The sequence below is a fragment of the Streptomyces sp. GL_141 genome (assembly GCF_057834385.1).
On the sequence record NZ_CM174402.1, the window covers coordinates 4,432,085 to 4,547,427 of the forward strand.

General features: G+C 69.0%; 87 protein-coding genes, 6 tRNA genes, 6 rRNA genes and 2 pseudogenes (1 of these 101 cut by a window edge). 51 read left to right on the plus strand and 50 right to left on the minus strand.

The genetic code is table 11. From position 1 onward, the window contains the following. The first annotated feature begins 114 nt into the window (after positions 1 to 114). Positions 115 to 1,632 carry an amidophosphoribosyltransferase gene (gene purF / locus AC3IX6_RS19420; RefSeq protein ID WP_243341158.1) on the plus strand — a complete coding sequence of 506 codons (1,518 nt, stop codon included), beginning with the start codon at positions 115 to 117 and terminating at the stop codon, positions 1,630 to 1,632. A gap of 161 nt (positions 1,633 to 1,793) precedes the next feature. Then, positions 1,794 to 2,864, plus strand: coding sequence for a phosphoribosylformylglycinamidine cyclo-ligase (gene purM / locus AC3IX6_RS19425; protein ID WP_489363097.1), 1,071 nt, complete (start codon positions 1,794 to 1,796; stop codon positions 2,862 to 2,864). A gap of 167 nt (positions 2,865 to 3,031) precedes the next feature. Here purM and AC3IX6_RS19430 read toward each other — a convergent pair whose 3' ends face one another. Together AC3IX6_RS19430 and AC3IX6_RS19435 are read right to left on the minus strand one after the other, a co-directional pair. After that, a complete protein-coding gene (locus AC3IX6_RS19430; protein ID WP_243341155.1) occupies positions 3,032 to 3,298 on the minus strand; it encodes a DUF3073 domain-containing protein in 267 nt (88 codons plus the stop codon). Positions 3,299 to 3,606: 308 nt separating this feature from the next. After that, complete coding sequence (locus tag AC3IX6_RS19435; protein ID WP_489363099.1) at positions 3,607 to 4,704, minus strand: Leu/Phe/Val dehydrogenase; 1,098 nt, start codon at positions 4,702 to 4,704, stop codon at positions 3,607 to 3,609. A gap of 196 nt (positions 4,705 to 4,900) precedes the next feature. On the opposite strand from AC3IX6_RS19435, the gene AC3IX6_RS19440 reads away from it, so the two are divergent. Beyond that, on the plus strand, positions 4,901 to 5,755 hold the full coding sequence (locus tag AC3IX6_RS19440) for a DUF8083 family protein (RefSeq protein ID WP_489363101.1): 855 nt from the start codon (positions 4,901 to 4,903) through the stop codon (positions 5,753 to 5,755). A 607-nt stretch (positions 5,756 to 6,362) separates the two neighbouring features. Next, entirely contained in the window at positions 6,363 to 6,569 is a 207-nt protein-coding gene (gene bldC, locus AC3IX6_RS19445; RefSeq protein WP_003949541.1) for a developmental transcriptional regulator BldC, read from the plus strand. A 697-nt stretch (positions 6,570 to 7,266) separates the two neighbouring features. Here the strand turns inward: bldC and AC3IX6_RS19450 are convergent. Then, positions 7,267 to 7,340 (minus strand) — tRNA-Asp (locus AC3IX6_RS19450). Between the two features lie 69 nt (positions 7,341 to 7,409). Next, positions 7,410 to 11,345, minus strand: a complete 3,936-nt coding sequence (gene hrpA / locus AC3IX6_RS19455; RefSeq protein WP_489363103.1) for an ATP-dependent RNA helicase HrpA — start codon at positions 11,343 to 11,345, stop codon at positions 7,410 to 7,412. A gap of 199 nt (positions 11,346 to 11,544) precedes the next feature. On the opposite strand from hrpA, the gene AC3IX6_RS19460 reads away from it, so the two are divergent. From AC3IX6_RS19460 to AC3IX6_RS19470, 3 genes are all read left to right on the plus strand, one after another. Continuing rightward, the gene (locus AC3IX6_RS19460; protein WP_489363105.1) at positions 11,545 to 11,970 is read left to right on the plus strand and encodes a hypothetical protein; all 426 of its coding nucleotides are present in this window, start codon (positions 11,545 to 11,547) and stop codon (positions 11,968 to 11,970) included. A 64-nt stretch (positions 11,971 to 12,034) separates the two neighbouring features. Continuing rightward, complete coding sequence (locus tag AC3IX6_RS19465; protein ID WP_489363107.1) at positions 12,035 to 12,805, plus strand: DsbA family protein; 771 nt, start codon at positions 12,035 to 12,037, stop codon at positions 12,803 to 12,805. Continuing rightward, positions 12,802 to 13,659 carry a cytochrome c biogenesis CcdA family protein gene (locus AC3IX6_RS19470; RefSeq protein ID WP_489363109.1) on the plus strand — a complete coding sequence of 286 codons (858 nt, stop codon included), beginning with the start codon at positions 12,802 to 12,804 and terminating at the stop codon, positions 13,657 to 13,659. The genes AC3IX6_RS19465 and AC3IX6_RS19470 overlap by 4 nt, the downstream gene beginning before the upstream one ends. 42 nt (positions 13,660 to 13,701) lie before the next feature. Here AC3IX6_RS19470 and AC3IX6_RS19475 read toward each other — a convergent pair. From AC3IX6_RS19475 to AC3IX6_RS19490, 4 genes are all read right to left on the minus strand, one after another. Beyond that, a tRNA-Phe gene (locus AC3IX6_RS19475) sits at positions 13,702 to 13,778 on the minus strand. A 22-nt stretch (positions 13,779 to 13,800) separates the two neighbouring features. After that, positions 13,801 to 13,874 (minus strand) — tRNA-Asp (locus tag AC3IX6_RS19480). Between the two features lie 39 nt (positions 13,875 to 13,913). Then, positions 13,914 to 13,986: transfer RNA gene (locus AC3IX6_RS19485), tRNA-Glu, on the minus strand. Positions 13,987 to 14,129: 143 nt separating this feature from the next. Further along, positions 14,130 to 14,480: a metallopeptidase family protein gene (locus AC3IX6_RS19490; protein WP_250751922.1), complete on the minus strand. Its 351-nt coding sequence runs from the start codon at positions 14,478 to 14,480 to the stop codon at positions 14,130 to 14,132. Between the two features lie 106 nt (positions 14,481 to 14,586). On the opposite strand from AC3IX6_RS19490, the gene AC3IX6_RS19495 reads away from it, so the two are divergent. The 6 genes from AC3IX6_RS19495 (at position 14,587) to AC3IX6_RS19520 (ending at position 21,496) form a co-directional block, all read left to right on the plus strand. Beyond that, on the plus strand, positions 14,587 to 15,084 hold the full coding sequence (locus AC3IX6_RS19495) for a FluC/FEX family fluoride channel (RefSeq protein WP_489363111.1): 498 nt from the start codon (positions 14,587 to 14,589) through the stop codon (positions 15,082 to 15,084). Next, on the plus strand, positions 15,081 to 15,455 hold the full coding sequence (locus AC3IX6_RS19500) for a fluoride efflux transporter FluC (RefSeq protein ID WP_489363113.1): 375 nt from the start codon (positions 15,081 to 15,083) through the stop codon (positions 15,453 to 15,455). Before AC3IX6_RS19495 ends, AC3IX6_RS19500 begins: the two co-directional genes overlap by 4 nt. Before the next feature lie 221 nt (positions 15,456 to 15,676). Next, complete coding sequence (locus AC3IX6_RS19505; protein WP_489363115.1) at positions 15,677 to 16,159, plus strand: hypothetical protein; 483 nt, start codon at positions 15,677 to 15,679, stop codon at positions 16,157 to 16,159. A gap of 280 nt (positions 16,160 to 16,439) precedes the next feature. Continuing rightward, positions 16,440 to 18,863, plus strand: coding sequence for a DEAD/DEAH box helicase (locus tag AC3IX6_RS19510; protein WP_489363117.1), 2,424 nt, complete (start codon positions 16,440 to 16,442; stop codon positions 18,861 to 18,863). Between the two features lie 160 nt (positions 18,864 to 19,023). Further along, positions 19,024 to 21,330, plus strand: a complete 2,307-nt coding sequence (locus AC3IX6_RS19515; protein ID WP_489363119.1) for a hypothetical protein — start codon at positions 19,024 to 19,026, stop codon at positions 21,328 to 21,330. Positions 21,331 to 21,423: 93 nt separating this feature from the next. Continuing rightward, positions 21,424 to 21,496: transfer RNA gene (locus AC3IX6_RS19520), tRNA-Lys, on the plus strand. A 34-nt stretch (positions 21,497 to 21,530) separates the two neighbouring features. Here the strand turns inward: AC3IX6_RS19520 and AC3IX6_RS19525 are convergent. Then, complete coding sequence (locus AC3IX6_RS19525) at positions 21,531 to 23,144, minus strand: site-specific integrase (RefSeq protein ID WP_489363121.1); 1,614 nt, start codon at positions 23,142 to 23,144, stop codon at positions 21,531 to 21,533. 2 nt (positions 23,145 to 23,146) lie between these two features. Continuing rightward, positions 23,147 to 23,794 (minus strand): hypothetical protein, encoded by a 648-nt coding sequence (locus AC3IX6_RS19530; RefSeq protein ID WP_489363123.1) that lies wholly within the window; start codon positions 23,792 to 23,794, stop codon positions 23,147 to 23,149. A 270-nt stretch (positions 23,795 to 24,064) separates the two neighbouring features. Here AC3IX6_RS19530 and AC3IX6_RS19535 point away from each other — a divergent pair, with 270 nt between their 5' ends. From AC3IX6_RS19535 to AC3IX6_RS19550, 4 genes are all read left to right on the plus strand, one after another. After that, complete coding sequence (locus AC3IX6_RS19535) at positions 24,065 to 24,313, plus strand: helix-turn-helix domain-containing protein (protein WP_030726318.1); 249 nt, start codon at positions 24,065 to 24,067, stop codon at positions 24,311 to 24,313. Beyond that, a complete protein-coding gene (locus AC3IX6_RS19540) occupies positions 24,310 to 24,591 on the plus strand; it encodes an integrase (RefSeq protein ID WP_489363125.1) in 282 nt (93 codons plus the stop codon). Before AC3IX6_RS19535 ends, AC3IX6_RS19540 begins: the two co-directional genes overlap by 4 nt. A gap of 65 nt (positions 24,592 to 24,656) precedes the next feature. Then, a complete protein-coding gene (locus tag AC3IX6_RS19545) occupies positions 24,657 to 25,757 on the plus strand; it encodes a bifunctional DNA primase/polymerase (protein ID WP_489363127.1) in 1,101 nt (366 codons plus the stop codon). Next, positions 25,754 to 27,310: a hypothetical protein gene (locus AC3IX6_RS19550; RefSeq protein ID WP_489363129.1), complete on the plus strand. Its 1,557-nt coding sequence runs from the start codon at positions 25,754 to 25,756 to the stop codon at positions 27,308 to 27,310. The genes AC3IX6_RS19545 and AC3IX6_RS19550 overlap by 4 nt, the downstream gene beginning before the upstream one ends. Before the next feature lie 127 nt (positions 27,311 to 27,437). Here the strand turns inward: AC3IX6_RS19550 and AC3IX6_RS19555 are convergent, their stop codons facing one another. Next, positions 27,438 to 28,082 (minus strand): hypothetical protein, encoded by a 645-nt coding sequence (locus AC3IX6_RS19555; protein ID WP_489363130.1) that lies wholly within the window; start codon positions 28,080 to 28,082, stop codon positions 27,438 to 27,440. 559 nt (positions 28,083 to 28,641) lie between these two features. Between AC3IX6_RS19555 and AC3IX6_RS19560 the strand changes: the two genes are divergently transcribed. Next, positions 28,642 to 29,667, plus strand: coding sequence for an NAD-dependent epimerase/dehydratase family protein (locus tag AC3IX6_RS19560; RefSeq protein WP_489363132.1), 1,026 nt, complete (start codon positions 28,642 to 28,644; stop codon positions 29,665 to 29,667). Between the two features lie 15 nt (positions 29,668 to 29,682). Here AC3IX6_RS19560 and AC3IX6_RS19565 read toward each other — a convergent pair whose 3' ends face one another. After that, entirely contained in the window at positions 29,683 to 31,005 is a 1,323-nt protein-coding gene (locus AC3IX6_RS19565; RefSeq protein ID WP_489363133.1) for an NsdA family TPR-like regulatory protein, read from the minus strand. A gap of 238 nt (positions 31,006 to 31,243) precedes the next feature. On the opposite strand from AC3IX6_RS19565, the gene AC3IX6_RS19570 reads away from it, so the two are divergent. From AC3IX6_RS19570 to AC3IX6_RS19590, 5 genes are all read left to right on the plus strand, one after another. Further along, positions 31,244 to 31,459: a hypothetical protein gene (locus AC3IX6_RS19570; RefSeq protein WP_489363135.1), complete on the plus strand. Its 216-nt coding sequence runs from the start codon at positions 31,244 to 31,246 to the stop codon at positions 31,457 to 31,459. 438 nt (positions 31,460 to 31,897) lie between these two features. Next, entirely contained in the window at positions 31,898 to 32,257 is a 360-nt protein-coding gene (locus tag AC3IX6_RS19575) for a hypothetical protein (protein WP_489363137.1), read from the plus strand. Between the two features lie 4 nt (positions 32,258 to 32,261). Continuing rightward, positions 32,262 to 33,563: a radical SAM protein gene (locus AC3IX6_RS19580; RefSeq protein ID WP_489363138.1), complete on the plus strand. Its 1,302-nt coding sequence runs from the start codon at positions 32,262 to 32,264 to the stop codon at positions 33,561 to 33,563. Then, positions 33,560 to 34,438: a radical SAM protein gene (locus AC3IX6_RS19585; protein WP_489363140.1), complete on the plus strand. Its 879-nt coding sequence runs from the start codon at positions 33,560 to 33,562 to the stop codon at positions 34,436 to 34,438. Before AC3IX6_RS19580 ends, AC3IX6_RS19585 begins: the two co-directional genes overlap by 4 nt. A gap of 14 nt (positions 34,439 to 34,452) precedes the next feature. Beyond that, the gene (locus AC3IX6_RS19590) at positions 34,453 to 35,235 is read left to right on the plus strand and encodes a hypothetical protein (protein WP_489363142.1); all 783 of its coding nucleotides are present in this window, start codon (positions 34,453 to 34,455) and stop codon (positions 35,233 to 35,235) included. Positions 35,236 to 35,296: 61 nt separating this feature from the next. On the opposite strand, the gene aspS is transcribed toward AC3IX6_RS19590, so the two are convergent. Then, on the minus strand, positions 35,297 to 36,613 hold the full coding sequence (aspS, locus tag AC3IX6_RS19595) for an aspartate--tRNA(Asn) ligase (RefSeq protein WP_489363143.1): 1,317 nt from the start codon (positions 36,611 to 36,613) through the stop codon (positions 35,297 to 35,299). 490 nt (positions 36,614 to 37,103) lie between these two features. On the opposite strand from aspS, the pseudogene AC3IX6_RS19600 reads away from it, so the two are divergent. Next, positions 37,104 to 37,571 (plus strand): annotated as a pseudogene (locus AC3IX6_RS19600) (NUDIX hydrolase). 174 nt (positions 37,572 to 37,745) lie between these two features. Here AC3IX6_RS19600 and AC3IX6_RS19605 read toward each other — a convergent pair. Next, complete coding sequence (locus AC3IX6_RS19605; RefSeq protein WP_489363145.1) at positions 37,746 to 38,024, minus strand: GntR family transcriptional regulator; 279 nt, start codon at positions 38,022 to 38,024, stop codon at positions 37,746 to 37,748. Positions 38,025 to 38,186: 162 nt separating this feature from the next. Between AC3IX6_RS19605 and AC3IX6_RS19610 the strand changes: the two genes are divergently transcribed. Next, entirely contained in the window at positions 38,187 to 38,564 is a 378-nt protein-coding gene (locus AC3IX6_RS19610) for a hypothetical protein (protein WP_489363147.1), read from the plus strand. Between the two features lie 239 nt (positions 38,565 to 38,803). Here the strand turns inward: AC3IX6_RS19610 and AC3IX6_RS19615 are convergent, their stop codons facing one another. Continuing rightward, positions 38,804 to 39,487 (minus strand): Eco29kI family restriction endonuclease, encoded by a 684-nt coding sequence (locus AC3IX6_RS19615; RefSeq protein ID WP_489363148.1) that lies wholly within the window; start codon positions 39,485 to 39,487, stop codon positions 38,804 to 38,806. Between the two features lie 29 nt (positions 39,488 to 39,516). After that, entirely contained in the window at positions 39,517 to 40,362 is an 846-nt protein-coding gene (locus AC3IX6_RS19620) for a GIY-YIG nuclease family protein (RefSeq protein WP_489363150.1), read from the minus strand. 143 nt (positions 40,363 to 40,505) lie between these two features. Between AC3IX6_RS19620 and AC3IX6_RS19625 the strand changes: the two genes are divergently transcribed. Continuing rightward, positions 40,506 to 41,783 carry a DNA cytosine methyltransferase gene (locus AC3IX6_RS19625; protein ID WP_489363152.1) on the plus strand — a complete coding sequence of 426 codons (1,278 nt, stop codon included), beginning with the start codon at positions 40,506 to 40,508 and terminating at the stop codon, positions 41,781 to 41,783. Between the two features lie 314 nt (positions 41,784 to 42,097). Beyond that, a complete protein-coding gene (locus AC3IX6_RS19630) occupies positions 42,098 to 42,598 on the plus strand; it encodes a very short patch repair endonuclease (protein ID WP_489371492.1) in 501 nt (166 codons plus the stop codon). On the opposite strand, the gene AC3IX6_RS19635 is transcribed toward AC3IX6_RS19630, so the two are convergent. The 4 genes from AC3IX6_RS19635 to AC3IX6_RS19650 all read right to left on the minus strand — a co-directional run bounded on the left by AC3IX6_RS19635 (position 42,575) and on the right by AC3IX6_RS19650 (position 49,207). Further along, a complete protein-coding gene (locus tag AC3IX6_RS19635) occupies positions 42,575 to 42,769 on the minus strand; it encodes a hypothetical protein (RefSeq protein ID WP_489363153.1) in 195 nt (64 codons plus the stop codon). The two genes, AC3IX6_RS19630 and AC3IX6_RS19635, sit on opposite strands and share 24 nt — an antisense overlap. Positions 42,770 to 42,995: 226 nt before the next feature. After that, positions 42,996 to 43,808: a phospholipase D-like domain-containing protein gene (locus AC3IX6_RS19640; protein WP_489363155.1), complete on the minus strand. Its 813-nt coding sequence runs from the start codon at positions 43,806 to 43,808 to the stop codon at positions 42,996 to 42,998. After that, on the minus strand, positions 43,784 to 45,652 hold the full coding sequence (locus AC3IX6_RS19645) for a DUF8724 domain-containing protein (protein ID WP_489363157.1): 1,869 nt from the start codon (positions 45,650 to 45,652) through the stop codon (positions 43,784 to 43,786). The genes AC3IX6_RS19640 and AC3IX6_RS19645 overlap by 25 nt, the downstream gene beginning before the upstream one ends. A 60-nt stretch (positions 45,653 to 45,712) precedes the next feature. Continuing rightward, positions 45,713 to 49,207 carry a helicase-related protein gene (locus AC3IX6_RS19650; protein ID WP_489363158.1) on the minus strand — a complete coding sequence of 1,165 codons (3,495 nt, stop codon included), beginning with the start codon at positions 49,205 to 49,207 and terminating at the stop codon, positions 45,713 to 45,715. An 897-nt stretch (positions 49,208 to 50,104) separates the two neighbouring features. On the opposite strand from AC3IX6_RS19650, the gene AC3IX6_RS19655 reads away from it, so the two are divergent. The 3 genes from AC3IX6_RS19655 (at position 50,105) to AC3IX6_RS19665 (ending at position 52,876) form a co-directional block, all read left to right on the plus strand. Continuing rightward, positions 50,105 to 50,178: transfer RNA gene (locus AC3IX6_RS19655), tRNA-Met, on the plus strand. Between the two features lie 184 nt (positions 50,179 to 50,362). Further along, positions 50,363 to 51,544: a PP2C family protein-serine/threonine phosphatase gene (locus AC3IX6_RS19660; protein ID WP_489363160.1), complete on the plus strand. Its 1,182-nt coding sequence runs from the start codon at positions 50,363 to 50,365 to the stop codon at positions 51,542 to 51,544. Positions 51,545 to 51,826: 282 nt separating this feature from the next. After that, complete coding sequence (locus AC3IX6_RS19665; RefSeq protein ID WP_489363162.1) at positions 51,827 to 52,876, plus strand: M23 family metallopeptidase; 1,050 nt, start codon at positions 51,827 to 51,829, stop codon at positions 52,874 to 52,876. On the opposite strand, the gene AC3IX6_RS19670 is transcribed toward AC3IX6_RS19665, so the two are convergent. The 4 genes from AC3IX6_RS19670 to AC3IX6_RS19685 all read right to left on the minus strand — a co-directional run bounded on the left by AC3IX6_RS19670 (position 52,827) and on the right by AC3IX6_RS19685 (position 58,106). Further along, complete coding sequence (locus tag AC3IX6_RS19670; protein ID WP_489363164.1) at positions 52,827 to 54,176, minus strand: PrsW family intramembrane metalloprotease; 1,350 nt, start codon at positions 54,174 to 54,176, stop codon at positions 52,827 to 52,829. The two genes, AC3IX6_RS19665 and AC3IX6_RS19670, sit on opposite strands and share 50 nt — an antisense overlap. A 49-nt stretch (positions 54,177 to 54,225) precedes the next feature. Next, complete coding sequence (gene trmB / locus AC3IX6_RS19675) at positions 54,226 to 55,041, minus strand: tRNA (guanosine(46)-N7)-methyltransferase TrmB (protein ID WP_489363165.1); 816 nt, start codon at positions 55,039 to 55,041, stop codon at positions 54,226 to 54,228. Positions 55,042 to 55,286: 245 nt separating this feature from the next. After that, positions 55,287 to 56,486 (minus strand): L-2-hydroxyglutarate oxidase, encoded by a 1,200-nt coding sequence (gene lhgO / locus AC3IX6_RS19680; protein ID WP_489371493.1) that lies wholly within the window; start codon positions 56,484 to 56,486, stop codon positions 55,287 to 55,289. Positions 56,487 to 56,555: 69 nt separating this feature from the next. Next, on the minus strand, positions 56,556 to 58,106 hold the full coding sequence (locus AC3IX6_RS19685) for an NsdA family TPR-like regulatory protein (protein ID WP_489363167.1): 1,551 nt from the start codon (positions 58,104 to 58,106) through the stop codon (positions 56,556 to 56,558). Between the two features lie 660 nt (positions 58,107 to 58,766). Between AC3IX6_RS19685 and AC3IX6_RS19690 the strand changes: the two genes are divergently transcribed. Further along, positions 58,767 to 61,100, plus strand: coding sequence for an asparagine synthase-related protein (locus AC3IX6_RS19690; protein WP_489363168.1), 2,334 nt, complete (start codon positions 58,767 to 58,769; stop codon positions 61,098 to 61,100). 31 nt (positions 61,101 to 61,131) lie between these two features. Here AC3IX6_RS19690 and AC3IX6_RS19695 read toward each other — a convergent pair whose 3' ends face one another. Together AC3IX6_RS19695 and AC3IX6_RS19700 are read right to left on the minus strand one after the other, a co-directional pair. Beyond that, on the minus strand, positions 61,132 to 63,111 hold the full coding sequence (locus tag AC3IX6_RS19695; RefSeq protein ID WP_489363170.1) for a sigma-70 family RNA polymerase sigma factor: 1,980 nt from the start codon (positions 63,109 to 63,111) through the stop codon (positions 61,132 to 61,134). Positions 63,112 to 63,363: 252 nt separating this feature from the next. Further along, the gene (locus tag AC3IX6_RS19700; protein WP_489363172.1) at positions 63,364 to 64,164 is read right to left on the minus strand and encodes a TetR/AcrR family transcriptional regulator; all 801 of its coding nucleotides are present in this window, start codon (positions 64,162 to 64,164) and stop codon (positions 63,364 to 63,366) included. Between the two features lie 345 nt (positions 64,165 to 64,509). Here AC3IX6_RS19700 and AC3IX6_RS19705 point away from each other — a divergent pair, with 345 nt between their 5' ends. Together AC3IX6_RS19705 and AC3IX6_RS19710 are read left to right on the plus strand one after the other, a co-directional pair. Beyond that, positions 64,510 to 65,901: an NAD(P)/FAD-dependent oxidoreductase gene (locus AC3IX6_RS19705; RefSeq protein WP_489363174.1), complete on the plus strand. Its 1,392-nt coding sequence runs from the start codon at positions 64,510 to 64,512 to the stop codon at positions 65,899 to 65,901. A 147-nt stretch (positions 65,902 to 66,048) separates the two neighbouring features. Beyond that, complete coding sequence (locus tag AC3IX6_RS19710) at positions 66,049 to 67,881, plus strand: ATP-binding SpoIIE family protein phosphatase (protein ID WP_489363176.1); 1,833 nt, start codon at positions 66,049 to 66,051, stop codon at positions 67,879 to 67,881. A gap of 54 nt (positions 67,882 to 67,935) precedes the next feature. Here the strand turns inward: AC3IX6_RS19710 and AC3IX6_RS19715 are convergent, their stop codons facing one another. Continuing rightward, complete coding sequence (locus AC3IX6_RS19715) at positions 67,936 to 69,216, minus strand: MFS transporter (protein ID WP_489371494.1); 1,281 nt, start codon at positions 69,214 to 69,216, stop codon at positions 67,936 to 67,938. Between the two features lie 123 nt (positions 69,217 to 69,339). Here AC3IX6_RS19715 and AC3IX6_RS19720 point away from each other — a divergent pair, with 123 nt between their 5' ends. From AC3IX6_RS19720 to rrf (AC3IX6_RS19735), 4 genes are all read left to right on the plus strand, one after another. Continuing rightward, positions 69,340 to 69,876: a MarR family winged helix-turn-helix transcriptional regulator gene (locus tag AC3IX6_RS19720; protein ID WP_489363178.1), complete on the plus strand. Its 537-nt coding sequence runs from the start codon at positions 69,340 to 69,342 to the stop codon at positions 69,874 to 69,876. Between the two features lie 584 nt (positions 69,877 to 70,460). Further along, positions 70,461 to 71,985, plus strand: a 16S ribosomal RNA gene (locus tag AC3IX6_RS19725). A 283-nt stretch (positions 71,986 to 72,268) separates the two neighbouring features. Continuing rightward, positions 72,269 to 75,392: ribosomal RNA gene (locus AC3IX6_RS19730) — 23S ribosomal RNA — on the plus strand. A 74-nt stretch (positions 75,393 to 75,466) separates the two neighbouring features. Beyond that, positions 75,467 to 75,584: ribosomal RNA gene (gene rrf, locus AC3IX6_RS19735) — 5S ribosomal RNA — on the plus strand. Together the 16S, 23S and 5S rRNA genes form the textbook arrangement of a ribosomal RNA operon. Positions 75,585 to 76,043: 459 nt before the next feature. On the opposite strand, the gene AC3IX6_RS19740 is transcribed toward rrf (AC3IX6_RS19735), so the two are convergent. The 6 genes and pseudogenes from AC3IX6_RS19740 to AC3IX6_RS19765 form a co-directional block, all read right to left on the minus strand. After that, a complete protein-coding gene (locus AC3IX6_RS19740; RefSeq protein ID WP_489363180.1) occupies positions 76,044 to 76,499 on the minus strand; it encodes a GNAT family N-acetyltransferase in 456 nt (151 codons plus the stop codon). A 360-nt stretch (positions 76,500 to 76,859) separates the two neighbouring features. Continuing rightward, on the minus strand, positions 76,860 to 77,321 hold the full coding sequence (locus AC3IX6_RS19745) for a hypothetical protein (RefSeq protein ID WP_489363182.1): 462 nt from the start codon (positions 77,319 to 77,321) through the stop codon (positions 76,860 to 76,862). A gap of 681 nt (positions 77,322 to 78,002) precedes the next feature. Further along, positions 78,003 to 78,632, minus strand: a complete 630-nt coding sequence (locus AC3IX6_RS19750; RefSeq protein ID WP_489363184.1) for a Fic family protein — start codon at positions 78,630 to 78,632, stop codon at positions 78,003 to 78,005. After that, a complete protein-coding gene (locus AC3IX6_RS19755) occupies positions 78,622 to 79,218 on the minus strand; it encodes a hypothetical protein (RefSeq protein ID WP_489363185.1) in 597 nt (198 codons plus the stop codon). The genes AC3IX6_RS19750 and AC3IX6_RS19755 overlap by 11 nt, the downstream gene beginning before the upstream one ends. Positions 79,219 to 79,355: 137 nt before the next feature. Continuing rightward, positions 79,356 to 80,021 (minus strand): transposase, encoded by a 666-nt coding sequence (locus tag AC3IX6_RS19760; RefSeq protein WP_489371495.1) that lies wholly within the window; start codon positions 80,019 to 80,021, stop codon positions 79,356 to 79,358. 216 nt (positions 80,022 to 80,237) lie between these two features. Next, positions 80,238 to 80,528 (minus strand): annotated as a pseudogene (locus AC3IX6_RS19765) (Imm10 family immunity protein); the annotation flags it as partial. A 1,398-nt stretch (positions 80,529 to 81,926) separates the two neighbouring features. Between AC3IX6_RS19765 and AC3IX6_RS19770 the strand changes: the two are divergent. From AC3IX6_RS19770 to AC3IX6_RS19785, 4 genes are all read left to right on the plus strand, one after another. After that, a 16S ribosomal RNA gene (locus tag AC3IX6_RS19770) occupies positions 81,927 to 83,451 on the plus strand. 283 nt (positions 83,452 to 83,734) lie between these two features. Further along, positions 83,735 to 86,858, plus strand: a 23S ribosomal RNA gene (locus AC3IX6_RS19775). A 74-nt stretch (positions 86,859 to 86,932) separates the two neighbouring features. Beyond that, a 5S ribosomal RNA gene (gene rrf / locus AC3IX6_RS19780) occupies positions 86,933 to 87,050 on the plus strand. 128 nt (positions 87,051 to 87,178) lie between these two features. Next, on the plus strand, positions 87,179 to 87,736 hold the full coding sequence (locus AC3IX6_RS19785; protein ID WP_489363187.1) for a GNAT family N-acetyltransferase: 558 nt from the start codon (positions 87,179 to 87,181) through the stop codon (positions 87,734 to 87,736). Here AC3IX6_RS19785 and AC3IX6_RS19790 read toward each other — a convergent pair. The 7 genes from AC3IX6_RS19790 to AC3IX6_RS19820 form a co-directional block, all read right to left on the minus strand. After that, positions 87,733 to 89,439 carry a superantigen-like protein SSL4 gene (locus tag AC3IX6_RS19790; protein ID WP_489363189.1) on the minus strand — a complete coding sequence of 569 codons (1,707 nt, stop codon included), beginning with the start codon at positions 89,437 to 89,439 and terminating at the stop codon, positions 87,733 to 87,735. The two genes, AC3IX6_RS19785 and AC3IX6_RS19790, sit on opposite strands and share 4 nt — an antisense overlap. Before the next feature lies 1 nt (position 89,440). Then, on the minus strand, positions 89,441 to 90,856 hold the full coding sequence (locus AC3IX6_RS19795) for an ATP-binding protein (RefSeq protein WP_250744631.1): 1,416 nt from the start codon (positions 90,854 to 90,856) through the stop codon (positions 89,441 to 89,443). Between the two features lie 19 nt (positions 90,857 to 90,875). Beyond that, positions 90,876 to 92,438: an SCO6880 family protein gene (locus AC3IX6_RS19800; protein ID WP_489363190.1), complete on the minus strand. Its 1,563-nt coding sequence runs from the start codon at positions 92,436 to 92,438 to the stop codon at positions 90,876 to 90,878. Next, positions 92,435 to 93,757 carry a hypothetical protein gene (locus AC3IX6_RS19805; protein ID WP_489363192.1) on the minus strand — a complete coding sequence of 441 codons (1,323 nt, stop codon included), beginning with the start codon at positions 93,755 to 93,757 and terminating at the stop codon, positions 92,435 to 92,437. The genes AC3IX6_RS19800 and AC3IX6_RS19805 overlap by 4 nt, the downstream gene beginning before the upstream one ends. Further along, positions 93,747 to 94,559, minus strand: coding sequence for a hypothetical protein (locus AC3IX6_RS19810; protein ID WP_489363193.1), 813 nt, complete (start codon positions 94,557 to 94,559; stop codon positions 93,747 to 93,749). Before AC3IX6_RS19810 ends, AC3IX6_RS19805 begins: the two co-directional genes overlap by 11 nt. Positions 94,560 to 94,644: 85 nt before the next feature. After that, complete coding sequence (locus AC3IX6_RS19815) at positions 94,645 to 94,953, minus strand: hypothetical protein (protein ID WP_489371496.1); 309 nt, start codon at positions 94,951 to 94,953, stop codon at positions 94,645 to 94,647. Between the two features lie 409 nt (positions 94,954 to 95,362). After that, positions 95,363 to 96,169: a pentapeptide repeat-containing protein gene (locus tag AC3IX6_RS19820; RefSeq protein ID WP_489371497.1), complete on the minus strand. Its 807-nt coding sequence runs from the start codon at positions 96,167 to 96,169 to the stop codon at positions 95,363 to 95,365. 174 nt (positions 96,170 to 96,343) lie between these two features. Here AC3IX6_RS19820 and AC3IX6_RS19825 point away from each other — a divergent pair, with 174 nt between their 5' ends. The 4 genes from AC3IX6_RS19825 (at position 96,344) to AC3IX6_RS19840 (ending at position 99,988) form a co-directional block, all read left to right on the plus strand. Further along, the gene (locus AC3IX6_RS19825) at positions 96,344 to 96,952 is read left to right on the plus strand and encodes a LysE family translocator (protein WP_250744626.1); all 609 of its coding nucleotides are present in this window, start codon (positions 96,344 to 96,346) and stop codon (positions 96,950 to 96,952) included. Positions 96,953 to 97,049: 97 nt separating this feature from the next. Beyond that, on the plus strand, positions 97,050 to 97,862 hold the full coding sequence (locus tag AC3IX6_RS19830; RefSeq protein ID WP_489363195.1) for a thioesterase family protein: 813 nt from the start codon (positions 97,050 to 97,052) through the stop codon (positions 97,860 to 97,862). Between the two features lie 180 nt (positions 97,863 to 98,042). After that, complete coding sequence (locus tag AC3IX6_RS19835; RefSeq protein ID WP_489363197.1) at positions 98,043 to 99,062, plus strand: C40 family peptidase; 1,020 nt, start codon at positions 98,043 to 98,045, stop codon at positions 99,060 to 99,062. A 212-nt stretch (positions 99,063 to 99,274) separates the two neighbouring features. Beyond that, the gene (locus tag AC3IX6_RS19840) at positions 99,275 to 99,988 is read left to right on the plus strand and encodes a phosphatase PAP2 family protein (protein ID WP_489363199.1); all 714 of its coding nucleotides are present in this window, start codon (positions 99,275 to 99,277) and stop codon (positions 99,986 to 99,988) included. Positions 99,989 to 100,129: 141 nt separating this feature from the next. On the opposite strand, the gene AC3IX6_RS19845 is transcribed toward AC3IX6_RS19840, so the two are convergent. Both AC3IX6_RS19845 and AC3IX6_RS19850 read right to left on the minus strand, forming a co-directional pair. Next, positions 100,130 to 100,372 carry a hypothetical protein gene (locus AC3IX6_RS19845; RefSeq protein WP_489363200.1) on the minus strand — a complete coding sequence of 81 codons (243 nt, stop codon included), beginning with the start codon at positions 100,370 to 100,372 and terminating at the stop codon, positions 100,130 to 100,132. 74 nt (positions 100,373 to 100,446) lie between these two features. Next, entirely contained in the window at positions 100,447 to 100,632 is a 186-nt protein-coding gene (locus AC3IX6_RS19850; protein WP_489363202.1) for a hypothetical protein, read from the minus strand. 190 nt (positions 100,633 to 100,822) lie between these two features. Here AC3IX6_RS19850 and AC3IX6_RS19855 point away from each other — a divergent pair, with 190 nt between their 5' ends. Further along, on the plus strand, positions 100,823 to 101,662 hold the full coding sequence (locus tag AC3IX6_RS19855; RefSeq protein ID WP_489363204.1) for an SCO4651 family lipoprotein: 840 nt from the start codon (positions 100,823 to 100,825) through the stop codon (positions 101,660 to 101,662). Between the two features lie 167 nt (positions 101,663 to 101,829). Beyond that, entirely contained in the window at positions 101,830 to 101,985 is a 156-nt protein-coding gene (locus AC3IX6_RS19860; protein ID WP_250744641.1) for a hypothetical protein, read from the plus strand. Positions 101,986 to 102,020: 35 nt separating this feature from the next. Here AC3IX6_RS19860 and AC3IX6_RS19865 read toward each other — a convergent pair whose 3' ends face one another. Further along, positions 102,021 to 102,395 (minus strand): metal-sensitive transcriptional regulator, encoded by a 375-nt coding sequence (locus AC3IX6_RS19865; RefSeq protein WP_489363205.1) that lies wholly within the window; start codon positions 102,393 to 102,395, stop codon positions 102,021 to 102,023. A gap of 193 nt (positions 102,396 to 102,588) precedes the next feature. On the opposite strand from AC3IX6_RS19865, the gene AC3IX6_RS19870 reads away from it, so the two are divergent. Continuing rightward, positions 102,589 to 103,209 (plus strand): DUF47 domain-containing protein, encoded by a 621-nt coding sequence (locus AC3IX6_RS19870; RefSeq protein WP_384652478.1) that lies wholly within the window; start codon positions 102,589 to 102,591, stop codon positions 103,207 to 103,209. A 5-nt stretch (positions 103,210 to 103,214) separates the two neighbouring features. Then, on the plus strand, positions 103,215 to 104,213 hold the full coding sequence (locus AC3IX6_RS19875; RefSeq protein ID WP_250744618.1) for an inorganic phosphate transporter: 999 nt from the start codon (positions 103,215 to 103,217) through the stop codon (positions 104,211 to 104,213). A 225-nt stretch (positions 104,214 to 104,438) separates the two neighbouring features. On the opposite strand, the gene pstB is transcribed toward AC3IX6_RS19875, so the two are convergent. The 6 genes from pstB to AC3IX6_RS19905 all read right to left on the minus strand — a co-directional run bounded on the left by pstB (position 104,439) and on the right by AC3IX6_RS19905 (position 112,152). Next, complete coding sequence (pstB, locus tag AC3IX6_RS19880; protein WP_489363208.1) at positions 104,439 to 105,215, minus strand: phosphate ABC transporter ATP-binding protein PstB; 777 nt, start codon at positions 105,213 to 105,215, stop codon at positions 104,439 to 104,441. A 28-nt stretch (positions 105,216 to 105,243) separates the two neighbouring features. After that, positions 105,244 to 106,326: a phosphate ABC transporter permease PstA gene (pstA, locus tag AC3IX6_RS19885; protein ID WP_489363210.1), complete on the minus strand. Its 1,083-nt coding sequence runs from the start codon at positions 106,324 to 106,326 to the stop codon at positions 105,244 to 105,246. After that, entirely contained in the window at positions 106,326 to 107,315 is a 990-nt protein-coding gene (pstC, locus tag AC3IX6_RS19890) for a phosphate ABC transporter permease subunit PstC (protein WP_489363212.1), read from the minus strand. The genes pstA and pstC overlap by 1 nt, the downstream gene beginning before the upstream one ends. Before the next feature lie 132 nt (positions 107,316 to 107,447). Then, positions 107,448 to 108,584, minus strand: a complete 1,137-nt coding sequence (pstS, locus tag AC3IX6_RS19895; RefSeq protein WP_489363214.1) for a phosphate ABC transporter substrate-binding protein PstS — start codon at positions 108,582 to 108,584, stop codon at positions 107,448 to 107,450. Positions 108,585 to 108,884: 300 nt separating this feature from the next. Continuing rightward, the gene (locus tag AC3IX6_RS19900) at positions 108,885 to 109,841 is read right to left on the minus strand and encodes a CHAD domain-containing protein (RefSeq protein ID WP_489363216.1); all 957 of its coding nucleotides are present in this window, start codon (positions 109,839 to 109,841) and stop codon (positions 108,885 to 108,887) included. Beyond that, positions 109,822 to 112,152 (minus strand): RNA degradosome polyphosphate kinase, encoded by a 2,331-nt coding sequence (locus tag AC3IX6_RS19905; protein WP_489363218.1) that lies wholly within the window; start codon positions 112,150 to 112,152, stop codon positions 109,822 to 109,824. The genes AC3IX6_RS19900 and AC3IX6_RS19905 overlap by 20 nt, the downstream gene beginning before the upstream one ends. 408 nt (positions 112,153 to 112,560) lie before the next feature. Between AC3IX6_RS19905 and AC3IX6_RS19910 the strand changes: the two genes are divergently transcribed. Beyond that, positions 112,561 to 112,845, plus strand: a complete 285-nt coding sequence (locus AC3IX6_RS19910) for a hypothetical protein (RefSeq protein WP_489363219.1) — start codon at positions 112,561 to 112,563, stop codon at positions 112,843 to 112,845. Positions 112,846 to 112,922: 77 nt separating this feature from the next. Here the strand turns inward: AC3IX6_RS19910 and mshD are convergent, their stop codons facing one another. Beyond that, positions 112,923 to 113,855: a mycothiol synthase gene (gene mshD / locus AC3IX6_RS19915; RefSeq protein WP_489363221.1), complete on the minus strand. Its 933-nt coding sequence runs from the start codon at positions 113,853 to 113,855 to the stop codon at positions 112,923 to 112,925. 205 nt (positions 113,856 to 114,060) lie between these two features. On the opposite strand from mshD, the gene AC3IX6_RS19920 reads away from it, so the two are divergent. Continuing rightward, positions 114,061 to 115,343: the 5' portion of a bifunctional metallophosphatase/5'-nucleotidase gene (locus AC3IX6_RS19920; RefSeq protein WP_489363223.1), read on the plus strand. It continues 541 nt past the right edge of the window; the window shows 1,283 of its 1,824 coding nt (coding positions 1-1,283); the start codon lies at positions 114,061 to 114,063; the stop codon falls past the right edge of the window.

Genomic DNA, 115,343 nt, shown 5'->3' on the forward strand with positions numbered 1-115,343 from the left:
CAACCAGGGCAATCCGGATATTGAGACGAACAGGTTTCGTCACCCTGCGTGCTGTGACATTTCCCGGGCATCCCCAATTCGGACCAGTGGTCGATCTCGCCTACACTCGGGGGCGTGCCTCGTGGTGATGGACGACTCAACCACGACCTGCTCCCCGGCGAAAAGGGCCCCCAGGACGCTTGCGGCGTCTTCGGTGTCTGGGCTCCGGGTGAAGAGGTCGCCAAGCTCACCTACTTCGGACTGTATGCACTGCAGCACCGTGGACAAGAGTCCGCGGGTATCGCTGTGAGCAACGGTTCCCAGATCCTCGTCTTCAAGGACATGGGCCTCGTTTCCCAAGTCTTCGACGAAACCTCTCTCGGCTCGCTCCAGGGTCATATCGCGGTCGGTCACGCCCGCTACTCGACCACTGGCGCCTCCGTCTGGGAGAACGCTCAGCCGACCTTCCGTGCGACCGCCCACGGCTCCATTGCCCTGGGTCACAACGGCAACCTGGTGAACACCGCCGAGTTGGCCGAGATGGTCGCCGACCTCCCCCGTCAGGACGGCCGTGCCACCCAGGTGGCGGCCACCAACGACACCGACCTGGTCACCGCCCTGCTGGCCGGCCAGACGGACGACGACGGCAAGCCCCTGACCATCGAGGAGTCGGCCACCAAGGTCCTCCCGAAGGTGAAGGGCGCCTTCTCGCTCGTCTTCATGGACGAGGGCACGCTCTACACCGCCCGTGACCCGCAGGGCATCCGCCCGCTGGTCCTCGGCCGCCTGGAGCGCGGCTGGGTGGTGGCGAGCGAGACCGCCGCCCTCGACATCTGTGGCGCCAGCTTCGTCCGCGAGGTCGAGCCGGGCGAGCTCATCGCGATCGACGAGAACGGTCTGCGGACCTCTCGCTTCGCGGAAGCAAAGCCCAAGGGCTGTGTCTTCGAGTACGTCTACCTGGCGCGCCCGGACACCGACATCGCCGGCCGGAACGTCTACCTCTCGCGTGTCGAGATGGGACGGCGCCTGGCCAAGGAAGCCCCGGCCGATGCCGACCTGGTGATATCGACGCCGGAGTCGGGCACGCCCGCCGCCGTCGGTTACGCGGAGGCCAGCGGGATTCCGTACGGCGTCGGCCTGGTCAAGAACGCCTACGTGGGCCGGACCTTCATCCAGCCCTCGCAGACGATCCGCCAGCTCGGCATCCGTCTGAAGCTCAACCCCCTCAAGGAAGTCATCCGGGGCAAGCGCCTGGTGGTCGTCGACGACTCGATCGTCCGCGGCAACACCCAGCGCGCCCTGGTCAAGATGCTCCGCGAGGCCGGCGCGGCGGAGGTCCACATCCGGATCTCCTCGCCGCCGGTGAAGTGGCCGTGCTTCTTCGGCATCGACTTCGCCACCCGGGCCGAGCTGATCGCCAACGGCATGACGGTCGACGAGATCGCCACGTCGCTGGGCGCGGACTCGCTCTCGTACATCTCGCTCGACTCGATGATCGAAGCGACGACCATCCAGAAGCCGAACCTCTGCCGTGCCTGCTTCGACGGCGTGTACCCCATGGAACTGCCCGACCCGCAGCTCCTGGGCAAGCAGCTCCTGGAGACGGAGCTGGCCGGCGGCACCGACGCCGCCGACGCCCTCCGGCGCCCGTAGGGCCCGAGGCAACGCCGCGGTACGCGGGCTCGCACGAGCCCGCGCACCGCGGCCCCTCCCCTCCCCCCCTCATCCTGCTCAACCTGCGCGGGGCCTTCTCTTTCAGGCTTTTCCAGGGCCTCGCACCACACGCAGCAACGACACGAAAGCTCTCTCCTGTCATGACAGAGAAGACCACCGGTGCCAGCTACGCAGCCGCGGGCGTGGACATCGACGCGGGAGACCGCGCCGTCGAGCTGATGAAGGAGTGGGTGAAGAAGACGCAGCGCCCCGAGGTCCTCGGCGGCCTCGGCGGCTTCGCCGGCCTCTTCGACGCCTCCGCCCTCAAGCGCTACGAGCGCCCCCTGCTCGCCTCCGCCACCGACGGCGTCGGCACCAAGGTGGACATCGCCCGCCGCATGGGCGTGTACGACACCATCGGCCACGACCTCGTCGCGATGGTCATGGACGACATCGTCGTCTGCGGCGCCGAGCCGCTCTTCATGACCGACTACATCTGCGTCGGCAAGGTCCACCCCGAGCGCGTCGCGGCCATCGTCAAGGGCATCGCCGAGGGCTGCGTCCTGGCCGGCTGCGCCCTGGTCGGCGGCGAGACCGCCGAACACCCCGGCCTGCTGGGCCCGGACGACTTCGACGTGGCGGGCGCCGGCACCGGAGTCGTGGAGTACGACCGCCTCCTGGGCGCGGACCGCATCCGTACGGGCGACGCCGTCATCGCCATGGCGTCCTCCGGTCTTCACTCGAACGGGTACTCGCTGGTCCGCCACGTCCTCTTCGACCGGGCCGGAATGTCCCTGGAGGGCCACGTCGAGGAGCTCGGCCGGACCCTCGGCGAGGAGCTGCTGGAGCCCACCAAGATCTACTCGCTGGACTGCATGGCCCTCACCCGGACGGCCGACGTGCACGCCTACTCCCACATCACGGGCGGCGGCCTCGCGGCCAACCTCGCCCGGGTGATCCCGGAGCACCTGCACGCCACGGTCGACCGCTCGACCTGGACCCCGGGCGCGATCTTCGACCTGGTCGGCAAGGCCGGTCAGGTGGAGCGCCTGGAGCTGGAGAAGACCCTGAACATGGGCGTCGGCATGATGGCCGTGGTCCCGCAGGAGTCGGTGGACGTGGCCCTGACCGCCCTGGCCGACCGGGGCGTCGACGCCTGGGTCGCGGGCGAGATCCTGGACCGCGGCGACCACACCGAGGGCGCGACGATGACCGGCGACTACGCGGTCTGACGCGCTCGGGGAGCCGGCCACCACCGGCTCCCAGCACCGTCTCCCACCAGCGCGAACAGCACGGAAACCCGGCCCGGGGCGATGCCCTGGACCGGGTTTCCGTGCATGTGAAGCTGTGTGCCGCTGCTGAGGATCAGCGCACCGCGAGTTCGACGCCGAGTGGCGCGTCAAGCACCGCGACGGTAGACGGACGGACCGGACTCTTCGTCCTCGTCCTCGTCATCGCTGTTGTAGCGCTCCGCGTACTTGGCGTACGGGTCGTCCTCGTCATCATCATCAAGCTCGTCATCGACGACCGGCTCGCTGACAGGCAGCGGTTCCGTGTGCGATGCGCCCAGCTCATTGGCCAGACGCGACAAGTCAGTCCCGCCGCTGCTGTACTTCAGCTGGCGGGCGACCTTCGTCTGCTTGGCCTTTGCCCGGCCGCGCCCCATGGCTCGACCCCCTCGGTGACGGGGCTCGACGGCCCCAGAGTCTGACACGCGTTCATGGTTCGGAGCGGGCTCTCCGTGGAGAGACCGTCCGTAGGGGTTTAACGGTACCTGCTTCCGCGGCCATACGGTACGCCGCCCGCATGACGCGCCCCGGTGCAGTACCAGCAAGGCGCCCCGTCCTCGCTGGTCAGCTGCGATTTTAGCCGTTTCCTGACGGGCGACCCGCCGAAGCGCAGTGAGTTCCGTCTCGCTGCGCCCCGGCGGGCCGCCCAGAAGCCCCATTAAGGGCCCCGTGAGGGTCGGGAGGGTCAGACGGTGCGTGCCGCGCCGCGGGCGTCGGCCATCCGCTGCTCGGCGATGCGGTCGGCTGCCGCGGCCGGCGGAATCCCGTCCGCCTTCGCACGTGCGAAGATCTCCAGCGTGGTGTCGAAGATCTTCGCGGCCTTGGCCTTGCACCGGTCGAAGTCGAAGCCGCGCAGCTCGTCGGCGACCTGGATGACCCCGCCCGCGTTGACCACGTAGTCCGGCGCGTAGAGGATCCCGCGGTCCGCGAGGTCCTTCTCGATGCCCGGGTGGGCGAGCTGGTTGTTCGCCGCACCACAGACGATCTTCGCGGTGAGCGCGGGCACGGAGTCGTCGTTCAGGGCCCCGCCGAGCGCGCAGGGGGCGTAGATGTCCAGGCCCTCCACGCGGATCAGCGCCTCGGTGTCGGCGACGGCGGTCACCTTGCCGGGGTGCTTGTCCAGGATGCGCTGCACGGACTCGGCGCGGACGTCCGTGATGACGACCTCGGCGCCGTCCTCCAGCAGGTGCTCGACCAGGTGGTGGCCGACCTTGCCGACGCCCGCGACGCCGACCTTGCGGCCGCGCAGGGTCGGGTCGCCCCACAGGTGCTGGGCGCTGGCGCGCATGCCCTGGAAGACGCCGAAGGCGGTGAGGACGGAGGAGTCGCCGGCGCCGCCGTTCTCGGGGGAGCGGCCGGTCGCCCAGCGGGTCTCGCGGGCCACGACGTCCATGTCGGCCACGTAGGTGCCGACGTCGCAGGCGGTCACGTAGCGGCCGCCGAGGGACTCCACGAACCGGCCGTAGGCCAGCAGCAGTTCCTCGGACTTCAGGACGTCCGGGTCGCCGATGATGACGGCCTTGCCGCCGCCGAGGTCGAGCCCGGCGAGCGCGTTCTTGTACGACATGCCGCGCGAGAGGTTCAGCGCGTCGAGGACGGCCTCCTCGTCCGAGGCGTACGCGTGGAACCGCGTACCGCCGAGGGCGGGGCCCAGGGCGGTGGAGTGGATCGCGATGACGGCCTTCAGGCCGGAGGCTCGGTCCTGGCACAGCACGACTTGCTCGTGGCCGCCCTGTTCACTGCGGAACAGGGTGTGCAGGACGCCGTCGGTCATTTCGGTCACGGTGGTGACTCCCATGGAAGAGATGCGGCGGGAAAGACGCCCGCCCTGCGGGTGGGGGAGGGCGTGCTGGGAGCAGCGTAAGACCTCCGGGGCCCGGCGATCCTCCCGGTCCGGAGATCGGGACACTCAGGGGTTAGAGGGAGGTGGGGGAGCGGCCGCCGGAGTAGGGCCGGGCGGGGCGGGGGAGTACGAGAGCGTGAGCGAATCCCCCGATCCCCGGCTGCCGTCCGCCCGCTCGGCCCCCGCCGTCCCGTACGCCTCCTACCTGCGCGTCTACGAGCCGCTGACGGCCTTCCCGGAGCCCGAGCGCACCCACTGGGCCGACTACGCCCGGCGCGGGGCCACCCCGACCGCCCAGGACGAACTGCGACGGTCGCTGGTGGACTTGGTACGGGTGCCCGTGGTCGGTGTCCCGGCGCACGAGAGCGCGGACGCCTTCACCGCCGAGGTCGGCGGGGTCCTGCTGGTCTGCCCCTGGCGGACGAGGCTGCGGGGCTGGCTCGCGCTCCAGGAACTGCAGGCCGAGTTCCCGCTCCCGGTGCTCGACGCCGCCCTGCCCGCGGCCGCCCGCCGCCGCGCGACCGAGGAGTACGAGCTCTGGCGCGTGCGCAATCCCGATGCGCGGCCGTGGATCCGTACGGGGGTCTGGCAGGTGCCGCTGCGCTGGTTCGTGCTGGTGTCCGACGAGGAGCGGGAGTACGTGCCGGGCGAGGGGCTGCGCTACCGGACGCCGATGGTGCAGGCCCGGCGCCGGCTCGCGCGGGGGCTGCGGACCCTGCGGGAGGCCGAGGGGTACGGGATGCTCGCCGAGGGGCTGGTGGAGGTCGGGAGCTGGCTGGAGGAGTTCCACCCCCGCTCGATGGTGGAGCTGGACTACGGCGGGCTGCTGCACGCGCTGCCGGCGGACCGGCTCGAGGCCGACCACTCGGCGGCGGACCTGGCGGCGGGGCTCGCGGCCCTGCGGACCGGGGACCGGGACGGGGCGGCGCGGACTTACGGGGCTCTGGCGGAGCGGTGGCGGGCGGTCCGGGAGAGACTCTTCGCCAATTGAGCCGTCCGGTTCCGGATTCCGTCCGAGCGATCCAGAGTGATCCGAGTGACCTGCGCGACCCGGGTAGCGACTCGGGAGGCGGTTGTCCATCCGCCGATCGGCCGAGCACGGAAGAGAACGGCCAGCTCAAGGCCGGGATGCCCTCTTTTGGGTCTTTGTTCCGGGACCTACGTCCCGATACGGGCCATTGGCCCAAGCGTGACGGACCGCACTTTCTACACCCTTGCGCCCTTCCCCTACCCTCGTGCCAAAATAGGACAAGGAGTCCGGGGAGGGTTCCTTCCGTCCAACTAAGGGCGGAATGCTCGGTATTGCACTCTACGGGGGGTCTGACGACTCCTGATCGCTCTGTGACTGATCGTCACAGTGGGGTGACTGTCCGTTATGGGACGGTCCATCGGCTTCCGCCGCTGATGAACACCTCGGAGGGCAATTCCATCGGTTTGGCCGTCGAGGCTGGACGGATGGTGTAGTTGTAGTGCCGAGGACAAGCCGTTCGTCCTATAACCGACTCGGCCCGCGTATGTCCATTTCGGGCAACGTGGGCCAAGGTGCAGAATTTAGAGGAAAGAACCGAGATGGTTCGGTTCTCCCGAGGAGGCCGCTCATGACCGCTCGCACCCCTGATGCCGAGCCGCTGCTGACCCCGGCTGAGGTTGCCACGATGTTCCGCGTGGACCCGAAGACGGTCACCCGTTGGGCCAAGGCTGGCAAGCTCACGTCCATCCGCACCCTGGGTGGACACCGCCGCTACCGCGAGGCTGAGGTCCGCGCACTGCTTGCGGGAATTCCGCAGCAGCGCAGCGAGGCCTGAGGTTCCGCAGCACCACTTATTGCCGGGTCTTTATCGGGTCCCCCAATCCGATGAGCCCCACAGAGCTTTGAAACGACCGGACCTGCCCCAACAGGTTCACCAGTCGTTCGATCGCGCTGGACTCCGCCGGGTCCAGCGCGATCTTTTTTATGCCCTGGTCAGGGCGTTATCGCGCTGGTGTGCGGAGCCGGCCGGGGTGGGTGCAATGGCACATATAAAATCGAGCGGGCGTATGAGTGCCATAAAAGCGTGCGTCTCAAAAACACATGGGGTGACACCCGTCACAGATGATCACTCTTGTGGATCAGCCAATGCACCCCGTAAAGGGACGTGTCGTGCACAGCGCATCATCCGGACGGGCGATTTCGCGGCCGCGACGGGGTGGCGGGTCCGGAGGGGTGCGGGCGGCGTCCGGGTGGCGGCCGGGCGGGGCGGTCCGGGCTTCTCCGCCGGCCCCGCACGGGGCTCCAGGAGCCCTTCAGTGCGCTGTGGAGGGTCTGGTGAGGGTTCTGGGGGGAGCCGAGCCCAATCGGGCCCGTGAGGCGGACTGGTGGGCCGTCCGGCCCGGCGGGCCCGCGTCGTGGCCGGTGCGCCGGGCGGCACCTCGGGCCGTACGCCGCCCCGCACTTCGGTGCCGCCGTGCGTCGGAAACGCATCAGGGCCCGCATCCCTGAGGATGCGGGCCCTGACGATCTTGCGAACCTGACGGGACTTGAACCCGCGACCTCCACCTTGACAGGGTGGCGAGCTAACCAACTGCTCCACAGGTCCTTGATTTGCGGCCGCTGGGCGGCTGCGAATCAGACTGTACCGCAGCTCAGGGGGTGCAGTCGAACCCGATCACCGAGCAGGCCCCGGGGCCGCCGCGTCCACCGCCTTCACGATGCGCTTGTCGGAGATCGGATAGGCCGTTCCGAGGGCGTGCGCGAAGTAGCTGACCCGCAGTTCCTCGATCATCCAGCGGATCTCGGTGACCTCCGCCGGGACCGGCCTGCCCTTCGGCAACTGCTCCAGCAGCCACAGGTACTCGTCCCGCATCTCGTGGACCTTCTCCATGCGCGTGGTGTCGCGCTGGACGCCCGTGGGCATCTGCTGGAGCCGCCGGTCGATGGCCACCAGGTAGCGCATCAGGTCCGGCAGCCGGCGCAGTCCGGTCAGCGTGACGAAGCCGGCCGGCATGAGGGCCGCGAGCTGCGTCTTGACGTCCTGGACGTTGGCCACCAGGGCGAGGCTGGCCGTGGTCTTCAGGCGGCGTTCGCAGGCCTGCCAGGCGGCCAGCACCTGCTGCACCTGCGTGATCGTCCGTACGGTCGTGTCCACCAGGTCGGTCCGCACGGCCTCGTAGAGCTTGCGGAAGCCCGCCTCGTCCCACGCCGGGCCGCCGTGCCGCGCGATCAGGTGGTCGGCCGCCGCGGTGGCGCAGTCGTCGAACAGCGCCTGGATGGAGCCGTGCGGATTGCGCGACAGCGCCAGCTTCTGCTGGTTGCTCAGGTGGTCCGAGGCGAACTTCGCCGGGTTCACCGTGATGTTGAGCAGGATCAGGCGCCGGGTGCCGAGCCGCATCGCCTGCTGCTGCTCGGCCTCCGTGTCGAAGAGGCGTACGGAGACGCTCGTACCGGCGTCCACGAGCGCCGGGAACGCCTTCACCGGCTGGCCGGCCCGGCGGGTCTCGAAGACCTTGGTCAGGGTGCCGATCGTCCAGTCCGTCAGCCCGGTCTTCTCCACCGACTCCCCGCCCTCCCGCTCGGCGGTGGCCGCGGCGGCCTGCGAGAGGGCCTGGCGGGCCTTGGGCTTGAGCTGGAGCCGCAGGGCCTCCAGGTCCTTGGCCTCGGCGAGGTTCTTGCGGCGCTCGTCGACGATCCGGAAGGTGATCTTCAGGTGGTCGGGGATCCGGGTCAGGTCGAAGTCCTCGGCGCTGACCGGGACCCCGACCATCCGCTGGAGCTCCCGGGCCAGCGTCACGTGCAGGGGCTCCTGCAGCGGGTGCGCGGTGGCCAGGAAACGGGTCGCGTAGTTCGGCGCGGGCACGTAGTGCCGGCGGATCGGCTTCGGGAGGGACCGGATCAGCTCCGTGACCACTTCCTCGCGCAGACCCGGGATCTGCCAGTCGAAGCCCTCGTCCGTGACCTGGTTCAGCACCTGGAGCGGGATGTGGACGGTCACGCCGTCCGCGTCCGCGCCCGGCTCGAACTGGTAGGTCACCCGGAACTTCAGCCGGCCCTGCATCCAGGAGTCCGGATAGTCGGCCTTGGTGACCCCGGCGGCCTTCTCCGTCAGGAGCATCTCGCGCTCGAAGTCGAGCAGCTCGGGCTCGTCGCGCTTCTTGTGCTTCCACCAGGAGTCGAAGTGCGCCCCCGAGACGACGTGTTCGGGGATCCGCTGGTCGTAGAAGTCGAAGAGCGTCTCGTCGTCGACCACGATGTCGCGGCGCCGGGCCCGGTTCTCCAGCTCCTCCACCTCGGTGAGGAGCTTGCGGTTGTCGGCGTAGAACTTGTGGTGGGTCCGCCAGTCGCCCTCGACCAGGGCGTTGCGAATGAACAGATCGCGCGAGACCTCGGCGTCGATCCGGCCGTAGTTGATCTTGCGCTGCGCGACGATCGGCACGCCGTACAGCGTGACCTTCTCGAAGGCCATCACGGCCGCCTGGTCCTTCTCCCAGTGCGGCTCGCTGTACGTGCGCTTGATCAGGTGCTGGGCGAGCGGCTCCACCCACTCCGGCTCCACCTTGGCGTTCACCCGGGCCCACAGCCGCGAGGTCTCCACCAGCTCGGCGGACATCAGGAACTTGGGCTGCTTCTTGAACAGCGAGGAGCCGGGGAAGATCGCGAACTTCGCGGACCGGGCCCCCAGGTACTCGTTCTTGTCGGTGTCCTTCAGCCCGATGTGCGACAGCAGGCCGGCCAGCAGCGAGATGTGCACGCTCGTCTCGGGCGCGTCGGCCTCGTTGACGTGGATGCCCATGGACTTGGCGACCGTACGCAGCTGCGAATAGATGTCCTGCCATTCGCGGATCCGCAGGAAGTTCAGGTACTCCTGCTTGCACATCCGGCGGAACGAGGACGAGCCGCGCTCCTTCTGCTGCTCGCGGACGTAGCGCCACATGTTCAGGAACGAGAGGAAGTCGCTCGTCTCGTCCTTGAACCGGGCGTGGTTCTGGTCCGCCTGCGTCTGCTTGTCCGAGGGCCGCTCGCGCGGGTCCTGGATGGACAGGGCCGCCGCGATGACCATGACCTCGCGGACGCAGTTGTTCTTGTCCGCCTCCACCACCATGCGGGCGAGGCGCGGGTCCACGGGGAGCTGGGAGAGCTGGCGGCCCATCGGGGTGAGCCGCTTCTTGTGGTCCTTCTCGTCCGGGTCAAGGGCCCCGAGCTCCTGGAGGAGCTGGACGCCGTCGCGGATGTTGCGGTGGTCCGGCGGGTCGATGAAGGGGAACTTCTCGATCTCGCCGAGGCCGGCCGCGGTCATCTGGAGGATGACGGAGGCGAGGTTCGTGCGCAGGATCTCGGCGTCCGTGAACTCCGGACGGGTGAGGAAGTCGTCCTCCGAGTACAGCCGGATGCAGATGCCGTCCGAGGTACGGCCGCAGCGGCCCTTGCGCTGGTTGGCGCTGGCCTGCGAGATCCGCTCGATGGGCAGCCGCTGGACCTTGGTGCGGTGGCTGTAGCGGGAGATGCGGGCGGTGCCCGGGTCGATCACGTACTTGATGCCGGGGACGGTGAGGGAGGTCTCCGCGACGTTGGTCGCGAGGACGATCCGCCGGCCCGTGTGCTGCTGGAAGACGCGGTGCTGCTCGGCGTGCGAGAGGCGCGCGTAGAGGGGGAGGACCTCGGTCAGGCGGAGCTTGCGCTTCTCCAGCGCGTCCGCGGTGTCGCGGATCTCGCGCTCGCCGGAGAGGAAGACCAGGATGTCGCCCGGCCCCTCCGCCTGGAGCTCGTCGACGGCCTCGCAGATCGCGGTGATCTGGTCGCGGTCGCTGTCCTCGGAATCGTCTTCGAGGAGCGGGCGGTAGCGCACCTCCACCGGATACGTCCGGCCGCTGACCTCGACGATCGGGGCCTCGCCGAAGTGCCGGGAGAAGCGCTGCGGGTCGATGGTCGCCGAGGTGATGATCACCTTGAGGTCGGGGCGCTTGGGCAGCAGCGTGGCGAGGTAGCCGAGCAGGAAGTCGATGTTCAGCGACCGCTCGTGGGCCTCGTCGATGATGATCGTGTCGTACGCGCGCAGCTCGCGGTCCGTCTGGATCTCGGCGAGCAGGATGCCGTCCGTCATCAGCTTCACGAAGGTCGCGTCCTGGTCCACCTGGTCGGTGAACCGGACCTTCCAGCCGACGGTCTGGCCGATCTCGGACTTCAGCTCCTCCGCGATGCGCTCCGCGACCGTGCGGGCCGCGATCCGGCGGGGCTGGGTGTGCCCGATCATGCCCCGGACCCCGCGCCCCAGCTCCATGCAGATCTTGGGGATCTGCGTGGTCTTGCCGGAGCCGGTCTCGCCCGCGACGATCACGACCTGGTGGTCGCGTATCGCCTCGGCGATCTCGTCCTTCTTCTGGCTGACGGGCAGGTTCTCGGGATACGTGACCTCGGGCTTGCGCGAGGCGCGTCCGGCCAGTCGCACGGCGGCCGTTTGGGCCTCCGCGGCGATCTCGTCGAGCACGGCCTGCTTGGCCTCGGGCTTGCGGATACGGCGGGCGCCTTCGAGGCGGCGGCCGAGGCGGTGCGCGTCACGGAGGGAGATCTCACCGAGAAGCGTCTGCAGGGCGGCGAAGGAAGTAGACATACCTGGTCGAGGATCTCACCCGTAGGTGCCGGGTGGCGAACGCATTTGTGGGGCTGACCCGTACCATTTCGGGACGACTCCCCCGAGCGTTACCCCGATGTGTCCCCCCGACGTGTTCCCGGCGACGTCCCCGCGACGTGCCCGTGCCGTCCCAGCCGAGAGGCCGCCCACGATGTCCCGCAGCCGCCGCCTCCGGTGCGTGTTCGCGGTACTCCTGGGCTGGGCCCTGCTGGCCGGGACCTTCCAGGTGGCGGCTCCGGTGGCCCCGGCAGCCCCGGTGGCCCCGGCCGTCTCGGTCGCCGGGGCTCCCGCAGCCGCCGGGCAGGGGTCCGTGCGGGACCCGGACCAGTCCCCCGCCGGCTTCGCCCCTGCCCTCGTCGCCCCTGCCGTCTTCGCGTCCGGCGGTCCGGCCGGGCCCGCCTGTGCCCCGGGGGCCCCCGGCCGGGACGGCGTACCCGCCCTGCCGGCGCGGGCCGGGTCCGACCAGGCCCAGGCTCCGGTGCCACCCGCGCGGCCCGGGCCCGAGATGGCGGCCCCGGCGCGGGCTGTACCCGTACGGGTCCTCGTACGCGGGCCCGGACCGTCGGCGCCGTCCCTGCTGGAGCTGTCCGTGATGCGGGTCTAGGAGGACCGGCCGCATCGGCCGCCCGGTCCGTCCCTTCCCGCCCGCACCGCTCTGGAGCACCCGCATGCCCGCTTCCCCTTCTCCTTCCTCCTCTTCCTCCCGCAAGCCCCTGCTGATCTCCGCCGGGGTCGCCCTCGCCGCCGTCACCCTCGGCCTCGTCTCCTGGCAGGCCACCAAACCGGAGGGCGGCACGGACCGCACGGCCCGGTCGTCCGCGGCCTCCTCTCCGGAGGCTTCGCAGGCTCCGGATGCCGGAGCCGGCACGGATCAAGCCGCCCAGCTCAAGGCCCTCGCCCGCCGGGAGTCCGGCGACAAGCTCGCCGCGGGCCGGGCCGACGCCCCCGTCGTCCTGATCGAGTACTCCGACTTCAAGTGCGGCTACTGCGGAAAGTTCGCCCGCGACACCGAGCCCGAGCTCGTGAAGAAGTACGTGGAGGACGGCACCCTGCGCATCGAGTGGCGCAACTTCCCGATCTTCGGCGCCGACTCCGAGGCCGCCGCCAAGGCCGCCTGGGCGGCGGGGCAGCAGGACCGCTTCGCGCAGTTCCACGCGGCCGCGTACGCCGAGGGCGCCAAGGAGAAGGGCTTCGGCGCGGAGCGGCTGACCGAGCTGGCGCGCGAGGCCGGGGTCCCGGACCTGGAGCGCTTCAAGAAGGACATGGCAGGCGAGCAGGCCGCTGCCGCGCTGGCGAAGGACCAGGAGGAGGGGTACCGCATCGGTGTGACCTCCACCCCGTCCTTCCTGATCAACGGGCAGCCCATCGCGGGTGCCCAGCCCCCGGCGGCCTTCGACGCCGCCATCGCCAAGGCCAAGGCGCAGGCGGCCGCGAAGTGACCGACGCCGGATACCTGGCCGCCCTGCTCGGCGGCCTCCTCGCACTGCTCAGCCCCTGCAGCGCCCTGCTCCTGCCGGCCTTCTTCGCGTACTCCATCGACTCCACGTCCCGGCTGCTGGCGCGCACCGGGATCTTCTACGCGGGCCTCGCGAGCACCCTCGTACCGCTGGGGGCGGCGGGCTCGTACGCCGGACGGTTCTTCCACGGCAACCGCGAGGCCCTCGTGCTGGGCGGCGGCTGGCTGATCATCGGGCTCGGCCTCGCCCAGATCCTGGGCCTGGGCTTCGCCCCGAAGCGGCTCTCGGAGCTGTCGGGGAAGATCCGGCCGACCACCGCCCTGTCGGTGTACGCGCTGGGCGCGGTATACGGGCTGGCCGGCTTCTGCGCCGGGCCCATCCTCGGCAGCGTCCTGACGGTGGCGGCCGTCAGCGGCAGTCCGGTCTACGGAGGCCTGCTGCTGGCGGTGTACGCCCTGGGCATGGCCGTGCCGCTGTTCGTGCTGGCTCTGCTCTGGGAGCGCTTCGACCTGGGCCGCCGGCGCTGGCTGCGCGGCCGCGCCTTCTCGGCCGGCCGCTTCGAACTGCACACGACCTCGCTCGCCTCGGGCCTGTTCTTCGTCCTGCTCGGCGTGCTGTTCCTGGCGTACGACGGGGCGAGCGCCCTGCCGGGGCTGCTGGACGTGGACGATTCGTTCGCGGTGGAGCAGTGGGTGCAGGCGGTGGCTGACGCGGTTCCGGACTGGGCGCTGCTCGGGCTGGTGGCCGTGGCGGCGGCGGGCGCGGGCCTGGTGCAGTGGCGCCGGCGGACCCGGGCGGCGGCCGCGACTGCTGGCGCGGGCGCGGAAGCGGAATGACGAAGAAGGCCCCGTCCGATGGACGGGGCCTTCCCGATTCTCTGGTGGCTGGGGCCGGGGTCGAACCGGCGACCTATCGCTTTTCAGGCGATCGCTCGTACCAACTGAGCTACCCAGCCACGAAACCGTTTCCGGCTTCAGCGAACCTGACGGGACTTGAACCCGCGACCTCCACCTTGACAGGGTGGCGAGCTAACCAACTGCTCCACAGGTCCTTGCAATGTGCGAGCACAAGTCTCGCACACGGTAATGCGTACCCCCAACGGGATTCGAACCCGTGCTACCGCCTTGAAAGGGCGGCGTCCTGGGCCACTAGACGATGAGGGCTAAAGGCCCGCCGGGCACTTTCCAGCGCGTCGGGGACGTGAGAAGCATATGGGATCCCGGCGGCGATCGCCAAAACGGTTTCCGCGGGCGGGTCAGCGGCGGGTCAGCGCTGGGTCAGCGCTGGGTCGGAGGGGCCCGCGAGGTCAGCCCCAGCCGAGTTCGTGGAGCCGCTCGTCGTCGATGCCGAAGTGGTGGGCGATCTCGTGCACCACCGTCACGGCGACCTCGTGGACCACCTCGTCCGTGCTCTCGCACATCCGCAAGGTCGGCCCCATGTAGATAGAGATCCGGTCGGGCAGCACCCCGGCGTACCACTCCCCGCGCTCCGTGAGCGGGGTTCCCTCGTAGAGGCCGAGGAGTTCCGGGTCGTCGGAGGCGGGCTCGTCCTCCACGAAGACGGCCACGTTGTCCATGACCCGGGTCAGCTCCTCGGGGATCGAGTCCAGCGCTTCGGCCACCAGCTCTTCGAACGCGTCACGCGTCATCTCCAGCACGAGGCCATTCTCCCGTGCCCCGGCCCGATTGCGGCGGCTCGTGCACGGCGGGCCGGGGCCCGGCGCGCGAGAATGGCCCGGTGGCGACCTGTGAAGCGGACTGCGGATGACCCGGCCGGCCGAGGGGGCCGAGGCCATCGACCCGGACGTCGACCTGCACGTGCCGGCGCAGCACGCCGAACCGCAGCGCCGGGTGCTCGCGGCCGTGGCGGCGGGCGGTGCCGCGGGCGCCGCGGCGCGGTACGGGGTCGGGCTGCTGTGGCCGGCCGCTCCCGGGGCCTTCCCGTGGGGCACCTTCTGGATCAACGTGTCGGGCTGCGCGCTCATCGGCGTCCTCATGGTGCTGATCAGCGAGGGCGGCCGGTCGGCGCATCCCCTCGTACGGCCCTTCCTCGGGGTCGGGGTGCTCGGCGGGTTCACCACCTTCTCCACCTACGCCGTGGACTTCGCGCGGCTCCTCGACGCCGGTGAGGCCGGTACCGCGCTGGCGTACGCCGGGCTCACGGTGGCCGGGGCGCTGGGCGCGGTGTGGGCGGCGGCCCTGGTCACCCGGCGCGCGGTCGGCGACGGCCCGGGCCGGGGGCGGGCGGTGGGGCGGGGATGAACTGGCTGATCGTCATGGTGGGCGCGGCCGTCGGGGCGCCCCTGCGGTACCTGACCGACCGCGCGGTGCAGGCGCGGCACGACTCGGTGTTCCCCTGGGGGACCTTCGTGGTGAACGCGGCCGCCTCCCTGGTGCTGGGGGCGCTGACTGGTGCGGTGCTGGACGGGGCCGCCTCCTCGCGGCTGAACCTGCTGCTCGGCACCGGGCTGTGCGGGGCGCTGAGCACCTACTCGACGTTCTCCTACGAGACGCTGCGCCTGGCCGAGCGGGGCTGGAAGTTCCTGGCGGCGGCGAACGTGACGGCCTCGGTGCTGGTCGGGCTGGGCGGGGTCACGCTCGGTCACCAGGTGGCGGGACACCTGTTCGCCTGACGGCGCGCAGCCCGTCCCCCTCGGGGCGTGCTGGAGCGTGTCCCTTACGGGGCACAGGGAGTTGGGCACACTGACCCGCTCATCGCGGACCCTTGCCAGCGTTCCGGAGGTGCCCCGTGCGCCAGTTGTCCGCTTCCCTCGGTTCCCCCCGACCCTCCCGATCCTCCCGGTCGCTCCGCCTCGCCGTCGCCGCGCTCGCGGTCGCGGCGACGGCGGGATGCATGAGTGTCGGGGAGGACGCCGCGAAGCCCGGGCCCTCCGCGTCGACGGGCGTCCAGGGCGGCAAGTCCGGCGGAGGCTCCTCGTCCGGGAAGGGTGCCGGGACCCAGGGCGGCGGCCACGGCTCGAAGGGCGGTACGGGGACCCAGGACGGCAAGGCCGGCGGGCCCGGGACCACCTCCGGCGCGGCCGGGGCCTCCCCCAGCCCGGGCGCGCCGGCCGGTCCGCCCGGCGCACCCTCGCCGTCGGCCGGTCCAGGTGGCGGAGCGGGCGGCCAGGGGCCCCAGCAGCCCCCGGCGGGCGGTTCCGGCTCCGGGTCGGGCTCCGGCGGAGGTAGCGCCTCCGGGGGCGGCCAGCCCGCCTCCCCGACCCCGGAGCCGCCGAGCCCCGCCCCGCCGGTCTCCCCGCCGCCCGTGACGGAACCCACACCGAGTCCGGAGCCCCCGAAGCCGGAGCCGACGGGCGAGCCGGGCGGGCAGCCGTAGGCCCGGAACCGGTTCGGCCGCGGCGCGATCCGCCCGGCAGGGTCTGGCGGGCGGATCGTGTTTCCGCAGGTCAGGGCCCTTCTTGGGGGAGTGACTTGCCAGACCCCGGGGAGGGTGCGTATGGTTATAGATCGTTTGATCCCATTGCCCGGCGCCGACTCCGAAGAGCGCCGCGTGGCGCGTACTCTCCCCAGCCGTGGCTGACCGCATTGAGGCGGTCGATTTGCGAATTCACGGAGTTTGGGCGCGTGCCGAGACTCCGGAAGGTTTCGCATTTCGCATGTCCATTTCCAGTTCTGACCGTTCCGTCATGCCCGAGAACGACTCCAACGAGATCGTCGACGCCGAGACCCTTGCGGTCACCGAGGCCCTTGAGGCCGTCGTCACCGACGAGATCATCGAGGCCCTCGAGGCCGACGTGACGAACCACGAGTCCGACGAGTCCGATGACTCCTTCGAGGACTCCAGCGCATCCGCTGGCGAATTCGACGACGCCGCGTCCGATGACGACGACGCCGAGCCCACCCTGACCTTCGGCGACCTCGGTCTGCCGGACGGCATCGTGCGCAAGCTCGCCCAGAACGGCGTCACCGCGCCCTTCCCGATCCAGGCCGCGACCATCCCGGACGCCCTGGCCGGCAAGGACATCCTCGGCCGTGGCCGCACCGGCTCCGGCAAGACCCTCTCCTTCGGTCTGCCGACCCTGGCCTCGCTGGCCGGCGGGCACACCGAGAAGAAGAAGCCCCGCGCGATCATCCTGACGCCGACGCGTGAGCTCGCGATGCAGGTCGCGGACGCTCTCCAGCCCTACGGCGACGTGCTCGGCCTCAAGATGAAGGTCGTCTGCGGCGGTACCTCCATGAGCAACCAGATCTTCGCTCTGGAGCGCGGTGTCGACGTCCTCGTCGCCACCCCGGGCCGTCTGCGCGACATCATCAACCGTGGCGCCTGCTCCCTGGCGAACGTCCAGGTCGCGGTCCTCGACGAGGCCGACCAGATGGCTGACCTGGGCTTCCTGCCCGAGGTCACCGAGCTGCTCGACCAGATCCCCGGCGGCGGCCAGCGCATGCTCTTCTCCGCCACCATGGAGAACGAGATCGGCACCCTGGTCAAGCGCTACCTGACCAACCCCGTCACGCACGAGGTCGACAGCGCGCAGGGCAACGTCACGACCATGACGCACCACGTCCTCGTCGTGAAGCCGAAGGACAAGGCGCCGGTCACGGCCGCCATCGCCGCCCGCAAGGGCCGCACCATCATCTTCGTCCGCACCCAGCTGGGCGCCGACCGCATCGCCGAGCAGCTCATCGAGTCCGGCGTGAAGGCCGACGCGCTGCACGGCGGCATGACGCAGGGTGCCCGTACCCGCGTCCTCGCCGACTTCAAGGACGGCTACGTCAACGCGCTCGTCGCCACCGACGTCGCCGCCCGCGGCATCCACGTCGACGGCATCGACCTGGTCCTGAACGTGGACCCGGCCGGCGACCACAAGGACTACCTGCACCGCTCGGGCCGTACCGCCCGCGCCGGCAAGTCCGGTGTCGTCGTGTCGCTGGCGCTTCCGCACCAGCGTCGCCAGATCTTCCGCCTGATGGAGGACGCGGGCGTCGACGCCTCGCGCCACATCGTCCAGGGTGTCGGCGCCTTCGACCCCGAGGTCGCCGAGATCACCGGTGCCCGTTCGCTGACCCAGGTCCAGGCCGACTCCGCGAACAACGCCGCGAAGCAGGCCGAGCGCGAGGTCGCCGACCTCACCAAGCAGCTGGAGCGCCTGTCGCGCCGCGCCGTCGAGCTCCGCGAGGAGGCCGACCGCCTGGTCGCCCGCTCCGCGCGTGAGCGCGGCGAGGACCCCGAGGCCGCTGTCGCCGAGGTGGTCGAGGCCGCCGAGGCCGAGGTCGCGGCCGCCGTGGCCGAGCCCGTCGCGGAGGAGCGCCCCGCGTTCCAGAGCCGTGACGACCGTGGCAACTACGAGCGCCGTGACAACCGTCGCGACGACCGTGGTGGCGACCGTGGCAGCTTCCGCCGCGACGACCGCGGTGACCGCGGTGGCGACCGTGGCGGCTTCCGCTCGGGCGGCGACCGTCCGTCCGGCGGCTTCCGCTCCGGTGGCGACCGTCCGGCCGGCGGCGGCTTCCGCTCCGGCGGCGACCGTCCCGCCGGTGGTGGCTTCCGTCGTGACGACCGTCCCTCGGGTGGCTTCAACCGTGACGACCGTGGTGGCGACCGTGGCGGCTTCCGCTCCGGTGGCGACCGTCCGGCCGGCGGCGGCTTCCGCTCCGGCGGCGACCGTCCCGCCGGTGGTGGCTTCCGTCGTGACGACCGTCCCTCGGGTGGCTTCAACCGTGACGACCGTGGCGGCTTCCGCTCGGGCGGCGACCGTCCGACCGGTGGTGGCTTCCGTCGTGACGACCGTCCCTCGGGTGGCTTCAACCGTGACGACCGTGGTGGCGACCGTGGCGGCTTCCGCTCCGGTGGCGACCGTCCGGCCGGCGGCGGCTTCCGCTCCGGCGGCGACCGTCCGACCGGCGGCGGCTTCCGCCGCGACGACCGTCCCTCGGGCGGCTTCCGCTCCGGCGGCGACCGTCCGGCCGGCGGCGGCGACCGCCCGTACGGCCGTCGCGACGACAACCGCCCCTCCGGCTCGACCGGCGGCTCCTCCTTCGGCCGTCGCGACGACAAGCCCCGCTGGAAGCGCAACGACTGATCGCGGTCTGAACTGACTGCATGACACAGGGCCCCAACGACACCGGTCGTTGGGGCCCTGTGGCGTTGTTGCTAGGCTCCGCAGACTTTGTGCCGGGGGGGCACGGCGAAGCCGGGGACCACTGGCGTCATGAGGCCCCCGAACTCCGGGGGCGGGATCCATGAGACGAACACGCGCGCTGGCCGCGCTCGCGCTGGCCGCGGCAGTGGCCGCGCTGGGCGCCGTACCGGCGACGGGGGCGGGTACGACACCGCCCGGCGGTGAGGCGACCCTGGTGGCGCCCCCGAGCAAGGAGCCGGCGCACCGGTACCTCTACGCGGCCGGGACCGGGCTGCTGATGGACAACCAGCGCTATGACGGCGGAGCTGTCTGGAAGAGCCTGAAGGACGGCCGCGAGGCGGTGTGGGGCGACTGTGACGGCTCGGGCGAGCACTGGTACTCCGGGGATTCGCGCGCGTGCCCGGTCTACGACCGGGGAACCCATGAGGATTGGGCCCCCATGGCCATCCACGACTTCGTGTCCGGCAAGACCGAGACGCTGCCCGCGAAGGCCGACAGGGCGTGGGTCGGCACCTTCACGCCCACGCGGGTACTGGCGACGGAGCAGAGGACGGACGGTCAACTGACGCTTCACCTGATCGGCCGGGAGACCGAGTCCCGCAAGGACGTCGTCGTCAAGACGACCGAGAAGGTGCGCCCTTCGAACCGCCTCACGGTCACCTCCATGGCGGCGGACGACGAGGGTTCGGTGATCTGGTACCAGGACGGGACGGGCTCTCCCCGGATCGGGCTCGTCGACTACGCCACTGCGACGCTGCGCCCGCTCCCGTTCCCCGAGGGAGTCGAAGGCCCGTGGGACATGGACCGGCCCACGCTCAGCCCGACCCGGATCCTCCTTTCGTCGCCCAACGGCAAGGCGACCCTGCTCTCCAGGGCCGACCTCCGCAAGCTCCCCGCCGGAGCCCTCGAAGGGGCACGGGAGGGCAACTTCCTGGGCGGCTGGTTCATCAGGCGAGGCGAGGCCACTCCGGTCGAAGGCGGAGCGGCACGCACCGTGCTGCCTGCGACCGCGGCCAAGGCCGTCCGTGGTTCCGACGGCAACCTCTACGTCCTCGGCGGATCCGATGCAGCCCACTGGGGCGTCCATCGCATCGCCCTCGATGCCCACGGCATCCCCCGGGCCACGAAGGTGCTGAACACACCGCCCGGGCCGGCATACCGCTCGGCCCTCACCTTCGCCCAGGGCGGGCTCGCCTTCCGCCAGAGCGACGGGTATGCCGACGGTCTTCTGGGCTTCAAGGCTTCCGTCGTGGGCCCCGTCTCCGTATCCCAAACGGCGGCCTGGAGCTGTGACGGCGGTGGATGGGCCGATCCACCGTGTTCCCCGGACAATGCTCTGGACCCCTCGGCGACCGGCGACGGACGGCTCGTCACCTTCGGGCGCGGCGCATTCGGCAAGCGTGCGCTGTACGTCCAGGACGCCCGTCCCGGCGGTTCCGTGCGCGAGGTGCTCCTGAAGGGCGGAGAGGAGTTCTACGAGCACCGCATCGTGACCGCCTCGGGCCGCTACCTCCTCTTCAAGGCGTACGGAGACCCCACCGGACAGCAGCTGCACGTGGCCGACATCGACGCGGGCAAGCTCCTGCCCGCCCCGGACGACAAGGGCCCCGCCGCCCTCTGGGGTTCCATGCTGTGGCAGCCCGAGGGTGACAAGGGAGTCGTGGCCGGTACGGACCTGCGCACGGGGAAGGTGACCCGGCGCGTGGACCTGGGCTCGGGCTGCCGCCCGTACGCACTCTTGGCGACGGCCGAGTGGTTCTACTCGACCTGCTCCGAATCGGGCGGTTCACCGGCCGGCTATCACGTGCCGACCAAGAAGCGGGTCACGCTGCCCGCCACCCCGATGAGCAACGGCGTACAACTCGGCGACGGGTTCGTCGTGCGTGAGCACGGTGAGGCCTACAACTTGCGTTCCGGCAAAGCGGTCCGGGAGACCGCTCCCGTGGAGCTGCAAGGCGCCGATGCGCTCACCGTCGACCGCTTCGGCGGACACTTCGCCTACGTCGACCCGAACCACACCGTCCACATCGTCGGCATCACCGGCAAGGCCTCCGCCCTGACCGCCATCGACCGGAACACCCCGAGCACCGGCGCCTGGTCCTCCCTGTCCTCGAAGCGCTGGGCTCCGCAGGTGTGGCTGTCGAAGCCGGCCGCCTCCTGGACGATGGCCGTCACGAACAAGGCCACCGGCAAGGTCGTCCGTACCCTCACCGGCGGCGAAGTGCGCGGACTGCTGCAGCCGATGAAGGACGGCCGGGAGTCCTCGGGCGGGTTCGTCCTGCCCGACGGCGCGTACACCTGGGCGCTCAAGGTGAAGCCGGCCGACGGCCAGGGAGCCGAACTCGCTCTGTCCGGCCCGCTCACCCTGACCGGCTCCACCGCGGGCGGCGGCCTGCCGGCTCCCTGACCTCGGACCCGCACCGACATCCCCGGGCCGGACAGCCGATTTACGATCGGCTGTCCGGCGCTCTGCGGCTATGCTCTGGTGTGAGCGCGCCGAGGGCCATTAGCTCAATTGGCAGAGCAGCGGACTTTTAATCCGTTGGTTGTCGGTTCGAGTCCGACATGGCCTACTGCTCGCAGGCGGGGGTTGACCCCTCTGACCTGCTACTTAGCGCCTCGATTGGCTTCGGCCGATCGAGGCGCTTCGTCATTCGCGGCTCCATGCGGGAGCGATGCGGGAGCGGCGGTGCTGGAACTCCCGTTCGCCGCCACGGCCGGACGCGCTCTCGGCACGAGCCGGGCGGCTGCTTCTGCGGCGGCCTTGTCGACCTCGGGCAGCAGGCTCGTGTACGTGTCCGAAGTCAGCGTGATGGTGGAGTGCCGCAGCGTCTCCTTGATGGTGTGGAGGTCACCACCGCCGGCATGGGTGAGCGTCGCCGTCCCGTGGCGCAGGTCCCGGAGGTTGATGGGCGGCAGACCGATCTCCTCGTAGAGGCGCCGGAACTCCTTGGAGACGGTGTCCGGGTGCAGCCAGGTGCCATCCTCCTTGGTGAAGACCTTCCCCGTGTTCTGCCAGCCCTTCCCCCACTTGAGGCGCTCCTTGTTCTGCCGGACCCTGTGCGCCCGCAGAACGGCCACTGTGTCGTTGTCCAGGCCGATGGTGTTCGCGCTGGAGTCCGTCTTCGGCTCCGACTCGTACGGCGTCCATCCGTCCTGCACGATCTCACTCGCGACGGTGAGGAGCCCGGCGTCCAGGTTCACGTGCGTCCAGTCCTGGCCCACGCCCTCGCCGCGCCGCAGCCCGCGGAACGCGATCAGGTGGAAGAACGCATACAGCCGGTGCTCTGACGCGTGGTCGAGGAAGGCTCCGAGCTGCGCCGGCATCCACACCATGACCGGGCTGGGCTTCTCGCCGGTCTCCTGCCACCGCTCCACGCGCTCAGCTGTCCACAGGAGCGGCTTTGGGCGCTTGCCCGACTCAAGCTCTACATGCGCGGCCGGGTTGAAGGTGACGAGCTGCCGCGCGATTGCCGCGTTCAGCGCGGCCCGCAGCGTCCGCCGGATGCTCTGACGGGTCGCCGGCCCCGTGAGCTTCCGGAACGGCTTCATCTCGGCGAGCTTCTCCTTCTCCAACGCCAGCTTCGCCCGCTCGGCGGCCACCGGGCGCCCCGCCTTGCTCGGCTTGCACCGGGCGATCTGATCGCGGCGTTCCTGGTTCTCGGCCGCGATCACCTCGTTCTCGTCGGCGATGGCGTCGAACATCTCTACGAGGTGCCCGACGTTGAGCCGGTCCAGCCGCAGGTGCCCGATGCGCGGCTTCAGGTGAACCTTGATGTGTGAGGCGTACCCGTTGGTCGTGGTCTTCCGGGTCTTCTTCGCCGCGAGCCAGGTGTCGAGCCACTCGCCGACCGTGATCCGGATGGTGAGCGACTGCGTGGTGTGGAGCCGGCGCCGCGTCTCTTCGAGGTCCGGTAGCGGAGCCTTGTCCTGCGCCACCTTGGCCAGCAGCTCGACGATGCGCTCGCGGCCCTCGTCGTCGTCCGAATCGGCCAGGGCGAGCAGGGCCCGTATGTGGTCCAGGTCGGCCTGGGCTTCCCCCTTCGACTCGTAGCCGCCACGGGTGAACGAGCGCCGCGTGCCCTCGCTGGTGGGCGGGAGCTCCTGCCGCAGCCTGTACGCCCCGTGGCGTTTGCCCTTGAGTTTCGGGCACTTACTCCCGAGCAGCTTCCCGCTCTCCTGGTCCCGGCAGTTGCACCGCCGGTGAGTCGACCCGTTCAATCTCAGTCCCCCTCAACAGATCCCCGCGACCCCTTCGCCACGGGCCCCAACTGACCTTGCTTGCGTGCCGCCCCGACCCACTTCGCGGCAGCGGAGTGCGAGACGCCGAAGTGCTCGGCGACCGCGACGGTGGGCGGCCGGCCTTGCTTGTGCGCCTCGCGGTAGACCTCGGCCACGTTGGTCAGGTGGTCCGGGGTGAGGCTGCGGCGCTGCCCAGGTGTCTGCTGCGACGGCAGCAGGGCGAACAGCGGGGCCAGTAGGCGCCGTGCCTCTTCCTTCTTCTGCTCGAACGCGGAAGCCGACTGGTCGGCCTGAGGGGCAAGGATCTCCCCGAGCCATTCGGTGGCCGAGCTGTTCACCAGCTGCATGAACGCGGCGTGCTTCCATGTCGCGATCCCTGCCGCTCCGAGAACCGCTTCGAGTCCGAAGTCGGCTCCCGTGTCGCCGGTCATGACGGACACCAGCTGCACGCCCGACTGGGGGTCGGCGCGGAAGCACAGCGCGACCGTGGCGCGGACCTTCTTCCCTACGGCGATACCGGTGAAGTGGCTCGGCATCTTCAGGTGCCCGAGATCGACGAGGGGTGGTTCCCCGCGGAACTGGTCGTAGGGCCAGCCGGGGGTGGCTACGTAGTCCCATCCTTCGGGCACTCCATCATTTTGCATGCCTGAATCCTGCCCGAACGGCAAGGAAGTGGCAAGGATGACTGTCCCGCTTGTTCCTGCTCCCGCGCTCATGGACTCCATCCCGCTTCCCCGATCCTTCCCTGTTTGTGCGCATCAAGTCTCATCTGGTCTCTCATCTTCCTTCTCAGTCCTTCTCTTTCTCTATCTAACCTTGCCTGTCGGTAAAGTTCATTATCCGTCATGGGGTAAAGAAGTCCTGTGGAGGTGAGGCAAGGTATCGGCTAGGCTCGGTCCATGATCAGAACTGATGTCCTGCGTCTTGCGCAGGTACGGGCCGACGCTGCCTCGGGGGCAGCGATGCGCACCCGTGCCGCCGCTCGGCTGTCGCTGTCGGAGATCGCGGACCTGTGCGGGGTGGACCCGTCGACGGTCTGGCGCTGGGAACGTGGGAAGCGAAGCCCGAGGGGAGAGGCCGCACTCGCCTATGCGCGGGTCCTCGAAGACCTGGCCCAGCACCGGCTTCACCGAGACGAGGTGGCGTGAGCGGCGCCCTCACCCGAGCCGAGCTGCTCGCCCTTCCGGCGACCGTCGACCTTGAGACCGCCGGCCGAGCGTTCGGACTCAAGCGCAGCACGACGTACACCCTGGCGAAGCGGGGAGAGCTGCCGGTGCGGACTATGCGTCTCGGCCGTGCACTGCGGGTCGTCACCGCCGAGCTGCACGTAGCACTCGGCATCCGTCCACAGGAAGAGGCCGGGCTCCGCACGGATGTTGACGCATCCGCCGGAGCCCTCGAACTCTCCAGCTCCGTCCAAGCCTGAACAGCACGACGGCACGGGGTGCGAACGACCAAGCCCGCCCCGTGCCGCCGCAAGGAGACCTCTACATGCAGGAGCCTATCCAGCTCCCCAGCACGATCGAGTCCGACCTACTGGCGGCCCGTTCCCGGCCCACCGCACCGAACCCCCTGCGCGTCGCTCTCTGGGCCGCCGCGCAGGGCTGGCACGTCCATCCGCTCACGCCGGGAACGAAGATTCCCGTCCGCGGATGTGACCGGTGCTCCCAGGGCAGCAAACAGCGCCCCAACCCGCAGTACACCGAGCACGGCGGGCACGGCTGCCCCTGCATCGCTTCTGGCCGTCCCTGCCACGGGGTGCTCGCCGCGACCAACGACGCTGGCCGGATCGCCAGCTGGTGGAACCGCCTGCCTTCGGCCGGTGTGGGCGTCGCCGCCGGGCCCTCGGGACTGGTGATCCTCGATGTGGACAGCCATGGGGGACAGGCCCCCGCAGACCAGGCTGCCCTCCTCCCCGGTGTCGACCTGCCCGACGACATCACCCCCGGCAGCGTCACGGACGGACGTGACACGCTTGCCCTCCTCGCCGAGGTGCGGCGCGCGCCGCTGCCCGGCTGCGGCCAGCCGACGCTGACCGTCCTGACGCCGTCCGGCGGAGTGCACTACTGGTTCAAGGCACCCAAGGGCACGACTTGGCGCCCGCTCGCCGGGGCACTGGGCTGGCAGCTCGACCTGCGAGCCGGGTCCTCGTACGCCGTCGCGCCCGGCACGATCACCAAGAAGGGCACGTACACGGCGCTCGGCGACTGCCGGAACGTTGCGGAGCTGCCTGTCTGGCTGGCCCGCGAACTCGACCGAACGGGGCACCGAGTACGGCCGGAGCGGGCACGGGTCGTGCCCGCGTGGCGCAGCCGCTCGCTCGGCGGCGGTTACGTCGCCGCCGCAGTCCGCCGCGAACTGACCGCCGTCGCCGAGGCGCCCTCCGGAACCCGCAACGACGCCCTGAACCGCGCGGCGTTCAGCCTTGGCACGCTGCTGACTCCCGCCAGTCTCGACCGACGGCAGGTCGCCGACGCCCTGCTCGACGCCGCCCGGCACGCCGGCCTCCCGGACCGCGAGGCCGAAGCAGCGATCCGATCGGGCCTCACCGCTGGTGAACGCCAGCCACGAACTCTCAAGGGGGCCGCATGAGCACGCCGCTACCGTACGACGCGGCATCCGCGGCGCGCTCGCTCGTCTCCATCCCCGGGGGCCTGAGCGGCTCCGCACCCGATGGAGCGCAGCAGAGTCAGCACAAGGGCCCGCCGCAGGTCGAGGTACTCCGCGCGATCGGACAGAACGAGTTCCGGTACCTGCGCAGCAACGGCGACCCGTACGCCGTGCCTTGGGACGGAGCGCCGATCGCCGTACCGCTCAGGGCCAAGGCGCACAGCTCAACCGGCAGCGTCCGCCAGCTGCTCACCGTCCGCTACCTCCAGGCCCACGACCGCACCCCTTCCCAGACGGCGCTCAGCGACGCCGTGGCCGCCCTCGACGCCCTCGCCCTGTCCGCCCCCGAGACGAACCTTTGGCTCCGCGTCGCACCGGACCCACACGACCCGAACGTGACATGGCTCGACCTCGGCCGGCCCGACGGCCAGTCCGTACGCATCGCCCCGGACGGCTGGACACTCACCTACCCCGACCCGGAGGGGGGACCGATCTGGCGGCGCACCAAGCTGATTGGTGAACTCCCGCTGCCCGAACGCCCCCAGGGCGGCTGGCAGGCGGGAATCGACGCCCTCGCCCAGATGCTCCCGTTCACTGCGGCGACGCTGCCCCTCGCGGTGGCCTGGTGGCTGGCCGCCCTGCGTCCCTCTCTCCCCCGCCCCATTGCCTACCTCACCGGGGAGCAGGGCACCGGCAAGACCACTGCGGGGCGAATGCTCGTAGGTCTCCTCGACGGCGCGGCGATCCCGCTCCGCCAAGCACCGGAGAACCTCAAAGACCTGGGGGTCACCGCCTCGGCCGGCTGGACCCTCCCCTTCGACAACCTCTCCGGAATCCCCAAGTGGATGTCGGATGCCCTGTGCCGCGTCGTCACCGGCGGAGCCCAGGTCAGCCGCGCCCTCTACAGCGACGACGACGTCAGCATCCTGGTCAGCCAGCGCCCCGTGCTGCTCACCGGCATCGACACCGGCGCCATGTCCAACGACCTCGCCGAACGCTCCATGGCGCTTGAACTCCAGCGCATCACCAAGCGCCGCACCCTGGCGGAGCTATGGGGCGCGTACGAGCAAGCGAGCCCCCAAATCCTGGGCTCCCTCCTCGACCTGGCCGTCATGGTGTGGGCCGACCTTCCCCACGCTGCGGCTGCCCTGGCTGACCGGCCTCGCATGGCCGATTTCTCCGAGCTGCTGCACGCACTGGACCGCGTGACAGGCTGGACGTCCCTGGAGACCTTCCACGGCTCGCAGGACGAACTCGTCGAAGCTGTTCTCGACGGGAACCCGGTCACTGCGGCACTACGGGACTGGGCGAGCTCACCCAGCTTCCCCACCGGCGGGTGGACCGGCACCATGACCGAACTCAACGTGTTGCTCTCCGCCCGTTGCAGTCCAGGGGAGCGGTGGCCCCAGACGTCTGCTGTTCTCAGCGCCCGGCTCAAGCAGTCGGCGCCGGCCCTTCGCTCCCGGGGCATCAGCGTGATCCCCCCGACGAGCAACAAGAACGGCAGGAAGTACACCATCACGTTCGCCTCATAGCCCGATCGTCAGCAAGCTGCCCCGGCCCGCGACCATTGCGGACCGGGGTTGCTGCGTCCCGGGGGCCGAGGGCGTGTGAAGGCGCTTTGTTGCTTGCATGTACGTGCAATGGATCAGGAGGCTTTGGTCAGCCGATCGGGCTGGGGTTGCTCAACCCGATCGCCTCCGCTGCCTCATCGCCCGAGAGTGACCCGGCTTCCGCGATCTGCTCGGCCAGGACCAGAAGCTGCTTCCATACAGGTGCCAGCACCTGGTCGGCCCGGGACCAGTAACTCCAGTAGTCGTAGTCGTCGAGTAGGCCAGGCAGGCTCGTGCCGAAGCGGAGAGTCTGCCCGAGGTTTTCGCGGACGAGTCGTTCCGCGCGTTGTCTATCGCTGGTTCCGCCGTGCTCTGCATGCCAGGCGCGACGCTCCGTCCAGAGCCCGACATCGTGCAGCCATCGTTGGTTGGCACTAACGCCAGCAGCCAGCACTGTCAGCGGGACGAGTGCGTGGTGCCCGCTGAAATCGACGGCTTCAGCGGCGCCTCGGACCTCGGTTACCTGACCGCATTCGCGTTTGTGCTCGATGCACTCAATGCCCACTGAGGGTATGTGGACGCCGAGAAGGAAGGAGGTCGCAGCATGACCCGCCTCGTGTACGGCGACCGCCGTGCGGCGCTCTTCCAAGCTCAGGCCCTCGTCGTGCTGGGGACAGCAGGGCTCCCGATCCGGGGGCCGATGCAGATAGGGGCCGAAGTCGCCCAACCAGTAGGGCGGCAGATCAAGTTTCATCGGCGCAGTCTCGCAGCTGACAAGCGTTCCGCGCGTAAGAGTTGAGTGTCCGCTAGCGGGGGACGGTCTCGATGCCGAGGGGACGCTTGGGGGACGCCCCGAGGGCGCCGCGTTCGCCGGCTGAACCAACCGACGTTGGGAGAAAGGTGCTCTCCCGGGTACGCGGGGTACGCCCCGCCACCTCCTCTTCTCTGATCAAGAAGGGGAATGGAACGGGATGGGGAGAAGACACCCGGAACTGCGTCCCCCACGTCCACACCGTCCCCCATAGCCTCCGTGTCGCGACCGGTCGCGCCTCGCGCGCGCGTGCGCGCGTGCTGAACGTTTCCTCTTCTGCCCATTTCGGCCTGTCCGGGATCAGCCCAGGGTATGTACGCCTGCCATTCACAGGGGAGAGCAACGGCCCGAAGAGGAAACGGCCCATACAAGGCGAGCAGGCGGTTCTCGCTGGCTACGGTGCTGGTCGCGCGCGACCGGTCGATGCGTCTCCCACGCGCGGGAGACGGCGCCCTCAGAGGCGGGATGGTGTCGCATTGCCGTTCGTGGCAGGGTCGCCCTCATGCGGATTTTGGTGATGGGTGGCACCTGGTTCCTTGGTCGAGCGATCGTTGACGACGCTCTTCGACGCGGGTGGGAGGTCACGACGTTCAACCGGGGCCGATCCGATGCGGTTGAGGGCGTCGACACGGTCCGGGGTGACCGGACGAGTTCCGATGACCTGAAGTGGCTCACCTCACACGGGCCGTGGGATGCCGTGATCGACACGTCCAGCAGCGAGTTCCCACCCCGTGATGTGCTGCTCGCCGCCGACATTCTGCGCCCGGCCGCCGCCCGGTGGGTGCACGTATCCACGGTGTCCGTCTATCAGGGCTGGCCGCATCACCCGCTCAGCGAGGACTCCCCGCTGCTGGAGTGCCCGCCGGACGCCGACGAGTCGTTCGGGTACACCGGCGCCGACGGCAGCCCGACGAAGTACGGGTTCCAGAAGGCAGGGGGTGAGGCTGCCGTGCGCGCCGCCTTCGGTGACGACGTGGTGTTCCTGCGGCCTGGAGTGATCTTGGGCCCCGGCGAGTACGTCGGGCGCCTCCCCTGGTGGCTCACCCGTGCCCAGCGCGGCGGCCCGATCGTCTCCCCGGCGCCGGCCGTCCAGATGATCCAGCCCGTGGACGTTAGGGACGTCGCCGCCTTCGCCGTCGATCAGGCCGTTGGCACTGATGGCCCCGGCCAGGCGTTCAACATCGCCCATCCTGAGGGCATCAGCTGGGCCGACTTCATCGCCACATGCCTGGCCGTCACCGGTAGCACCGGCAGCCCGGCATGGGTCGATGCGGCGGCCCTCACCGCCCACGGCGTCAAGCAGTGGACAGAGCTTCCGCTGTGGCGCACCCACTCCGGGGTGTGGTCAGTCGACGCCTCCCGTGCCATCGCGTCCGGGCTCCGCTGCCGTCCGCTTGCCGACACCATCGCTGACACCTGGGCGTGGATGCAGGCAGACGGTCGGCCGGTCGAACACCCGAGGTGGGCCGAGCACGGTGTGGACCCGGCCAAAGAAGCCCAGATCCTCGCTGCCCTCGGCCACGCATAGGAGCAGGGGGCAGAGTCAGGGCTCGATGGTGAGGATCCCACTCCCCGTGCCCAGTTGCCTCGGCGCCGAGAGGCGTCCGAATTCCTCGATCTGTTCGCCGAGCGTGACGGCCACCCGCGTCTCCCTGAACGCGGGGGCCGTCAGAGCCCGCCGCAAACCGCCGGTGCGCTCCAGCAACCCCGCCACCCGCTGTTCCGCCGGGATCGCCCACACCGTCTCCAGCGTCGCCGCCGCAGCGTCCAGGTCGCCTCGGAGCAGTTGCGCGGCGGCGAGGTCGGCCGCAGCCTTGCCCCGTACCGGTACCGACTGCCGGGCTGGCGGCCGGGATGCGACCAGATCCAGCGCCCGTTGCGCCGTCACCTCCGCCCCTGGCCCGTCGCCGACGAGTAGGGCGGTGGTGCCGTTGGACATCAGCAGCCGCTCCTCGTTGAAGGCGAACTCACCGCCGACATCGTCGTGCAGCGCGTCCCGTTCGCCTCTGTCCTGCCGCGTGGACGCGACGAGCGCGCGGGTGGCCCGCTCCCGGTCCCCGAGGTGCCCGTGAGCGCGGGCCTCGATGGACAGCAGCCGCCGCCTGGCCGTGTCACCCAGGCCGGCGAAGGCCAGCGCGGTCCGTGCGTGCCGTACGGCCTCCGAAGGTCGGCCGGTGAAATAGGCGCAGATCGCCAAGGATCCTGTGGCGTAGGCCCGTAGCGGATCAAAGCGCGCCATCTCCCCGTACAGGGCCGCCGATCGGGCGAGGCGAGCTGAGTCGTCCAGGGCGCCGAGGTCGAACGCGGCGGTTGATAGCAGCGCGCACGCCTGCCCTGCCACGAGCAGCAGGTCCTGCTGCTGCACGGGCACCTTGGTGAGCCCCCGTTGGTGCTCCGCCTCCGAGCGCAGGGCCTTCGCCCGCCGGAACACATCGAAGGCGCTCACGGCGCCGTACGAGCGTGCGAGAGACAGGGCGTCGTCACGGAGTTGGTCGATGGTCGTGTCGGATACGGACTGCGCGGCGGCAGCACCGGCTTCATCAGCGGCGTCACGTGCGGTCATGGCGATTTCACTTTCAAGGTCGTACGCGGTGGGAGTCACTGATGCCGAGGTCGACAGTGCGGGCGGTGGCCCGAACAGTGCCGAGACCTCCACGTCGAAGAGCTGCTCCAGTACCCGGCATGTGTCCGGTCCGGGCATGGTTTTGATCCGGCCCGACGTCCACCGCCGGAACTGTGCCTCCGATACCGACATGCCCTGCACGCCGGCCTGTACGGCTGCGCGCTCGAACGCCGTGACGAAGTCCCTGTAACGCCAATGCCGTTGCTGGACTAACACGCGCAGCAGCGTCGCCGGATCGTCCATCGGTCGCTCCCTCAAGGTCAGGAGGCGGGCCACATCGCGCCCCGCTCCACTTCGTGCCTACTGGCCAACATCCCTACTGCGCAATGGAATCCGTGCAGATGACATCGCGGTGCCACCTCCATGACACCCCGGTCACCCTCGCGGGCACCAGATGACCCCAACCGTGTCGTGGCCGTGACACCCGCACCAGGGGGACTCTTACGCCACCTCGAAGACCCCCGGCGAAAGGGAGTGGAACGTGAGCGGTCCCCGGCTTCCCCGACGAACCCCCGGCGCGACCAGCATTCGCTACGAGGCCGTCGTGGCCCCGTACGTGGAGACGGACGCCGGCACACCGTCGGAGTGCCGCGGTCTGCCCAGGGCCGCCGAGGCGTTCCGTGGCAGGAACGGCGATCCCTCCACCTGGAGATCCGCCCAGTTCGACGCCTTCCTCGGCCTCGGGGGAGCCCAATGAGCACGACTGCGGCGGCGAACGTCTGGGTCACGGAGGACACCGGGCACGGGCTCCTTGGCCAAGACGTCGCACACCCCGCATGCGGACGTCGCGGAACCGTGGGCGCAGTCCTGATCTACGTATCAAAACTCACCGACAGGCCGGTCAGGAGGGTGGCGCATATGCGCCCGATGGACCACTCGGGTCGGGAATGGACCGCCGATCCGGACACCCTCCAACTGCTTCAGCCGATCACCCACTCGGCATAGCCCAGAGGCGCGAAGGGCTGAACAGGCTTCCCGCCCGGTGCTGACCTAGCGGTCGGCACCGGGCGGGGAACGGCGCCCCGGGCGCCATGCACGAAACCGGCGAGGTGCCATACGGCACCAGACCGGCGGCACCAGAGCGGATCCAAGCTGCCCGTCCCGGGCAGTCACCCTTCCACCAAGGAGATCAGCTATGCCGAAGCCCAGGAAAGAGAAGCAGAACCACCTCATCTACGCGGACGTCGTGGACTCCAAGTCCAAGGCGGGCGTGTGGATGGGGGAGCGTGCTTCCTTCCGCGACAAGCAGGGCCGCATCCTGGAGGCCCTGAAGGACCGCACCGACTGGGTCAGCCTGGAGGGCGCGGTCATGGTCATCAGCACCGAGCCGGCCGGTCTCACGGTCATCGCGCCGAACCCGACGCTCCCCGGTGTGATCGTCCTCTCCGACGGCGGCTCCCCGGCGGCCTCCGCCCGGCTCCAGGCCGACGCCGAGGACAAGGTCCGCGCCGTCATGGTCGAGCTGGGCATCGCCGAAGAGGAAACGGCGGCCTGACCCAGTGGCCACTCCCCAGCTGCTGTGGGGGAAATACTTCCAGTACGACCGTGACGGTGAGGCTGTCCTCCTCGACCCGGTCACGCTGGAGAGTGTGCTTCTCGACTCCGGCGAGGTCTCTGACCTCGCCGGGGTCCCCCCGACCGCGACACACTTAGCACTCGCCGGGCTCGGCTTCACCCAGGACGGCCCCGCGGCCGACCGCCGTGAAGCACTCCACCACCGCCTCCACACCCTGGGCATCGACCCGACACCGCGCAGGATCAGCGGCCTCCGGGTGGTGCTCACCGACCGCTGCAACATGGCCTGCACGTACTGCTTCGTCGACACCAACAGCGGCAAGCCGGACATGACGGAGCAGGAGCTCGCCGCCGGCCTTGAGTTCCTGTTCGAGCAGAACGCGGGGCAGGAGGAGGTCTCGATCCAGTGGTTCGGCGGCGAGCCGACCATCCGCTTCGACCTCATGCAGTACGGCGACGAACTCGCCGACACCCTCGCCGCCCGCTACGGCGTAGAGCGGGTCCGGCGCACGGTCGTCACCAACGGCGCTCGCCTGACGGACGAGGCCCTCGACCACTTCGTACAGCGCGAGTACGGGGTTGGCATCTCCATCGACGGCCCTCCAGGGATCAACTCGGCGAACCGACTCCTCCTCGGCGGACAGCCGGCGGACGACCGGATCCGCCGCAACGTCCGGCGCCTGGTCGAGGCGAAAGGCCTGCACGTCGGCTGCAACCTCACCCCGACGGCGTCGAACATCGGGCGCCTGGCCGAGAGCGTGCAGTGGATCATCGACGACCTCGGGCTCAAGTTCATCTACGTCAACACGCCCATCCCCACCGGGGGCGAGTGGCGGGTGAACGGCACGGACCTGGCCCGGGAGCTCTACGAGGCCCGCCTGACCGCGCTAGGGAAGGGCGGGATGCTCTTCTCCGTCCTGGACCGGGCCTTCCAGGCCCTCGACACCCGCCGGCCGATGCTGTTCGACCATATGCAAGGCGACCGCAGCCTCAACGCCGCTCTCCTGCCCGGCAACCGGGTCAGCGTGTGCGACATCAACTTCACCGAGCCCGAGTTCCTCCACACACTCGACGAGCTGCGGTCGGACCCCAGCCGCCTCACAAGGGCGACGAAGAAGGTCGCGCCGATCCCCGCGTGCGGCGACTGCCCGGCGCTGGCCATCTGCGGCGGCCCGTCCCGCAACGAACAGGCCCTCATCGGGGGCAGCACACCCGACCCACAGATGTGCGCCTTCTACACCAGCACCGTGGCCATCGCGGTGTGGGACAACACGGGGGTGCAATGACCACCCCGGTCCGTACGGCGCTGATCTCGACGGCGGGGCACTGCGAGGTCGCGTGCAGTTTCTGCTTCCGGGCCGACCGCGCCCGCGGCTTCCTCACCACCGCCACGTACACGCGTGCCCTGTCGCGGCTGAAGGAGACCGGGGTGGAGGGCGTGTGCCTGACCGGTGGTGAGCCGACGCACCACCCGGACCTTCGGCAGCTCGTCCGCCTGGCCCTCCAGTTCGGCATGACGGTGTCCATGGTGACCTCGGCCCGCTCTGAGGCTGAGGTCACCGCTCTCGCGGAGGTCGGTCACCTACTGACCAACGTGACCGTCTCCGCGGACTCGCAGGGCGCGATGACACTCGGCCGCACCACCCGGAGCGCAGCCTCGGCTGTCGCGACGCTGGACGCCGTCGACACCCCCTCGAAAGTCCTTCACCTCACCTACTGGGATGTGGACGTCGAGGAAGCCGAGCAGCTCGCTGACCTCGTAGCGGGAACGGGGATCGACGTTCAGCTCAGCCCCGTTCTCCTGTCCGAAAGTGCCCTGCGCCGGGACGGCCGATCGATCCAGGACTCCCTGATGCAGAGGGCGCGCGACACGGCGGCACTCGACCAGTACTTCCGCCTGTCCAACGGATACCGGTCCTACCTCGACGACCTGCGGCAACTACAGCTGTCCAAGGAGGAGAGCCACTCCTGCCGGTCGGCCACCCTCTACATGTCGGCCGACGGCGAGGTGCGGCACTGCCCCTACGGAGCATCCGAGGTCAGTGTCCATGCCCCACGTACCGAGATACGAGCCTTCCTCGACGCGCCGGCCACGGACCGCGTCGGACCCGACTGCGCCGCCATCTGCCGCCCCGCGTCCCGCGACTGCGCGGCGGCCTGACCTTGGGGGTCCACGTGCAACCGTCGGTCTCCGTCACCGATCCCGACGACTTCAACAGCCACTGGAGGCAGTCGCCGAACTTCCGTATGCAGGTCCCGTTCGAGTACCTGTTCCTACCGGCGATCGACATCCTCGACCACGTCCGCCGGGACGAGGAGGTGCGGTTCACGGTCCTCGGCGAGGACGACTGGAAGGTGCGCATGGACCGCACCGCCGCGTTCCGGACGGCCCCGGTCGAAGAGATCGCCACGTGGCCGTTCCGCCTGGTGCACTTCAACCTCGCCCGGTTCTACGGCGAGATCCTGGCCGGCTTCCAGGACGAGGTCATGGTGCCCTGGCGCACCTACCTGTCGTCGCAGGGGTTCACGTGGCAGCGGTGCGCGCCCATCCTGTTCCTGTCCACGGAAGGCGCGGCCTCGACCTACCACAACGACAACTCGCACGGTCTGGTGTGGCAGGTCCAAGGGGCTAAGACCTTCCACAGCTATCACAACCCCGACAAGCACCTGTCCCCCGAAGCCGCGGTCCTCGGTGAGACCACCGCCGAAGATCCCCCACCGCACGACGAGGCGGCCCGACAGTCGGTGACGATGCAGCCCGGCGACCAGCTGTGGAGCCACGCCTTGACCCCGCACTGGGTCACCACAGAATCGCCGCTCGCGCTCAGTGTCACCCTCTCCCACGGCGGCCTGTCCCGCCGCGGCCGGTACGCCGACCGCGAGCTGGCCCTGCGCGACCACTGGGACAAGAACCCCGCTGAGGCATGGACCCTCGACCTCGGCCACACCCGGTACTGAGCGAGCACCCGCTGCCCCACCGCCAGACAGGCGGTGGGGTAGCGGTGCGTCTACCCCTGGCTCAGGGGGTGAGGCGGTTCGGTCCCCGGAAGAGGAACGCGGCCTCGCGGATCGAGTCCAGGCCGAGCATGACCATCAGGATCCGGCCCAGGCCGGCGCCGAGGCCGCCGTGGGGCGGGCACCCGAACCGGAAGATGTTCATGTAGTCCTGCATCGGCTCGGTGTCCATGCTCTTCTCCTCCGCCTGCTTGAGCAGCACGTCGGAGCGGTGCTCTCGCTGGGCCCCGGTGGTGATCTCCAGGCCCTTCCAGAGCAGGTCGAAGCTGAGCGTCAGGTCCGGCCGGTCCGCCGGACGCATGTGGTAGAAGGGCCGAATGCTGGCCGGGTAGTGCGTGATGAACACGAACTCGTGGCCCGTGAGCTCCTTCATGTGGGCGGCGATGGTGCGCTCACCCTCCGGGTCCAGGTCCTCCTTGACGCCTTCCGGGTCCCAGCCGCCGGCCCGCAGGATCTCCTGCGCCTCGGCCATCGTGATCCTGGGGAACGGGGCCTTGGGCACGACGACCTCGATGCCGAAGACCTTCCGGATCGCCTCACCATGGACCTCTGCGACCTTCGCGATGGCGTGGGCGAGCATCCGCTCCTCGAACGCCATCACGTCCTCGACGTCGTCGATCCACGACAGCTCGACGTCCACGCCGGTGAACTCGGTCGCGTGCCGGGAGGTGTACGACGGCTCGGCCCGGAAAACGGGGCCGATCTCGAAAACCCTGTCGATGCCGGCGGCCACGGCCATCTGCTTGTAGAACTGCGGCGACTGCGCGAGGTAGGCGGACCGGTCGAAGTAGCCGAGCTTGAACACCTCCGCGCCGGACTCCGAGGCGGTGCCCATCAGCTTGGGCGTGTGCATCTCCGTGCAGCCGTTCTGCATGGCGTACTCGCGCAGCCCCTGCTCCAGGGTCGTCTGCGCGGCGAACACCATCTGCGCGGTGGCCCTCTTGCGTACGTCGAGGAAGCGCCAGTCGAGCCGGTGCTCGGGGCCGGTGTGCTCGTCGATCGGCAGTGGTGTCTCTGCCCGGTTCAGCACCTCGATCATCTCGGGGACGATCTCCAGGCCGCCCAGGTTGACCTGGGCTGCTTCTACGACGCGGCCGGTGATCCGGACGGCGGACTCGGGGGTAAGCGATTCGATGACGGCTTCGAGCGGGCCGCCGTCACGCTTGTGGGTCACCTGGGCCATGCCGGAGTGGTCCCGCAGGATGACGAACTGCATCTTGCGTTGCAGCCGGAGTGCGTTCACCCAGCCGGAGACGGTGACGGTCTGGTCGAGGTGCGCGCGTAGGTCAGAAGCCAGTACGCGGCTAGTGGTGTGGATCATCGCAGCCCTCCAGGGGCGTCGTCATGATCCCTTGGAAGCGTGGGCGAGAAGGGTACTCGCGGTGCCACCACGCCTTTGCCACCGCCAGAAAGCGGCGGCCTCATTCAGCCCGATGACGGGGGCAAACCGGCGGGGCATTGGGCCCGTGGGCCTTTCCTCCCCGCGCTCGGGAGGGTCTTCACCATGGGTGCGAGTCCGCCTTCACAGCTGCCGGCGGCTCTCTCTGCTCGCGTGATCCGTGGCTACTCGTCTCCGTCGACGCGTTGGTCACGAGGATAGGGATCCAGCAGGCCCCTCGCAACGGATTCACGGTGGTGGCGCACCAGGTGACCGGATGGTGTCCCTGCCGAGGCCAGATAGGAGACCCCGTCGCCCATCGCTGCTGCTTTGTAGGGCCGCCACGAGAATGCGCGGCAACTACGATCAGGGCCGCGAAGCCGTCCGGGCCGCTTGCGGCCCTGGACTCCCGACCAGGAGGGGACCGCCGCACATGGGTAGGACTGAGTACTACAACGACCCGGCCGCGCCGAAGGCCAACACCCTCATCCCCGCCAGCAACCTGCTCGTCGTCGACGACACCGGTGCCGTCCTCCTCCAGCGGCGCCGCGACACCGGCCAGTGGGCCCTGCCCGGGGGTGCCCAGGACATCGGCGAGACGGCCGCCTAGTGCGCGGTGCGCGAATGCGTGGAGGAGACGGGCATCGTCGCTGAGATCACCGGCTTCCTCGGTGTCTACACGAACCCTCGCCACATCGTGGCCTACACCGACGGCGAGATCCGCCAGCAGTACGAGAACACCTACATCGGGCGCCCCGTGGGTGGTGAGCCCACGATCAACGACGAGGCCGACGGCGTCCGCTTCGTCGAGGCCGCTGAGCTCGACCAGTACGACATCCACCCCAGCATGCGGCAGCAGATCGGCGACTACCTCGCCGGCACGTACCCCTACCTCGGCTGAACTGCCAGCCCCGCCTTCACCCGTTCCGCGGCAGCGAACACGCGCGCAGCGCCTGACGGATGAATCGTCCCTCGCCGGCATCCCCGCATTGGCCCAGGACCTGGCCCCGCCTCTCGGAGTGATCAGCTCTCCATCCGGCGGGGCCGCTTTCCGTAGGGGATGGGCGCGGTCGTCTCACTCGTGCGCGGTCGGTGCGGCCGGCTTCTGCTCGGCGATATAGGTACCGCGCCCCGGCACCGCGTACACGAGTCCTTCGTCGGCGAGCACGGCGATCGAGCGGCGGACGGTCGGGCGGGAAAGCCCGTACTCGTCCGCGAGGGCGTTCTCGCCAGGAATTGCCCGGTTCGGCTTCCAGTCGCCCCGCTTCACGCGTGCTCGCAGGATCCCTGCGAGCTGTTGAAACGGTGCGTCGGGCGCATCGCGCTGCACTTGGTCATCCGGCCCGTACTCCATGAGCCGACGGTATCCGGCCGATCCCATGACGGCACTCCCTGACAGGGGCACACAGGTCTTTACAGGCTTTGACAGGTCGAGCTAGGGTCGCTCACGAAAGGACCCCCGCGACGCAGCGAACGTCCGGGGGCGTGGCCCATCAGCTTTTGGGAGCTGACGAACATGACCGACTTTATCGCGCGCTTCACGCGCCTCCTTGTGATGCTGTTACCCGCGCGAGGGAAGCACCGCTCCACCCCTGCGCCGGAGCTGGCGCCCGAAATGCTCTCGCGGCCCCGGCGACCGCTGCCGGAACACAAGAGCCCATACGCCTGCGAGGCCGCGCGGGGGCAGGCCTTCGTGGACACGATCAACCCCGTGCGTCCCTACGTCACCGCATCGCCCTATAGGCGTCAGGACGACCCGAAGCGTCGGGCTCAGGCTGAACGGCGCTGGGCACTGGATATGGCGCTGCGCGGCATCGACGTGGGCCCGACCGTGATCCACGGCAGGCAGGTACGCCCTGACAGCCGGACGATTCGGGTGGCGGTGGGGGTATGACGGCCACTTCCTGCTGTCGGTGCGAGCGGATAACCGCCGCTCCCGTCGAGGTGCACCACATAGAGCGTACGAGCGGCCCCGGCGGCACCGTGTACGCCTGCCCCGACTGCGCCCCGCTGCTCACCCCTGGCCCTCTCCCGGCTGAGACTGCCTTACCGCCGGGCGGCTGACTCCCCAAGCGATGCCCCTCCCGGATGGCACTGTCCGGGAGGGCCTCGTCATGGTCGAGTGAGGAAGGGTCAATCGCTGGAGACGGCGCCGTCCGAGTCGAGAGAGTCCGCGGTGGGCGGCACGCCAGCGGCGTGCGCCGGGCGTACCGCGTGCGTGGCAAGGTGGAGAGTCACCTTCTCGCGAAGCGGGTCGGGACCGCCCGGATGGGGCGGAAGCGCCTCGCCGGCGGGTGCGCCTCGATGGACTTCATGCCACTTCGAGCGGGCCTGGTCCTTCCGGCCGTCGCCCGGCGCATTCACGCCGAAACCATCCAGAATGACATTCCACACTGGCTGGAGCTCCGTAATCATCATGCTCTCGGCCATTGGCGTGAACAGGTCGTCCGCCGGCAGGAAGCGGGTGTAGAAATCGTCGATCTCAAGGTCATCGACCTTCTTGATCTTGTTCTCGTGCATCATGAGTCGAGAACGGAGGGACTTGCTCTCCTCCGGGGATTTCACAACTGACCCAGTGCGGGAGCCTTCGGGAGTCGACCTGCCCACGTATATGGGAACCTCGAACGGGTGATCTGCGAGAGGCCTGTAGAGATCGTGATTGCCGACGTAGTAGATGGCGTAGATCCCGCACCCCTTGAACGACCGGCTTCGAACGCTTCCGAGGGGGATCGGGTTTGTCTCTTCGAGAGCCCATTGGACGCTGCGTCCCAAGTTCTCGCGACGCAGCGGGTCGTAGATATCGTCTCTGTCGCTCATGCGGACTTCATTTCTCCCGGCGGTTGGTGCTATTCATCGCTGGATGGCAGGGCGTCTTCAGCTTCGACTTCGCCCACCGGGTCCGCCTCGGGAATGGCGTCGACATGCGAGCCGGCGCGGTAGTAGCGCCATGCGCTCTTGTAAGTGGCGGGAGCGTCGTCGTACATGATTCCGTACCCCATCAGGGCCGTGATCTGCCACGATTCAGGTATGGCTGTGGAGATCAGGCGGAACGCCTGGTCGGCGGTCAAGCTCTCTGAGGGGACGTGAATGGTCCAGCTCTTGTAGAGAGGGGACTTCTGGTACCGGAAGTTATAGGGCAGGGCCGCCTTTACGGTCTCCAGAAACTCTTCGAGCGTTGACTCCCCGATGCTCAGCCCGTCGACGGGGCGGTCCAGGTCGATCGGGAACTGGGTGTCGAAGTGGTTGCTCTTGAGGACCGTGGTGTCGCGCTGCCGGCCAGGGTCCTTATTGCCGAACCCGTTGTTGTTCCAAGGGATGTTGCCAATTTCCTTGTGGTGGCTGATGAGCAGCTGCTCTGGCGCCAGGGCGGAGAAGTCTTCCGCGACATAGAGGCAGGAGAACGCCATCTCGTCGAGGCTGATCCGCCTGCGTCCGGAGATCTTGCGGAGATGGTTGCGGAGCCGGGCCGGAAGCGACTTGTCGGCCTTGCCGACGTATACGAATTGGCCGTTCAGGTAGAGCTGGTAAACGCCCGGCTTCTCCTTGAGTCCCGCGATGCTGGCTTCGTTCAGCGGCGCCCGGTCCAACCCGTCCAAGGCGATGGCGAGCTGATCGCCGAGGGCCTTCGTGATGCTGAGCGTGAAGTCCTTGTGGTAACCGTCGCCGCCGTTGGGCTCCAGCGTGGGCGTCATCCCGGCAACTCCTTACGCGTAGATGATCACCGCACGATACCCGTCGTACCTCAGCGCAGATGCGGCGTCTCGCGGAATGACCCTGTTGATCAACAACTCCGCGGTATGCTTTTGAGACTGCTGAACTGCCCGGGGAGTCGAGAATGAAGCGCACGTCTGTCGAGCTGTTCGCCGGTGGCGGAGGGCTGGCGATGGCGGTGGAGCGGGCGGGGTTCCGCCCCCTGCTGCTGAATGAGTTCAACAAGCGGGCGTGCGAGACCCTCGCCGCCAACGGCGCGGAGGCGTGCGAGGACGGGGAGCGTCCCCGTGTGCCCCGAGGCGCGGGGCGGCCGCCTCTCGTCGAGGGGGACATTCGGAAGCTCGACATGGACTACCTCAAGGGGAAGGTCGACGTGCTCGCCGGTGGCCCCCCGTGCCAGCCTTTCAGTCTGGGAGGTGTGGCGAAGGGGGACGAGGATCAGCGCAACATGTTCCCGGAGATGTTCAGGGCCGTTCGGGAGATTCAGCCGAAGGCCGTCATCTGCGAGAACGTGAGGGGTCTTCTGCGGCCTTCCTTCAAGCCGTACTTCAACTACATCTTGAGGGAGTTGGAACTCCCATTCGAGGAGAGGCGAGAGGGCACCACGTGGCAAGAACACGATCAGGCCCTGATCGCTCAAGGCGAAGTGGCCAGTGCTGATCTGAGCAAGCGGTACAAGGCCGTTATGGTCCCGGTCAACGCGGCTGACTATGGGGTTCCACAGATCAGGAACCGGGTCATCATCGTGGCCTTCCGTGCCGATCTGAGAGTGGACGTCGACGAGTTCAAGCGGCTCGTGAGTCCGACGCATTCCGAGACGGCTTTGCTTCGATCATTCGCCGACGGCACCTACTGGCGAAATCACCCGGACGTGCCGGATCACGTCAGGGCTCGGGTGATGAAGCGCGTCCCCCAGACGCTGCCGATGGACGACGGCCTTAAGCCCTGGCGGACAATGCGGGACGCGATCCACGGAGATGGGCAGCTGAGGCTGCCGCCCATCCCGCTCGATCAGCAGGACAAGAAGCATGAGCACGGGGGGATCGCCTACCACGTCGGATGGCCGAACGCTCGTATCTACGACGGTCATACACCCAACGAACTTGATCGGCCGGCGAAGACCGTCAAGGCGGGTGTGCACGGCGTCCCAGGTGGAGAGTCGGTGATGCTCCTGGACGACCGAGTCCCCGATGCCACGGCGCCGGACGGCTGGCGCTACCTCCACCGCTACATGACCGTGCGGGAGACCGCTCGCGTTATGACGTTCCCCGATGATTGGAAGCTTGAGGGTCCTCGCGGAGAGAAGATGCGGCAGCTCGGAAACGCTGTTCCCGTCCTCCTTGGAGAGGTGTTCGCTAAGGCCGTCGCCGCCGCTCTGGACGGCGCGGAGAAGCGTAGGTGAGTGAGATGACGGCGCCAGAATCGCGCCGTTGGAAGGAGAAGCCGCCACCGACCAAGGCTTGGAAGGGGAAACAGGGCAGGAGCCGGGCGATCCTGGCGGCCGAACAGGACCGGGCGGCTGGGGGGCGGAACCGACGCATGGTCGACCTCGGGGACGGACGCTTCGCGAGAGCCTCGATCGAGCTGAAGTTGCTTCCGAGGACTAGGCGGATCCGGGCCTACCTTCGGTGGTCTGACAAGGGTCGGTCACCCGCCGAGTACGTAGGCGAGGTTACGAACGACACACGGTCCGCGAATCTCGCTCAAGCCTGGGGAATGGCGCGTGTCGCTGGCCTCATCGCGGAGCAGGCGCCGGCAGAGGATTCGTGGGCCACATCGCCGGCGGTTCGGTCAGTCATGCAGGGGAATCGCGGCAAGGACACGAAGCCTGAGGTTCGCCTCCGCTCCCTCCTGCACGCGGACGGCCTGCGGTACAGGGTTGGGATCAGGCCCCTGCCGAACCTGCGCAGGACGGCCGATGTCGTCTTTCCCAAGGCGCGTGTCGCTGTGTTCGTCGATGGTTGTTTCTGGCACGGCTGTCCTGAGCATCACCGCCCGGCTACGAAGAACAGCGAGTTCTGGCGGGAGAAGATCGAGGGCAACCGCAGGCGGGACGCGGAGACGGATGGCCTTCTACGGGATGCCGGCTGGCAGGTAGTTCGAGTCTGGGAGCACGAGGACCTAGCCGAGGCCGCTGAGCGGATCCGCGGCATGCTGCCTGCGCGAGGCGGAGCGGCCGACGGTGGGGCGGGACTACAACCCGAGCCCACCGAGTAGGTCTTCCACCGAATCCTCGAGACGACGTAGCACGATGCGCCCGTCACCATCGCTGAACGCGAGCAGAGTGGAGCCGGGCGCCAAACCAGCCTCCGCCAGCAGGCCCATGGGCAGTTCCACGGTCCCGTTCTGTTGGACAGAGACCTGCGTTGGCTCGCGGATCGGCGCCATCTTCCACCACTCCCTCATATCAATACAGCCCGAGACGTGCGCGGGATGTGATGCCGACTCTATCGGCGTCACGATTTGAGCCCGCCTGACGAGGCGACCGGTGGTACAACACTCACGAGCGCATCGGCCGTCCTGTCTCCTGCGCTCGGGGGTGGGGGAAGGCTGTCAACGGCCTCGTAGTGGCACGGCCGCATTCACTTCAGTGAGTCGATCTTCCTCAGCCGCGTTACGAGCGCCGTGCGAGCTCGTCTGCCACAACGTGGAGCCAACGGGAGAGAGCCTTTACTCGACTGCCTCGCAGGAGCATGCCAGCTTCAGCGTGAGAACGGGTTCCGCCAGGGGTGAGGTTCGCGGAACCGATGTACGCGAGTTGGTCGTCGGCCAGGACGACTTTGAAGTGGATACCCAGCCCGCTCTCGTCCCATGAGCACACCCTCAGCCGGCTGCCCGCCGCACCCCGTAAAACTTCCACCGCTGCCACGTTGGCATTTGAGCGGTCGGGCGCGGACCGACCCAGCGCCCTCGTGATCACTGTGCCAGTCCCGCCAGCCTCTGTGAGGGTGCTGAGGGCTGGCGCCACGGTGGCCGCGAAGGAGGGGTGCAGGTAGGGCGCGGCGATCACCAGGTGTGATCGCGCGCTCTCGGCGACATGGCGAATCGTCCGGCCCGTGTCGAGTGGCAGCCCGGGACCTCCGTTGTCACGCGACATCTCGTTCAAGGACTCGGTGAGGAAGGCCGGGACGGTGAGCACGAGCTCCCACCCTTCTTCCAGTGACATCGCCACCATGGCGTGGGCCTGAGCGAGCAGGAGAGGCGCGGCCTGCGTGACTTCGCCGACTTCGTCCACGACGCCAGCGTGGACGAGGGCGTACGACACGAGCCGCCGATCGACTACTGCGTCCTGGATGAGTGTGGCTATCTCGGGACCAGTGCCGGCGGCGGCCGCGATGTTGGTCGCGGCCGCCGCGGTGTCAGCAGGGGCTGGTGCCTGCAGGAGCAGGGAGACCAGGGGTCTCAGCGGCTCCAGTACCCGCGCCACTGTCGTTCGCCTTCTCTTCCTGATTGCGAGCCTTGTGTGGTGCCGGACAGGAGGGGGGGAAGCGTGCCGAACAGCAGGTTCCGGTCCAGAACGGTGTTGAACCTTGCGCAGGCGACCTCGGAGATGTGGAGGCACGCGGCACACGCTCCGCCGAAGGCGCGTCGGCAAGGCGGATCGAACACACAGCGGGTCTCCGCGTCTAGTTCACACAGCGCGTCCTCCAAGTCGAATCGGTAGACGTGTTCGAGCCCGCCGAGTGTGAAGTTGCTGCGGGTGTTGGCATAGACGAGGAAAGCGCAATTTGCGGGGAAGAGATATTCCCCGAGTGAGTCGACGTTGAGCCCGCACCGGGTGGCGAGGGCTTTCATCATGCGGTGTGCCATGGAGTGGACGAGGCCGAGGATGGCCTTCGTGATGTCGTTGTCAGGCGCGTTGAAGGCGTCGAGGACCGGATCGCTGAACTGGAAGATCCATCGCTGCGCCTCTTCCTGGGTTTCCAGGGCGGGGTCCTCGATGACGCCAGAGCCGACGAGCCAACGCACCACGGCGAGCTTGTCCAGTTCGAACAGCAGGCCCTCAGTCTCGGTTCGCACTCCGTACATGGGGAACTTACTGTCGCGTCCCGCCGGGAAGAAGCGGAACCGCTGCCTGGTCTGGGTCCCGCGGCGCGTGGTGGCCACCGCATTGCTGCTGATCCTCGTGTAGCCCGCCACGATGTACGCGATGGGCAGTTCTCGCAGCAAGGTGACGTCGGAGAATCCGTAGCGCGAGATCAGCTTGCGGTACTGCTGGTAGTAGGCCTCCAGTTGCGTGCCCGCGTCACCATCGAGCAGATTTTGGACGGTCAGGGGCTTGGCGTCCCAGGCGAGGCCAAGCTGCCGGCATTCTTCGCCGAAGACCTCGATCGTCTCGGGATCGCGGCCCAAGGCCTCGACCCGGGTGTCCCAGGCTGGTGTGTCGCCTTCCCGTTCCTTGGCCTTCGCGATGAGTTGGCGGTAAAGCACATCCTCCGGCTTGAGGCCGAGTGCTTCCGCCGTCTCGCGAGCCTGTTCTACGGCGCCGCCCGCAACGCTGGCGCCTCCGGCACGCCGGAGCCCCTCGGCTCCTCTGGGCAGGGCACCCAGGCTTTGAGCCACTGCTGCCGCGTACACACCCTCATAGGCGAGCGCGCCATAGTCGCCTCGGGTGGGCGGGTTGATGACAGTGATCTGCTGTGGGTAGTAGGCGGCGGTTTGTGGCACCCGCATGACTTGCGGACGGCCGTCGCGACAGGTGGCGCACCATCTGACGACGGGATCGTCAGAGCGCCGCTGGCAGCGGTCGCAGGTCCAGTACCAGCGGGAGGTGTTCAGGTCGCGGGTGTTGTTGAGTCGCATCGCGGCACGGCAGCCGGAGCCGCACCGAGGCGGCGCGAGCTCGCTCAGGTGGCCGCACTCGTGGACCTCGCACCAGGAGAACTGCTCCATCCGCCCGTGGCTGGATGTGGGGCAGGTGGGAAAGCCGTCGCTGTTGCGGATGAGGCGGAAGGCGCCACACGCGCGGCAGAGGAAGGTGTTGGGGAAACGGGCGGCTCGGAGGTCCTCCGCCTTGACCAGACTGAACTGACGTCGTTCGATCGCGGTGAGCTCGGTGCCGGATCGGGAACCGTTGTTCGACGCGCTCTCGAAGGGCAGGAGCAACCGGCGGAGCTGTGGGGCGACCCAGCCCTCGGGAACATCAAGGGGGGTTACTTGGCGGGGCGGCTCGCCGAGGACGGAGCCCTTGGAGGACCAGTTGTAGGGCTGGCCTGGCATATAGCGCCACAGCGCCTGGATGTTGCTGCGGTTGAGTTGTTCGAAGACCATGCGGAATCTCTCCGGATACGGGAGCGGGACGGCGGGGCACGAGACGCGGGACGCGTGCGACTACAACTCGCCGTAGATGGTCAAGGGCTCCTCGATATCGCGGAGGGATCGCGGTACAGACGGGTGCAGCAGGTCGGGGAGGCGCTTGCCGGCTTCCGCTCGAAACGGAAGCGTGGCCAGCTGATCGTCGACCCAAACGTCGATGGCCTCACGGTGCATCCGGTGGTAGACACTCGTATCGTCGATGCCGAATCCATGACGAAGCAGGGAAACGAGCAGCGCGCGGTCCAACACCCCATCCCGCACGGCGTCGCGGAAGGCGGTGGAGTCGGCGAGAGAGCGCCGCCGGCGTCCCCCTGTGATCCACTCGCGGTCGAGGACCTGCAGGAACCACGCCATCAATCCGCCCGGCAGGACCCGTTTGAGGACGGGCACCGATTCCCGGTTCACGGGCACCTTGTGGACCAAGCGGTCCAGGTAGCGGATCCACTCCGGGTAGTAGCGGAAGACACTCGCGTCGCGGTCTCGGCTGGGGTTGATCACGTTCACGACCAGCCCGGGAAAGCGACGTCCGACGCGGGCGGACGCCTGGATGATCTCAGACGCCTGGGTCGGTGTGCCCATGACAGCCATGACGCCAAGGCGGGGGACATCGAATCCGTGCCCGATAGCCTTGGTGGCGGCGATCAGCCTGACCCGCTCCGATTTGTGGGCCGGAGGCTCCCGCAGGCGGCCGACGGCTGAGCGGATGACGTCAGGGCTGGTGTCGCCGTTGATGATCACCAGGTTGTCTTCGCTCTCCAGCAGCTCCCGTACAGCGGGGTCCCGGACGAAGCTGGTCAGGTCCTCGTTGCGCAGGCAGTAGGTGACCAGGACCTCGAAGAGATCCTCGCCCGCGTGTCGCGCCTCCTCGACGATCTCCGCATCGGTCGCGTCGAGGCCCGCTTCCGAGACGACGCTCTTGGGGTCGTCACACAGGTCACGCACCCATTGATCGTGAACCACCGCGACCTCTCGGGTGGCGGTCACCATGGTGCTTGCCCGGGATCGCACTCCGAGGTACCGGCGAAGGGGATCGCCCTTACGGGTAGTCGACCAGAAAGTCTCCCCCGCCTCCCGGCCATTGACGGGGAAGCGCCGGGCCTCACGATCGTAGAGGTGGCGCACCTGGTTTTGGTAGCCCTCGATGGTCGCGGTGGCGCCGACGATCTGGAAGGGATCGTTCTTGAGGTGCTCGCTGATCTTCTGCAGTAGCGACTCGTACATGCCGTCCAGTGCGCCGAGACTCTCGTCGAGTAGGTGCAGTTCATCGGCGATCTCAAGTCGCACATGTCCGAAGCCCTTGGGCACCGGGCGCCGGTCTTCCTTGCATCCGAAGACGGGGCACCAGGTGGGGCTGGCGGAGTAGCCGTGCTTGGGGCACAAGGAGTGCGGACGGCCGAGCAGGATCTGGAAGGCCTGGTTCTGGCCGAGTTGGGCAAGCTTGTCGACTGTTCCGACGAGTACGGATGGTGCCCGGCGATAGATGTCGTCGTCCACCCCCCAGATAGGCAGCACGCCGGCCAGTTCGCAGGCGGAGTTCTGGCAGATGTGGCGCATGGTGTGGGTCGGGTCGTCCCACTTGACGGCGAGGCCCTGCCCACAGAGCGGGCAGTTGTCCAAGACCCTGCACGCTTCGGCGGTTGCGGGGTCGGTGGGGTCCGGTCCGTTGTAGTAGTTGCTGCCGTCAGGCTTGCGGAGCCGGTTCGGGGTGTTGCCGCCACCCACGAAGTACCCGATTCCGAAGGCCGCTGTGTCCTTGGCGATGCGGGGATCCTGCCGCCGCAGGACCTCCGCGTTCATGACCATCTTCGCGAATCGCTCGGTCTGCTGGAGGGCCAGCAGACGCAGGGGGAAACGCGCCCATACCTGAGTTCCTCGGGTGACGCCGGTGTACCGGCCATAGAAGAGCGTGGCGAGCATGAGGCCGAGATAGGCCTCGGACTTACCGCCGCCCGTCTGGAACCAGACGATGTTGACAGCGGGGTGTCGCTTGGGGTCGACCATGCCGGGCAGGCACCCAACGATCCAGGCCACCTGGAACGGGTGCCAACTGACGTAGTCGTCCGCGGCAGCCTGGACCACCTTGTTCGCCGCCACGAAGGCGTCGAGCACGTTCGGGTCCGAGTGCAGAAGATCCAAGCCAGCGCGCACCCATGCCGCCTCCGCGCGCGCGGCCGTCGCGTCCTTCTCGGCCTCCGCGCGCGCCTTGTCGTTCCATCCGCGTTCCACGTGAAGGGCGTCCAGGGCCGTTGTCCCCCATTTGTCGTCTACCCAGACGTCCAAAAGGTCTACAAGTGTGGAGACGGTGCCGACCGGTTCGGCGATCAAGGAGGCGAAGGACGTGTCAATCGGCACCTGTCGGCCGGCGGCGTCGGAGGATTCCCTTCTGGGATACCCGCGCCAGGTCGGTTCCGTGGCGGCGAACTCGGTCCGGAGGGTGGTGTGTTCGTCGTCGTCCTGGTGTGAGACGGGCGAGGCGTGTCCGAACGCGGGCACAGACCGCTCATACCGATGTGACTGCGCGACCTGCTCCAGCTCGTACGGCTCGACGGGCACGTCGAGCGTCGCGGTCAGGACGACTTGGTACAGACGGGTGTCGAGGTACGCCTCCTCATAGGGGCGAACGCCATCGATCAACTGGTCCTGGGGCGCCGGCGTGGTGTTCACCACCGCGACGAAGACCTCGAAGAGGCCGTCGACCGGCGTGATCTCGATCTCGACGGCGGCACGATGTTCGGGCGGCAGCACATGCGTCGCCGCGACCAGGTTGCGGGCGCCGTACGCGGCCCACGTCTGCTCATCGGCCAAGTCATGTTCGAGCGGGAGGGAGCCGTTCGCCGGGGCGCCTAGGCGATGACGGAAGAGCTGGTGGTCGTGGCGGGACGCGGCGGAGCGGAGTGCGGCGGCGATCTCGGCTTCCCCGACACGCATCGACAGGGCCCCTGCGGGAGGCAGGTGGACGGGGATCCGTACAGGATCCATCGTGGCCTTCGTCCAGATCTGCGCGAGAGGGTACTTCGTCCTCCCGCCGTTTCCTGAGGTCGTACGAGTCTGAGGCGAGCCGCCAGCCGTGGGCCCGGTGGACGCCCGAACGGTCGCAGCCGCCCGAGCCGCCCCACCGCGCGCGTCGGAAGGACGCGCGTCGCGTGGGGTAATCGCGGTATCGCGCTGCTCCTCCACGGTCGGATGGAGTGCCAGGAACGTTGATGCCGCGACCTCGATCGTGAGGGCTTTCGGCAGCGTTCGGACGCGGAAGGAGAAACCCTGGGCGGGTGGAGTGATCTGAAGCCCGCGGAAGCCGGCGTCGGTCTCGTTGACCAACTTCGCCTCGCTGGCGAGCATGCCAAGCCACAGGTGCTTTTGCGGCTGGTCAAGCAGTCGAGTCCCAGCGGGAATGAACGTACCGGCCGCTCGACTGACGATGCGACGTGAGAGGCAGCCCAGAAGAGCGTCATATCGCTGGGCGGGGGTTCCGGCCACCGCGATGGCATGGGCATGATGAAACACGGACATGGCGAAGCTCCTGTGTCAAGGGACGTGGGCAGGAAGCCATGGGCACGTCCGGGCGACCCCTCGCGTGACCTGCATGTGGTGTGAGATGGGAGAGCTACGTGTGTACTGCGCTTCTGGCCGCATAGCGTAGCAAGGGCGAAAGTGCCCGTGCACGCCGATCAACCCAACTCCGGTTTGACGGTGAAGATTTGATGAATCGACAGTCCCGCGTCACGCGGGGTCGTCAAGCGTCGGCCTATCTGAGTGCCGCGACGATGAGAACGGTGCGACTCGTTCCGCACAGGCCGAGGCTGCGGTGAGGTGTCGGGCAGTCCCGAGATATGAAGCTCCGGATCGACGTTGATCACCCAGCCCCGGGCAGATGTCCTCCACGTGATCGACGGGGACACTCGCGCGTGGTCGGCTGCCTACTGCCGGGCAACGGATAACAAGCGCGGTACGCCAAATGGGCAGGTCAGGGCGCATGCGGTGCGGGAGCATTGCGGGAGCGGACGCCCTTGGATGGGGTGCTCACGGACTCCCTGATGCTGTCCGAGCTGGACGGGGCATAGCCCCTGACCTGCATGAGAGCCCGCGAGCTGGATCATGACTCACCCAGTTGGACGAACACCTTTCGACTTTTAATCCGTTGGTTGTCGGTTCGAGTCCGACATGGCCTACAGCTCACAGCGCCCCACCCGGTCCGCCGGGTGGGGCGCTTTTTTGTGCCCTGAAGGGGCGTCAGGGGAGCTCTGAGGTGGACTCGGGGGGCGCGGTTCAGGTGGCCCGGGAGGGGGCGGAGTGCCTTCGGGCAGCCGGTTTTAGGGCTCTGACCTGCGGTGATGTCCTGTGGGTGGGGGGTGTGGGCGGTAATTGGCGGGGGGCTCCCCCCGGATGGCGTAGAGTTGGGTTTACCGACGCGGGGTGGAGCAGCTCGGTAGCTCGCTGGGCTCATAACCCAGAGGTCGTAGGTTCAAATCCTGCCCCCGCTACTCAGTACGAAGGCCCGGTCCCCTTTGGGGGGCCGGGCCTTCGTCGTATCCGTGCATCCATGTATCCGTGCATCCGTGGGGTGTGCGCCGTCCCGTCACTCGAACGGTCCCGCCCGGGTCGCCCTACGGGCCCTCCTGCCCCCAGCCTTGGGGGGCGAGGCGGACCGGGCGGCAGGAGAGCAGCGTGGTGGGGCTGGGCCGGCAGGGCAGGGGCGAGCGCGTCTTCGGCGCGGTCGCCGGCAGCGCCGTGGTCCGCCGGATCGTCAAAATGCTCCCGGGCACCCTGATCGTCCTCGGCTTCCTCTTCGACGTGCTGACCCCGCCCAGCTTCACCGGCTCCCCCTTCTTCTCCGCCGCCCCGCTCATCGCGGCCCCGCTGTTCACGCTCCGGGCCACCGTCCTCACCGGGATCCTGGCCACCTTCGCCGTGGTCGTGCTGCACATCTACAACGGCACCACCTTCAAGGTGGAGGCCATGACCGAGCTGGCCACCGTCCTGACCGTCTCCGGGCTGGCCACGCTGATCAACATCGTCGTGCGGCGCGGTACGGAGCAGCTCGCCTCCGCGCGCGGTATCGCCGAGGCCGCCCAGCGCGCCGTACTGCCGACGCCCGCCGAGCGGATCGCGGGACTCCAGGTCGCCGCCTCCTACGAGGCCGCGCAGGCGGACGCGTTCATCGGCGGCGACCTCTACGCCGTCCAGGACACCCCGTACGGCGTGCGCCTCGCGGTGGGCGACGTACGGGGGAAGGGGCTCGGGGCGGTCGAGGCGGTGGCCGTGGTACTCGGGGCGTTCCGGGAGGCGGCCGAGGACGAGCCCACCCTGGAGGGGGTGGCGCGAAGGCTGGAGCGGGCGCTCGCCCGGGAGGGGAACCGGCGCGACAGCCTGGACGCGGTGGAGGGGTTCACCACGTGCGTGCTCGGCGAGATCCCGCCGGGCGCCGGCCTGCTGCGGCTCGTCAACCGAGGCCACCCCGAACCGCTGCTGCTGTACGCGAACGGAGGCCTCGCGGAGCTGCCCCCCGCCGAGCCGGCGCTGCCGCTGGGCATGGGGGAACTGGGCGGCTGGCCGGACCGGGTGCGGGAGTGGCCCTTCCCGGAGGGCGCGACGCTGCTCCTGTACACGGACGGGCTGACCGAGGCCCGGGACGGGGCGGGGGCCTTCTACGATCCGGCGGCCCGGCTGCGCGGGCGGGTGTTCGCGGGGCCTGACGCGTTGCTGAGCGCGCTCGCCACCGATGTCCGCCGCCACACGGGCGGCGCGGCGACGGACGACATGGCCCTGTTGGCGGTGGCCAGACCCGGGGCGCGGCAGCCGATCCGGCGGCGGACGGTGCGGGTGGTCCGCAAAGGGGACGGAGCGTGACCGAAGAGGCGCGCTCGGCAAGCAAGCTGACGAACCGTCAATGTGAAGATGTGGCGCGAGAGGTGGGGGAGGTGGGTGATTTTTGCCCGAGTTGATCCATGAGTCTGGTGATAAGTCCTGGCCAGAGCTGTGCGGGTAGTGGCTGATTGTCATTAACGATCAATCGCAACTGCTTGGAATCACTCCCCCTTCTCTATTACCGTTCGATAACGCAGAGCGGTCGTCCCAGCCGTCGCAAGAGACGGCACCGTGCGCGTGCTCGCCCATGAGGAGTGTGCCCCGGTGGCCTCCAACTCGCCTGCCCCTGAAGGCATCGACGTCCAGGAGCAGCCCACCGCCGGTGCCTGGGGCGAGTGGAACCCCACCGAGGACTCGGCCCGGCCGCCCCGCGGCAAGCACCGCGTGCTCAAGCAGCGCGGGGGACTGGCCCGTTCCTCCACCGTCCTCGGCGTCGGTGTGATCGCCGCGGTCGGCGCGGGAGGCATCGCCACCGCGCAGGACCGGCCCCAGGTCGCCATATCCCTGCCCTCGCTGCCGCCCCTGCCCGACCTCCCCGAGGCCCTGGGCGGCGGGGACGAGCCCGCCGGGAACTCCGGCGGCGGCTCCGCGCGGACCGCCGAGCCGGCCCGGTCGGGGATCATCCCGCAGCAGGCCGACCGCCGTTCCGACGCGGGCGAGCTGCTGCGCAGCCGCATCCTCCAGCAGGCCGAGTCCCAGCAGGAGGCCGCCGAGGCCCAGGAGCGGGCCGAAGCCGAGCGGGTGGCGCAGGAGGCCGCGGCGCAGCAGGCCCGCGATGCGCAGGCGGCCAAGGAGGCGGCCGAGAAGGCGGCGGCGGAGGCGGCCGAGAAGGCCGCCGCGGAGGAAGCGCGCAAGGCGCAGGAGGCCAAGGAGGCCGCCGAGGCCAAGGCCAAGGCGGAGAGCTCCGCCCGGTCGGCCGGAGCCTTCTTCCTGCCCACCTCGGCCTACACCCTCACCTCGCACTACGGCGACTCCGGCTCGATGTGGTCCTCCGGCCACCACACCGGCCTCGACTTCGCCGCCCCGACCGGCACCCCCGTCAAGGCGGTCGGCTCCGGCAAGGTCGTTTCGGCCGGCTGGTCCGGGGCGTACGGCTACCGCATCGTGCTGGAACTCCCCGACGGCACCGAGATCTGGTACTGCCACCTGTCCTCGATGTCGGTGACCGGCGGCTCCGTCGCCGGGGGCGACACCATCGGCCGCGTCGGCGCGACCGGCAACGTCACCGGCCCCCACCTCCACCTCGAAGTCCGCCAGGGCGGCGTCACGGTGGACCCGCTGTCCTGGCTGCGGGCACGGGGCCTGAACGTCTAGGACCCGGTACGAGCCCCAGCGCCGGCCCGCCGGTCGGGCAGGGCGGGCCCAGCGGGCCGATCGGGCCGATCGGGCAGGGCGGGCCCAGGGGGTCGAAGCGGGGCGGGAGCAGTTCCTCCAGCACCGCGGCCCGGGACAGCGCCGGGCCCGCCGTCGCGCGGCGCAGCCAGAGCCGGCGCAGCAGCTCCCGCTCCCGCCCCGCGAAGTCCGGCTCCCGGTCCCGGCCGCCACTGCGCGCCCGGTGACGTAGCAGAGCCAGCGCCGCGGCATCGGCCTCGTACAAGGCGACCGCCCGTCCCGCCGGCCGGCCCCCGGTGCTCCGGGCCAGCGCGCGGGCCAGGGAGCGCGCGGGCATCGACACCAGCGCGGGCACCTCGGCCGGGCCCAGCCAGCCGGCGGCCGCGTACACGGCGAGCTCCCCGGCGACGGCCCGCAGTCGGCGGCGCCGTATCCACACGGCCAGCCAGGCCAGCAGCGCGAACACCGGGACCATCACGCAGCCGTAGACCACGTAGAACCCGGACTCGCCCAGGTCCGAGGAGCTGTTCCACAGCGCGTGCAGCCCCATGGCCGACGCGAGGCCGAGCAGCGGCAGGCCGATCCGGCGCGTACGGCGCACGGCGAGCGCGGCGGCGCCGAAGCCGAGGCCGGTGGCCACGGTGAACAGCGGATGGGCGAAGGGGGACATGACGGCCCGGACGAAGAACGTCGCCGCCGTCACGGAGTTCAGCACGCCGGTGCCGTTCCGGGCGTCCTCGCCGAAGGCGTTGCCGAGGTAGAGGATGTTCTCGGTGAAGGCGAAGCCGGTGGCGGTGAAACCGGCCATCACGAAACCGTCGGAGGCGCCGCTGAACTGGCGTCTGCGGAACAGGAACAGCAGCAGCAGGGCGGCCGCCTTGGCGCTCTCCTCGACCACCGGGGCGATCACCACCGAGCCGAGCCGGTCGCCGTAGGAGGGATCGGCGGTGGCCGCGGCTATCCACTCGGTCGCGAAACTGTTGGCCAGTATGGCGATCAGCGCCGCGGCGCACGCCCCCCAGCCGAAGCAGAACCCCACCTGCGCCCACGATTGGGGCGCGGCCCGCCCCACCCAGCGGAACGCCGCCACGAGGGGCACCACCGGCAGCAGGGCCAGGCCCAGACCGACGAAGAAGCCGGGCGTACCGGTCTGTTCGCGTACGAGTTCCAGGATCGCGATGCCGCAGACGCCGAGCAGTGCGACGAGCGCGTACGTGCGCACGGCGCCGGCGGTACGCGGCACGCGGTGCGGCAGCCGGGGCGGCCGGGTCGCTCGGGGCACGTGATGACTCTACCGAGCGGACCCGACACGCGGAGTGATGTCCCCGGTTCTAGGCGATACCGGTACGCCGGAACAGCAGATCGTGTACGACGTGCCCCTTGTCGAGGCCCTGCCCCTCGAAGCGGGTGAGCGGCCGGAAGTCGGGGCGCGGCGCGTAACCGCCGTCGGCCTGCGTGTTCTCGAACTCCGGCTGGGCCGTCAGCACTTCGAGCATCTGCTCGGCGTACGGTTCCCAGTCGGTCGCGCAGTGCAGGATCGCCCCGGGCGCCATGCGGGTGGCGGCCAGCGCGAGGAACTCGGGCTGGATCAGCCGCCGCTTGTGGTGGCGGGCCTTGGGCCAGGGGTCCGGGAAGTACACGCGGAGCCCGGCGAGGGAGTCCGGGGGCAGCATCTCGCGGAGCAGGATGATGGCGTCGCCGTTGGCGACGCGGACGTTGCTCATCCCGCCCCGCTCGGCGAGGGCGAGCAGATTCCCCTGCCCGGGGGTGTGCACGTCGGCGGCCAGGATCCCGGTGCCAGGGTCGGCGGCGGCCATCTGCGCGGTGGCCTCGCCCATGCCGAAGCCGATCTCCAGGACGACGGGAAGCCCGTCGAACATCTTCTTGAGATCGATCACGTCGTGCCCGTCGATGTCGAGCCCCCAGGTCCCCCAGAGCCGCTTCAGGGCTTCGCCCTGCCCGGTGGTCACCCGGCTGCGACGGGGCTGGAAGCTCCGGATCCGCCGCTCGTGATGCGAACCGGCCGGATCGGGCGCGGGCCCGTCGGGGAACCGCGGCTCGGTACGCCACTTCGGAGGCACGTAGGTGGAGGTCGCCTCCGGCGCGGGCTCGGCGGCGGGATTCTGGGGACTCAGAGACTCAGACACAATCCCCGGATTCTACGCGCGCCCGGTCCGATCCAGCCGTCCGGCGTCTGAGGGCCGGGGTCTGGGGCGGAGCCCCAGGATCTTTCCGGGTCCGGGCGCAGCCCGGGGAACGGGGGAAGGGCGGGTAGGGGACTCCGCCCCGCGCAGCGGCGCACCCGCGGCCCTGCCCGGGCGGCGGGGGAGCAGCCCCGCGCAGCGGCGATCCGGCCGCCGCGGCGCCAAGGCCAAGGCCAAGGCCCGCAGGGCTACGCGCCGCGCAGGGACGCGAGCGCCCGCCCGGCGATCTCCCGCCCGATCGGCAGCGAAGCGGTGGCCGCAGGCGAAGGCGCGTTCAGCACGTGCACCGTCCGCTCTCCCTCCCGGATCAGGAAGTCGTCCACCAGCGCCCCGTCCCGCAGCACGGCCTGCGCCCGCACCCCCGCCGCAGCGGGCACCAGATCCTCCGCGCGCACCGCCGGCAGCAGCCTGCGCACCGCCTCGACGAACGCCGCCTTCGACAGCGACCGCCGCACCTCGCCCGCGCCGTAGCGCCAGTGCCGCGCGGCCATCCGCCAGGATCCCGGCCAGGCCAGCTCGTCCGCGAGGTCCCGCGGCCGGATCACGCCCCAGCCGTACCCCTCGCGCGCCAGCGCCGGCACGGCGTTCGGCCCGACGTGGACCCCGCCCCCGATGCCCCGGGTCAGGTGGACGCCGAGGAAGGGGAACGCCGGGTCCGGCACCGGATAGACCAGCCCGCGCACCAGATCGGGCCGGGCCAGGTCGTAGTACTCGCCCCGGAAGGGCAGGATCCGCATCTGCGGGTCGTCGCCGGCCAGCCGCGCGATCCGGTCGCACTGCAGCCCCGCGCAGTTCACGAGCACCCGCGCGCGCACGACGAGCCCGTCGCTCGTCCGCACCGCAACGCCCGACGCCCGCCGCGAGATCAGATCAACGGCCCCGCCGTAGACGATCTCCGCCCCGGAGGACTCCGCGAGCTGCTGGGCGACCCGCCCGTAGTCCACGATCCCCGTGGTCCCGACGTGGATCGCCGCGAGCCCGCGCACTTCGGGCTCGTACTCCGAGATCTGCGTCGGCCCCAGCTCGCGCACCGGGATGCCGTTCTCCCGGCCCCGCTGCACGAGGGCGTGCAGCCGCGGCAGCTCGTCCCGCTCGGTGGCGACGATGAGCTTGCCCGTCACCTCGTGCGGAATGCCGTGCTCCGTGCAGAACTTGACCATCTCGGCCGCGCCGCGCACCGCGAAGCGGGCCTTGAGCGAGCCCGGCTTGTAGTAGATCCCGCTGTGGATCACGCCGCTGTTGCGGCCCGTCTGGTGCCGGGCGGGGCCGTCCTCCTTCTCCAGGACGACCACCCGGGTCCCCGGAGCGAGCCCCGCGAGGGCATGCGCCGTCGACAGGCCGACGATCCCGCCTCCGATCACCAGCACATCGCAGTCCAGCCTGCCCATGCCGCCCACACTGACACCTCCCACCCCTGCATAGTGCACCCCGCCACTGACAACGGGGCCACGCGGGGCCTATGCCGGGGTTACCAGCAGAGGCCTGGCCCGCTCGCGCAGTTCGGCGACGCGCGGTTCGTCCCCGTACGGTTCCAGCCGGTGCAGGAGGTCCCGTACGTACTCCGTCGTGCGGGCCGACGAGATCCGCCCCGCGACCTCCACCGCCCGGGTCCCCGCCGCGCACGCCGCGTCGAGGTTCCCGGACTCCAGCTCGGCCACCGCGCTCACGACGAGCCGCAGCCCGTGTGATCGTACGTACTCCTCCGTCGGCCGGGACAGTGCCTGTTCGGTGAAACGCCTTACCTGGCGCGGGAGTTTGAGGTCGCGATAGCACTCGGCCGCGTCCGCCGCGAAGCGGTCGTACGAGTAGAAGCCCAGCCAGGTCGGATCGGCGTCGCCGTCCCGGGCCCGTTCCAGCCAGCCCTCGGAGGCCCTCAGCGCGGCCCCGGCGGCCGCGGAATCGCCCGCCTTCGCGTGCGCCCGGGCCTCGACGAGGCGGAAGAAGCTCATCGTCCGCGCGGTGGCCAGGCCCCGGTTGCGCTCGACGGCGGCCTGCGCGAGGTCCACGCCCTCGTCCGGGAAGTCCCGGTAGGTGGCCTGCAGGGACATCGACGCCAGCACGTACCCGCCGAGCGGTACGTCGGCGGCGGCGCGGGCCAGGCGCAGGGCCTGGATGTAGTACCGCTGGGCCGCTTCCTGCTGCCCGGTGTCGAAGGCCATCCACCCGGCCAGCCGGGTCAGTTCGGCGGTGGCGCCGAAGAGCGCGCGGCCCACCTCGTCGGTGTAGGAGCCGAGCAGCAGCGGCGCCGCGTCCACCCGCAGGCATTCGGGGACCATCGAGGAACGCCAGTCGCCGCCCCCGTACTTGGAGTCCCAGCGGCGGGCGTCCTCGGCGGCCTCGCGCAGCTTGGTCACATCGCTGTGGCCCACGCGCTGCGGGCCCCCGGCATCGGGTGCGGCCGGAGCGGGCGGCGGCGGCGTTTGCGGCGGCGTTTCGCGCGGAGGCTGGGCGGGCACACCCCCGACATGGGCGCCGGGCGGCGCCGGAAGGCCTTCCGGCGGGGCCGCGCCCGGTACCGCTTCGCGCGTCACCGGTTCGCGTGCCACCGAGCTGTCTGCGGGAGATATCAGCCACCGCGAGGCCGGCGTCGCGTACGCCGACACGGAGAAGGAACCGGCGAGGGACTGCCAGATCCCACCGCCCCCGCGCCGGCCGGCGAGGTCGAGCCGGTAGAGGTCGGTGGCCGAGCGCACGGCCGCGCCGACGTCGCGCGGGAAGGCCAGCCCCACCTCGGGCGCCGGATCCGCGTCCGCGAGCCCGATCTCGTGCAGCGGCACGGGCCGGCCGAGCTTCGCGCCGATGGCGGCCGCGATCAGGTGCGGGGCGGCGCCCTGCGGCACCATCCCCTTCGATACCCACCGGGCCACCGAAGTCTTGTCGTAGCGGAGGGTCAGACCGCGCTGAGCGCCGAGGTCGTTGACCCGCCGGGCCAGCCCGGCGTTGCTGATGCCCGCGAGGGCGAGGACGGCGCCGAGCTTCTCATTGGGCTCGCGGAGCTCCCTGGACATGCGCCACCCCTCGTCACACGCGGAACGCAGACGCCGCCGGGGCATAGGCGCCCGGCATTTCGTAAACCCAGCGTAGTTCCCCGCCTCCCAAGCGTTAAGGCCCCCTGTTCCGTATGGCGGGATTGTTGTCCGTATGCACAGTCGGGCGGGGGCCCGGGGCCGGGGCGCACGTGTCATCGCGTGCTCCACCCGTGTGGCCGTGCGCCCGGCCGTGCGCTCTGCCCGCCGCGGGGGCCCGGCGATTCGATGTGCGGTGCGTGGGTCGGCCCGCCGCGTGGACCGGGCGGGCCGGGGGATGCCGCTGCCTCAATCCCCGCGGGTGGCGGAACGGTCCGGGGGGTGGATCCCGCCCCCCGGGCCGCGCTCCGCCGGGCGGGCCCGGGCGGCGGACCCGCGGGGCTGCGCGCAGGGCCCCGTACAGGGCCCTCAGTACGGCCGAAGAATGGCCGAAAGCGACCTATGGGGCGGTCGGAACGGAACGCCAAATACCGCATGGCCGGGGCGTGTTCGTTTATACGTGCGCCCCCCTTACCCACTCCCGCACGCCTGTCTCGTGGCAGCATGGACCCCGAGCCACCCGGGGTCCCTCCGGCCCGCGCCCAGAGCGCCGGCCGCGCGGTTCGCACCCCGGTCAGGTGCCCACGGGCTGGGGAGGCGGCGGTGCGCTGGTTGGTGGGGTGGAGCAGTATCGCCGCGAGCTTCGGCACGGCCGGACGGGTCGCGGGGAAAAGCGCTGCGCACGCCTCCGACCAGGGCACATACGGCGCCGGCTACGGCTACGGCTCCGCGAACGGCGCGGGCCACGGTTCGGCCCCGGGCTACAACTCCGGGAACGGCTCCGCGAACGGCTCCGGCTACGGGAACGCCTACGGCTCGGCCTCCGACGCATGGGGCGACGGCCCGGTCCACGGCGGACTCGCCGACGCCGGCCACCCCGACGAACCGGGCGCCGCCGACGCCGACCGCACCGTCGTCCCCGTCGGAGCCCAGCTCCTCTGGGGCGACCCCGACCCCCTGTGGGCCGTCGGGGACTGGCGCCCGGACGAGATCCGCACCCTCACCGCCGATCCCGCCGACCCCTTCACCCGCCTCGCCGTCCTCGGCTGCTGCGGCGCCACCGACGAGGAACTGCGCCGCGCGCTCTACGCCGCCCGCGGCGGCGCCCTGCGCCACCTCACCCAGTGGCCCGGCAGCTACACCGCCGTCGTCCAGGCCGGCCGCCGCATCACGGTCGTCGGCGACCTGGCCGGCGCCCGGCCCGTCTTCTACACGCCCTGGGCGAGCGGGACCGCGTACGCCACCGCCGCCCTCCCGCTCGCCGACCTGATCGAGGCGCAGCTCGACATCGGCCATCTCGCCGCCCTGCTCGCCTGCCCCGACAGCCCGGAGGCGCTGGGCGACGGCACACCGTACGTCGGCGTACGCCGGATCCCGCCCGGGCACGCGCTGATCCTGCGCGAGGGCTCGCGGGAGATCACCGGCTACGAGCCGGTCGCCTCCCTCGCGGTGGCCGCCCCCGCCGCCGATCCCGCGCTCGCCGTGGAGGGCGTACGGGAAGCGTTGGTCGACGCGGTGCGCGCCCGGCTCACGGCTCCGCGGCATGCTCCCGAGACGCTGCCCTACGACCCCGGGCCCGTTCCCGGAATGGGCCCGGCCGACCGCCGGGCCGCGCGCGGCGCCCCCGCGCCCGTCCCCGGAGTCGGCGCCGACCTCTCCGGAGGCAGCGCCTCCGCGACCCTCGCCCTGCTCGCGGCCGGCCTCCCGGGCGCCCCCGGAGCCCTGCTCGGCCGCACCGGGGAACGCCTCCTCGCCGTCACCTTCAACGACCTGGCCACCCCCCAGGGCCGCGAACCCGAACTGGAACGCGCCCACGCCATCGCCTCCGACCCCCGCCTGCACCACGTGGTCGTGGCCGCCGCCGAGGAAGCCCTCCCGTACGCCGACCTCGACGGGCCGCTGACCGACGAACCCGGCCCCTCCCTGGTCTTCGCCGCCCGCGAACGCCGCCGCCTCGCGGCCGGTTCGGCGGACCACTTCACCGGCCACGGAGCCCGCCAGGTCCTCGACGCCCACCCCGCCCGGCTCGCCGACCTCCTGCTCGACCGGCGCCGACGCCACCTGCTGCGCCCCACCCTGGCCCTCGCCCGCTCCTCCCCCTCCGAGGGCGACTCCCCGCTCCTCCCCTTCCTCGTCCCCCTCACCGTGTACGCGGCGGCCCGCCGCCTGGCCCGTACGCCGTACCGCGCCGGCATGGAGGCGGCGGCGGCCCGCCTGCGCGACGGAGTCCCGGCCGCCGGTCCCGGCTCCCCGGTGGACGCCTCGCTCGCGGCCCTGACCTGGTCCCGGCCGGGCCCGGCGGCGGCCTGGCTGACGGGCGAGGCCCTGGCCGAGGTCTCGATCCGCCTCACCGCGGCCGCCGGCCGCCCTCCCCTCTCGCTGCGCCCCGGGGAGGCCCGGGCCCGCGCCGTCCTGGCCCGGCACGCCGCCGACCACCGGGTCTTCGAGCAGGCCGTGGAGGTCCGCAGCCAGCGCCTGCACGCCCCGTTCCTGGACAACCAGGTCGTACGGGCCGCCCGGGCCCTGCCCGAATCCCTGCGCGTCCAGCCCGGCGCCCGGGCGGCGGTGCTGCGCGGGGTGCTGTCCTCGGCCGGGGTCCGGGACCTCCCCCCGGGGTGGGGCGCGACGGCCCACGCCCCGAACGAATCGGCGACCCGCCTGGGACTGCGCGCGGCCCTCCCGCACCTATTGACCCTCTTCACGGCGCCCCTGCTGGCGGACGCGGGCCTGATCGAAGCCCGGGTCGTCCGTCAGGCACTTCTGGACGCGGCGGACGGCCGCCCGGTCCCGCTCGACGGCATCGCCGAACTCGTCTCGATGGAACTGTGGCTGGGCCGCCTCCTGGCCCGCCGGGGCACCTGCTGGACCGGCACCTCCACCCCGCGCCGCAGGGCCGTCCCGACCGGAGTTCCGCTCCGCCGCCCGGCCCTGTCCTGACCGCCGGCCCTGCCCCGGGCCGCCGCCGCCGTCAGCGGCAGCTGATGACGGAGTCGGCCCAGCTCGCCAGCGTCGGCAGGCGGCCGCCCTCGGCGCGCTCCACGACCAGGCGCAGCGTCTTGTGCCCGGAGAGGGAGACGGACACGCTCGCCGCCGGGTCCTCGTAGCCCAGTGCCCGGGACTGCCACAGCCGCTGCCCGTCCGCGTACACGGAGAAGCGGACCCTGCCGTTCGTGAGCAGCGACATGCCGTCCACGCCGGCCCGCGCCGAGAAGCTGACGCAGCTCCGGTTGAGGGTGATCTCCACGGAGGACCGGGAATTGACGGTGATCCCGTGCGAGAAGCGCTGTCCGCCGATCACCGGCCCCCAGCGCTGCCACACCCAGCTGCTCCGCCAGGTCTCGATCTCGGGGTTGTCGTGGTCCCCGTAGGCGGACTGGCCCAGGGCCGAGAGCCGGAACCCCTGCGGTGCCTGCGGCGGCTTGGGCGGTGTCGGCTCGGGGGGCGGCACGGGGCTCGGCGTGGGGCTCGGCTTCGGACTCGGCGCCCGGCTCGGACTCGGCGCGGGCGAGGACCGCTCCGGGCTCCGCGAGGGCTCCGGCACGGCCGGTGCGACGACCGGCGGCGGCGCGGGCGTCTGCTTCTTCGGGGGCGGTACGGATCCCCGTGCCTGTGACGGCTGCGCCTGCGACGGGGCGGCCTCCGGCGCGGCGGGGGCCGGACTCCGCGGCACCGGCACGGCCACCCCCGGAGCGGGGTTCGCGCGCACGGCCGGCGCGGTGTCGTCACCGGCCAGGGCGAACACCACACCGGCGGCCGCGGCCACCACGACCCCGGCGGCGATGGCCGCCTTGGCAGGCAGCCCCAGCCCCTCCGAAGCCACGGCTCCGCCGACCCCACCGGCCCCGCTTCCACCAGCGGCCCCACCCGCAGCCCCGGCCCCGGCGGCTCCGGCTCCGGCGGCTCCGGCTCCGGCACCAGCCCCGGCCGTCGACCCGCCCGCGGCTGCGGCAGCGGCCCCGGCACCACCCGCGGCGACGGCCCCGCCGGCCACCACTCCGGCCGCCTTGGCCGCGTACCCGGCGGCGAACCACCCGATGACGGCGACCGGCAGCAGCGCGGGAATGCCCGCGTTGACGTCCTTGAGCTCGCCCGCGGCGAGCCGGCACCGGGCGCACTCCTCGAGGTGCCTGCGCAGTCCCCGCTCGGCCCGCATCCGCAAGCCCCCGCGGGCATACGCCCCGAGCCGGTCGGCATACCGGGCGCAGTCCCCGCCGGAGCTCAGCGCGGTGCTCACATGGGCCTGGAGGTACGCCTGCTTGAGGCCCTCGCGGGCCCGGCTGGCCAGTACCGCGGTGGCGTTCGCGCTCAGCCCGAAGAGCGGGGCGATCGCGCTCGGCGACGCCTCCTCGACGGTGGTGTGCCACAGCACGGCCTGCCACCGCTCGGGCAGGCTCCGGAAGGCCTGCATCGCGAGGGTCTGCTCGGCCTCGTGCATGGCCCGTACATCGGCGCCGAGTTCGAGGGTGTCGTCCCCGGCCATCCCGACCGAGCCGTCCCCGGAGGCCTGCTCCGCGAACAGCGCGAAGTCCTCGACCAGATGCTCCCGCTTCGCCGTTTTCGCCCAGGCGGCGGCGACCCGGCGCACGGTGGTCAGCAGGTAGGCGCGCACCGACTGGTCCGGACCCGCCCCGCCCCGTACGGCCTGGAGGGTCCGCGCGAACACCTCGGCGGTCAGATCGTCGGCGGTGTGCCCGTCGCGGCAGCAGGTACGGGCATAGCGGCGCACGGCATCGGAGTGGCGGCGGAACAGTTCCTCGTAGGCCCCGTCGTCGCCCCCGCGCATCCGCGCGATCAAGTCGCCGTCGGACGGCGGAAGTTCCCCGCTCGCCCCGGCGGCGTGCCGACCGCCCGGTTCGCGCTGCGCCGGGACCTGTCGTGCGGGCAGGCCGCCCGCGTCGACTTCGCCGCCGGCGCCACCGTGTGGCTCTTCCCGCCCGTCAACGCTCATCGCGGAGGCCCTCGCACGACACACTCAACCGGTACACCGATCCAGCGTGTCACACGGCGGGCACGCGCCGAACCGGTCTCCACACCTTCCACTCATCCGGGCAAGCCCTGACGAATCGCCGTACGGAGCCTCACCCGTTCGAGCGAGAGCCCCCAGGAAGGAGCCGGTTGACGCGTCGGCCGAGCCACCCGGTCCGCGAACCTCGCGTCCCGGGCGCCCCGGCTGAACGACCGAACCGAACCGTCCCCCGGGCTACGCCGTCCGGGACCGCAGCCCTTCGAGCAGGATGTCGAGCAGCCGGGCGGAAGCCGCCGCCTGCTGCGCCGCGTCCGGCAGCGCGGGTGCGGCCGTCGCGATCACGAGCAGCACATCGGCCACCGTGACATCGGCACGCAGCGCACCGGCCTCCCGGGCCCGGTCGACGAGCCGGCCGACGACCTCGAGCAGCTCGCCCGCCCCCGCGTCCTCCGAAGGCTCGTCGTCCAGGTTGGTCCGCGCGCCGCCGACGACCCGCAGGTCAGGCGCCCCGCCGGCCACGACGACCTGACGCTGGTGCGGAACCCGCGCGGCCTCCTGGTCCACCCCGTCGGCCCCGTCCTCACCGGGCCCGCCGACCCGCAGTACCTGCGGAGGCAGCAGCCGCCCGGCACCCGAGGCCACGGAGGTGCGAAGGAAGCACGACAGGGCCTGCCAGGGCTCCTCCTCCTGGCCGAGAGCCGTGCGGGCCTGCTCGGTCAGTCGCGAGGTCTCCTCCTCGGCTATCCGCCGGACGAGGACGTCCTTGCTCGGGAACCGTCGGTACACGGTGCCGACACCGACCCGCGCGCGGCGTGCGACGTCTTCCATCGGAGCCCCGTAGCCGAGCTCGCCGAAGACCTCGCGGGCCGCGCGAAGGACGTGTTCGAGGTTGCGCTGTGCGTCGACGCGCAGCGGCGTGGAGCGACCCACGCCGTGTGTGGTGGCGCCGCCGGCCATCAGCCGCCCGTGGTTGTCGGTCGCTGAAGCGGTCGACGACAGAGCGGTGGCAGAAGCATGGAAATCGGAAATGTGCATATGTATCCCCCGGTAATCATTTGTCTCCCCCCGGAGACACTCCCCGCCTTCATGTCGAGGGGGGCCACGGTCATGAGGGCCCTGGTCCTACTCCTCGACGAGTTACGAACATAGTTGAGCCAGAGTCAATTCAGAAGAGGCAGCCCCGGACGGACCACCGCCCGATCGGAGCATTCACCCTCAATTTTCCGTTCGAAGCCCCCGGAATCAGTCATTCCGTACCGTCTGACCTGCGCACCTTCCCCTCCACCCGCACCCCCTGACAACCTCGCCCCGCCGTCCCCTCCGGTCACACAATTTGTCGGGCCTGTGGACAAACTCCCGGCCACGTTGCGTCATGGGACGGTGAAGGCTGCTAACTCCCGGGGCACGGCCCCCGGTACCCCGCCCCGTACGCGGATCCTCATCGTCGGCGGCGGCTACGTAGGCATGTACACGGCACTCAGACTCCAGCGAAAGCTGAGAGCCGACGAGGCCGAGGTCACGGTGGTCACTCCCGAGCCCTACATGACGTACCAGCCCTTCCTCCCCGAAGCGGCCGCCGGCTCCATTTCCCCGCGCCACGTCGTGGTCCCGCTGCGCCGCGTCCTGCCGAAATGCCGCATCGTCATCGGCGAGGCCCGGCACATCGACCACGCCGCCCGGATCGCGACCGTCACCACCCTCGCCACCGACGAGGAGGGCGAAGGCCCCGTGGAGATCGAGTACGACGAACTGGTCCTCGCCCCCGGCTCCGTCTCCCGCACGCTCCCCATTCCGGGACTCGCCGAATACGCCATCGGATTCAAGACCGTGGAAGAGGCCATCGGCCTGCGCAATCACGTCATCGAACAGATGGACATCGCCTCCTCCACCCGCGATCCCGCCCTCCGCGACGCCGCCCTCACCTTCGTCTTCGTCGGCGGCGGCTACGCCGGCGTCGAGGCACTCGGCGAGCTGGAGGACATGGCCCGCTACGCCGCCCGGTACTACCACAACGTCAAGCCCGAGGACATGAAGTGGGTGCTGGTTGAGGCCAGCGACCGGATCCTCCCCGAGGTCGGCCCCGAAATGGGCACCTACACGATCCGTGAACTGCGCCGCCGCGGCATCGACCTGCGCCTGGAGACCCGGCTGGAGTCCTGCGAGAACCGGATCGCCGTCCTCAGCGACGGCGCCCGCTTCCCCACCCGGACCGTCGTGTGGACCGCCGGCGTCAAACCGCACCCGATCCTCGCCGCCAGCGACCTGCCCAAGACCGACCGCGGCCGCCTCGCCTGCACCTCCTTCCTCACCGTCGAAGGCGTCGAGCACGCCTGGGCCGCCGGGGACGCCGCCTCCGTCCCCGACATCACCGCCCCGGAGAAGGGCGTCGCCTGCGCCCCCAACGCCCAGCACGCCGTCCGCCAGGCCAAGGTCCTCGCCGACAACCTCGTCTCGTCCCTGCGCGGCGGACTCCTCACCGAGTACGCCCACAAGTACGCGGGCTCCGTGGCCTCCCTCGGACTCCACAAGGGCGTCGCCCACATCTACGGCCGCAAGCTCAAGGGCTACCCGGCCTGGCTCATGCACCGCGCCTACCACCTCAGCCGCGTCCCGACGCTGAACCGCAAGACGCGCGTGCTCGCCGAGTGGACGCTCTCCGGCCTCTTCAAACGCGAGATCGTCTCGCTGGGATCCCTCGAACACCCCAGAGCAGAATTCGAACTCGCGGCGGGCGGAGGCCCCAAGGACCCTCCGAAGAAGACCGCAGGCTGATGCTGTCAGTCCCGTCGGCCACACTGGACGTGTGACCATAGGTGGGCTCACACCTGCACAGAGTGACATCAGCGTGACATCCGAGTGCCACCCGATTGCCACCGAGTGACACAGCGACCACGAGCGACACCACGAGGCTTGAAAGCAGTGAACTTCACGCGCTGGAGCGCCCGGTTTCCCGGAACGCAGCGCCGCGCCGCGGCCCGGTCCGAACACGCAGCCGCCCAGGCCAAACGGGGCGAGGGCTCGGTCCCGGCCGCCCGCGGCGCGGCCGGCCATTCCGCGACCGGCCCGGACGGCTGCCCCGCGGACCCCACGGTGCGCGGCACCGGTTCCACCCCCGGCGCCGGGTCCGCCCCGGCCGCCGCCGACGGTACGGGGACCCCCGCACCCTCCCTCGACGAGCTCTCCGTACGCGACGTCCTCGACCGCCTCCCGGCCCTCGTCGCCCTCGTGCACGGCCCCGAGCACCGCGTCGCCTACGTCAACGACGCCTACACCGCCGGCTTCGGCGCCCGCGCCCCCGGCGCCCCCGCGCACGTAGCCCTCCCCGAGCTCGGTGAGCTCGGCCTGCTCCCGCTCCTCGACCAGGTCCAGCGCAGCGGAAAGTCCCGTACCGCCAAGAACCGCACCGCGCCCGGCGGCACCAGCTCGTACACGGTCACCTGCACCCCGATCGAGTTCCCCAAGACCAAGGCCGACGGGTCCACCGCCCACACGGGCTCCGCCTCCGGCTCCGGCTCGGGCTCGGGCTCCGACACCGAACCGGAAGCCCACACCGGCACCGGCGTCCTGATCCACCTCGCCGACGTCACCGACCACGCCGAGGCCGTCGAACGGCTGCGTGCCAGCGAGCGCCGCCAGCGCGAGGCCGCCGTCACCCTCCAGCGCTCCCTCCTCCCGCAGGAGCTCGAGCAGCCCGACGACCTGCGCGTCGCCGCCACCTACCAGCCCGGCGGCACCGAAGCCGCCGTCGGCGGCGACTGGTACGACGTCATCACCCTCGGCGCCGGCCGCACGGCCCTCGTCATCGGCGACGTCATGGGCCGGGGCGTCCGCGCCGCCGCCGTCATGGGCCAGCTCCGCACCGCCGTCCGCGCGTACGCCCGTCTCGACCTGCCCCCGCACGAGGTCCTCCAGCTCCTCGACGGCCTCGCGGCCGAGATCGACGCCAGCCAGATCGCCACCTGCGTCTACGCCGTCCACGACCCCAACGAGGGCCTCCTCGCGTACGCCTCCGCCGGCCACCTCCCGATCCTGGTCCGCGACGAGGACGGCACGGTCCGCCGCGCCGCCGACCCCACCGGCCCGCCGCTCGGCACCGGCGGCTGGTTGCACACCTCGGGCACCATCGCGCTGGGCCCCGGCTCCACCGCCGTCCTCTATACGGACGGCCTGGTCGAGCGCCGCGGTGAGGACATCGACGAAGGCGTCGCCGCCCTGGAACGCGCCCTCTCCGGCGCCCAGGGCACCCCCGCCGTCATCTGCGACCGCCTGATGCGCGCCCTCGGGGTCGACGCCGATCACGACGACGACGTCGCCGTGATGGTCCTCCAGCAGCCCGCCCGCACCGGCGCCGACGCCGAGCTCTTCCACAACGCGGCCCTGGAACTCCTCGGCGGCATCGAGGCCGCCCCGCGCGCCCGCGCCTTCGCCCAGGGAGTCCTGGCCTCCTGGCGCTTCCCGGTGGAGCTCTGCGACCTCGGAGTCCTCGCGGCCAGCGAACTCGTCGCGAACTCCCTCCAGCACGGCACCCCGCCCATGCGCCTGCGCCTGCGCCGCACCGACCGCCGGCTGATCATCGAAGTCACCGACGGGGACGACCACCTCCCGCGCCGCCGCCGCGCCGAACCGGCCGACGAGACCGGCCGCGGCATCTCCATCGTGGCCACCATCGCCTCGGCCTGGGGCTCCCGCCGCACCCCGGGCGGCGGCAAGGCCGTCTGGTGCGAGTTCGCGCTCCCCGACAAGGCCCCGTAGCCGCACACGAAGAAGGCCCCGGTCCAATGGACCGGGGCCTCCTCTCTTGCTTCCCTACGCGTGCACGGGCGCGGGCGCGGCGTCCTTCACCCGCTTGATCACGACGGTGCTCCCGGCCAGCGACGGGTTGTCCTGCACCGGCGTCAGCTGCTTGCCGAGCCGCAGCGCCAGCCCGGCGATGCCGAGCGAGACCAGGACGAAGATCCCGATGTAGAGCATCGGAATGCCCGCGGCCAGCGGCACACCGAGCGGCCCGAGCGCCAGAGCCAGCTGCTTGACCAGCGCGAAGGCCGAGTTGTACTGACCCACGGACCCCTCGGGCGCCAGATCGGCCACCAGCGGCGCGAGCGTCGGCGACAGCATGGCCTCCCCGATGCCGAAGAGGGCGTACGTGGTCACGAACGCGGCGGCGGCCATGACCGCGCTGCCGTGCCCCAGCCCGGAGAAGGCGGCGATGATCCACGCCACGGTCCAGAGCAGACCGACGAGCGCGATCACCCGGGACCGGCGGTGGTTCTCCACCAGCCGCAGCACGACGAACTGGGCGAGCACGATCGCACCGGTGTTGGCGGCGAGCGCGAAGCCGAGCGTGGAGGGGGAGATCCCGGCGGCCTCGGTACCGAAGGCGGCGAGCCCCGACTCGAACTGTCCGTAACAGGCGAAGAACAGCACGAACCCAAGAACGCAGAACTGCACCATCGCCTTGTGTTCCATCAGCCGCTTCCAGCCGCCGCCGGCCTGGGCCGCGTCCTTGGCCAGCGCGGTGCTGATGGCCGGCACCTGCGGCATCCGCACGGTGGCGATGACCCCGGCCAGCACCAGGAACATCACGGCCTCGATGCCGAAGAGCAGCGTGAAGCTGCCGGGACGGCTCTCGTCGACGATGAGCCCGCCGATCAGACCACCGATGCCCAGACCCAGGTTCTGCATGAAGAACTGCAGGGCGAAGGCACGGGTCCGGGTGGACGGGGTGGAGCAGCGCACGATCATCGTGGCCAGCGCGGGCTGCATGACGGCCTGGCCGGCGCCCAGCGCCAGCGCGGACAGCAGGATCGCGACCACGCCCGTGGAGAGCCCGAGCGACAGCGCACCGAACGAGGCGACGACGGCCGCGCCGATGACGACGGGGACCGGACCGCGCCGGTCGATCACCCGCCCGGTGAAGGGCAGCGCGAGAAGCGCACCGAGGGCGAACGCCATGAACGTTCCCGTCGCCCACATGGGGTCCAGTTCTCGCACCTTCGCCGCGTAGACGTAGAGGAACGGAACCGTGAAGCCGATACCGAACGCGGTCAACGCGTTCCCGGCCTGGATCCTCCGCATCGCAGCGCCCATCACCTTGGTCACTTCTCACCACCTTGATTGCTGAAGCTTGAAGACTTCATACCTAAAGTTCGATCCTTAACACTACACACTGAAGGAGTTAGACGCCAACGACCCCGTGCCATACTTCGAACCATGGGTGATACCCCCGACGGCACTGCGCCCGTCCACGAGCCGAGCCTCGACGAACAGATCGCCGTCTATCAGCGCGAGTTCCAGGACCTCGACCCCCAGGTCGAGAAGGTCGTCTCGGCCCTCAGCCGCCTGAACCGCCGCATGAACGTCGCGTACGGCCGCCAGACGGCGGCCCTGGGCATCAGCAACGCGGAGTGGGAGGTCCTCAAGGCCCTCGTCCTCTCCGGAGCCCCGTACCGGATGGGCCCGAGCGAGCTCGCGAAGCAGCTGGGCCTCACGCCGGCGGCGATGACCCACCGGATCGACCGCATGACGGCGGAAGGACTGGTCACGCGCGAGCGGGACGAGAACAACCGCGTCCGCGTGATCGTGGAGCTCACCGCGGAAGGCCGCAGCAAGTGGCTGGACGCGATGCGCGCGGCGACGGTCTTCGAGGAGGAGCTCCTCCAGGACCTCTCCACGGCGGAGCGGGGCGTACTGGGCGACATGCTCACCCGCCTCCTGGCCCGCGTAGAGGACCTCCAGTCCCCGCACTGACCGCCCAGTGGCCGGGCCCCAACCCTGGGGTTGACACGGGCCCCGCGGATCCGTAAGGTTCTTCGAGTTGTCCCTGAGCCGAAAGGTTTCGGAGACAGCGAATCCCGCCGCCTCGTTGCGGCACCCAACTCAGCAAGATCTCCCACTGGGAACGCATTCGGCATGCCCGAATTCATTCCTGAAGGTCGATTATGAATCGCCCGGGAAATCCACTAGAGTTCGGGAGTCGGAAGGGCCCAACAGCCCCGAAGACAAACCCCGCTGACTGGGAGTCAGGCCCGAAAGAGTCTGATAGAGTCGGAGACACAAGAACGAAGGAAGCGCCCGGAGGAAAGCCCGAGAGGGTGAGTACAAAGGAAGCGTCCGTTCCTTGAGAACTCAACAGCGTGCCAAAAATCAACGCCAAAAAGTTGATACCCCGTCCATTTCGGTGGATGAGGTTCCTTTGAAAAAGACCTGTGAGGTCGCGGCTTCGGCCCCGACACTTGCAGGCAATTACACAGCGAGGACGCAGTGGACGGTCGGTCTTATTCCGACATGACTGTCCCGCTCTAAGTGCGTGTGCACCGGATAACCGGTAAACATTCATGGAGAGTTTGATCCTGGCTCAGGACGAACGCTGGCGGCGTGCTTAACACATGCAAGTCGAACGATGAAGCCCTTCGGGGTGGATTAGTGGCGAACGGGTGAGTAACACGTGGGCAATCTGCCCTTCACTCTGGGACAAGCCCTGGAAACGGGGTCTAATACCGGATAACACTCCTGCCTGCATGGGCGGGGGTTAAAAGCTCCGGCGGTGAAGGATGAGCCCGCGGCCTATCAGCTTGTTGGTGGGGTAATGGCCCACCAAGGCGACGACGGGTAGCCGGCCTGAGAGGGCGACCGGCCACACTGGGACTGAGACACGGCCCAGACTCCTACGGGAGGCAGCAGTGGGGAATATTGCACAATGGGCGAAAGCCTGATGCAGCGACGCCGCGTGAGGGATGACGGCCTTCGGGTTGTAAACCTCTTTCAGCAGGGAAGAAGCGAAAGTGACGGTACCTGCAGAAGAAGCGCCGGCTAACTACGTGCCAGCAGCCGCGGTAATACGTAGGGCGCAAGCGTTGTCCGGAATTATTGGGCGTAAAGAGCTCGTAGGCGGCTTGTCACGTCGGATGTGAAAGCCCGAGGCTTAACCTCGGGTCTGCATTCGATACGGGCTAGCTAGAGTGTGGTAGGGGAGATCGGAATTCCTGGTGTAGCGGTGAAATGCGCAGATATCAGGAGGAACACCGGTGGCGAAGGCGGATCTCTGGGCCATTACTGACGCTGAGGAGCGAAAGCGTGGGGAGCGAACAGGATTAGATACCCTGGTAGTCCACGCCGTAAACGTTGGGAACTAGGTGTTGGCGACATTCCACGTCGTCGGTGCCGCAGCTAACGCATTAAGTTCCCCGCCTGGGGAGTACGGCCGCAAGGCTAAAACTCAAAGGAATTGACGGGGGCCCGCACAAGCAGCGGAGCATGTGGCTTAATTCGACGCAACGCGAAGAACCTTACCAAGGCTTGACATATACCGGAAAGCATTAGAGATAGTGCCCCCCTTGTGGTCGGTATACAGGTGGTGCATGGCTGTCGTCAGCTCGTGTCGTGAGATGTTGGGTTAAGTCCCGCAACGAGCGCAACCCTTGTCCTGTGTTGCCAGCATGCCCTTCGGGGTGATGGGGACTCACAGGAGACCGCCGGGGTCAACTCGGAGGAAGGTGGGGACGACGTCAAGTCATCATGCCCCTTATGTCTTGGGCTGCACACGTGCTACAATGGCCGGTACAATGAGCTGCGATACCGTGAGGTGGAGCGAATCTCAAAAAGCCGGTCTCAGTTCGGATTGGGGTCTGCAACTCGACCCCATGAAGTCGGAGTTGCTAGTAATCGCAGATCAGCATTGCTGCGGTGAATACGTTCCCGGGCCTTGTACACACCGCCCGTCACGTCACGAAAGTCGGTAACACCCGAAGCCGGTGGCCCAACCCGTAAGGGAGGGAGCTGTCGAAGGTGGGACTGGCGATTGGGACGAAGTCGTAACAAGGTAGCCGTACCGGAAGGTGCGGCTGGATCACCTCCTTTCTAAGGAGCACAGTACCGATTGCAGACAAACGTTCTGCACGGTCAGCTCAGGGTGGAACGTTGATTAGTTGGCACCAGATGATCTGATGATTCTCAAGTACTGCTTCGGCGTGGAAAGAGGATTCGGAAGAGGTCTGGTGCTTGGCACGTTGTTGGGTATCTGAGGGTACGGCCGAAAGGCTTTATCTTCGCGATGCCGGCCCCAGTGAACTTCGTCTTCGGATGAGGGTGATGGGTGACTGGTCGTTGCTTGAGAACTACACAGTGGACGCGAGCATCTGTAGGCCAAGTTTTTAAGGGCGCACGGTGGATGCCTTGGCACCAGGAACCGATGAAGGACGTGAGAGGCCGCGATAGGCCCCGGGGAGCTGCCAACTGAGCTTTGATCCGGGGGTGTCCGAATGGGGAAACCCGGCAGTCGTCATGGGCTGTCACCCACTGCTGAACACATAGGCAGTGTGGAGGGAACGCGGGGAAGTGAAACATCTCAGTACCCGCAGGAAGAGAAAACAACCGTGATTCCGGGAGTAGTGGCGAGCGAAACCGGATGAGGCCAAACCGTATGCGTGTGATACCCGGCAGGGGTTGCGCATGCGGGGTTGTGGGAATTCTTTTGATCGGTCTGCCGGCCGGTCGGCGAGTCAAAAACCGTTGATGTAGTCGAAGGACATGCGAAAGGTCCGGCGTAGAGGGTAAGACCCCCGTAGACGAAACATCAGCGGCTTGCTTAAGAATCTCCCAAGTAGCACGGGGCCCGAGAAATCCCGTGTGAATCTGGCGGGACCACCCGCTAAGCCTAAATATTCCCTGGTGACCGATAGCGGATAGTACCGTGAGGGAATGGTGAAAAGTACCGCGGGAGCGGAGTGAAATAGTACCTGAAACCGTGTGCCTACAAGCCGTGGGAGCGTCGCCGTTATTCTTCGGAATAACGGTCGTGACTGCGTGCCTTTTGAAGAATGAGCCTGCGAGTTAGCGGTGTGTAGCGAGGTTAACCCGTGTGGGGAAGCCGTAGCGAAAGCGAGTCCGAATAGGGCGATTGAGTTGCACGCTCTAGACCCGAAGCGGAGTGATCTAGCCATGGGCAGGTTGAAGCGGAGGTAAGACTTCGTGGAGGACCGAACCCACCAGGGTTGAAAACCTGGGGGATGACCTGTGGTTAGGGGTGAAAGGCCAATCAAACTCCGTGATAGCTGGTTCTCCCCGAAATGCATTTAGGTGCAGCGTCACGTGTTTCTTGCCGGAGGTAGAGCACTGGATAGGCGATGGGCCCTACCGGGTTACTGACCTTAGCCAAACTCCGAATGCCGGTAAGTGAGAGCGTGGCAGTGAGACTGTGGGGGATAAGCTCCATGGTCGAGAGGGAAACAGCCCAGAGCATCGACTAAGGCCCCTAAGCGTACGCTAAGTGGGAAAGGATGTGGAGTCGCAGAGACAACCAGGAGGTTGGCTTAGAAGCAGCCACCCTTGAAAGAGTGCGTAATAGCTCACTGGTCAAGTGATTCCGCGCCGACAATGTAGCGGGGCTCAAGCGTACCGCCGAAGTCGTGTCATTGCAGCAATAGGGCCAACGCCCGCTGTGATGGGTAGGGGAGCGTCGTGTGCCGGGTGAAGCAGCAGCGGAAGCTAGTTGTGGACGGTTCACGAGTGAGAATGCAGGCATGAGTAGCGATACACACGTGAGAAACGTGTGCGCCGATTGACTAAGGGTTCCTGGGTCAAGCTGATCTGCCCAGGGTAAGTCGGGACCTAAGGCGAGGCCGACAGGCGTAGTCGATGGACAACCGGTTGATATTCCGGTACCCGCTTTGAAACGCCCAATATCGAATCAGGCGATGCTAAGCCCGTGAAGCCGTTCCGGACCCTTCGGGGAAAGGAAAGTGGTGGAGCCGGCGAACCAGACTTGTAGTAGGTAAGCGATGGGGTGACGCAGGAAGGTAGTCCAGCCCGGGCGGTGGTAGTCCCGGGGTAAGGGTGTAGGCCGAGGGGTAGGCAAATCCGTCCCTCATATAAGGCTGAGACCTGATGCCGAGCCGATTGTGGTGAAGTGGATGATCCTATGCTGTCGAGAAAAGCCTCTAGCGAGTTTCATGGCGGCCCGTACCCTAAACCGACTCAGGTGGTCAGGTAGAGAATACCGAGGCGTTCGGGTGAACTATGGTTAAGGAACTCGGCAAAATGCCCCCGTAACTTCGGGAGAAGGGGGGCCATCACTGGTGATCGGATTTACTCCGTGAGCTGGGGGTGGCCGCAGAGACCAGCGAGAAGCGACTGTTTACTAAAAACACAGGTCCGTGCGAAGCCGTAAGGCGATGTATACGGACTGACGCCTGCCCGGTGCTGGAACGTTAAGGGGACCGGTTAGTCACATTTCGGTGTGGCGAAGCTGAGAACTTAAGCGCCAGTAAACGGCGGTGGTAACTATAACCATCCTAAGGTAGCGAAATTCCTTGTCGGGTAAGTTCCGACCTGCACGAATGGCGTAACGACTTCTCGACTGTCTCAACCATAGGCCCGGTGAAATTGCACTACGAGTAAAGATGCTCGTTTCGCGCAGCAGGACGGAAAGACCCCGGGACCTTTACTATAGTTTGATATTGGTGTTCGGTTCGGCTTGTGTAGGATAGGTGGGAGACTTTGAAGCAGCCACGCCAGTGGTTGTGGAGTCGTCGTTGAAATACCACTCTGGTCGTGCTGGATGTCTAACCTCGGTCCGTGATCCGGATCAGGGACAGTGTCTGATGGGTAGTTTAACTGGGGCGGTTGCCTCCCAAAAAGTAACGGAGGCGCCCAAAGGTTCCCTCAGCCTGGTTGGCAATCAGGTGTTGAGTGTAAGTGCACAAGGGAGCTTGACTGTGAGACCGACGGGTCGAGCAGGGACGAAAGTCGGGACTAGTGATCCGGCGGTGGCTTGTGGAAGCGCCGTCGCTCAACGGATAAAAGGTACCCCGGGGATAACAGGCTGATCTTCCCCAAGAGTCCATATCGACGGGATGGTTTGGCACCTCGATGTCGGCTCGTCGCATCCTGGGGCTGGAGTCGGTCCCAAGGGTTGGGCTGTTCGCCCATTAAAGCGGTACGCGAGCTGGGTTTAGAACGTCGTGAGACAGTTCGGTCCCTATCCGCTGTGCGCGTAGGAATATTGAGAAGGGCTGTCCCTAGTACGAGAGGACCGGGACGGACGAACCTCTGGTGTGCCAGTTGTCCTGCCAAGGGCATGGCTGGTTGGCTACGTTCGGGAGGGATAACCGCTGAAAGCATCTAAGCGGGAAGCCTGCTTCAAGATGAGTATTCCCACCTCCTTGAGAGGGTAAGGCTCCCAGTAGACGACTGGGTTGATAGGCCAGATGTGGAAGCCCGGTAACGGGTGGAGCTGACTGGTACTAATAGGCCGAGGGCTTGTCCTCAGTTGCTCGCGTCCACTGTGTTAGTTCTGAAGTAACGAACTGTGTTCATATCCGGTTGGTTAACTTCATAGTGTTTCGGTGGTCATAGCGTTAGGGAAACGCCCGGTTTACATTCCGAACCCGGAAGCTAAGCCTTTCAGCGCCGATGGTACTGCAGGGGGGACCCTGTGGGAGAGTAGGACGCCGCCGAACAATCATTGTAGAAAGCCCCGTACCGGGTAACCGGTACGGGGCTTTTCTGCGTTTACAGACCTTTCCGGAAGCCGTCGAACGCGGACCGGACCGCCTCCGGGCCGAGCCCGGACCTGCTTGTGGGAGTCCGGCCTGGCCGCGTTCGCGGCGGTGCGGGATGACGAGTCCGGTGCCTGGGTATCCGGGTTGCCCGGTCCTCCAGCGGAAGGCTCCACGGCCGGCCCCTGCGGACGGCGTTCACGGTCGCTGAAAGGGTGAACGCGTGGGCCGCCCTGGTGAGCGTCATCGATCACGGCTACGGCGACGACCACAGACTGCCCGGCCCCGACCTGTGGTGGTGGCGCCGCCACCCCCGCATCCTTACCGGAGACCTCGGGCGTTCACTTCGCTCGGCCGGTGCAATCGGCGCCGACCCGGACACGGCATGACCCTCAGCCTCGTGGGATTGCGGGACAGCGCTTAGGGCCGCCAGACGTAGCGGACGTCGGGCTCGCGCTCCTCATTGCGCAGCCCGTCGGTACGTTCGACCGCGATGAAGCCGTGACGCTCGTAGAACCGTCGCGCCGGTCCGTTGACTTGAAACGTCCACAGGCTCAGTCCGTCCGGCCGAAGCTGCTTGGCCAGAGCCATGAACCGGTCGCCCAGGCCCTTTCCCCGCCACAACGGATCCAGGTAGAGCTGCTCCAGTTCCTCACCGTCGAGTACGAGGAGCCCCACGACCGACCCGTCGGCGCCGGCTATCCAGGTTTCGTACTGCGGCACGACCACGGCAGAGAACCAGTCCCGCACCTCGTCGTCGCCGTGCGCAAGATGCACGGTCGGCAGCGCGATTCTGAAGGAATGCAGCCAGGTGTCGGCGATACCGGCCGCATCAGAGTCGACCGCCCGGCGAAGCACAAACTCATCACTGTTCACAGCGCGGGACTATCGCAGCTGACCACCCCAACCGCATCCGGATTAGAGAACGCCTCCCGCCGCGGCCCACTCCCGCCGGATGGCGGCCGGCCGAACAAGCTCAGGTCCCCATCTCCTCGGCCGAGACGGGTACTCGTCCTCGTTGACGACGTCGCCCCTTCTGGGGGTGGGGCCGATTGTGGAAGGAGTCCACCGACCCCACCCGGGACGCCAAACTCGACCGCATCGAGCCACCCCGACGTCCTGGCCGCCCAACGCTGCGAGCGCGCCGGCTCCGCAGCGAAAAGGGCATCCGCTGGGGCGGACGCCCCCCTCAGAACCGCAGCCTGACCGTGCCGCAGAACCTGCCTGGTCACAGCACTAGACATGGATGAGGATCTGTCGCAGGGGATGTCCGAGTGCACCCGCGACCGAGGCCAGCTCCCTGTCGGTCAGCCAAGTCCGGTTCGGATACAAAACCTCGATCCTGAACCGCGCGAACCCCATCGGCCAGTCGTACACCAGCTCATTGAGCGACATCTCAACGTCACAGCAGGGAACCGTCACCATGAGCGTCGAGAAGCCCTCGTCGTACCCCTGCGAGACGGCATCACCCCACCAGCCAGGTGCGAGCTCCGTGCCGCACCGCGAGCAGGAGATCCTCTCCAGGTTGGCGAAGCAGTGGACCACCTCGACGCTGTCGTGCCACTTGGCTTCCAGACGACGTCGGGCGTCGTCGTCAGAAAGCATCCCGGACAACACAACCGCAGCACGATCTGCCGCATCCCTACTGGGCTGCCAGTACGGATCGGTCGGAATCACCGTCAGGTAGTTGTCACTCATCGCCCGCCCCCACGCCCGCCACGGTCCGCTCCTCGTCTCGTCCTCAGACCCGGCGAACCTATACGGTCACAGCCCTAGGTCTGTGGAGACGAGGACCCCGGACTGAGAGGGCGCGGGGTCGCGGGGTCGAGTCCGGCAAGGGCCCTCAGGATCTTGGAAGCAGGGTGCGCCTTCCGGGAGTTCGTCGATCTGTGCGGCCGGCAGTTTGCTGGGCAACGGCGGTAGTCAGGGACCCTGTCAGGCACGGGAGGGTCAGCGCGCCCGCCGTGATGCCGGCCGGGCCCCGCGGATCCGGACTGTCGTCGGTCACGCAATTCGGGTCTGCTGGGGATCTTGTGATCGTGACGGCCTTCCAGCCAGTGGGCGTGGTGGTGAGGCTTGTGGTTGTCCAGCAGGGACAGCCGTCCGGTGGCCTTGGCCAGGAGTTCGTCTGGGCTGGCGGCGCGGGCGAAGCGGCGGACGGTGGGGTGGTCCAGCCGCAGTGTCCGGCCGATCGCCGCCAGGGACTTTCCCTCGGCCAGCAGTGCCTGGACCGCCGCGTATCCCTCTGCCGTGCGGGCCACGAGACGCCGGGGTTGGCCGCTGGCGTCGAGCGTGCCGTCCGGTGTCGGCGTACACGGGTAAGTGCTCAGCCGCGTACTGCTGAACGTGCTCACCTGCCGCTCCGGGGGGAGCATTCACTCACCGTGCGGTTGCCCGACGGTGAGTGGCGCGGATCAGCACGGTGACCAGAGCTGCCAAATCGAGAGCGCCATCAGGGTCGTCCGCGTAGCGGGTGGTCTGCAGCGGCCCCACTTCGTCCAGGCGTACTCCTTCCCTCTCCAGGACGTGGGCGAGGACCAGGAGTGCCAGGCGGGCGTTCCCGTCCGGGTAGGGGTGGAAGAAGGCGATGTCGAGGTACACCCTGGCCGCGCGGGCTGTCAGGGGAACCGACGGGTCGGCGCTCTGGTGCAGGCAGGCGGCGAAGTCCTGCCACGTGTGGGGCGTGAGGCCGTAGCGCTCCCGGCCGCCCTTGGCGAAGGCGTCGCTCCCACGCAGAACCACCTCATTCACACCGAGGACCAGCTTCTGCCAGCCGGCGAGAAGGGCCGGGGTGAGGGGCTCTCCCGGTGAGGCGGCGACGCGGGACAGGGTCATCGCAGCGAGCAGCCGGTCGGCGCGATCCGGGTCGCGCCGGCGGACCGGACCGTCGAACCAGGCGGCGAGTCCGTCGACGGCCGGGCGCACCGGAGCCGGTCCTACGCTCGCCGCCGAGCGCCAGTCGACCTGCTCCCTGACCTTGCACCACGCGGCCAGCGCGTCATCGCTCACGATAGAATCCGCGGCCGGTCAGGTGAATCGCCAGGTCCTCTCCAATCGTGTCGACCAGGGTCGGTGCGGGCGCAACGTGGCTCTTGAACCGGCCGCCGATAGCAGCTTCCACCGCCTTCTGCGCCTCTTCCGGTCCCAGGCCGGTGGAGGTGAGGAACCAGGTCAGCGTCGTCTCGCAGAGCCCGTACCAGGACGACTCGGCGTGATTGCTGCTGATGACCGCGGTGACCAGGCGGGTGACCGCGCGTTCCAGATGCCAGCTTCGGTCCTCGGCGTCCGCATCGGGATGCGGTGCAAGCTGCTCGAACCGCTCGGCCACGTCCTCCAGCCATTCACGCCACTCCAGCAGGCAGGTCACGACGCGTTCGCCGGTCTGCTGTGCCTCTCCGACCGAGTCCGAAGCACAGCACCAGGCCTCGACGGGACCGCCGTTGTGGACCGAGTAGTCCCAACCGCAGGCCCACCGGCCGTAACGGGACACCAGGAGCGCGGTGACCTCGTCGGTGAATCGAAAGCCCGCCATCCGGTCGGGATCAGCCGCCCGGGCGGCCTCGGAAGGCACCATCGGGACGACAAGCGCCGTCAACTGTGCCGCCTCATCGTTGCCCCAGTCGAAAGCGTTCCGGCTGGGGTCAGCGGCGGTCCAGGGCAGCGACCAGACTCGTTCGCGGTCGATGGACGTGGCGTACCCCCGAAGTCAGACATGATGGAACAACTGACCGATCATGCCCACCAGGTCGAGACCTGGCACCCCAATTTGTTGGCCCTGCCCCCGGCCTCCTCCACCCGCCCGGGCACGTTCACGTGTACCCGCCTGAGCACTAACCCGTGTACGCCGACATCAGGCGGAACGAACGGCAGGGCTACCGCCTCAGACGGCTCCGGCGTGACCAGGTCGCTCGCGGTTGCCTCCGCGGTGACCGGGGTCGCGGCGAATGTGGCCTGGGTGCGGCCGTGGTGGGAGCCGGCCGTTCCTTTCACTGCATCCGCGACGTTCCGCCACAGGTGCCAGGCCAGGCTTCGGCGACCTGCATCGCCTGCGGGGCACCGTTTCGGGGCTCTTTCCGCGTAGGAGCCGGCCCGGTCCCGGCAGATCACCTCTACCTCCAGGTGGCGGCGAAGCCGCGCGGCCAGCGGCTCGGTGTCCCGGTTGGGCAGGACGTCGACCGGGCGGCGGGCTTCGAGATCAACCAGGATCGTCGCGTAGGAGTCGCCCTTGCGCAGAGCGAAGTCGTGCACTCCCAGGAATCTGACGGCGCCGCCGACTGGTGGCTGCGGAACCGAGCGGAGCAGGTCCAGCAGGGCGTCCTCGGCGATGCGGATCCCGAGGGCCGCGGCCAGGCGGGCGCCGGGACGGCCCGCCAGACGCAGAGCGACCGAGGCGATCATCGACCGCAGCACCTGCGTCTGCCGGGCATGCGGCCTGATCAGCCCCTCGATCCGCTCGGCGAACGTCACCGCCGGGCACCGGCTGCTCAGACACTTGAACCGATGACTACGGACTGCCGGCCACGGTCGCGTCGCCGAGCCGACGGACGAACCGTCCGTGCACCCGCCACGACGGCATGCCGCACCCCGGGCAGCTCGCAGGCGGACGTCTTCGGCCGGTGCTCCGATGACGGCTTCGATCTCGCCGTCGCTCAGTCGCAGGTTTGCCAGTGCTTCAGTACGGAGCGAGAGGCGTAGGACGTTGCCTTCCAGAACGGCTTGGCGGACGCAGCCATACGAGGCCCCCTGTCCGGCTGTGACCAGGCAGTGTGCATCCATGCCCAGGGCGACCTTCTGATCATCTGGGTCTTCCTCGCCTGCCATAAACATCAAGATGAAGCCGCTTCCGTCCTCGTTCTCGGCGAGAGCAGCTTCGGTGAAGTAGCCGTCAGGGTCGATCTCGGTTGTGGCGACACGAGCAGCGAATCGGTAGCGCGTTCAGCAGAGGGGAGCGACAGGGGAGCGGCGCCAACGATTCGCCTCCGAGCGGTGGCGCTTCATGACGCGGACTCCGCGCTCCCCCTGGGGAAGATCCGGAACTCGGGGGTGCGCATCTTCGGTGGGGGGTGGCCCTCGGACGTGTACTGGGGGCGGGGGGCTGGATGTGGGGAGCAGTGTGCGGATGTCCTTGGCGAGGGCGCCGGCGTCGATCGGGCGGCTGGTGTCGATGGTTCGGACGGGGCCGCCCAGGCCGAGGGGGCCTGGGTGGGATGCCCAGGCTCTGATGCGTTCCTGGAGCTGGTGGAGCCGGCTGGGGGAGGTGTCGCGGTGCCACCAGTTCACGAGTACGGCTTGCCTGGCGTCGGCAGCGAGAGCGAACAGGATGTCGTCGGCCGCCCGGCTCAGCCTGTGGCGCCAGGAGTGATTCCCTACGCCGAGGGAGTCGTAGAGCGACTCGAGGATCACGTCCTTGTCCAGGAGGGGAAGGTCCAGGTGCGCGGCGAGTCCGCGTTCCAGGGTGCTTCTTCCGCTGGCCGGCAGGCCGGAGAGGACTACGAAGGATGCGAAGTGTGCGAAGGATGCCAAGGGGGTGTCGCGCACGAGGTCAGTGTGCGGGAGACCGCGCCGTGGATTGGGTGCCGGACTGCCTTGGCAGTGCCTTCCAGTAGTACGCCGCGGGAGCTCTGCTGGGCACTGCTCACCCAGAGGCCCGGGTAGAGCCGTAGCCGGTTGTGGGTGCAGGCAGCGGGGCTCGCGCTCTGCTCCTGTCCCGACGGACCGGCAGGCTCGTGGAGGCCTACACCAGGGTGGGGTGTCGTGTCACGCCGATTTGGAGCGTGCGGGGTGCGTCATGTAGAGTCAAACGGTTGCCTGGAACTGGACAAGTTCGGCAGCCGGCCCCCAAAGAAGCAATTCAGAGTGGGCACCCTCGACTCCTCATCCAGGAATCTGAAGCCGGGAAATCCGGTGGAAAACTTCTGATAGAGTCGGACTCGCCGGAAAGGGAAACGCGAAAGCGAAGAACTGGAAAGCGAAACCCGCTTCGACCGGGAATCGGACACGAAAGAGTCTGATAGAGTCGGAGACACAAGAACGAAGGAAGCGCCCGGAGGAAAGCCCGAGAGGGTGAGTACAAAGGAAGCGTCCGTTCCTTGAGAACTCAACAGCGTGCCAAAAATCAACGCCAAAAAGTTGATACCCCGTCCATTTCGGTGGATGAGGTTCCTTTGAAAAAGACCTGTGAGGTCGCGGCTTCGGCCCTGACGCTTGCAGGCAATTACACAGCGAGGACGCAGTGGACGGTCGGTCTTATTCCGACATGACTGTCCCGCTCTAAGTGCGTGTGCACCGGATAACCGGTAAACATTCATGGAGAGTTTGATCCTGGCTCAGGACGAACGCTGGCGGCGTGCTTAACACATGCAAGTCGAACGATGAAGCCCTTCGGGGTGGATTAGTGGCGAACGGGTGAGTAACACGTGGGCAATCTGCCCTTCACTCTGGGACAAGCCCTGGAAACGGGGTCTAATACCGGATAACACTCCTGCCTGCATGGGCGGGGGTTAAAAGCTCCGGCGGTGAAGGATGAGCCCGCGGCCTATCAGCTTGTTGGTGGGGTAATGGCCCACCAAGGCGACGACGGGTAGCCGGCCTGAGAGGGCGACCGGCCACACTGGGACTGAGACACGGCCCAGACTCCTACGGGAGGCAGCAGTGGGGAATATTGCACAATGGGCGAAAGCCTGATGCAGCGACGCCGCGTGAGGGATGACGGCCTTCGGGTTGTAAACCTCTTTCAGCAGGGAAGAAGCGAAAGTGACGGTACCTGCAGAAGAAGCGCCGGCTAACTACGTGCCAGCAGCCGCGGTAATACGTAGGGCGCAAGCGTTGTCCGGAATTATTGGGCGTAAAGAGCTCGTAGGCGGCTTGTCACGTCGGATGTGAAAGCCCGAGGCTTAACCTCGGGTCTGCATTCGATACGGGCTAGCTAGAGTGTGGTAGGGGAGATCGGAATTCCTGGTGTAGCGGTGAAATGCGCAGATATCAGGAGGAACACCGGTGGCGAAGGCGGATCTCTGGGCCATTACTGACGCTGAGGAGCGAAAGCGTGGGGAGCGAACAGGATTAGATACCCTGGTAGTCCACGCCGTAAACGTTGGGAACTAGGTGTTGGCGACATTCCACGTCGTCGGTGCCGCAGCTAACGCATTAAGTTCCCCGCCTGGGGAGTACGGCCGCAAGGCTAAAACTCAAAGGAATTGACGGGGGCCCGCACAAGCAGCGGAGCATGTGGCTTAATTCGACGCAACGCGAAGAACCTTACCAAGGCTTGACATATACCGGAAAGCATTAGAGATAGTGCCCCCCTTGTGGTCGGTATACAGGTGGTGCATGGCTGTCGTCAGCTCGTGTCGTGAGATGTTGGGTTAAGTCCCGCAACGAGCGCAACCCTTGTCCTGTGTTGCCAGCATGCCCTTCGGGGTGATGGGGACTCACAGGAGACCGCCGGGGTCAACTCGGAGGAAGGTGGGGACGACGTCAAGTCATCATGCCCCTTATGTCTTGGGCTGCACACGTGCTACAATGGCCGGTACAATGAGCTGCGATACCGTGAGGTGGAGCGAATCTCAAAAAGCCGGTCTCAGTTCGGATTGGGGTCTGCAACTCGACCCCATGAAGTCGGAGTTGCTAGTAATCGCAGATCAGCATTGCTGCGGTGAATACGTTCCCGGGCCTTGTACACACCGCCCGTCACGTCACGAAAGTCGGTAACACCCGAAGCCGGTGGCCCAACCCGTAAGGGAGGGAGCTGTCGAAGGTGGGACTGGCGATTGGGACGAAGTCGTAACAAGGTAGCCGTACCGGAAGGTGCGGCTGGATCACCTCCTTTCTAAGGAGCACAGTACCGATTGCAGACAAACGTTCTGCACGGTCAGCTCAGGGTGGAACGTTGATTAGTTGGCACCAGATGATCTGATGATTCTCAAGTACTGCTTCGGCGTGGAAAGAGGATTCGGAAGAGGTCTGGTGCTTGGCACGTTGTTGGGTATCTGAGGGTACGGCCGAAAGGCTTTATCTTCGCGATGCCGGCCCCAGTGAACTTCGTCTTCGGATGAGGGTGATGGGTGACTGGTCGTTGCTTGAGAACTACACAGTGGACGCGAGCATCTGTAGGCCAAGTTTTTAAGGGCGCACGGTGGATGCCTTGGCACCAGGAACCGATGAAGGACGTGAGAGGCCGCGATAGGCCCCGGGGAGCTGCCAACTGAGCTTTGATCCGGGGGTGTCCGAATGGGGAAACCCGGCAGTCGTCATGGGCTGTCACCCACTGCTGAACACATAGGCAGTGTGGAGGGAACGCGGGGAAGTGAAACATCTCAGTACCCGCAGGAAGAGAAAACAACCGTGATTCCGGGAGTAGTGGCGAGCGAAACCGGATGAGGCCAAACCGTATGCGTGTGATACCCGGCAGGGGTTGCGCATGCGGGGTTGTGGGAATTCTTTTGATCGGTCTGCCGGCCGGTCGGCGAGTCAAAAACCGTTGATGTAGTCGAAGGACATGCGAAAGGTCCGGCGTAGAGGGTAAGACCCCCGTAGACGAAACATCAGCGGCTTGCTTAAGAATCTCCCAAGTAGCACGGGGCCCGAGAAATCCCGTGTGAATCTGGCGGGACCACCCGCTAAGCCTAAATATTCCCTGGTGACCGATAGCGGATAGTACCGTGAGGGAATGGTGAAAAGTACCGCGGGAGCGGAGTGAAATAGTACCTGAAACCGTGTGCCTACAAGCCGTGGGAGCGTCGCTGTATGTGCTTGCACATACAGTCGTGACTGCGTGCCTTTTGAAGAATGAGCCTGCGAGTTAGCGGTGTGTAGCGAGGTTAACCCGTGTGGGGAAGCCGTAGCGAAAGCGAGTCCGAATAGGGCGATTGAGTTGCACGCTCTAGACCCGAAGCGGAGTGATCTAGCCATGGGCAGGTTGAAGCGGAGGTAAGACTTCGTGGAGGACCGAACCCACCAGGGTTGAAAACCTGGGGGATGACCTGTGGTTAGGGGTGAAAGGCCAATCAAACTCCGTGATAGCTGGTTCTCCCCGAAATGCATTTAGGTGCAGCGTCACGTGTTTCTTGCCGGAGGTAGAGCACTGGATAGGCGATGGGCCCTACCGGGTTACTGACCTTAGCCAAACTCCGAATGCCGGTAAGTGAGAGCGTGGCAGTGAGACTGTGGGGGATAAGCTCCATGGTCGAGAGGGAAACAGCCCAGAGCATCGACTAAGGCCCCTAAGCGTACGCTAAGTGGGAAAGGATGTGGAGTCGCAGAGACAACCAGGAGGTTGGCTTAGAAGCAGCCACCCTTGAAAGAGTGCGTAATAGCTCACTGGTCAAGTGATTCCGCGCCGACAATGTAGCGGGGCTCAAGCGTACCGCCGAAGTCGTGTCATTGCAGCAATAGGGCCAACGCCCGCTGTGATGGGTAGGGGAGCGTCGTGTGCCGGGTGAAGCAGCAGCGGAAGCTAGTTGTGGACGGTTCACGAGTGAGAATGCAGGCATGAGTAGCGATACACACGTGAGAAACGTGTGCGCCGATTGACTAAGGGTTCCTGGGTCAAGCTGATCTGCCCAGGGTAAGTCGGGACCTAAGGCGAGGCCGACAGGCGTAGTCGATGGACAACCGGTTGATATTCCGGTACCCGCTTTGAAACGCCCAATATCGAATCAGGCGATGCTAAGCCCGTGAAGCCGTTCCGGACCCTTCGGGGAAAGGAAAGTGGTGGAGCCGGCGAACCAGACTTGTAGTAGGTAAGCGATGGGGTGACGCAGGAAGGTAGTCCAGCCCGGGCGGTGGTAGTCCCGGGGTAAGGGTGTAGGCCGAGGGGTAGGCAAATCCGTCCCTCATATAAGGCTGAGACCTGATGCCGAGCCGATTGTGGTGAAGTGGATGATCCTATGCTGTCGAGAAAAGCCTCTAGCGAGTTTCATGGCGGCCCGTACCCTAAACCGACTCAGGTGGTCAGGTAGAGAATACCGAGGCGTTCGGGTGAACTATGGTTAAGGAACTCGGCAAAATGCCCCCGTAACTTCGGGAGAAGGGGGGCCATCACTGGTGATCGGATTTACTCCGTGAGCTGGGGGTGGCCGCAGAGACCAGCGAGAAGCGACTGTTTACTAAAAACACAGGTCCGTGCGAAGCCGTAAGGCGATGTATACGGACTGACGCCTGCCCGGTGCTGGAACGTTAAGGGGACCGGTTAGTCACATTTCGGTGTGGCGAAGCTGAGAACTTAAGCGCCAGTAAACGGCGGTGGTAACTATAACCATCCTAAGGTAGCGAAATTCCTTGTCGGGTAAGTTCCGACCTGCACGAATGGCGTAACGACTTCTCGACTGTCTCAACCATAGGCCCGGTGAAATTGCACTACGAGTAAAGATGCTCGTTTCGCGCAGCAGGACGGAAAGACCCCGGGACCTTTACTATAGTTTGATATTGGTGTTCGGTTCGGCTTGTGTAGGATAGGTGGGAGACTTTGAAGCAGCCACGCCAGTGGTTGTGGAGTCGTCGTTGAAATACCACTCTGGTCGTGCTGGATGTCTAACCTCGGTCCGTGATCCGGATCAGGGACAGTGTCTGATGGGTAGTTTAACTGGGGCGGTTGCCTCCCAAAAAGTAACGGAGGCGCCCAAAGGTTCCCTCAGCCTGGTTGGCAATCAGGTGTTGAGTGTAAGTGCACAAGGGAGCTTGACTGTGAGACCGACGGGTCGAGCAGGGACGAAAGTCGGGACTAGTGATCCGGCGGTGGCTTGTGGAAGCGCCGTCGCTCAACGGATAAAAGGTACCCCGGGGATAACAGGCTGATCTTCCCCAAGAGTCCATATCGACGGGATGGTTTGGCACCTCGATGTCGGCTCGTCGCATCCTGGGGCTGGAGTCGGTCCCAAGGGTTGGGCTGTTCGCCCATTAAAGCGGTACGCGAGCTGGGTTTAGAACGTCGTGAGACAGTTCGGTCCCTATCCGCTGTGCGCGTAGGAATATTGAGAAGGGCTGTCCCTAGTACGAGAGGACCGGGACGGACGAACCTCTGGTGTGCCAGTTGTCCTGCCAAGGGCATGGCTGGTTGGCTACGTTCGGGAGGGATAACCGCTGAAAGCATCTAAGCGGGAAGCCTGCTTCAAGATGAGTATTCCCACCTCCTTGAGAGGGTAAGGCTCCCAGTAGACGACTGGGTTGATAGGCCAGATGTGGAAGCCCGGTAACGGGTGGAGCTGACTGGTACTAATAGGCCGAGGGCTTGTCCTCAGTTGCTCGCGTCCACTGTGTTAGTTCTGAAGTAACGAACTGTGTTCATATCCGGTTGGTTAACTTCATAGTGTTTCGGTGGTCATAGCGTTAGGGAAACGCCCGGTTTACATTCCGAACCCGGAAGCTAAGCCTTTCAGCGCCGATGGTACTGCAGGGGGGACCCTGTGGGAGAGTAGGACGCCGCCGAACAATCATTGTAGAAAGCCCCGTACCGGGTAACCGGTACGGGGCTTTTCTGCGTTTACGGGCCTTTAGGGTTTTCCTGGCGTGGAAACTCGGGTGAAGCCGGGTTGGCCGGCTGGTTAGGATCCCGAGGTATGAGCGAGTACGTGGTACGTCCTATACGGGCTGATGAGTGGGCCAAGGTGAAGGAGCTGCGGCTCGCGGCTCTGCGGGATCCGGCGGCGACGGTGGCCTTTCTGGAGACCCTCGAGCAGGGCGAGGCGAAGGCTGATGAGTTCTGGCAGGAGCGGGCTGCCGGAGGCGCGTCCGGGCCGGACATTCGGCAGTTCGTCGCCGAGGGGCCCGATGGGGAGTGGGCCGGGACGGTGAGCGTGCTCGTCGAGGCGGCCGGCACGACCGACATCTTCGACGGGGAGATCGAGCAGGCTCAGGCGCATCTCGTGGGCGTGTTCGTGCGGCCGGCGCAGCGGGGGACCGGGCTGACCGAGGCGCTGTTCGCGGCCGCGCTGGAGTGGGCCTGGGAGTTGGAGGAGCCGGCTCTGGTGCGCGTACGGCTCTTCGTGCACGAGGAGAACGCGCGGGCCGGGGCGTTCTACCGGCGGTTCGGGTTCGTGCCCAGCGGGAAGGTCGTGCCGATGCCGACCGACCCGTCGGCGAAGGAGCTGGAGTACGTGTTCCCGCGGCCCGCTTAGCGGGCGGCGACGGGGAGGTCCGCTTCCGGCCAGCGGGAGCGGGCCTGCTCGCGGCTGCGGCACAGGGCGAGGAGCGGGAGCGTCGTGTCCTGGAGGAGCTGCGGCAGTTGGGGGATCGGGGCCACAGCGGCGACGTCCTCGAAGACCAGGGTCAGTGGTGGGTCGAGCCGACCGTCGGATGACCGTGCGGCCATGCGGCGGCCGTGCTCGACCACGCTGGAGGCGAGTGCGGTCAGCAGCGGCATCGCACCCGGGTGGGCCCGCGGGTCTTCCAGGGGTTCGCCCACCACGTAGAGGGTGCCCCCTTCGGAGACGAACGATGCGAGGGCGAGGGAATCGGTTCGGTTCGGGGTGCAGGATTCCCGGATGTGGATCGAGGAGAGGGCCGTCAGGGCCCGGGCCGTGAGGTGTTGGGCGAGCTCGCGGCGGTCGGGGTGGGCGGTGAGCGCACTCTCCAGTTCGCCGGCCGCGCCGGGGGCGGCCGTTGCCGCCTGGGGGTGGGTACGGAGGATGCGGACCGGTTCCTGGGCGTTGGTGCCCTGGGCCCAGCGGTGCAGTTGCTTGAACGGGCGGTTGTCCAGGGCGGCGGCTTGGAGCCAGCTGCGCAGGAGCGTTTCCGCGGTGTCCGCGAGGGCGGAGTCCATACGGGCCTGGGGGCGGACCGGGGCCAGGAGCGCGATGGCGCGGGCGGCGGCGGTGGCGCGGTCCGCGCAGCCCTCGGCGGGGTTCCAGTGGATGCGGGCCGGGGTGTCGCAGAGGTGGGACGGGTCGTAGAGGTGGACGGGGCCCAGTTTGGAGCGGGCGTCCTTCGTCTCCGACCAGAGGGCGGGGGAGGACGTGATCACGAGGAGGGCGCCCTGGGCTGCCGCGATGGCTGCTTCGGCGGCCGTGACTCGCACCTCCGGTGGGGCGTAGGTCAGGCCGCGGCTTTGGGGTGGGGTTGCCGGTGGGGCCGGGGCCGGGGCGTAGCCGAAGCCGTAGCGGTACGCCTCGTCCGTGGGTGCGGCGCCGTTGCCGGGGGCTCTGCCCCCGGACCCCCGCGCCTCAAACGCCGGCGGGGCTGAGTAGGGCCGACTCTGGGCAGTGGCTGGGATCGGCGGGCCCGCCGGGTAGGGCTTGGTGGGGGTGGGGACCGTGGATGCGTGCGGCGCTGTTGCCGGGGGCCAGCCCCCGGACCCCCGCTCCTCAAACGCCGGAGGGGCTGGGTGTGCCGGCGAGGCAGAGTATGCCTGCGACTGCGGTGGGGCTGTGGGGGGCTGCGCCGATGAAGGGGCCGGGATGGGGTGATTCGGCGCGGGAGTTGGGGCTTGCCGGCCCGGCTGGTGTGACTGGCGTTCCAGGTGGCGGCGGGATTTCGTGCGGGCTACGACGCCCAGGGTGAAGATGGTCAGGACCAGGAGGACCAGGAGCTGGCTGATGAACAGGCCCCAGAAGAGCCCCCAGTTGGAGAGGGCCTCGGGGGGTGTGTCCGGCCAGGCGGCCGGGATGTCGTGGGGTTGAGCTATCAGCGAGCGGACCGCGGTCGGGGTGCGGGTGAAGGTGACCTTGCTCGGCCAGGCGCCCTTCGTGAAGAGGGCCGCCAGGCCGGTGGCCGTCCAGGTGAGGACGGCCAGGCCCAGGAGGAAGGCCAGGAGGCCCACGAGGAGGCCGTCCGGGATGCCGCCTTGGGGGCGGGGGTCCGGGTGGTCCGTGCGCTGGGGCATGTCAGGCCACCGTGGTGGCCGAGCCGCCGGCGTTGCGGTGGCGTTCCATCAGGAGGGCGCGCTCCTCTGTCTCCAGTTCGGCGGCGAGGAGGTCGTCGGGCAGCCGGTGCTGGACCGAGGACTCGGTCATGGCACGGTCCGTGAAGACCAAGGGGCGTTCGGCTTCCGTGATCAGGTGTTTGACCACCTGGACGTTGCCGTTGACGTCCCATACCGCGATGCCGGGGGTGAGGGTGGGGATGATTTCCACCGCCCACCGGGGGAGGCCCAGGACGCGGCCCGTGGCGCGGGCCTCGTCCGCCTTCTGGGCGTAGATCGTCCGCGTCGAGGCCATTTTGAGGATCGCTGCCGCCTCGCGGGCCGCCGCTCCGTCGACCACGTCGGAGAGGTGGTGGACGACGGCGACGAAGGAGAGGCCGAGTCGCCGGCCGAACTTGAGGAGGCGCTGGAAGAGCTGGGCCACGAAGGGGCTGTTGATGATGTGCCAGGCCTCTTCGACCAGGAAGATGCGCTTCTTGCGGTCCGGGCGGATCCAGGTGTGTTCCAGCCATACGCCGACGATGGCCATCAGGATCGGCATGGCGATGGAGTTGCGGTCGATGTGGGAGAGGTCGAAGACGATGAGGGGCGCGTCGAGGTCGATGCCCACGGTGGTCGGGCCGTCGAACATGCCGCGGAGGTCGCCGTCGACCAGGCGGTCGATGACGAGCGCGACGTCCAGGCCCCAGGCGCGGACGTCGTCTATGGCCACGTTCATCGAGAGCGCCGATTCGGGTTCCGGGTGGCGCAGTTGTTCGACGATGTCCATCAGGACCGGTTGGCGGTCCGTGATGGTTTCCACCACGTAGGCGTGCGCGACCTTCAGGGCGAAGCCGGAGCGCTCGTCCAGGCCGTGGCCCATGGCGACTTCGATGATGGTGCGGAGCAGCGCGAGCTGGCCCGTCGCGGTGATCGCCGGGTCGAGGGGGTTGAGGCGGATCCCGTCGTCGTTCGCGGCGATGGGATCCAGGCGGATGGGGGTTATTCCCAGCTGCTGGGCGATGAGGTTCCACTCGCCGACGCCGTCCTCGCCCTGGGCGTCCAGGACGACGACCTGGCGGTCCCTGAAGCGGAGCTGGCGTAGGACGTAGGTCTTCTCGAGGGCGGATTTGCCGTTGCCGGATTCGCCGAGGACCAGCCAGTGCGGGGCCGGGAGTTGCTGGCCGTAGAGCTGGAAGGGGTCGTAGATGTAGCCCTTGCCGCTGTAGACCTCACGGCCGATGATGACGCCCGAGTCGCCGAGTCCGGGGGCGGCGGTGGGGAGATAGACCGCTTGCGCCTGGCCCGTGGACGTGCGGACGGGGAGTCGGGTGGTTTCGACCTTGCCGAACAGGAAGCTGGTGAAGGCGTCCGTCAGGGCGGACATGGGATCTCGCATGGGCGGCCATTCCCTCCAGCTAGCGTCGGATGCCGGTGGCGAACGGCAGGGTGTTGACGAAGGCGCGGTGGTGCTCGCGGTCACACCATTCGAGCTTCAGGTACGACTTGCCCGCCGAGGCGCGGATGGTGCGCTTGTCGCGGGCGAGGGCTTCGGGGGAGCGGGAGGAGACCGTGATGTAGCCGACCAGGTTGACTCCGGCGGCGCCGCTCGCGAGGTCTTCGCCGCGCTGGTCGAGCCGGCCGTGCGCGGCGATGTCGCGGGGGTCGACGGTGCGGTTCATCTTGGCGGCGCGGCTGGCGTCGGCCTCGTCGTTGGTCTTCTCCGTGAGCATGCGCTCGATGGCGATCTCGGTGGGTTCCAGGTCCATGGTGACGGCGACGGTGCGGATGACGTCGGGGGTGTGGACCAGGAGCGGGGCGAGGAAGTTCACGCCGACCGGGGTCATCGGCCATTCCTTCACCCAGGCCGTGGCGTGGCACCAGGGGGCGCGGGTGGAGGACTCGCGGGTCTTGGCCTGGAGGTAGGTCGGTTCGACGGCGTCCAGTTCGGCGGGCCAGGCGTTGCGCTTGGTCATGGCCTGGATGTGGTCGATGGGGTGGTCCGGGTCGTACATGGAGTGCACGAGGGAGGCCAGGCGGCTCTGGCCCAGCGGCTGGCGGACGCGGATGTCGGCCTCGGCGAGGCGGGCGCAGATGTCGGTGAGCTCGCGGGCCATGACGATGGCGAGGCCGGCGTCGCGGTCGACCCTGCGGCCCTTGTGGGGGGTCGCGGCGCGGGCGATGGTGTGGGCCTCGGCGGCGAGTTCGCGGGTGAAGTGGATGCAGGCGACGAGGTACGCGCGGTGCTGCTCGGAGGAGGTCGACACCATCGACTGGAGCTGGTCGTACGAATCGCGCAGCCAGACGGGGGCGCTGGTGTCGCCGCGGGCGGCCACGTCCTTGTCGTGGGCCTCCGGGTCGGCGGGCAGGGTGCGTACGAGCATCTGGAGGCGGGTGACGAAGCCGTCGCCGTTGGCCACGTGCTTGAGGAGGGTGCCGAAGCGGTCGACGAGGGCTTCCTGGTCCTCGCTGTCGCGCAGGCCCACCCCGGGGCCCTCGATCTCGATGGCGGCGGTGACGGTTCTGCGGTCCGCGTGGAGCAGGACGGCGATCTCGTCGGGGCCGAAGGGGGCGGCGAGCCAGTTGATGCGGCCGATGCCGGGGGGCGGGCCGACCTCGACCTCGCGGCCGTCGCCGGCGCGGATGCCGGCCTCCATGGCGCCGGAGCGGAACGTGGTGCCGCGGCGCAGGGTGCGCTTGAAGCTGCGGTTGATCTCGAACCAGCGGTAGAAGGTGCGGCCGCGGTAGGGGACGTAGACGGCGGCGAGGGCGAGCATGGGGAAGCCGGCGAGGGAGACGATGCGCAGGGTGAGGGCGGGGACGAGCAGTCCGCTCATCATGCCGAGGAACGCGCCGGCGATGATCAGGGCGATCTCGCCGGTCTCGCGGTTCTTGCCGACGATCGCGTTCGGCCGGGCCCGGCCGATGAGATACGTGCGGCGGGGCGTGACCGGGTGGAGCTGGTGGGACTGGGTCGTCACCGCCCGTCACCTCCTGTGTTCCTCGTGCTGGAGCCCGTACGGGGCGGGGGTGCGGCGGCGGGGCCGCCGCCGTTCCCGCCGCCGGAGCGTCGGCTGCTGTGTGCGGCCATGCCTCCGGAGATCTGGTTGTCGCCGCCGGCGCGGTGGGCGCCGCCTCCGCCGTTTCCGCCTCCTCCGCCGCCTCGGCTGCTGTGGGTCTTGATGCCCTGGGAGACGAGGGAGGCGGGGGAGCTGATGACGGCGGCCGCCTGGGCGCCGTCGGTGGCCTTGCTGCGGTTGGTGCGGGCGGAGGCGATCTCGTCGCCGAAGCCGGGGACGAAGCGGTAGATCATCGCGGAGGCGAAGATCGCCAGGAGGATGATGGCGAGGCCGGAGACGACGGCGGAGAAGGCGTTGGGGCCCTTGTCGCCCGCTAGGGCACCGGCGAGGCCGAGGACGATGACGATGACCGGCTTCACGAGGATGACGGCGATCATGATGCCCGCCCAGCGGCGGACGTGGCCCCAGAGGTTGCGGTCGACGAGGCCGGCGTAGACGACGGTGCCGAGCAGGGCGCCGACGTAGAGGAGCGCGGCGCGGATCACGAGCTCGAGGCAGAGGATGCCGGCGGCGAGGACGGTGACGAGGGCGACGACGATCAGCATGATCGGGCCGCCGCCGATGTCGTCGCCCTTCTTGAGGGCCTCGGCGAAGGAGCCGAAGAAGACGTCGGTCTGGCTGCCGGTGGCGGAGGCGATGACCTCGGTGACGCCGTCGGTGGCGGAGACGACGGTGTAGAGGATGAGGGGGGTGAAGGCGGAGGCGAGGACGGTGAGCCAGAGGAAGCCGATGGCTTCGGACATGGCGGTGGTGAAGGGGACGCCTCGGATGGCTCGTTTGGCGACGGCGAAGAGCCAGAGGACGAGCGTGAGGATGGTGGAGGCGGCGAAGACGATGGCGTACTGCTTGAGGAAGGTGCCGTTGGTGAAGTCGACGTTGGCGGTGCCGTTTACCGCTTTGCTGAGTTCGCCGACGATCCAGGCTGCGGCGTCGGCGCAGCCCTTCGCGAGGGAGGAGAGGGGGTTCAGGGCGTCGGTGGGGTCGCTGGGGGCGAGGCCCGCGCCTGCGCCCGCGCCGGGAGCGGGCAAGGTGCTGCCGCGTTCGCAGTACTCCCGGGCCGGGCCCGCGATCAACCCGCAGGGGTCACTCGGGCTGGGCAACGGGGCAGGCGGCGGTGACGGCGCGGCCGTTGCGCGAGAGGCGAAAAGGATGACGGCGGTCTGAACGGCTGCTGCCGTGGCACCGATGCCGCGGAGCGGCAGCTTGCGGCTACCGGGCATAGGTGAAGCCTCCGAATTCGGTGACGGCGCGGCCGATCTCGTCGGAGTTGGACACCGGGTCGTCGCCGGTGACGGGGGTGGGGCCGTCCCTCTGGGCGGTCTCGAGAACCTTCCAGTCGGACCCGTTCCACGTCAGCTTCAGGGAGATGGTGAACCAGCCGCTGGTAACGGGGCGGGTGGACTTTTCGCCGGTCAGTCCGAACATGCCGATGCACCAGACCTCGACCGAGGCGGCCCCGTTGGCGAAGGCCGTGACCTTGGCACCGGCTGGTACGGTCCGGCTGACGAACGTGGAACCGGTGGGTGCGAGTCCGTCCTTGGTCAGCCCGATCTGGGAGAGCAGGCTTGGGGAGTAATCGGCCTCGAAGCCGCTCTGGAGCTTGGCCTTCGTGCTGTCGTCCGCGACGGCGTTGACGATGGCGCGCCTGCGCGCAGGATTGAACATGGCGTCGGAGCCGAGTACGACGGCGTAGTTCGACGCCGCGGACTGGGCGCCCTGTTCGGTTTGGGCGAAGCCCTTGGGGATGCCTGCGGATTTGCCGTCGACCGGGGGTACGCCCGTGGCTGCCGTCGGGTTGCCGGCAGCGGGGGCCTTGTCCGCGGTCGGGGGGTCTTCCGGGGTGCGGGACTGGTTGGCGAAGGCGATGGCCGCGATGAGGAGGACCACCACGCCGACGACCGTGATCAGGCCCCGGGGGGTGCGCCGCGGTGGGGCGTACGGGTCCGAGGGCTCCGGGAAGCGGGTACGGGTCTGGCCGGTGCCGCCGACCTCGCCGCCACCGTATTGGTCGTCGGTGCTCATTCGGTGTTCGCCCCCTCCGCGTCGTACGACGGTAGCGCTGGTATCCGCGCAGGCGCGGCGTGGTGAGTCCTCATCAGGGCTCGGGCTAGACGGCCATTCCGTAGACGATCGTGAAGAGGGTGCCCAGTGACCCGATGATGAAGACGCCGGTCAGGCCGGCCACGATGAGGCCCTTGCCCTGTTCCGCGCTGAAGGTGTCGCGCAGTGCGGTGGCGCCGATGCGTTGCTTGGCCGCGCCCCAGATGGCGATGCCCAGGCAGAGCAGGATCGCCACGGCCATGACCACCTCGATCATGACCTTCGCTTCGTTGCCGAGACTGCCGAACGGCCCCCAGTTCGGGGCGATTCCGCCGATGATGGTGGTGATGTCGCCCTTGTTGGCTGCCAGGATCATGTAACTCACCGCCCCTGTATGGGTAGTTCCGGTAGCCCGTGCCCGGACGGCAGGGGTCACGCCCTATCTTCCCTGATGAAACCGCCGTCGGATGTCGACTTGACTGCTCTCTTTACCCGATCCGTCGCCCCGGGTGTCGTCCGTATGTCCTGACCTGGGGTCGGGCGCCGTGTGGGGGAAAGAACGTATCGTCACTCTGTGTATCACGAGGGGTGACTGCGGGCAATGATTGCCGTCTCCGACGTTCCGTCAGTCGGTCGATTCGTGCGCTACGGGGGTCGTCGGGTACCGGGTGGTGACGCTCGTCTTCCGGTTGTCTGGCCCACCGTATGGGGTGGGTCGCGGAGGGTGACCTTCGTGGAGGGGCGTGTGGATGCGCCGGGGGCGCACCGGTGTGCGGTGTGCGCCCTCAGTGGGCCGGGCCGGCCTCGGGCCAGTGCGCGGGGCGGGTGAGGGTGGGCGGGATGCGGGTCGCGGAGTTGCCCCGGGCCGCGTTCAGCTGGGGCTGGGTGAGGAAGAGGGCGTCCGTGAGGTCGGCGTCGCGCAGGTCGGTGTCGCGGAAGTCCGCGCCGATGAGGTCGGCCGTGCGCAGGTCGGCGCCGCTGAGGTCGGCGGCGATCAGGTAGGCGCCACGGAGGTTGGCGCCGCGCAGGTCCGCTCCGGGGAGGCGGGCGCCCATCAGGTCGGCGCCGCGGTGGTTCTTCTTGCGGCCCGCCACCTTGGCCCGTACGAGCTCGCTGGTCTTGAGCAGGAGGGTGTTCACCTCCTGGCGCAGCGGGGTGATGTCGAACTCCGCGAGGGCCTGCGGGGTCTCCCCGGTCCACCGGGTGGTGTCGGCCAGGGCGGTGCGCAGCTGCGCGTGGAGGGGGCGGGCGGCGGGGCGGGTGAGGGCTTCGGTGAGGTGGGCGAGCAGCTCGTGCAGGTTCCGCATCACGGGGAAGACCGTGAACATCGTGGCGGCGGTGGCGGGGTGGGAGCGCCAGTCGCGGCCGCCGAAGGTGACCTGGGAGACCTGCTGGCCGGCGCCGAAGCAGTCGAAGACGGTGCAGCCCTGGAAGCCCTTGTCGCGCAGGCCGGTGTGGATGCCGCAGCGGAAGTCCTGCCGGAGGTTCTTGCAGGGGGTGCCGGCGGGCTTGTTCACGGCGAAGTCGGTGGACTTGGCGAAGGGCAGGGCTACGCAGCAGAGCGCGAAGCAGTTGGCGCAGTCCGCTTGCAGGAGGGGGAGCGGGGCGGGGGGTGCGGCAGGGGCGGCGGGGCGGGCGGGGGGAGGCTTGGGCACGTCCCCATTGTCTCCCCGTGGGGGAGTTGGTGGCCGCCGGGTGGCCGGGGCGGGTGGCCGGGATACGGAAAGCCCTTGATCGTCGTGGGAGGGTCCGGGGAGCATCGCGGTATGACCGAAGTGATCGCAGTAGCCGTCATCACCTTCCTCGCCGTCATCAGTCCCGGCGCGGATTTCGCCATGGTCGTCCGCAACAGCTACCTCTACGGGCGGCCCACCGGCCTGTTCGCGGCCGCCGGGGTCGCGGCCGGGGTGCTGGTCCACGTCTCCTACACGATGCTCGGGGTCGGTCTGCTGATCGCCTCCTCCGCCGAACTGTTCACGGTGATCAAGCTCGCGGGCGCCGCGTACCTGGTGTGGATCGGGATACGGACCTTCCGGGCGCGGACCGAGGTGGCCGTGGACCTGGAGGAGAAGGGCGGGCTGACGCCGTTCGGGGCGCTCCGGAGCGGCTTCCTGACCAATGTGCTGAACCCGAAGACCACGCTGTTCGTCGTGTCCACCTTCACGCAGGTGGTGGGGCCGGGGACTCCGGTGTGGCAGCAGGCCGGGTACGGGCTGTTCATGTCGGCGGCGCACCTGGGCTGGTTCGGGGCGGTCGCGCTGTTCTTCTCCAACTCCCGGCTGCGCGACCGGATGCTGAAGGCGCAGAAGGCGCTGAACCGGGCCATCGGCTCGGTCCTGGTGGGGCTCGGGGTGGGGCTGGGCTTCGCCCGCTGAGCTTTCGGGCTTCGTCGGCCGGTGGGGCCCGGTGGGGGCGCGGTGAGGCCCCGGTGGGGCTGGCGGTCGCGGATTACCAGTCGGTAGCGTGACCGTCATGGGTGCCGGGAGTGGTGTCAGCGATGTGGACGGGTTCTACGAGCGGACCGACGCGGGGCGGTTCCTGGCGAGCGGTTACACGCGCGGCCCGTGGGATCCCGGCTCGCAGCACGCCGGCCCGCCGGCCGCGCTGCTCGGGCGGGCGATCGAGGAACGGCCGGGTGGGCGCACCGACATGCGGATCGCCCGGATCACCTACGAGATCCTGCGCCCGGTGCCGATCGGCCCGCTGGAGCTGACGACCAGTGTGCTGCGGGCCGGCCGCGGCACCGAGGTGGTCGAGGCCGCGCTCGCCCCGGCCGGGTCCGCGCCCGTGATGCTGGCGCGGGCGCTGCGGATCCGGGTCGCGGGGGAGTCCGTACCGTCCGTCGTGCCCGGGCCGGAGCTGCCGCCGCCGGGGGAGGTGGGGCCGACGCCGTTCTTTCCGGTGCCGTGGGAGCAGGGGTACCACTCGGCGATGGAGACCCGCTTCACGCGGGGGGCGTTCGTCGAGCTCGGTCCCGGGACCTGCTGGATGCGGATGAGGGTGCCGCTCGTCGCCGGGGAGGAGCCCCGGCCCCTGGACCGGGTGCTGGTCGCGGCGGACTCGGGCAACGGCATCAGCTCGGTCGTGGACTTCGGGCGCTACCTGTTCGTCAACGGTGACCTCACCGTGCACCTGCACCGCCATCCGGCCGGTGAATGGGTGTGCGTGGAGGCCCGTACGAGCGTGGACGCGGCGGGCATCGGGCTGGCGGACGCGCGGCTGCACGACGAGAAGGGCCCGATCGGGCGGAGCGCACAGAGTCTGTTCGTCGCGCCGCGGGGGTAGGGGGTGGGGGCGACAGGAGTCGAAGTACTTCGTATCGTCCTATGAGTTCACCCGTCCGCCGGGGTCTGTGCTCCAAGTGCCGCGGGTGCGACGGTTCCTGTGCCGCTTCCCCGGCGGGATGATTCGACACGGGGTGGCGGGAGCCCCGGGAAAAGCCGTTCGATGGGGGAAGGTTGGCGGGTGCGCAGACTCTGGGTGGTCGGTGGAATCAGCTTCGGGGCGTGCCTGTGCTTTCTCGCCCTGCTCGTGGTCGGTACCTACTCGGCGGCCGCCGGCATCGCGACCGGCGCCGGCGGGCGGGCCGGCGGGCTCGCGAAGGGGGCCGTGCCGGGGAAGTACCAGTCCCTCGTGCAGAAGTGGGGCAACCTCTGCCCGACGCTCACCCCGGCGGTGCTGGCGGCCCAGCTCTACTCGGAGAGCGGCTGGAACCCGGGCGCGGTGAGCCCGGCGGACGCGAAGGGCATCGCTCAGTTCATCCCGGGGACGTGGGCGACGCAGGGCATCGACGGGGACGGCGACGGGGACCGTGACATCTGGGATCCGAACGACGCGATCCCGTCGGCGGCTTCGTACGACTGCGTGCTGGCGCGGCAGGTGGCCAAGGTGCCCGGGGATCCGGTCGGGAACATGCTCGCCGCCTACAACGCGGGTCCGGGTGCGGTGCAGAAGTACGGGGGCGTCCCGCCGTACCGGGAGACCCAGGGGTACGTGAAGACCATCACGACCCTCGCCAAGAGCTTCGCGGCCCCCGTCGGGCGGGTCGCGCCCTCGCAGCAGGCCGCCGGGGCGATCTACTTCGCGCAGAAGCAGCTGGGCACCCCCTACCTGTGGGGCGGGAACGGTACGCCCGAGCACGGCGGGCGGTTCGACTGCTCGGGGCTGACCAAGGCCGCGTACGAGTCGGTGGGGGTCGATCTGCCGCGCGTGGCGAACGACCAGTACAACGCCGGTCCGCATCCCTCGCGCGCGGAACTGCTGCCGGGGGACCTGGTGTTCTTCTCCGACGATCTGACGAACTCCCGGGAGATCCGGCACGTCGGGCTCTACGTGGGCGGCGGGTACATGATCAACGCCCCGTTCACCGGAGCCGTGATCCGCTTCGACAAGATCGACACGCCCGACTACTTCGGCGCGACGCGCGTGACGAAGGACGGCGCGGAGGCCTTGCCCCGGCGCGAGGGCGTCGGCAACACAGCGTGAACCGAAGGCCCTGAGCTGCAACGATGAGTCACTCTTCGATAACGTTGGGGTGATCATTCGGTGGAGAGTGGAACGTAGCCGCCAGAACGGGCGTTCCATGGTCACTGGGGGCAGGACGAGCGGAAGCGCCGGATTGATCACCGGGGGCGAAGGGCCGCACATCGGCGTGCGGCCGTACGGGTACCAAGGCAAGGGCAAGGGGCCGCATCACCATGGCTGGACTCACAACAGGTGGGCCGAACGTGGATGTAAGCCTGCTGTACGAGATCAACGGACTGGCGCGTCAGGCCCCGGACTGGCTGGACCGGACGGTCGCGGTCCTCGGCGAGTACGGGATCCTGCTGGCCCTCGTCCTCCTGGTGCTGTGGTGCTGGCGCGGAGCGCGCCGGCAGGAAGAGCCCGCCGCCGTCGAGTCCTTCGCGGCGCTCGTGTGGGCCCCGCTCGCCGCCGGGGCCGCGCTGCTGCTGAACGTCCCGCTGCGGGAGTTCGTGGGCCGGCCGCGGCCGGCCGCGCAGCACGGCGGGGTCGAGGTGCTGGAGCCCGGCGCCGGGATCGGCCACAGCGCCTTCTCGTTCGTCAGCGACCACGCGACCCTCGCGATGGCGCTCGGCGTCGGCCTGTTCGTCGCCCACCGCAAGCTCGGCTTCATCGGGATCGGGCTGGCCCTGGCCGAGGGGTTCACGCGGGTCTACATGGGCCTGCACTATCCGACCGACGTCATCGGCGGGCTCGCCCTGGGCACCGCGGTGGTGCTGCTGCTCGCTCCGCTCGCGATGGCGCTGCTGACCCCGGTGGTACGGGCGGTGGCCCGGTCCCCGCGGCTGGGCGTACTGGTCCGGGCACGCGACCGCGTGGTCGCCCGGCCGGTGGACCTCGCGGCGCCGGAGCCGGCGGGGCGCGGGCACGAGAACGACCTCGCCGCCTGAGGTGGTGCTCCGGGCGGTGTCCGCGGCGTCAGCCGATGCCGTACGCGTCGCAGACGGCTCGTACCACGGCCGCCAGGAGGCACAGCGCCGCGGCCCCGAAGCACACGCGGACGGCGGCCGGGCGGGTGCGCGGGGGCGGGGTCACGGCTCGCCGCCGTGGTCCGTGGCGTCCGCTTCCGCCTCGGAGCGCCGGTAGCGGGAGCGCAGCCACAGGCCGGTCGCGGTGGCCGCGGCGGTGGTGACCCCGATGGCCAGGGCGATGTCGCCGGGCCCGTCGGCCGTACCCACGGGGCTGGCCCGGGCCGGGGTGGCGGGGACGAACACGATCAGCAGGGCCCAGGTGAGGGCGGCGAGTCGTGGCAGCGGCAGCACGGGTCCGGGCATGAGACAAGGGCAACCGCTCCCGGGCGCGTCGGCCAGCCGGGCCGTCCGATCGGGCGACCCCCGGGGGCCCCGGGCTACTGCGGGGCGTGGCCGGAGGCGTCCTTGCGGGCCAGGTCGCGCGAGCGGCGGGCCGGGCCGCGCCAGCCGCACGTACAGGCGGCCAGGCTGAAGGAGCCCCGTTCGGAGGTGCTCGTGGCGTGATCAGTGGATGGTGTCGGCGCCGGGCCGGTGTCGGGACCGGGGTCGCGGGGCAGCGGCACTGCGGCAAGCGGAGGGACGAGAGTCGCTTCGGTGTGCGGTTCCACTCCACCAAGGTACCGGGCCGGGGGCGGGCGGGGCACCGCCCCGGGGCGACGGGGTCGCGGCCGTGACGGGAGGCCCGGGACCTCGTTAAGCGGAGCGGGTGGGGCCTCGGGCAAAAAGCGGTCACGCGTTGGGGGTTGGCAGGCGATGGTGGTGCACCAGCACAGGCGGAGGCGGGGTCGCGCGGGTCGGGCTGCGGTCGCGGTCGGCCTGGCCCTGACGGCGGCGGCGTTGAGCGGGTGCGGCGGCGACGCCGTCGCGGGCGACGACGCCCGGCCCGCCGGCGACCCGGCGGCGACGGTCCGCGGAGCCGCCGACGCGCTCCTGGCGACCGGGAGCGCGCAGACCCGTACGGCCATGGAGATGGCGACGGGCGGCACCCGGGTCACGATCCGGGGTGAGGGCGGGGTCGACTTCAAGAACCGGATGGGGCAGCTGCTGGTCATGCTCCCCGACGACGCCAAGGGCCAGGCCGAGCACCGGCCCATCACCGAGCTGCTGGTGCCCGGCGCGCTGTACATGAAGAACCGGGGCGCGGGCGTCCCCGACGACAAGTGGGTCCGCATCGACACGACGGCCCTCGCCGACGGGAACCTCGTCACCGGCGGGGCCACCGACCCGATGGCCGCCGCGGAGCTGCTGCGCGGGGCGCAGGAGGTGACGTACGTGGGCGAGACCGAGGTGGCCGGGACCAAGGTGCGCCACTACCGGGGTACGACCGACATCGCGCGGGCCGCGGCGCAGGCCTCACCGGCGGTGAAGGGGGCCCTGGAGGCGGCGGCGAAAGGGTTCAGCAAGGACGCGGTGCCCTTCGACGCCTACCTCGACTCCGAGGGCCTCCTGCGGAAGGTCCGCCACCGCTTCACCTACGTCAACAATGGCGTGATCGATGTGTCGTCCACCACGCTGCTCTACGGCTTCGGGACCCCGGTCACCGTCGTACTGCCCGCCGAAGGGGACATTTACGCCGGGAAGATCGCCGATTAGCCGGCCGGAGCCCCCGGGGGCGGCGCGATCGGGCCCCTTCCGGCCGTCGGTCCAGGGTGGGGGGGGCCGGAAATGGTCCATCCGTGTCATGCGCGCCGCGCCGTGCGCTCCCTACGCTGAGAAGCCGAGCGCCGGCGACCGGACGACGGCAGATTGAGGTGACACGCGTGACTCCCGCAGGCGGTTCGACCGTGCAGGACCTCGTGGCGCTCGCCGAGATCGAACTGTGCGGAGAGCTGATCATCGCGGCGTCGGCCGTGGCCGAGGAGAGGCTCAGCCAGGACCGGATCGACGAGGTGCTCATGGGCGTGTGGTCCGGCTGACCCCCGCTCCCCGGGCCCGCCCCTCGTGCGTTCGGTCAGGTGCGCAGCAGCCGGGCGATCGCCTTCGTGGCTTCCTCGACCTTGGCGTCGATCTCTCCCCCGCCCTTGAGGGCCGCGTCGGCGACGCAGTGCCGCAGGTGCTCCTCCAGTAGCTGGAGCGCGAAGGACTGGAGCGCCTTCGTGCTGGCCGAGACCTGGGTGAGTATGTCGATGCAGTAGACGTCCTCGTCGACGAGGCGCTGGAGGCCCCGGATCTGGCCCTCGATCCGGCGCAGGCGCTTGAGGTGCTCGTCCTTCTGGTGGTGGTAGCCGTGCACCGCGCCGGTGCCGGTGTCCGCACCCGTCACCGTGCCCGTGGCCGCGTCCGTGGCCGTGGTGGCTCCGGAGCCCTCCGCCTGGATGGCAGTCATGCGTCCTCCCGTGGTCCGGAATGGGGACCTATACCCCTCATGGGTATAGGGTACCGGCCCCCGGCCGCAGGGGCAGGGGTCCGTCGTCCTCACTCTGCCTGATGGAGGACACTGGGGAACTGCCGGTTAGCCGTGGCCGGGGGATGCGCCTAGCATCAGCCTGACCGAATCCAATGCACCCCGAGGACCTCACGTGCGATTTCGTCTGACCCCCAGGGAGACGAGCTTCTACGACATGTTCGCCGCATCCGCGGACAACATCGTCACGGGCTCCAAGCTCCTCATGGAACTGCTCGGAGCGGACTCCTCCGCCCGAGCCGAGATCGCGGAGCGGATGCGGGCAGCGGAGCACGCGGGAGACGACGCCACCCACGCGATCTTCCACCAGCTCAACTCCTCCTTCATTACGCCGTTCGACCGCGAGGACATCTACAAGCTGGCGTCCTGCCTCGACGACATCATGGACTTCATGGAGGAGGCGGTCGACCTGGTCGTCCTCTACAACGTGGAGGAACTGCCCAAGGGCGTCGAGCAGCAGATCGAGGTACTGGCGCGCGCGGCCGAGCTGACCGCCGAGGCCATGCCCCACCTGCGCACGATGGAGAACCTGACCGAGTACTGGATCGAGGTCAACCGCCTCGAGAACCAGGCCGACCAGATCCACCGCAAGCTGCTCGCCCAGCTCTTCAACGGCAAGTACGACGCCATCGAGGTGCTGAAGCTCAAGCAGATCGTCGACGTGCTCGAAGAGGCGGCCGACGCGTTCGAGCACGTCGCGAACACGGTGGAGACCATCGCGGTCAAGGAGTCCTGAACCTCGTGGACACCTTCGCTCTGATCGTGACCATCGGTGTCGCGCTCGGCTTTACGTATACGAATGGTTTTCACGACTCCGCGAACGCGATCGCGACCTCGGTCTCGACGCGTGCGCTGACCCCGCGTGCCGCGCTCGCGATGGCCGCGGTCATGAACCTCGCCGGCGCCTTCCTCGGCAGCGGGGTCGCCAAGACGGTGAGTGAGGGCCTGATCGAGACGCCCCACGGCAACCGGGGCATGTGGATCCTCTTCGCGGCGCTCGTCGGCGCGATCGTGTGGAACCTGATCACCTGGTACTTCGGCCTGCCCTCGTCCTCCTCGCACGCGCTGTTCGGCGGCATGGTGGGCGCGGCGCTGGCGGGCGGTACCGAGGTGCTCTGGTCGGGCGTGGTCGACAAGGTCGTCATCCCGATGTTCATCTCGCCGGTGGTCGGCCTCGTCGTCGGCTACCTCGTGATGGTCGCCATCATGTGGATGTTCCGCCGCGCCAACCCGCACAAGGCCAAGCGCGGCTTCCGGATCGCGCAGACGGTCTCGGCGGCCGGCATGGCGCTCGGCCACGGTCTGCAGGACGCGCAGAAGACCATGGGCATCGTGATGATGGCCCTGGTCATCGCCGACGTACAGAACGCGGGCGACTCGATCCCGGTCTGGGTCAAGATCGCCTGTGCCGTGATGCTCTCGCTGGGTACGTACGCGGGCGGCTGGCGCATCATGCGCACCCTCGGCCGCAAGATCATCGAGCTGGACCCGCCGCAGGGCTTCGCGGCGGAGACCACCGGTGCCTCGATCATGTTCGGCTCGGCGTTCCTCTTCCACGCGCCGATCTCCACCACCCACGTGATCACCTCGGCGATCATGGGTGTGGGCGCGACCAAGCGGGTGAACGCGGTCCGCTGGGGCGTCGCCAAGAACATCATCCTGGGCTGGTTCATCACCATGCCGGCCGCGGCGCTGGTCGCGGCCCTCAGCTTCTGGGTGGTCAACCTCGCCTTCGTGTGACCGCACGGGTCGTACGGGTCGTACGGACATCAGTGAGCCCCGCCGGATCGGAAGATCCGGCGGGGCTTTCGCTTTCGCTTTCGTCGTCACGGCACCGAGGAAAAGAAGCGGGCCGGTTCCCCCCACCCAGGGGGAACCGGCCCATTCGCCTTGCGGTGGCACCGCCATGCAGCACCGCAGGACGCTCGTTGCCCACGCGGCCGGAGCCGCATGGCGTCTGGTGGTCTAGCCGAAGCGGCCCGAGATGTAGTCCTCGGTCGCCTGGACGGACGGGTTCGAGAAGATCCGGTCCGTGTCGTCGAGCTCGATCAGCTTGCCGGGCTGGCCGACCGCGGAGAGGTTGAAGAAGGCCGTGCGGTCGGAGACGCGCGCCGCCTGCTGCATGTTGTGCGTCACGATGACGATCGTGAAGCGCTCCTTGAGCTCGCCGATCAGGTCCTCGATGGCGAGGGTGGAGATCGGGTCGAGGGCCGAGCAGGGCTCGTCCATGAGCAGGACCTGGGGCTCGACCGCGATGGCGCGGGCGATGCACAGGCGCTGCTGCTGGCCGCCGGAGAGGCCGGAGCCGGGCTTGTTCAGGCGGTCCTTGACCTCGTTCCAGAGGTTGGCGCCCTGGAGGGACTTCTCGACGATCTCCGCGAGCTCGGACTTCTTGAAGGAGCCGTTGAGGCGCAGACCCGCGGCCACGTTGTCGAAGATCGACATGGTGGGGAAGGGGTTCGGGCGCTGGAAGACCATGCCGACCGTGCGGCGGACCGCGACCGGGTCCACGCCGGGGCCGTACAGGTTCTCGTCGTCCAGCAGCACCTTGCCCTCGACGCGGCCACCGGGGGTGACCTCGTGCATGCGGTTCAGGGTGCGCAGGAAGGTGGACTTGCCGCAGCCGGACGGGCCGATGAAGGCGGTCACGGAGCGGGGCTCCACGGTCATCGAGATGTCGTCGATGGCCTTGTGGGTGCCGTAGAAGGCGGACAGTCCGCTGACGTCGATTCGCTTCGCCATGGTGGTCACTTCGCTTTCAGTGGTCGCGTCAGCGACCGGTCTTGGGGGCCTTCCAGCGGGCGATGCCGCGAGCCACCAGATTGAGGATCATGACGAAGGCGATCAGGACGAGGGCTGCGCCCCAGGCCCGGTCGTAGGAGGCTTCACTGCCGACCTTGTACTGCTCCCAGATGTAGAGGGGGAGCGAGGACTGGGCGCCTTCGAAGGGGTTGTTGTTGATCAGCTGGGTGCCGAAGACCAGCAGCATGATCGGCGCGGTCTCACCCGCGATGCGGGCCACGGCCAGCATCACGCCGGTGGCGATGCCGCCGATGGCCGTGGGGATCACGACCTTGAGGATCACGCGCCACTTCGGCACACCGAGGGCCAGGGCGGCCTCGCGCAGCTCGTTCGGGACGAGCTTGAGCATCTCCTCGGTGGAGCGGACCACGACGGGCATCATCAGGATCGACAGGGCCAGGGATCCGGCGAAGCCGGAGGGGCCGAAGCCGAGCATCAGGGTCCACGTCGTCAGGATGAACAGACCCGCGACGATGGAGGGGATGCCGGTCATGACGTCGACGAAGAAGGTGACGGCCTTGGCGAGCGGGCCCTTGCCGTACTCGACCAGGTAGACGGCGGTCAGCAGGCCGATGGGGGCCGAGATCGCAGTGGCCAGGGCGACCTGCTCGATGGTGCCGAGCAAGGCGTGGTAGACGCCGCCGCCGGGCTCGAAGCTGGTCACGCCGTTCATCGAGTGGCCGAGGAAGTCCCCGTCGAGGACCTTCATGCCGCGACTGATGGTCGTCCACAGCAGCGAGAGCAGCGGGACGAGGGCGAGGACGAAGCAGACCCAGACGACGGAGGTCGCGACCCGGTCCTTGGCCTGGCGGCGGTTCTCGACGATCGAGCTGGCCGTGTACGTGATGACCACGAACATGGCGGCCGCGAGCAGACCCCACTGGATCTTGCTGTGGAGGTCGAAGAGGGCGCCGAGGCCCGAGCCGAGCGCGACCGAGAGGACGGCGATGCCGGCCGGGGCCCAGCGGGGCAGGTGGCCCTGCGTCAGGCTGCTGGGGGCGGCGGACTTGGCGGCCCGGGAGGGGCGCTGGTCCTGGAGTGCGTGGCTCATCAGGCGTTCGCCCCCGAGAAGTCCTTGCGACGGGCGATGATCAGCCGGGCGGCGCCGTTGACCAGCAGGGTGAGCAGGAAGAGCACGAGACCGGAGGCGATCAGGGCGTCGCGGCCGAACTCGTTGGCCTCGTCGAACTTCGCGGCGATGTTCTGCGCGAACGTGCCGCCGCCCGGGTCCAGGATGTGGCCGGAGATCAGGAAGCTCGGGGAGAGGACGGTCGCGACGGCCATCGTCTCGCCGAGCGCGCGGCCGAGGCCGAGCATCGAGGCGGAGATGACTCCGGAGCGGCCGAAGGGCAGGACCGACATGCGGATGACTTCCCAGCGGGTCGCGCCGAGGGCCAGTGCGGCCTCCTCGTTCATGCGCGGGACCTGCAGGAAGACCTCGCGGCTGACGCTGGTCACGATCGGCAGGATCATGATCGCGAGCAGGATGCCGACGGTGAAGAGCGAGCGGGCGACGCCGACCTGGGTCTTGTCGAAGACGTAGGTCCAGCCCATGTACTCGTCGAGCCACAGGTTCAGCCCCGCGAGCTGCGGGACGAGGAAGAGGGCGCCCCAGATGCCGTAGATGATCGACGGCACGGCGGCCAGCAGGTCGACCACGTAGGCGAGGGGGGCGGCCAGCTTGCGCGGCGCGTAGTGCGAGATGAACAGGGCGATGCCGACGGCGATCGGAACCGCGATGGCCATCGCGATGATCGAGCTGACGACGGTGCCGAAGAGCAGGACGGCGATGCCGAAGACGGGGGGCTTGGCCGACGCGTTCCAGTCGAACGTGGTGAGGAAGTTGCCCTCGTTGTCGGCCAGAGCGATCGAAGCGCGGTAGGTGAGGAAGACGGCGATCGACGCCATGATCACCAGGAGCAGGATGCCGGAGCCCTTGGAAAGGCCCGCGAAGATCTTGTCACCGGCGCGGCCGGTGGACCTCGTGCTCTTGGAGACAGGCGGAGCCGTGTCTATCTGGGTGGGTGTGGTGGAAGCCATGATCTTTCCGGTCTGGATGGGGGGCAGGCCCCCTGGCGGCGGTGCACCGGATCCCCTGGGTGGAGGGGAGGGTCCCCGGGCCGGTCCGCCCCCCGGACGGGGGGAGCGGACCGGTGGTCCCGGGGGTCTGGATTAGGCGAGCTTCGCGATGACTTCGCGGACCTTGGCGTTGATCTCGGCCGGGATCGGCGCGTAGCCGTTCTCGGTCAGGACCTTCTGGCCCGCGTCGGACGCGGTGTAGTTCAGGAAGGACTTCACGGTCGAGAGGGTCTCGGGCTTGTTGCCCTTGTCGCAGACGACCTCGTAGGTCACCAGGACGATCGGGTAGGCGCCCTCGGCCTTGGTGGCGTAGTCGAGCTTCAGCGCCAGGTCGTCGCCGGTGCCGGAGATCTTGGCGGCGGCGATGGCCTTGGAGGCGTTCTCGCCCGTGGCCTTGACCGGGGTGGCAGCGCCGGTGGCGACGTCCACGGTCTTGATGCTCTGCGAGGAGGCGTACGAGAGCTCGAAGTAGCCGATCGCGCCGTCAACGGCCTTGACCTGCGAGGCGACACCGGAGGAGCCGGAGGCGGCCTGGCCACCGGGGGCCGGCCACTTCTTCGCGGCCTCGTACGTCCAGGCCTCGGGAGCGGCGGCCTTGAGGTACTTGCCGAGGTTCTCGGTGGTGCCCGAGTCCTCGGAGCGGTGGAACGCCTGGATCGCGGTGGCGGGAAGCGTGACGCCGGGGTTCAGCTTCTTGATCGCCTCGTCGTCCCACTTCTTGATCTTGTCGTTGAAGATCGCGGCGAGGGTGGGGGCGTCCAGCGTCAGCTTGTCGACGCCGGCGACGTTGAAGCCGATGGCGACGGGGCCGCCGACCATCGGAAGGTCGATGCCCTGACCGCCGGTGCAGATCTTCTTCGACTCCTCGACGGCCTCGGGCTTCAGCGCCGAGTCCGTGCCGGCGAAGCCGACGGTGCCCTGGTTGAACGCGACGATGCCCTCACCGGAGGAGGAGGACTTGTAGTTCACCTCGACGCCGGGGCAGGCGGCCATGTACGCCTTCACCCACAGGTCGATCGCGTTCTTCTGCGCGGAGGAGCCCGAGGCGAGGAGCTTGCCCTTGGCGCCGTCGCACTTGATGTCGCCCGCGGCGGCGGAGGGCTTGCCCGAGGCGCTCGCGTCGTTCTTGGTGTTGTCGTCCGAGCCGCACGCCGTGAGGACCAGGGCGCCGGACACGACGAGCGCCCCGAGGGCGGAGGCACGAAGCATGTTCTTGCGCTGAAGCTTCACTTTCGGGTGTTTCCTTCCAGAAGCCGCCGGCCGCTTTCTGAATCGGGGCGGCGTGCGAAGAGGACTACGTGGCTTGCCCGGAGGAATCGTCCACTTCGCGGCGACTCGCTCCCTGCGTCTACGAAGTTAGGCAGATCAGGTGAAGCGGCCGACCGGGGTAAGTGAACGGATGGTGAACCGTGGCGGACGGGGTGGTGTGTCCGGGCGGGTCGGGCATCCGACGTCATCTCCCGTTACCCCGCCGTTACCGATGCGTGACCGTCGCGAGAGCGGGCGGCGCCGTTGCCGGGATCGGCGGAGTCAGACCCCGGCGTGGCTGGAATCGGCCGGTTGCCACAGGTGCTGGAAGGCGGCGCGGGAGGCTTCGACCTCGTGGCGCTGGTCCGCGTGCAGGACGCCCAGGGCGTAGGCCGTCGCCGGGGCGATGCGGGGGGTGCGGGCCGCCGTGGCCGAGGCGGCGGCGGCCTCCGCGGCGTCCCGGTGCCGGGTCAGGGCCTCGCCCGCGACGGTCAGGCGGGCCACGTCGCCGCCCAGGGCCTCCTGGGCGTAGCGGTGGACGCGCAGCAGGCGGCGTACCTCGTTCCACGCGCTGTCGTGGTCCGCGTCGTACGGGTGCGAGGGCGAGGGGGCCGGGAGGGAGTGCACCGCCGTGGACAGGCGGGAATGAGCCACTTCGGCCAGGGGGACCAGGACGTCGTCCACCCGGCCCCGGGCCGCGACGGGGTCCAGCGGGACCTCGGAGGCCAGGACGGCCACGGCGTCCGCGACCGCGTGGAAGCGGGAGGAGCCCAGTGCCTGCAGGGTCGCGGAGTGGGCCCGGGTGCGGGCCAGGGTGAGCTGGCGCTCCAGCAGGGCGCCCGCGCGGGCGGAGCCCACGGTCAGCGCGCCCGCCGTGCCCCGGGGGGCCGGTACCTCGGGGCTCCCCGACAGTCGCTGCAGGGCGTCCATCAGCCGCAGCAGCCGGGCCGCGTACGCGTGCTCGTCGGCCAGGGTCGCCGACAGCCAGACCAGCTCGGTGCGCAGCGAGTCCGCCCAGGAGGAATCGGCCACCGCCCTGAACGTGGACAGGGAGCAGGAGATCCGGCGCGCAGCCCCCCGCAGGCCGCGCGCCGCCTCGCTGCCCTCGGCGGTGCCGCTCGCGGCGCCCTCCTCGTGCAGGCGCAGGCCCCGCAGGAATGCGGTGGCCTGCGCACGCAGGTACGTACCGAGGACGGTGCCTGCCGTCGTCGCGGTCAGGTCATGATTTGGCTGAGCCACGCCGGCGCCTCCGGGCGTCAATGAGCATCTCCTGAACGTGCCGCAGCGGCTGGCCCTCGCTGTCGGTGCTGTGCCGGGTCCATTCGCCGTCCGGGCCCAGGTGCCAGGAGGTGGTGGCGTCGGACATTCCGGTTTCCAGCAGCCGGTCCAGTGCCGCGCGGTGGGCCGGGTCGGCGACCCGGACCAGTGCCTCGATACGTCGGTCGAGGTTGCGGTGCATCATGTCGGCGCTGCCTATGTACACCTCGGGTTCGCCGCCGTTGCCGAAGGCGAAGACCCGGGAGTGCTCCAGGAAGCGGCCGAGGATCGAGCGGACCCGGATGTTGTCCGAGAGCCCGGGGACACCGGGGCGGATCGCGCAGATGCCGCGGACCCAGATGTCGATGGGCACGCCCGCCTGCGAGGCCCGGTAGAGGGAGTCGATGAGTGCCTCGTCGACGATCGAGTTCATCTTGAGGCGGACGTACGCGGGGCGGCCGGCCTTGTGGTGGGCCGCCTCCTTGTCGATCCGGGAGATCAGGCCGTCGCGCAGTGAGCGCGGGGCCACCAGCAGCCGGCGGTAGGTCTCGCGGCGCGAGTAGCCGGACAGCCGGTTGAAGAGGTCGGAGAGGTCCGCGCCGACCTGCGGGTCGGCGGTGAGCAGGCCGAGGTCCTCGTAGAGCCGTGCCGTCTTGGGGTGGTAGTTGCCGGTGCCGACGTGGGAGTAGCGGCGCAGCGTGTCGCCCTCCTGGCGGACGACGAGCGACAGCTTGCAGTGGGTCTTGAGGCCGACGAGGCCGTAGACGACGTGGCAGCCGGATTCCTCCAGCTTGCGGGCCCACTTGATGTTGGCCTGCTCGTCGAAGCGGGCCTTGATCTCGACGAGTACGAGGACCTGCTTGCCGGATTCGGCGGCGTCGATCAGGGCGTCCACGATCGGGGAGTCGCCGGAGGTCCGGTACAGCGTCTGCTTGATCGCGAGGACGTCCGGGTCGGCGGCGGCCTGCTCCAGGAAGGCCTGCACGGAGGTGGAGAAGGAGTCGTACGGGTGGTGGAGCAGGACGTCCCGCTCGCGCAGCGCCGCGAAGATGTCGGGCGCGGACGCGGACTCGACCTCGGCGAGGTCGCGGTGCGTGCCGGCGACGAACTTCTTGAACTTCAGCTCCGGGCGGTCCAGGGAGGCGATCCCGAAGAGGGCGGTGAGGTCGAGGGGGCCGGGGAGCGGGTACACCTCGGACGGGTTGACCTTCAGCTCCTGGACCAGGAGGTCCAGGACGCCGGGGTCGATGGACTCCTCGACCTCCAGGCGCACCGGCGGGCCGAAGCGGCGCCGCATGAGCTCCTTCTCCAGGGCCTGGAGGAGGTTTTCCGCGTCGTCCTCCTCCACCTCGAGGTCCTCGTTGCGGGTCACGCGGAACATGTGGTGCGCGAGCACCTCCATGCCGGGGAACAGCTCCTCCAGGTGCGCGGCGATGACGTCCTCCAGCGGGACGTAGCGCTGCGGGGAGGCCTCCAGGAAGCGGGAGAGGAGCGGCGGGACCTTGACCCGGGCGAAGTGGCGGTGGCCGCTGACGGGATTGCGTACGACCACGGCCAGGTTCAGGGAGAGGCCGGAGATGTACGGGAACGGGTGCGCGGGGTCCACGGCCAGCGGGGTGAGCACCGGGAAGATCTGGTTGCGGAACAGGGTGAAGAGGCGCGCCTGCTCCTTCTCGGTGAGGTCGGGCCACCGGATGAGGTGGACGCCTTCCTCGGCGAGCTGCGGGGAGATGTCCTGCTGGAAACAGGCGGCGTGGCGGGCCATGAGCTCGCGCGAGCGGGTCCAGATGAGGTCGAGGACCTCACGGGGCTGCAGGCCTGAGGCCGAACGGGTGGCGACGCCGGTCGCGATGCGGCGCTTGAGGCCGGCGACGCGGACCATGAAGAACTCGTCGAGGTTGCTGGCGAAGATCGCCAGGAAGTTCGCGCGCTCCAGCAGGGGTGTGGCGGGGTCCTCGGCGAGCTCCAGGACGCGCTCGTTGAAGGCGAGCCAGCTGCGCTCCCGGTCGAGGAAGCGGCCCGGGGGCAGCTCGCCGGTGTCCTTCTCGTCGTAGGCGTCCAGATCCGCGTCGAGATCCGGTTCCAGATCGACGTGCGGGCGGTGGGCGGCTATGGACCCCAGGCGGGCGTGCGCGCCGGTGGCCGCGCGCGCGGCCACCGCCTCGGGCGTGCCGGCGCGTGCGGCCGCGGCGGCGGAGATGTCCGCGGCCGATGGTGCCGACGGGGACGCGAACTTCTGCGGCGGCTGCTGGGTGGGGACCTCGGTGGGGGCTGCGCTGGGCTTGTGGCTCATGACTCCATTCTTCCGCGCACGCGGGAGGACAGGCGCGTCGGACGGGTCGGCCGTCAGTCGGAGTCGGGGCTGCATGCGGTCAGCTTCGCGACCGCGCATTAATGCCCGGTTAATGGCGTATGGCTTCCAGGGTCCGGGCGGGGGTCGGCTAAGGCCGACCGGGAGTGCGGGGAGCCGGGGCCGCGGCCTGCGGGTGCGTGGGGGCGGGGGGTGTTCTAGCGTCGGTGGGAGGGAGGGATGTCCTGCCGAGCCGGTCCGGTACGGGGACCGGGCCCGGGGCCGTTCACCGGCCGAGCGTGCTCGGCGCCGTTCCCGCGTGGTGAGTCACGTCCGGGTCCGGGCGGCTTCACGTCCAGGTCCGGGCCGTGGTGCTCGCCGCGCGGTGGTCCCGGAGAGCAGGTACGTCCCATGCGTACGTCGACCCGTATCGCCGGTGTCCTCGCCGGTCTGAGCCTTGCCCTCGGTGGCGCCTCGCTGGCGGCTCCGGCCGTCCACGCGGCCCCCGCGGACGTTTCGGCCTGCATCAACCAGGTCGAGCGGGAGCTGAAGGGCGGCGAAGCTCCGGCTTCCGTCCGTGCGTCCTGCTACATCGCGCTGAGCGGCGCCCAGGACGAATGCGTGTCCGGTCTGACCGAGGGCGCCGGTGTGACCAAGGGGACCGCGGAGACCGCCTGCAAGCTGGGCGCCGAGTAGCCGAGTAGCCGAGTAGCCGGGGAGCTGGGGAGCCGGGGAGCCGGGGAGCCGGGTGGGATCCCGGCCCCCGGTCCGGGTCAGCTCTCCGTGCGGTACATCAGGTCCACCTCGTGCGTGGAGAAGCCGAGGCCCTCGTACACGGCCAGCGCCGCCGGGTTGTCGGCGTCCACGTAGAGCATCGCCGTGGGCAGGCCCGCCGCGGCCAGGTGGCGCAGGCCGATCGCGGTGAGGGCCTTGCCGAGGCCGCCGCCCTGTGCGCCGGGGCGCACCCCGAGGACGTAGACCTCGCCCAGCTGCTGCTCGGCGTGCACCTTCGTCCAGTGGAAGCCGATCAGTTCGCCGTCGCGCTCCGCGAGGAAGAAGCCCTTGGCGTCGAACCAGGGCTGCGCGATGCGGTCGTTCAGGTCCCGCTGCGTGAGCGAGCCCTGCTCGGGGTGGTGGGCGAAGGCCGCCGCGTTGACGGCCAGCCAGGCGGCGTCGTCGGAGCCGGGCACGAAGGCGCGTACGGTCACGCCCGCGGGCAGGACGGCCTCCGGCAGGGCGGGCGCGTCCGCGCCGAGCGGGCGGCGGAGCTGGCGCAGTTCGCGGAACAGGGTCAGGCCGAGCACCTGCGCGAGGTGGCGGGCCGCTGACTTGCCGCCGTGCGCCCACACCCGGATCCGCTTGCCGGAGGCGGCCAGCAGGGCGGTGCCCAGCGCCCGCCCGTGCCCGCGACCGCGCAGCGCGGGGTGGACGACGAGCTCGGCGGCGGGGGCCTCCACCGGGTCGGTGTCCTCCAGTTGCCCGTACGCGGTGAGCCGCCCCTCGGCGGTCAGCAGGAAGTGGCGGATCCCCTCCCGTGCTCCGCCGCGCAGCTGGAGGCGGCCCTGCTCGGACACGGCGGTGGTGCCGTCGGTGCGGGCCGCGTCCTCGATCAGGGCGAGAACGGCGTCGGCCTGTTCGTCCGTCAGTTCGTCGAGGGTCTGGATCTGCCGTCCCGGCTCCAGGACCACTGCTGCGTCGTCAGTCATGGAACCGAGCCTACGACCACGGTGGGGCCCGGCGGGGTGCGGCCCGTACGGGTGCCCGGCCGGCCGCGCGGACGGCCCCGCCGACGGCCCTTCGTCCCCTGCGTGTAACCAGCTCGATACCCGGTACCCCCTGTCGCGCTACGCGCGTTGACTCTAGGCTTCGGCAGACCTCCCAAGATGTATCGCTGTCCGCAAAGGGGACCAAATGTCAGCGACGCCACAACGGCACCGCCGAACCCGCCGGTTGGCCCTCACCGCTCTCGCCGTGGCCACGGCCGGCGGTGCGATGATCGCCGCCGCCCTTCCGGCCGGAGCCGCGAGTGGTGACGGGTACGGCCGTGACCACGGCCGCACCGTCGACGTACAGATGCTGTCGTTCAACGACCTCCACGGCACGCTGGAGCCCCCGCAGGGCTCCTCGGGCACGGTGACCGAGCGTCAGGCCGACGGCACCACCAAGGCCATACCCGCGGGCGGTGTCGAGTACCTCGCCACCGGCCTGCGCGAGGCCCGCAAGGGCCACAAGTACTCCGTCACGGCCGCGGCCGGTGACATGATCGGCGCCAGCCCGATGGTGTCGGGCCTCTTCCACGACGAGCCGGCCATCGAGGCGCTGGACGCCCTCGACCTGGACGTGAGCAGCGTCGGGAACCACGAGTTCGACGAGGGCAAGACCGAGCTGCGCCGCATGCAGTACGGCGGCTGCCACCCGGTCGAGGGCTGCTTCGAGTACGGCAAGGAGTTCGGCGGCGCCGACTTCAAGTACCTCGCCGCGAACGTGGTGGACGAGAAGACCAAGCGTCCGATGATGAACCCCACCTTCATCTGGAAGCAGGGGGACGTGAAGATCGGCTTCATCGGCGTCACTCTGGAGGGCACCCCCGACATCGTGACCGCCGACGGGGTCAAGGGCCTCACGTTCGGCGACGAGGTCGAGACGATCAACAAGTACGCCAACGAGCTGAACAAGCAGGGCGTGAAGTCGATCGTGGCCCTGATCCACGAGGGCGGGCTGCCCGCGAGCGGCGCGTACAACTACGACTGCAACGTGCCGGGCGCCGGCGCCGGCATCTCCGGGGCCATCGTCGACATCGCGAAGAACGTGTCGCCGAAGGTCGACGCCCTGGTCACCGGTCACACGCACCAGGCGTACGCGTGCAACATCCCCGACCCGGCGGGCAACCCGCGCACGGTCACTTCGGCCGCCTCCTACGGCCGGCTGTTCACGGACACCACGCTGAGGTACGACCGCGCGACCAAGGACATCGTCCGTACGCCGGTCGCCGCGCCGCTGGTGGTCCAGAAGGTCGTCAACCGGGACCAGCCCAAGGCCCCGGACCTGACCGAGCTCATCCAGCGCTGGAACGCGCTGGCCGCGCCGATCGCGAACCGTCCGATGGGCTACATCTCGGCCGACATCGCGGGCCGCGGCTCGGCGGAGTACGAGAAGCCGCTCGGTGACGTGATCGCCGACGCACAGCTGGAGGC

Bases quoted from the DNA above. Each gene is read 5' to 3' on its own strand.
- purM (WP_489363097.1), top strand. From the start codon at position 1,794: ATGACAGAGAAGACCACCGGTGCCAGCTACGCAGCCGCGGGCGTGGAC.
- AC3IX6_RS19430 (WP_243341155.1), bottom strand. From the start codon at position 3,298: ATGGGGCGCGGCCGGGCAAAGGCCAAGCAGACGAAGGTCGCCCGCCAG.
- bldC (WP_003949541.1), top strand. From the start codon at position 6,363: ATGACCGCTCGCACCCCTGATGCCGAGCCGCTGCTGACCCCGGCTGAG.
- hrpA (WP_489363103.1), bottom strand. From the start codon at position 11,345: ATGTCTACTTCCTTCGCCGCCCTGCAGACGCTTCTCGGTGAGATCTCC.
- AC3IX6_RS19465 (WP_489363107.1), top strand. From the start codon at position 12,035: ATGCCCGCTTCCCCTTCTCCTTCCTCCTCTTCCTCCCGCAAGCCCCTG.
- AC3IX6_RS19495 (WP_489363111.1), top strand. From the start codon at position 14,587: ATGACCCGGCCGGCCGAGGGGGCCGAGGCCATCGACCCGGACGTCGAC.
- AC3IX6_RS19500 (WP_489363113.1), top strand. From the start codon at position 15,081: ATGAACTGGCTGATCGTCATGGTGGGCGCGGCCGTCGGGGCGCCCCTG.
- AC3IX6_RS19505 (WP_489363115.1), top strand. From the start codon at position 15,677: ATGAGTGTCGGGGAGGACGCCGCGAAGCCCGGGCCCTCCGCGTCGACG.
- AC3IX6_RS19510 (WP_489363117.1), top strand. From the start codon at position 16,440: ATGTCCATTTCCAGTTCTGACCGTTCCGTCATGCCCGAGAACGACTCC.
- AC3IX6_RS19515 (WP_489363119.1), top strand. From the start codon at position 19,024: ATGAGACGAACACGCGCGCTGGCCGCGCTCGCGCTGGCCGCGGCAGTG.
- AC3IX6_RS19535 (WP_030726318.1), top strand. From the start codon at position 24,065: ATGATCAGAACTGATGTCCTGCGTCTTGCGCAGGTACGGGCCGACGCT.
- AC3IX6_RS19545 (WP_489363127.1), top strand. From the start codon at position 24,657: ATGCAGGAGCCTATCCAGCTCCCCAGCACGATCGAGTCCGACCTACTG.
- AC3IX6_RS19550 (WP_489363129.1), top strand. From the start codon at position 25,754: ATGAGCACGCCGCTACCGTACGACGCGGCATCCGCGGCGCGCTCGCTC.
- AC3IX6_RS19555 (WP_489363130.1), bottom strand. From the start codon at position 28,082: ATGAAACTTGATCTGCCGCCCTACTGGTTGGGCGACTTCGGCCCCTAT.
- AC3IX6_RS19560 (WP_489363132.1), top strand. From the start codon at position 28,642: ATGCGGATTTTGGTGATGGGTGGCACCTGGTTCCTTGGTCGAGCGATC.
- AC3IX6_RS19565 (WP_489363133.1), bottom strand. From the start codon at position 31,005: ATGGACGATCCGGCGACGCTGCTGCGCGTGTTAGTCCAGCAACGGCAT.
- AC3IX6_RS19575 (WP_489363137.1), top strand. From the start codon at position 31,898: ATGCCGAAGCCCAGGAAAGAGAAGCAGAACCACCTCATCTACGCGGAC.
- AC3IX6_RS19585 (WP_489363140.1), top strand. From the start codon at position 33,560: ATGACCACCCCGGTCCGTACGGCGCTGATCTCGACGGCGGGGCACTGC.
- aspS (WP_489363143.1), bottom strand. From the start codon at position 36,613: ATGATCCACACCACTAGCCGCGTACTGGCTTCTGACCTACGCGCGCAC.
- AC3IX6_RS19605 (WP_489363145.1), bottom strand. From the start codon at position 38,024: ATGGAGTACGGGCCGGATGACCAAGTGCAGCGCGATGCGCCCGACGCA.
- AC3IX6_RS19610 (WP_489363147.1), top strand. From the start codon at position 38,187: ATGACCGACTTTATCGCGCGCTTCACGCGCCTCCTTGTGATGCTGTTA.
- AC3IX6_RS19615 (WP_489363148.1), bottom strand. From the start codon at position 39,487: ATGAGCGACAGAGACGATATCTACGACCCGCTGCGTCGCGAGAACTTG.
- AC3IX6_RS19620 (WP_489363150.1), bottom strand. From the start codon at position 40,362: ATGACGCCCACGCTGGAGCCCAACGGCGGCGACGGTTACCACAAGGAC.
- AC3IX6_RS19625 (WP_489363152.1), top strand. From the start codon at position 40,506: ATGAAGCGCACGTCTGTCGAGCTGTTCGCCGGTGGCGGAGGGCTGGCG.
- AC3IX6_RS19630 (WP_489371492.1), top strand. From the start codon at position 42,098: ATGGCGCGTGTCGCTGGCCTCATCGCGGAGCAGGCGCCGGCAGAGGAT.
- AC3IX6_RS19635 (WP_489363153.1), bottom strand. From the start codon at position 42,769: ATGGCGCCGATCCGCGAGCCAACGCAGGTCTCTGTCCAACAGAACGGG.
- AC3IX6_RS19645 (WP_489363157.1), bottom strand. From the start codon at position 45,652: ATGGTCTTCGAACAACTCAACCGCAGCAACATCCAGGCGCTGTGGCGC.
- AC3IX6_RS19650 (WP_489363158.1), bottom strand. From the start codon at position 49,207: ATGTCCGTGTTTCATCATGCCCATGCCATCGCGGTGGCCGGAACCCCC.
- lhgO (WP_489371493.1), bottom strand. From the start codon at position 56,486: ATGGGCAGGCTGGACTGCGATGTGCTGGTGATCGGAGGCGGGATCGTC.
- AC3IX6_RS19685 (WP_489363167.1), bottom strand. From the start codon at position 58,106: ATGTCCAGGGAGCTCCGCGAGCCCAATGAGAAGCTCGGCGCCGTCCTC.
- AC3IX6_RS19695 (WP_489363170.1), bottom strand. From the start codon at position 63,111: ATGAGCGTTGACGGGCGGGAAGAGCCACACGGTGGCGCCGGCGGCGAA.
- AC3IX6_RS19700 (WP_489363172.1), bottom strand. From the start codon at position 64,164: ATGCACATTTCCGATTTCCATGCTTCTGCCACCGCTCTGTCGTCGACC.
- AC3IX6_RS19715 (WP_489371494.1), bottom strand. From the start codon at position 69,216: ATGGGCGCTGCGATGCGGAGGATCCAGGCCGGGAACGCGTTGACCGCG.
- AC3IX6_RS19720 (WP_489363178.1), top strand. From the start codon at position 69,340: ATGGGTGATACCCCCGACGGCACTGCGCCCGTCCACGAGCCGAGCCTC.
- AC3IX6_RS19745 (WP_489363182.1), bottom strand. From the start codon at position 77,321: ATGAGTGACAACTACCTGACGGTGATTCCGACCGATCCGTACTGGCAG.
- AC3IX6_RS19760 (WP_489371495.1), bottom strand. From the start codon at position 80,021: ATGATCGCCTCGGTCGCTCTGCGTCTGGCGGGCCGTCCCGGCGCCCGC.
- AC3IX6_RS19785 (WP_489363187.1), top strand. From the start codon at position 87,179: ATGAGCGAGTACGTGGTACGTCCTATACGGGCTGATGAGTGGGCCAAG.
- AC3IX6_RS19790 (WP_489363189.1), bottom strand. From the start codon at position 89,439: ATGCCCCAGCGCACGGACCACCCGGACCCCCGCCCCCAAGGCGGCATC.
- AC3IX6_RS19795 (WP_250744631.1), bottom strand. From the start codon at position 90,856: ATGCGAGATCCCATGTCCGCCCTGACGGACGCCTTCACCAGCTTCCTG.
- AC3IX6_RS19805 (WP_489363192.1), bottom strand. From the start codon at position 93,757: ATGCCCGGTAGCCGCAAGCTGCCGCTCCGCGGCATCGGTGCCACGGCA.
- AC3IX6_RS19810 (WP_489363193.1), bottom strand. From the start codon at position 94,559: ATGAGCACCGACGACCAATACGGTGGCGGCGAGGTCGGCGGCACCGGC.
- AC3IX6_RS19815 (WP_489371496.1), bottom strand. From the start codon at position 94,953: ATGATCCTGGCAGCCAACAAGGGCGACATCACCACCATCATCGGCGGA.
- AC3IX6_RS19825 (WP_250744626.1), top strand. From the start codon at position 96,344: ATGACCGAAGTGATCGCAGTAGCCGTCATCACCTTCCTCGCCGTCATC.
- AC3IX6_RS19830 (WP_489363195.1), top strand. From the start codon at position 97,050: ATGGGTGCCGGGAGTGGTGTCAGCGATGTGGACGGGTTCTACGAGCGG.
- AC3IX6_RS19840 (WP_489363199.1), top strand. From the start codon at position 99,275: ATGGCTGGACTCACAACAGGTGGGCCGAACGTGGATGTAAGCCTGCTG.
- AC3IX6_RS19845 (WP_489363200.1), bottom strand. From the start codon at position 100,372: ATGCCCGGACCCGTGCTGCCGCTGCCACGACTCGCCGCCCTCACCTGG.
- AC3IX6_RS19855 (WP_489363204.1), top strand. From the start codon at position 100,823: ATGGTGGTGCACCAGCACAGGCGGAGGCGGGGTCGCGCGGGTCGGGCT.
- AC3IX6_RS19865 (WP_489363205.1), bottom strand. From the start codon at position 102,395: ATGACTGCCATCCAGGCGGAGGGCTCCGGAGCCACCACGGCCACGGAC.
- pstB (WP_489363208.1), bottom strand. From the start codon at position 105,215: ATGGCGAAGCGAATCGACGTCAGCGGACTGTCCGCCTTCTACGGCACC.
- pstA (WP_489363210.1), bottom strand. From the start codon at position 106,326: ATGAGCCACGCACTCCAGGACCAGCGCCCCTCCCGGGCCGCCAAGTCC.
- pstC (WP_489363212.1), bottom strand. From the start codon at position 107,315: ATGGCTTCCACCACACCCACCCAGATAGACACGGCTCCGCCTGTCTCC.
- AC3IX6_RS19905 (WP_489363218.1), bottom strand. From the start codon at position 112,152: ATGAGCCACAAGCCCAGCGCAGCCCCCACCGAGGTCCCCACCCAGCAG.
- AC3IX6_RS19910 (WP_489363219.1), top strand. From the start codon at position 112,561: ATGCGTACGTCGACCCGTATCGCCGGTGTCCTCGCCGGTCTGAGCCTT.
- mshD (WP_489363221.1), bottom strand. From the start codon at position 113,855: ATGACTGACGACGCAGCAGTGGTCCTGGAGCCGGGACGGCAGATCCAG.